The 113977-nt window shown below is 71.8% G+C and carries 99 protein-coding genes, 1 other RNA gene and 2 pseudogenes (2 of these 102 running past the window's edge); 33 read left to right on the top strand and 69 right to left on the bottom strand.

Annotated features, from left to right (window positions below; translation table 11 throughout):
• From ICW72_RS06375 to ICW72_RS06350, 6 genes are all read right to left on the bottom strand, one after another.
• Positions 1-239, bottom strand: the 5' end (the start) of a protein-coding gene (locus ICW72_RS06375; protein ID WP_191085443.1) for a putative 2-aminoethylphosphonate ABC transporter permease subunit. 1447 nt of this gene lie to the left of the window's left edge; only the first 239 of its 1686 coding nucleotides appear in the window; its start codon is at positions 237-239; its stop codon lies beyond the left edge, outside the window.
• Positions 232-1335: a putative 2-aminoethylphosphonate ABC transporter ATP-binding protein gene (locus ICW72_RS06370; protein WP_191085442.1), complete on the bottom strand. Its 1104-nt coding sequence runs from the start codon at positions 1333-1335 to the stop codon at positions 232-234. The genes ICW72_RS06375 and ICW72_RS06370 overlap by 8 nt, the downstream gene beginning before the upstream one ends.
• 10 nt (positions 1336-1345) lie before the next feature.
• Positions 1346-2362 (bottom strand): putative 2-aminoethylphosphonate ABC transporter substrate-binding protein, encoded by a 1017-nt coding sequence (locus tag ICW72_RS06365; protein ID WP_191085441.1) that lies wholly within the window; start codon positions 2360-2362, stop codon positions 1346-1348.
• Between the two features lie 91 nt (positions 2363-2453).
• Positions 2454-3143 carry a hypothetical protein gene (locus ICW72_RS06360; RefSeq protein ID WP_191085440.1) on the bottom strand — a complete coding sequence of 230 codons (690 nt, stop codon included), beginning with the start codon at positions 3141-3143 and terminating at the stop codon, positions 2454-2456.
• Positions 3140-3586 (bottom strand): MgtC/SapB family protein, encoded by a 447-nt coding sequence (locus ICW72_RS06355; RefSeq protein ID WP_191085439.1) that lies wholly within the window; start codon positions 3584-3586, stop codon positions 3140-3142. The genes ICW72_RS06360 and ICW72_RS06355 overlap by 4 nt, the downstream gene beginning before the upstream one ends.
• Before the next feature lie 48 nt (positions 3587-3634).
• Positions 3635-4015 carry a MarR family winged helix-turn-helix transcriptional regulator gene (locus tag ICW72_RS06350; RefSeq protein WP_223880871.1) on the bottom strand — a complete coding sequence of 127 codons (381 nt, stop codon included), beginning with the start codon at positions 4013-4015 and terminating at the stop codon, positions 3635-3637.
• A 211-nt stretch (positions 4016-4226) separates the two neighbouring features.
• On the opposite strand from ICW72_RS06350, the gene ICW72_RS06345 reads away from it, so the two are divergent.
• From ICW72_RS06345 to ICW72_RS06305, 10 genes are all read left to right on the top strand, one after another.
• Positions 4227-5297, top strand: a complete 1071-nt coding sequence (locus ICW72_RS06345) for an ABC transporter substrate-binding protein (RefSeq protein ID WP_191085437.1) — start codon at positions 4227-4229, stop codon at positions 5295-5297.
• Complete coding sequence (locus tag ICW72_RS06340) at positions 5297-6061, top strand: ABC transporter ATP-binding protein (RefSeq protein ID WP_191085436.1); 765 nt, start codon at positions 5297-5299, stop codon at positions 6059-6061. Before ICW72_RS06345 ends, ICW72_RS06340 begins: the two co-directional genes overlap by 1 nt.
• Positions 6058-6882 carry an ABC transporter permease gene (locus ICW72_RS06335; protein ID WP_191085435.1) on the top strand — a complete coding sequence of 275 codons (825 nt, stop codon included), beginning with the start codon at positions 6058-6060 and terminating at the stop codon, positions 6880-6882. Before ICW72_RS06340 ends, ICW72_RS06335 begins: the two co-directional genes overlap by 4 nt.
• A 14-nt stretch (positions 6883-6896) precedes the next feature.
• Complete coding sequence (locus tag ICW72_RS06330; protein ID WP_191085434.1) at positions 6897-8168, top strand: amidohydrolase/deacetylase family metallohydrolase; 1272 nt, start codon at positions 6897-6899, stop codon at positions 8166-8168.
• Between the two features lie 5 nt (positions 8169-8173).
• A complete protein-coding gene (locus ICW72_RS20935; RefSeq protein ID WP_232370766.1) occupies positions 8174-9367 on the top strand; it encodes a xanthine dehydrogenase family protein molybdopterin-binding subunit in 1194 nt (397 codons plus the stop codon).
• On the top strand, positions 9349-10470 hold the full coding sequence (locus ICW72_RS20930; RefSeq protein WP_232370765.1) for a xanthine dehydrogenase family protein molybdopterin-binding subunit: 1122 nt from the start codon (positions 9349-9351) through the stop codon (positions 10468-10470). The genes ICW72_RS20935 and ICW72_RS20930 overlap by 19 nt, the downstream gene beginning before the upstream one ends.
• Positions 10467-11204, top strand: coding sequence for an FAD binding domain-containing protein (locus tag ICW72_RS06320; RefSeq protein ID WP_191085433.1), 738 nt, complete (start codon positions 10467-10469; stop codon positions 11202-11204). The genes ICW72_RS20930 and ICW72_RS06320 overlap by 4 nt, the downstream gene beginning before the upstream one ends.
• Positions 11201-12256, top strand: coding sequence for a xanthine dehydrogenase family Fe-S subunit (locus ICW72_RS06315; RefSeq protein WP_191085432.1), 1056 nt, complete (start codon positions 11201-11203; stop codon positions 12254-12256). The genes ICW72_RS06320 and ICW72_RS06315 overlap by 4 nt, the downstream gene beginning before the upstream one ends.
• A 70-nt stretch (positions 12257-12326) precedes the next feature.
• Positions 12327-13490 (top strand): adenosyl-hopene transferase HpnH, encoded by a 1164-nt coding sequence (gene hpnH / locus ICW72_RS06310; protein ID WP_191085431.1) that lies wholly within the window; start codon positions 12327-12329, stop codon positions 13488-13490.
• Entirely contained in the window at positions 13487-14182 is a 696-nt protein-coding gene (locus ICW72_RS06305) for a phosphoribosyltransferase (protein ID WP_191086158.1), read from the top strand. The genes hpnH and ICW72_RS06305 overlap by 4 nt, the downstream gene beginning before the upstream one ends.
• On the opposite strand, the gene ctaD is transcribed toward ICW72_RS06305, so the two are convergent.
• Together ctaD and coxB are read right to left on the bottom strand one after the other, a co-directional pair.
• Complete coding sequence (ctaD, locus tag ICW72_RS06300) at positions 14119-16608, bottom strand: cytochrome c oxidase subunit I (RefSeq protein WP_223880870.1); 2490 nt, start codon at positions 16606-16608, stop codon at positions 14119-14121. The two genes, ICW72_RS06305 and ctaD, sit on opposite strands and share 64 nt — an antisense overlap.
• On the bottom strand, positions 16605-17270 hold the full coding sequence (gene coxB, locus ICW72_RS06295; RefSeq protein WP_223880869.1) for a cytochrome c oxidase subunit II: 666 nt from the start codon (positions 17268-17270) through the stop codon (positions 16605-16607). Before coxB ends, ctaD begins: the two co-directional genes overlap by 4 nt.
• Positions 17271-17282: 12 nt before the next feature.
• Here coxB and ICW72_RS06290 point away from each other — a divergent pair, with 12 nt between their 5' ends.
• Positions 17283-17801, top strand: coding sequence for a DUF2231 domain-containing protein (locus ICW72_RS06290; protein WP_191085430.1), 519 nt, complete (start codon positions 17283-17285; stop codon positions 17799-17801).
• Here ICW72_RS06290 and ICW72_RS06285 read toward each other — a convergent pair.
• From ICW72_RS06285 to ICW72_RS06275, 3 genes are all read right to left on the bottom strand, one after another.
• Complete coding sequence (locus ICW72_RS06285) at positions 17779-18282, bottom strand: hypothetical protein (protein WP_223880868.1); 504 nt, start codon at positions 18280-18282, stop codon at positions 17779-17781. The two genes, ICW72_RS06290 and ICW72_RS06285, sit on opposite strands and share 23 nt — an antisense overlap.
• 10 nt (positions 18283-18292) lie before the next feature.
• The gene (locus ICW72_RS06280; protein ID WP_223880867.1) at positions 18293-18994 is read right to left on the bottom strand and encodes a cytochrome c oxidase assembly protein; all 702 of its coding nucleotides are present in this window, start codon (positions 18992-18994) and stop codon (positions 18293-18295) included.
• 92 nt (positions 18995-19086) lie between these two features.
• Positions 19087-20295, bottom strand: coding sequence for a CaiB/BaiF CoA transferase family protein (locus ICW72_RS06275; RefSeq protein WP_191085429.1), 1209 nt, complete (start codon positions 20293-20295; stop codon positions 19087-19089).
• A 149-nt stretch (positions 20296-20444) separates the two neighbouring features.
• Between ICW72_RS06275 and ICW72_RS06270 the strand changes: the two genes are divergently transcribed.
• Positions 20445-21197, top strand: a complete 753-nt coding sequence (locus tag ICW72_RS06270; RefSeq protein ID WP_191085428.1) for a GntR family transcriptional regulator — start codon at positions 20445-20447, stop codon at positions 21195-21197.
• Here the strand turns inward: ICW72_RS06270 and ICW72_RS06265 are convergent.
• A complete protein-coding gene (locus ICW72_RS06265) occupies positions 21172-22071 on the bottom strand; it encodes an HpcH/HpaI aldolase/citrate lyase family protein (protein WP_191085427.1) in 900 nt (299 codons plus the stop codon). The genes ICW72_RS06270 and ICW72_RS06265 overlap by 26 nt on opposite strands.
• Positions 22072-22258: 187 nt before the next feature.
• On the opposite strand from ICW72_RS06265, the gene ICW72_RS06260 reads away from it, so the two are divergent.
• The gene (locus ICW72_RS06260; RefSeq protein WP_191085426.1) at positions 22259-22675 is read left to right on the top strand and encodes a hypothetical protein; all 417 of its coding nucleotides are present in this window, start codon (positions 22259-22261) and stop codon (positions 22673-22675) included.
• Between the two features lie 45 nt (positions 22676-22720).
• Here the strand turns inward: ICW72_RS06260 and ICW72_RS06255 are convergent, their stop codons facing one another.
• The 9 genes from ICW72_RS06255 to ICW72_RS06215 form a co-directional block, all read right to left on the bottom strand.
• Complete coding sequence (locus tag ICW72_RS06255; RefSeq protein WP_223880866.1) at positions 22721-23227, bottom strand: OmpA family protein; 507 nt, start codon at positions 23225-23227, stop codon at positions 22721-22723.
• A gap of 36 nt (positions 23228-23263) precedes the next feature.
• The gene (locus tag ICW72_RS06250) at positions 23264-23548 is read right to left on the bottom strand and encodes a glycine zipper domain-containing protein (RefSeq protein WP_223880865.1); all 285 of its coding nucleotides are present in this window, start codon (positions 23546-23548) and stop codon (positions 23264-23266) included.
• Positions 23549-23556: 8 nt separating this feature from the next.
• Positions 23557-23967, bottom strand: a complete 411-nt coding sequence (locus tag ICW72_RS06245; protein ID WP_191085425.1) for a Rap1a/Tai family immunity protein — start codon at positions 23965-23967, stop codon at positions 23557-23559.
• A 2-nt stretch (positions 23968-23969) separates the two neighbouring features.
• Positions 23970-24134 (bottom strand): DUF3309 family protein, encoded by a 165-nt coding sequence (locus ICW72_RS06240; RefSeq protein ID WP_184383574.1) that lies wholly within the window; start codon positions 24132-24134, stop codon positions 23970-23972.
• The gene (locus ICW72_RS06235) at positions 24113-26752 is read right to left on the bottom strand and encodes a CHAT domain-containing protein (RefSeq protein WP_191085424.1); all 2640 of its coding nucleotides are present in this window, start codon (positions 26750-26752) and stop codon (positions 24113-24115) included. Before ICW72_RS06235 ends, ICW72_RS06240 begins: the two co-directional genes overlap by 22 nt.
• Entirely contained in the window at positions 26662-27285 is a 624-nt protein-coding gene (locus ICW72_RS06230) for a hypothetical protein (RefSeq protein ID WP_191085423.1), read from the bottom strand. Before ICW72_RS06230 ends, ICW72_RS06235 begins: the two co-directional genes overlap by 91 nt.
• Before the next feature lie 3 nt (positions 27286-27288).
• Positions 27289-34614: a beta strand repeat-containing protein gene (locus ICW72_RS06225; RefSeq protein WP_191085422.1), complete on the bottom strand. Its 7326-nt coding sequence runs from the start codon at positions 34612-34614 to the stop codon at positions 27289-27291.
• A gap of 41 nt (positions 34615-34655) precedes the next feature.
• Positions 34656-37028, bottom strand: coding sequence for a two-partner secretion domain-containing protein (locus tag ICW72_RS06220; RefSeq protein WP_191085421.1), 2373 nt, complete (start codon positions 37026-37028; stop codon positions 34656-34658).
• A gap of 62 nt (positions 37029-37090) precedes the next feature.
• The gene (locus ICW72_RS06215; RefSeq protein WP_191085420.1) at positions 37091-38848 is read right to left on the bottom strand and encodes a ShlB/FhaC/HecB family hemolysin secretion/activation protein; all 1758 of its coding nucleotides are present in this window, start codon (positions 38846-38848) and stop codon (positions 37091-37093) included.
• Positions 38849-39221: 373 nt separating this feature from the next.
• On the opposite strand from ICW72_RS06215, the gene ICW72_RS06210 reads away from it, so the two are divergent.
• The 4 genes from ICW72_RS06210 (at position 39222) to ICW72_RS06195 (ending at position 44090) form a co-directional block, all read left to right on the top strand.
• Positions 39222-40322, top strand: a complete 1101-nt coding sequence (locus ICW72_RS06210) for a Bug family tripartite tricarboxylate transporter substrate binding protein (protein ID WP_191085419.1) — start codon at positions 39222-39224, stop codon at positions 40320-40322.
• Positions 40323-40385: 63 nt separating this feature from the next.
• A complete protein-coding gene (locus ICW72_RS06205) occupies positions 40386-41471 on the top strand; it encodes a Bug family tripartite tricarboxylate transporter substrate binding protein (protein WP_191085418.1) in 1086 nt (361 codons plus the stop codon).
• 28 nt (positions 41472-41499) lie between these two features.
• A complete protein-coding gene (locus tag ICW72_RS06200) occupies positions 41500-43473 on the top strand; it encodes a tripartite tricarboxylate transporter permease (protein ID WP_191085417.1) in 1974 nt (657 codons plus the stop codon).
• Between the two features lie 29 nt (positions 43474-43502).
• Positions 43503-44090 (top strand): invasion associated locus B family protein, encoded by a 588-nt coding sequence (locus ICW72_RS06195; protein ID WP_191085416.1) that lies wholly within the window; start codon positions 43503-43505, stop codon positions 44088-44090.
• A gap of 39 nt (positions 44091-44129) precedes the next feature.
• Here the strand turns inward: ICW72_RS06195 and ICW72_RS06190 are convergent, their stop codons facing one another.
• The 8 genes from ICW72_RS06190 to ICW72_RS06155 form a co-directional block, all read right to left on the bottom strand.
• Positions 44130-44840, bottom strand: coding sequence for a sulfite exporter TauE/SafE family protein (locus tag ICW72_RS06190; RefSeq protein WP_223880864.1), 711 nt, complete (start codon positions 44838-44840; stop codon positions 44130-44132).
• 88 nt (positions 44841-44928) lie between these two features.
• Positions 44929-46059 (bottom strand): type III PLP-dependent enzyme, encoded by a 1131-nt coding sequence (locus ICW72_RS06185; protein ID WP_191085415.1) that lies wholly within the window; start codon positions 46057-46059, stop codon positions 44929-44931.
• A 348-nt stretch (positions 46060-46407) separates the two neighbouring features.
• On the bottom strand, positions 46408-47091 hold the full coding sequence (locus ICW72_RS06180) for an ABC transporter ATP-binding protein (RefSeq protein ID WP_191085414.1): 684 nt from the start codon (positions 47089-47091) through the stop codon (positions 46408-46410).
• The gene (locus ICW72_RS06175; protein ID WP_223880863.1) at positions 47088-48332 is read right to left on the bottom strand and encodes an ABC transporter permease; all 1245 of its coding nucleotides are present in this window, start codon (positions 48330-48332) and stop codon (positions 47088-47090) included. Before ICW72_RS06175 ends, ICW72_RS06180 begins: the two co-directional genes overlap by 4 nt.
• Positions 48329-49354 carry an efflux RND transporter periplasmic adaptor subunit gene (locus ICW72_RS06170; protein ID WP_191085413.1) on the bottom strand — a complete coding sequence of 342 codons (1026 nt, stop codon included), beginning with the start codon at positions 49352-49354 and terminating at the stop codon, positions 48329-48331. Before ICW72_RS06170 ends, ICW72_RS06175 begins: the two co-directional genes overlap by 4 nt.
• A 44-nt stretch (positions 49355-49398) precedes the next feature.
• The gene (locus ICW72_RS06165) at positions 49399-50217 is read right to left on the bottom strand and encodes a GNAT family N-acetyltransferase (protein WP_191085412.1); all 819 of its coding nucleotides are present in this window, start codon (positions 50215-50217) and stop codon (positions 49399-49401) included.
• Entirely contained in the window at positions 50214-50660 is a 447-nt protein-coding gene (locus ICW72_RS06160; RefSeq protein WP_191085411.1) for a Fur family transcriptional regulator, read from the bottom strand. The genes ICW72_RS06165 and ICW72_RS06160 overlap by 4 nt, the downstream gene beginning before the upstream one ends.
• Positions 50661-50701: 41 nt before the next feature.
• Positions 50702-51133: a MucR family transcriptional regulator gene (locus ICW72_RS06155; protein ID WP_184383560.1), complete on the bottom strand. Its 432-nt coding sequence runs from the start codon at positions 51131-51133 to the stop codon at positions 50702-50704.
• 70 nt (positions 51134-51203) lie between these two features.
• Here ICW72_RS06155 and ICW72_RS06150 point away from each other — a divergent pair, with 70 nt between their 5' ends.
• Positions 51204-51476 carry a sulfurtransferase TusA family protein gene (locus ICW72_RS06150; protein WP_191085410.1) on the top strand — a complete coding sequence of 91 codons (273 nt, stop codon included), beginning with the start codon at positions 51204-51206 and terminating at the stop codon, positions 51474-51476.
• Here ICW72_RS06150 and ICW72_RS06145 read toward each other — a convergent pair.
• Genes ICW72_RS06145 through ICW72_RS06135 form a run of 3 tightly spaced genes read right to left on the bottom strand, consistent with a single transcriptional unit; the run spans position 51473 to position 54370 of the window.
• A complete protein-coding gene (locus ICW72_RS06145; RefSeq protein ID WP_191085409.1) occupies positions 51473-52108 on the bottom strand; it encodes a DNA-3-methyladenine glycosylase family protein in 636 nt (211 codons plus the stop codon). The two genes, ICW72_RS06150 and ICW72_RS06145, sit on opposite strands and share 4 nt — an antisense overlap.
• Positions 52109-52112: 4 nt before the next feature.
• Entirely contained in the window at positions 52113-53504 is a 1392-nt protein-coding gene (locus tag ICW72_RS06140) for an L-lactate permease (RefSeq protein ID WP_191085408.1), read from the bottom strand.
• Positions 53501-54370: a DMT family transporter gene (locus ICW72_RS06135; protein ID WP_223880862.1), complete on the bottom strand. Its 870-nt coding sequence runs from the start codon at positions 54368-54370 to the stop codon at positions 53501-53503. Before ICW72_RS06135 ends, ICW72_RS06140 begins: the two co-directional genes overlap by 4 nt.
• 87 nt (positions 54371-54457) lie before the next feature.
• On the opposite strand from ICW72_RS06135, the gene ICW72_RS06130 reads away from it, so the two are divergent.
• Genes ICW72_RS06130 through ICW72_RS06120 form a run of 3 tightly spaced genes read left to right on the top strand, consistent with a single transcriptional unit; the run spans position 54458 to position 58718 of the window.
• Entirely contained in the window at positions 54458-56335 is a 1878-nt protein-coding gene (locus ICW72_RS06130) for an AMP-binding protein (RefSeq protein ID WP_191085407.1), read from the top strand.
• Positions 56332-57102: an enoyl-CoA hydratase gene (locus ICW72_RS06125; RefSeq protein ID WP_191085406.1), complete on the top strand. Its 771-nt coding sequence runs from the start codon at positions 56332-56334 to the stop codon at positions 57100-57102. Before ICW72_RS06130 ends, ICW72_RS06125 begins: the two co-directional genes overlap by 4 nt.
• A 2-nt stretch (positions 57103-57104) precedes the next feature.
• Positions 57105-58718, top strand: coding sequence for an acyl-CoA synthetase (locus tag ICW72_RS06120; protein ID WP_191085405.1), 1614 nt, complete (start codon positions 57105-57107; stop codon positions 58716-58718).
• A gap of 153 nt (positions 58719-58871) precedes the next feature.
• On the opposite strand, the gene ICW72_RS06115 is transcribed toward ICW72_RS06120, so the two are convergent.
• The 4 genes and pseudogenes from ICW72_RS06115 to ICW72_RS20575 all read right to left on the bottom strand — a co-directional run.
• Positions 58872-59579, bottom strand: a complete 708-nt coding sequence (locus ICW72_RS06115; RefSeq protein WP_191085404.1) for a metallophosphoesterase family protein — start codon at positions 59577-59579, stop codon at positions 58872-58874.
• A protein-coding gene (gene prfB, locus ICW72_RS06110) for a peptide chain release factor 2 (RefSeq protein ID WP_191085403.1) occupies positions 59576-60707 on the bottom strand; the annotation gives its coding sequence in 2 pieces (ribosomal slippage) (positions 59576-60637 and positions 60639-60707; 1131 coding nt in all). Before prfB ends, ICW72_RS06115 begins: the two co-directional genes overlap by 4 nt.
• A gap of 6 nt (positions 60708-60713) precedes the next feature.
• On the bottom strand, positions 60714-62132 hold the full coding sequence (locus ICW72_RS20580; RefSeq protein ID WP_223880861.1) for a penicillin-binding transpeptidase domain-containing protein: 1419 nt from the start codon (positions 62130-62132) through the stop codon (positions 60714-60716).
• A 359-nt stretch (positions 62133-62491) separates the two neighbouring features.
• Positions 62492-63004: pseudogene (locus ICW72_RS20575) on the bottom strand (transglycosylase domain-containing protein); the annotation flags it as partial.
• A 440-nt stretch (positions 63005-63444) separates the two neighbouring features.
• Here ICW72_RS20575 and ICW72_RS06100 point away from each other — a divergent pair.
• The 8 genes from ICW72_RS06100 to ICW72_RS06065 are packed head-to-tail and all read left to right on the top strand — an operon-like array spanning position 63445 to position 71837.
• Positions 63445-65031, top strand: a complete 1587-nt coding sequence (locus ICW72_RS06100) for an ABC transporter substrate-binding protein (RefSeq protein ID WP_191085402.1) — start codon at positions 63445-63447, stop codon at positions 65029-65031.
• A complete protein-coding gene (locus tag ICW72_RS06095; RefSeq protein ID WP_191085401.1) occupies positions 65031-66005 on the top strand; it encodes an ABC transporter permease in 975 nt (324 codons plus the stop codon). Before ICW72_RS06100 ends, ICW72_RS06095 begins: the two co-directional genes overlap by 1 nt.
• Positions 66002-66913 (top strand): ABC transporter permease, encoded by a 912-nt coding sequence (locus ICW72_RS06090; RefSeq protein WP_191085400.1) that lies wholly within the window; start codon positions 66002-66004, stop codon positions 66911-66913. The genes ICW72_RS06095 and ICW72_RS06090 overlap by 4 nt, the downstream gene beginning before the upstream one ends.
• 1 nt (position 66914) lies before the next feature.
• Positions 66915-67892 carry an ABC transporter ATP-binding protein gene (locus ICW72_RS06085; RefSeq protein WP_191085399.1) on the top strand — a complete coding sequence of 326 codons (978 nt, stop codon included), beginning with the start codon at positions 66915-66917 and terminating at the stop codon, positions 67890-67892.
• On the top strand, positions 67889-68893 hold the full coding sequence (locus tag ICW72_RS06080; protein ID WP_191085398.1) for an ABC transporter ATP-binding protein: 1005 nt from the start codon (positions 67889-67891) through the stop codon (positions 68891-68893). The genes ICW72_RS06085 and ICW72_RS06080 overlap by 4 nt, the downstream gene beginning before the upstream one ends.
• Positions 68890-69474 (top strand): hypothetical protein, encoded by a 585-nt coding sequence (locus ICW72_RS06075; protein WP_223880860.1) that lies wholly within the window; start codon positions 68890-68892, stop codon positions 69472-69474. Before ICW72_RS06080 ends, ICW72_RS06075 begins: the two co-directional genes overlap by 4 nt.
• 9 nt (positions 69475-69483) lie before the next feature.
• Positions 69484-70668: an MFS transporter gene (locus ICW72_RS06070; protein WP_191085397.1), complete on the top strand. Its 1185-nt coding sequence runs from the start codon at positions 69484-69486 to the stop codon at positions 70666-70668.
• A gap of 32 nt (positions 70669-70700) precedes the next feature.
• Positions 70701-71837 carry an S-(hydroxymethyl)glutathione dehydrogenase/class III alcohol dehydrogenase gene (locus ICW72_RS06065; protein ID WP_191085396.1) on the top strand — a complete coding sequence of 379 codons (1137 nt, stop codon included), beginning with the start codon at positions 70701-70703 and terminating at the stop codon, positions 71835-71837.
• A gap of 19 nt (positions 71838-71856) precedes the next feature.
• Here ICW72_RS06065 and ICW72_RS06060 read toward each other — a convergent pair whose 3' ends face one another.
• The 4 genes and pseudogenes from ICW72_RS06060 to ICW72_RS20570 form a co-directional block, all read right to left on the bottom strand.
• Positions 71857-73299, bottom strand: a complete 1443-nt coding sequence (locus ICW72_RS06060) for an amidohydrolase family protein (protein ID WP_191085395.1) — start codon at positions 73297-73299, stop codon at positions 71857-71859.
• Positions 73300-73314: 15 nt separating this feature from the next.
• Entirely contained in the window at positions 73315-74280 is a 966-nt protein-coding gene (locus ICW72_RS06055; protein ID WP_191085394.1) for a Bug family tripartite tricarboxylate transporter substrate binding protein, read from the bottom strand.
• 126 nt (positions 74281-74406) lie between these two features.
• A pseudogene (locus ICW72_RS06050) lies at positions 74407-75506 on the bottom strand (MFS transporter).
• A gap of 218 nt (positions 75507-75724) precedes the next feature.
• Positions 75725-76060 carry a DUF1127 domain-containing protein gene (locus ICW72_RS20570; RefSeq protein ID WP_223880859.1) on the bottom strand — a complete coding sequence of 112 codons (336 nt, stop codon included), beginning with the start codon at positions 76058-76060 and terminating at the stop codon, positions 75725-75727.
• Positions 76061-76243: 183 nt separating this feature from the next.
• Here ICW72_RS20570 and ICW72_RS06035 point away from each other — a divergent pair, with 183 nt between their 5' ends.
• Entirely contained in the window at positions 76244-78013 is a 1770-nt protein-coding gene (locus ICW72_RS06035; protein WP_191085391.1) for an aminopeptidase P family protein, read from the top strand.
• Here ICW72_RS06035 and ligA read toward each other — a convergent pair whose 3' ends face one another.
• The 29 genes from ligA to ICW72_RS05890 all read right to left on the bottom strand — a co-directional run bounded on the left by ligA (position 78014) and on the right by ICW72_RS05890 (position 111692).
• Positions 78014-80125, bottom strand: coding sequence for an NAD-dependent DNA ligase LigA (gene ligA, locus ICW72_RS06030; RefSeq protein WP_191085390.1), 2112 nt, complete (start codon positions 80123-80125; stop codon positions 78014-78016).
• A complete protein-coding gene (gene recN, locus ICW72_RS06025; RefSeq protein WP_191085389.1) occupies positions 80122-81804 on the bottom strand; it encodes a DNA repair protein RecN in 1683 nt (560 codons plus the stop codon). The genes ligA and recN overlap by 4 nt, the downstream gene beginning before the upstream one ends.
• 7 nt (positions 81805-81811) lie before the next feature.
• Positions 81812-82663: an outer membrane protein assembly factor BamD gene (locus ICW72_RS06020; RefSeq protein WP_191085388.1), complete on the bottom strand. Its 852-nt coding sequence runs from the start codon at positions 82661-82663 to the stop codon at positions 81812-81814.
• Between the two features lie 79 nt (positions 82664-82742).
• On the bottom strand, positions 82743-83684 hold the full coding sequence (lpxC, locus tag ICW72_RS06015; protein WP_191085387.1) for a UDP-3-O-acyl-N-acetylglucosamine deacetylase: 942 nt from the start codon (positions 83682-83684) through the stop codon (positions 82743-82745).
• Positions 83685-84094: 410 nt separating this feature from the next.
• On the bottom strand, positions 84095-85597 hold the full coding sequence (gene ftsZ / locus ICW72_RS06010; protein ID WP_191085386.1) for a cell division protein FtsZ: 1503 nt from the start codon (positions 85595-85597) through the stop codon (positions 84095-84097).
• 112 nt (positions 85598-85709) lie between these two features.
• Positions 85710-87011, bottom strand: a complete 1302-nt coding sequence (gene ftsA, locus ICW72_RS06005) for a cell division protein FtsA (protein WP_191085385.1) — start codon at positions 87009-87011, stop codon at positions 85710-85712.
• Positions 87008-87898 carry a cell division protein FtsQ/DivIB gene (locus ICW72_RS06000; protein ID WP_191085384.1) on the bottom strand — a complete coding sequence of 297 codons (891 nt, stop codon included), beginning with the start codon at positions 87896-87898 and terminating at the stop codon, positions 87008-87010. Before ICW72_RS06000 ends, ftsA begins: the two co-directional genes overlap by 4 nt.
• A complete protein-coding gene (locus tag ICW72_RS05995; RefSeq protein WP_191085383.1) occupies positions 87888-88811 on the bottom strand; it encodes a D-alanine--D-alanine ligase in 924 nt (307 codons plus the stop codon). The genes ICW72_RS06000 and ICW72_RS05995 overlap by 11 nt, the downstream gene beginning before the upstream one ends.
• Complete coding sequence (gene murB, locus ICW72_RS05990; RefSeq protein ID WP_223880858.1) at positions 88808-89680, bottom strand: UDP-N-acetylmuramate dehydrogenase; 873 nt, start codon at positions 89678-89680, stop codon at positions 88808-88810. The genes ICW72_RS05995 and murB overlap by 4 nt, the downstream gene beginning before the upstream one ends.
• 4 nt (positions 89681-89684) lie before the next feature.
• Positions 89685-91127 carry a UDP-N-acetylmuramate--L-alanine ligase gene (gene murC / locus ICW72_RS05985; RefSeq protein WP_191085381.1) on the bottom strand — a complete coding sequence of 481 codons (1443 nt, stop codon included), beginning with the start codon at positions 91125-91127 and terminating at the stop codon, positions 89685-89687.
• Entirely contained in the window at positions 91127-92257 is a 1131-nt protein-coding gene (locus tag ICW72_RS05980; protein WP_191086147.1) for a UDP-N-acetylglucosamine--N-acetylmuramyl-(pentapeptide) pyrophosphoryl-undecaprenol N-acetylglucosamine transferase, read from the bottom strand. Before ICW72_RS05980 ends, murC begins: the two co-directional genes overlap by 1 nt.
• Before the next feature lie 2 nt (positions 92258-92259).
• Entirely contained in the window at positions 92260-93423 is a 1164-nt protein-coding gene (locus tag ICW72_RS05975) for an FtsW/RodA/SpoVE family cell cycle protein (protein ID WP_191085380.1), read from the bottom strand.
• Positions 93420-94772, bottom strand: a complete 1353-nt coding sequence (gene murD / locus ICW72_RS05970) for a UDP-N-acetylmuramoyl-L-alanine--D-glutamate ligase (RefSeq protein ID WP_191085379.1) — start codon at positions 94770-94772, stop codon at positions 93420-93422. Before murD ends, ICW72_RS05975 begins: the two co-directional genes overlap by 4 nt.
• Positions 94772-95860: a phospho-N-acetylmuramoyl-pentapeptide-transferase gene (mraY, locus tag ICW72_RS05965; protein ID WP_191085378.1), complete on the bottom strand. Its 1089-nt coding sequence runs from the start codon at positions 95858-95860 to the stop codon at positions 94772-94774. The genes murD and mraY overlap by 1 nt, the downstream gene beginning before the upstream one ends.
• Positions 95860-97224, bottom strand: coding sequence for a UDP-N-acetylmuramoyl-tripeptide--D-alanyl-D-alanine ligase (locus ICW72_RS05960; protein ID WP_191085377.1), 1365 nt, complete (start codon positions 97222-97224; stop codon positions 95860-95862). The genes mraY and ICW72_RS05960 overlap by 1 nt, the downstream gene beginning before the upstream one ends.
• Positions 97221-98681 (bottom strand): UDP-N-acetylmuramoyl-L-alanyl-D-glutamate--2,6-diaminopimelate ligase, encoded by a 1461-nt coding sequence (locus ICW72_RS05955; protein WP_191085376.1) that lies wholly within the window; start codon positions 98679-98681, stop codon positions 97221-97223. The genes ICW72_RS05960 and ICW72_RS05955 overlap by 4 nt, the downstream gene beginning before the upstream one ends.
• Positions 98668-100470 carry a peptidoglycan D,D-transpeptidase FtsI family protein gene (locus ICW72_RS05950; protein WP_191085375.1) on the bottom strand — a complete coding sequence of 601 codons (1803 nt, stop codon included), beginning with the start codon at positions 100468-100470 and terminating at the stop codon, positions 98668-98670. Before ICW72_RS05950 ends, ICW72_RS05955 begins: the two co-directional genes overlap by 14 nt.
• 109 nt (positions 100471-100579) lie before the next feature.
• On the bottom strand, positions 100580-101461 hold the full coding sequence (gene ftsL / locus ICW72_RS05945) for a cell division protein FtsL (protein ID WP_191085374.1): 882 nt from the start codon (positions 101459-101461) through the stop codon (positions 100580-100582).
• Entirely contained in the window at positions 101455-102396 is a 942-nt protein-coding gene (gene rsmH / locus ICW72_RS05940; RefSeq protein WP_191085373.1) for a 16S rRNA (cytosine(1402)-N(4))-methyltransferase RsmH, read from the bottom strand. The genes ftsL and rsmH overlap by 7 nt, the downstream gene beginning before the upstream one ends.
• Positions 102393-102824: a division/cell wall cluster transcriptional repressor MraZ gene (locus ICW72_RS05935; protein ID WP_191085372.1), complete on the bottom strand. Its 432-nt coding sequence runs from the start codon at positions 102822-102824 to the stop codon at positions 102393-102395. The genes rsmH and ICW72_RS05935 overlap by 4 nt, the downstream gene beginning before the upstream one ends.
• Positions 102825-103182: 358 nt before the next feature.
• Positions 103183-103570, bottom strand: an RNA gene (gene rnpB, locus ICW72_RS05930) — RNase P RNA component class A.
• Between the two features lie 55 nt (positions 103571-103625).
• A complete protein-coding gene (locus tag ICW72_RS05925) occupies positions 103626-104138 on the bottom strand; it encodes a nucleotidyltransferase family protein (RefSeq protein WP_191085371.1) in 513 nt (170 codons plus the stop codon).
• Positions 104135-104803, bottom strand: a complete 669-nt coding sequence (locus tag ICW72_RS05920; protein ID WP_191085370.1) for an N-acetylmuramoyl-L-alanine amidase — start codon at positions 104801-104803, stop codon at positions 104135-104137. The genes ICW72_RS05925 and ICW72_RS05920 overlap by 4 nt, the downstream gene beginning before the upstream one ends.
• Positions 104803-106308, bottom strand: a complete 1506-nt coding sequence (locus ICW72_RS05915) for a flavin-containing monooxygenase (RefSeq protein ID WP_191085369.1) — start codon at positions 106306-106308, stop codon at positions 104803-104805. The genes ICW72_RS05920 and ICW72_RS05915 overlap by 1 nt, the downstream gene beginning before the upstream one ends.
• A 237-nt stretch (positions 106309-106545) precedes the next feature.
• Complete coding sequence (locus ICW72_RS05910; protein ID WP_191086146.1) at positions 106546-107307, bottom strand: TerB family tellurite resistance protein; 762 nt, start codon at positions 107305-107307, stop codon at positions 106546-106548.
• An 87-nt stretch (positions 107308-107394) separates the two neighbouring features.
• Positions 107395-107835, bottom strand: a complete 441-nt coding sequence (locus ICW72_RS05905; protein ID WP_191086145.1) for a DNA polymerase III subunit chi — start codon at positions 107833-107835, stop codon at positions 107395-107397.
• Positions 107832-108812: an NADPH:quinone reductase gene (locus tag ICW72_RS05900; protein WP_191085368.1), complete on the bottom strand. Its 981-nt coding sequence runs from the start codon at positions 108810-108812 to the stop codon at positions 107832-107834. The genes ICW72_RS05905 and ICW72_RS05900 overlap by 4 nt, the downstream gene beginning before the upstream one ends.
• 16 nt (positions 108813-108828) lie before the next feature.
• A complete protein-coding gene (locus ICW72_RS05895) occupies positions 108829-110214 on the bottom strand; it encodes a leucyl aminopeptidase family protein (protein ID WP_191085367.1) in 1386 nt (461 codons plus the stop codon).
• Between the two features lie 5 nt (positions 110215-110219).
• On the bottom strand, positions 110220-111692 hold the full coding sequence (locus ICW72_RS05890; RefSeq protein WP_191085366.1) for a leucyl aminopeptidase: 1473 nt from the start codon (positions 111690-111692) through the stop codon (positions 110220-110222).
• An 87-nt stretch (positions 111693-111779) separates the two neighbouring features.
• On the opposite strand from ICW72_RS05890, the gene ICW72_RS05885 reads away from it, so the two are divergent.
• The 3 genes from ICW72_RS05885 to ICW72_RS05875 all read left to right on the top strand — a co-directional run.
• On the top strand, positions 111780-112544 hold the full coding sequence (locus tag ICW72_RS05885; protein WP_191085365.1) for a 3'(2'),5'-bisphosphate nucleotidase CysQ family protein: 765 nt from the start codon (positions 111780-111782) through the stop codon (positions 112542-112544).
• Positions 112545-112548: 4 nt separating this feature from the next.
• Positions 112549-113514, top strand: coding sequence for an L-threonylcarbamoyladenylate synthase (locus ICW72_RS05880; RefSeq protein WP_223880857.1), 966 nt, complete (start codon positions 112549-112551; stop codon positions 113512-113514).
• Positions 113515-113589: 75 nt separating this feature from the next.
• Positions 113590-113977: the beginning of a bifunctional 2-methylcitrate synthase/citrate synthase gene (locus ICW72_RS05875; RefSeq protein WP_191085363.1), read on the top strand. 746 nt of this gene lie beyond the right edge of the window; only the first 388 of its 1134 coding nucleotides appear in the window; the start codon lies at positions 113590-113592; its stop codon lies beyond the right edge, outside the window.

Below are 113977 nucleotides of genomic sequence, written 5' to 3'. Positions count from 1 at the left end.
AGCGCCGCCGTCCAGAGGCTGTTCCAGGCGGAGATGGCGAGGCTCGGCGTTGCCACATATTCCGCGAAATTGGCGAGCCCGACGAAGGCGCCCGAGGCATCCTGGAAGGCGCGCGCGAACAGCCAGGCCAACGGCAGGACCAGCCCCACCAGCAGGAAGGCCGCGGCCCCTCCGAGCGCCAGCGTCATCAGCCGCTGCTCGTCCGAGGCGCGCGCGCGGAAGGCGCCGCCGTCAGGCATCCGGATAGGTCATGATGCGCTCGGCCGGCACCGCCACCCACAGCCGCGCGGTATGGCCGAGGCCAAGCTTGCCGATCTCGCCGGAGGGCAGTTCGGCCTCCAGCGCCACGCCCTCGGCCAGCAGATGGACGCGGCAGACGGCGCCCAGGAACTCCACGCCCGTGACCACGGCCTGGAAGGCGCCCTCATGGCCCAGAGCGTCATCACCGAGCCGCACATCCTCGGGGCGGATGAAGGCGCGCGCCGCCTCGCCCGGCGAGAGCGAGGCCGCGGCCGTGGCGGCCAGCGAGACGGGCCCCGCCCGCAGCCGTGGCGTCGCGGCATGCGGGTGTTCCACCTCCGCGCGGAAGCTGCCGGTGCGGCCCACGAAGCCGGCCACGAAGGCCGAGGCGGGGCGGCGATAGACTTCCTCGGGCGTGCCGATCTGCTCGATGCGGCCCTCCCGCATCACCACGATGCGGTCGGAGACGGACAGCGCCTCCTCCTGGTCATGCGTCACCATGATGGTGGTGACGCCCAGCGCCTTCTGCAGCGCGCGGATCTCGGTGCGAAGCCGCGCGCGCACCGTGGCATCCAGCGCGGAGAGCGGCTCGTCCAGCAGCAGCAGGCCTGGGTGGTTGGCCAGCGCGCGCGCCAGGGCCACGCGCTGCTGCTGCCCGCCCGAAAGCTGCGCAGGGTATTTGCGCGCATGCTCCTCCAGCCCCACCAGGGCGATGAGCTGCTCCACGCGCGCGGCCGCCTTGGCGCGCGGCCAGGCCGGGCCGCGCAGCCCGTAGCCGATGTTCGCCCGCATATCGAGGTTGGGAAACAGCGCGTAGGATTGGAAGACGATGCCGAAATCGCGCTCGCCGGGCGGCAGGTGGGTGATGTCGCGCCCGGCCTGCACGATGCGGCCCTCGCTCGGCGGGTCGAGCCCCGCGATGGCGCGCAGCAGCGTGGTCTTGCCGCAGCCCGAGGGGCCGAGGAAGGAGACGAACTCGCCCTCGCGGACCTCCAGCGAGACCCGGTCCAGCGCCACGAAGCGGCCGAAGCGCTTCGTGACCTCCTGCACCGTCAGGTAGATGCCGGCCGCGACGGCCCGCGCCGCGAGGTCCAAGGGGCGGGCCTCAGCGCGGGGCGGACTTGCCGTCGAAGCGGCGGGCCCATTCGCGCAGCAGCTCGTCGCGCCGGCCGGCCAGGGCGGCGAAATCCTGGTTGACCAGGCGCTCGGCGAAATCGGCCGGGTAGTTCTGCACGGTGGTCACGGCCTCGGGGTGGGCGACCAGCGCGTAGAAGCGGCCGTAGAGTTCGTTGGCCTCGCGGCTGACAGTCCAGTCCACCAGGCGGCGGGCGGCGTCGAGGTTGCGGGTGCCGCGCAGGATGGCCGTGGCCTCCAGGTCGAAGCCCACGCCATCGGTCGGCACGATCACGTCAATGGGCGCGCCCTGGTTGCGCAGCGCCACCGAGCGCATGTCGAAGCTGAGCCCCACCGCGTATTCCCCGCGCGCCGCGTTGTTGCAGGGCGCGCTGCCGGAGTGGGTATAGACCTGGATGTTGTCGTGCAGCCGCGTCATGAAGTCCCAGGCGGGCGCCTCGCCCTGGCTGCTGATCCAGCCCGCCATGGTCAGGAAGCCCGTGCCGGAGGAGGCCGGGTTGGGCATCGCCACCTGGTTGCGGAAGGCCGGCTGCAACAGGTCCGCCCAGCTGGTGGGCCGGGGCAGGCCGCGCTGCGCGGCCACCACGCGGTTGAAGCAGATGGCCGAGACGAAGGCGTCCATGCCCGTCCAGGTCATCGGCTCGCGGTTGCTGCGGAAATTGGGGCGAAGGGCGGCCGCGCCGGGGGGCGTGTAGGGCTCCAGCATGTCCTGGCCTTCCAGCGCCAGCAGGCTGAACACCGAAAGCCCCCAGATCACGTCGGCGCGCGGGTTGGCGCGCTCCGCGATCAGGCGGGCGGTGATGATGCCCGTGCTGTCGCGCACCCAGGCGATCTCGATGCCCGGCACCGCGCGTTCGGCCGCGGCCTTGAAGGGGGCGAGCTGCTCATTCTCCAGCGCGGTGTAGACCGTCAGGCGGGTGCGCTGCTGTGCCTCGGCGGCGCTGCCGAGGGCAAGGAAGGCGAGGCTCGTCAGAAGCAGGCGGCGCATGGGCGGTCCCTTCGCGGATGGCGATGGGAGGTTGCATTCCCAGGTGTCCAGGGGAATGTGCGTGGCGTGACATCTCCATGAAATCCGCCGGCTATTCCAGGGCCAGCAGCAGCACCCCGTAGAGGCCTGCGCCCAGGGCGAAGCCGCCGAAATGGCTGCCGGCCTGGTCCGGCAGCTCCTCCTTCAGCACGTTCAGCACGATGCCGCCCGCCACCAGCGCGAAGAGCGCATCCACCAGCAGTGGCGGCGCCTTGAATGCCGCGCCCAGCGCGCCGCCCAGCAGCACGGCGCCGGCCAGCACATGGCGGGCGCGGGCCGCCTGCGCCGCGCGATGGCCCACGCGCAGGCTGCTGTCGCTCGCCAGGAAGTGCAGCGCCATGGCCCCGGCATAGAGCAGCAGGGGCAGGGTGCCCTCGGCCTCGCGCTGCATCATCAGGTAGCCGATGGTGAGGCTGTAGATCGCGAAGGCCGCCACATGCAGCTGGAACACGCCGGCATCGGCCCGCCCCTCGTCATGGCGGCGCAGCGCGTGTTCCAGCCCGTAGAAGGTGACGAGGCCCGCCAGCGCCAGCGCGAAGAACACCACCTCCGAGTCCAAGCCTTGCGCCGCATGCGCCCCTGCCAGCTGGGGCAGCAGATGCAGGAAGATATAGGCGACCGAAGCCCCCGCCGCGGCCGAGCGCCAGGGGTTGCGCAGCGGCCAGCGCCCGCGCGCATGCACCGCAGCCAGCCCCAGCACCAGAAGCGGGGCGAGCCAGACGGGCGTGTCCGGCACGCTCACGCCCCATCATCCGGCGCGTGGGGCTTCAGCGGCGTCAGCAGATACAGAGTGCCTGCGGTGAAGACCGCGATGGCCACCGCGATGTGATAGGCGCCCAGCGCCACCGCCGCCCCGATGGCGCCCGTGGCCCAGATGGCGGCGGCCGTCGCCGTGCCATGCACCTGGTCACCGCTCTTCATGATGGCGCCCGCGCCGATGAAGCCGATGCCGGTGGCGACACCCGTCAGCACGCGCGCGGCCGCCTCGTTGTCGTGCGCGCTGATGCCCTCGACCGAGAGCATGAAGCCGCAGCTCGCCACCGCCACCAGGGGGAAGGTGCGCAAGCCGGCGCTGCGCGTCGCGCGTTCGCGGTTCCAGCCGATGACGAGGGCCAGCACATAGGCCACCACCAGGTCACGCATATGCGGCCAGGAGGAGGCGAGGAAGCTCGTGACGGAATCCATGGGCGTTCCTTCCGGGGCAGAACACCCGGCAGGCGCGGGCGTTGCCCGTTAGTCGGAGACCCCGTGCAACGCGGCACGCATCAGCGCCATGAGATGCGCGCCGTCTTCGGGCGGGAGGGCGGCGAGGGTCTGGCGGTGCGCCTCGCGCGCCAGGGGCTCGACACGAGCCAGCAGCGCGCGCCCCGCCTCGGTCATGCGGCAGCGCATGGCACGGCCATCGGCGTCGTCGCGCCCGCGCGCGATCCAGCCATGCGCCTCCATGCGCGCCAGGGTGGCGGCGGCCGTGCTGCGGTCCAGCGCCACATCGGCGGCGAGCGTGGTCTGGTCGGCGCTGCCCCGCGCGGCGAGCGCGCTGAGCAGGCTGAACTGCACCGGCGTGATGAGGCCCCGCACCTGCGCGGCGAAGAGCGACAGGTGAAGCTGGTGCAACCGGCGGATGAGCAGGCCGGGACGTTCCGCAAGCGGCCAGGCGGGGAGGGGGCTCTCTGCCTCACTTCCAGGCGGCACGGGAACGGAACTGCCCTGATCCTGGGCGGAGGCTCTGGTTTTCATCACAGGCGGGTCCGGATGGCGGTTGCGCGCGGCCATAGGTGAAGGGCACAGATGCTCCGTACACGCAATATCGCGCTGGAGCCCGCCCATGCCCTTGCTGTCCCGCCGCACCGCGCTTGCCGCCGGCACCGCCATCCTCGCCACGCCGCAGATTGCGCGCGCCCAGGCCGCCATCCGGCTCACGCTGCCCTGGCTGGCGCAGGGTTCGACGGCCTATGCCTTCATTGCGCGCGAGATGGGCGCCTTCCGCAGCCGCGGGCTGAACGTGGAGGTGACGCGCGGCTTCGGCTCCGTCGCCGCCGCGCAGGCGCTGGCGCAGGGGCAGTTCGAATACGCGATCGTGGGCGCCGGCCCCATGGTGCTGGCCGCCGCCCGGCAGCTGCCCATCACGGGCATGGCGACGGTCAACTACGACATGACCATGGGCATCGCGGTCCGCGCCGACAGCCCCATCCGCACCGCGAAGGATCTGGAGGGCAAGCGCATCGGCGCCGTGCCGACCAGCGCGGAATTCCCCTTCTGGCCGGCCTTCGCGCGGCGGGCGGGCATTGATCTCTCCACCGTCACCATCCAGCAGATGGACAACCGCGTGCTGGAGCGGTCCTTGATCGACCGGCAGGTGGACGCGATCACGGCCATCGGCTCCTCCACCATCCCGGTGATGCAGGCACAGCGGGCCGAGCACCGCTTCATCCCCTATTCCTCGGCCGGGCTGAACTTCTACGCCAATGTGATCTGCACGCGCCCGGAGACGCTGCGGAACAACGCCGCCCAGGCCGAGGCCGTGACGGACGCCCTGCTCGAAGCTGCCGCCCTGCAGCTGCGCGAGCCCGACCGTGCGCTCGACATGTTCATCCGCCAGGTGCCCGAGATCGGCATCACCCAGGGCGGGCGGCAGAACGCGGCGCTCTCGCAGGGGCTGATGCAGTGGACCATGCTGGCGCCGGAGGCCATCGACAACGGCCTGGGCTTCACCGACATGGCCAAGTGGAACGCCATGACCGACCTGGTGATGGAATTCGGCGCGCCGGCCGATGCCCGTCGCCCGGACACCGACGCCGTCATCTCCAACCGCTTCGCCGGCCGCATCAAGCTGACGCCGGCGGAATGGGAAGCGCAGCGCACGCGCCTCGCCCCCTTCGGCGCGATGCTCGGCTGATGATCAGCCTGCGTGGAGTCCGCAAGACCTATGCCTCGCCGGCCGGGCCGATCGAGGCGGTGGCCGGCGTCTCGGTGGACATCGCCGAGGGGGAGTTCGTCTCCATCCTCGGCCCCTCGGGCTGCGGCAAATCCACGCTGCTGATGATGCTGGCGGGGCTGGAGAGCATCACCGCCGGCAGCATCACCATCGGCGGCCAGCCCATGACGGGGCCGCGGCGGGATGCGGGGCTGGTCTTCCAGGACGCGACGCTGCTGCCCTGGCTCTCGGCCCGCGACAACGTGCTCTTCCCCATCAAGATGATGCGGCTGCCGCGCGAGAAATACCTGGCCCGCGCGGAGGAGCTGCTGCACTCCGTGGGCCTCGGCGACTTCATGGACAAGCGCCCGCGCGAACTCTCGGGCGGCATGCGCCAGCGCGTGGCGCTGTGCCGTTCGCTGGTCCACACCCCCTCCATCATGCTGATGGACGAGCCCTTCAGCGCGCTGGATGCCATCACGCGCGACGAGATGGCGCTGGTGCTGCTCGACCTCTGGGCGCGGCACCGCAAGACCGGCATCTTCATCACCCATTCCATCCGCGAGGCGGTGCTGCTCTCCGACCGCGTGCTGGTCATGACCAAGCGCCCGGCCGTGGTGGTGGCGGATGTGAAGATCCCCTTCGCCCGCCCGCGCGACGAGAGCGTGCAGGACAGCCCGGAATTCACCGCCATCGTGGCGCGCCTGCGCGGCATGATCGAGCACAGCATCAAGGTGGCGGCATGAGTGCCACGCAACTGGGCGACGTGACGCCGGTGGCCGCGGCGCCGCCGAACCTGGAACGCCGCGACCTGTCGCGCCACCCGGCGCTGCAACTGGGCCTGCCCGTCCTGTTCGCGGCGGCGGTGCTGCTGCTGTGGGAATTCCTCTGCCGGGCCTATGCGGTGCCGGAGGTGATCCTGCCCACGCCTTCGGCCATCTACGCGCGCATCATCTCGGCTTGGCCCTTCCTGGTGCAGCACGCCGTGCCCACGGGCACCGAGGCCGCCATCGGCTTCCTGCTGGCGACCGTGCTGGGCATCGCGCTGGCCGTGCTGCTCTCCTATTCGCGCTGGGCCTATGCGGCGCTCTATCCCAACGTGATCTTCTTCCAGCTGATCCCCAAGATCGCGCTCGCGCCATTGTTCATTGTGTGGCTGGGCATCGGCTCACCGTCCCGTTTGGCCTTCTCCATGTTCATCGCCTTCTTCCCGGTGGTGATCGCCACACTCACGGGGCTGAACGCCACGCCGCCCGACATGCTGCGGCTGTGCAAGGCGCTGACGGCGCGTTCCTGGCAGGTGTTCCTCTCGGTGCGCTTTCCCTATGCGTTGCCGCATATCTTCTCGGGGCTGAAGATCGCCGTCACCTTCGCCATCATCGGCGTGATCGTGGGCGAGTTCATCACGGCGCAGGCGGGCTTGGGCTACCTGATCCTCTTCGCCTCCAGCCAGGCCGAGACGGCGCTCATCATGGCCTCCATCGCCATGCTCTGCGTGGTGGGCCTGGTTCTCTACGGCGCGGTGGCGGGGCTGGAGCGCCTCATCCTCCGCAAATACGGACACTGACGAGGGAAACGACCATGCAATACGACATCCTGCTGAAGGGCGGACGTGTGGTCTGCCCGGCGAGCCAGCTCGACGGCATCATGGACGTGGCGATCAAGGATGGCCGCATCGCCGCCATCCAGCCCGATATCCTGGCGAGTTCCGCGCGCGAGGTGGTGTCGGTGAAGGACAAGATCGTCCTGCCCGGCATGGTGGACACGCACGCGCATATCTACACCTATGTCTCCGGGCGCTTTGGTTTGCCGGCCGACATGGCGGGCGTGCACAGCGGCGTGACCGCGCTGGTGGACCAGGGCGGTGCCTCCTGCATGACGCTGCCCGGCTTCAACGAGTTCATCGCCAAGCCCGCGCATTCGCGCGTGTTCAGCTTCATCAGCGCCTATGTCGTGGGCGGGCTGGAGGGCCATTACTACCCGACCCTCTACGGCCCCGAGCATGTGGATGTGGACGCCACCGTGAAGGCCGCCCGCGCCAATCCCGGCCTGGTGCGCGGCGTGAAGGCCCATGCCGAGATCGGCAACATGGCGCGCTATGGTCTTGAAGTGCTGAAGAAGGCCGCGCAGATCGGGCGCGAGGCCGACCTTCCCGTTTATTGCCATTTCGGCCAGCTCTGGCCCACGCCGGAGACGGGCAACAATGGCGTGGACGCGGACGAAATCCTGCCGCTGGTGGTGCCCCTGCTGCGCCCCGGCGACATCCTGGCCCACCCCTTCACCCGCCACCCGGGCGGCTTCGTGGATCGGCGCACGGGGAAGGTGCACGCCATGGTGCAGGCCGCCCTCGATGCCGGGCTGAAGGTGGATGTGGGCCATGGCAGTCATTTCAGCTTCAAGATGGCGCGCATCAGCCTCGACGCCGGCATCATGCCCGACACGCTCGGCGCGGACATGCACGGCTACAACACGCGCATCCCCGCACCCCCCGGCACGCCCGCCAACCACTCGGACCCCGAGGAGGACCACCCGTTCACCGGCAAGGCCCGCTTCTCCCTGACGCTGGCGATGAGCGAATTGATGGCGCTGGGAGTGCCCTTCGAGCGCGTGGTGCCCATGGTCACCACCGGCCCCGCCGCCATGCTGAAGCTGGATGACGGCATCGGCACGCTGCGGATCGGCGCGGTGGCGGATGTCTCGGTGCTGGATGATCTGCGCGGCCGCTTCAAGATGGCCGACAATGAGGGCACCGAGGTCATCGCCGACCGTCTGCTGCAACCCGTCTTCTGCCTGAAGGGCGGGGTGCGCTTCGACGCCACGGCGCCCATCCTGCCCGCCGCCATCGCCGCCTGATCTTCATGGGCAAGCAGGGTGTCGGCGCCGCGCTGCCGCGCCGGGAGGATGACCGCTTCCTGCGCGGCCGCGGCCGCTATGTGGCCGACATCGCCATGGCCGGGATGCGGGAGGTGGCCTTCCTCCGCAGCCCGGTGGCGCATGGCATCCTGCGCGGGGTGCGGGCGCCGCAGGGCGCCATGGTCTTCACCATGGCGGAGCTGGACGGCGTGGCGCCGATCCGCGCGCCCTCGGCGCTGCCCGGCTTCCGCCGCACCGACCAATGGCCGCTGGCCAAGGACCGCGTGCGCCAGGTGGGCGAGCCCATCGCCATGGTGGTGGCCGCCACGCGCGCGGAGGCCGAGGACATCCTCGACGCCATCACGCTAGACATCGAGGAATTGCCGCCCGCCACCGACATGCTGGCGCACCGCGCCGGCCCGCCCATCCATGAGGGCTGGCCCGACAATGTGGTGCTGCATTCCCTGGTGGAGGATGACATCAGCGGCGTGCAGGCGCCCATCGTGGTGCGGCGGCGCCTTCGCACCGCGCGCCAGCACATGGCCCCGCTGGAAGGCCGCGGCGTGGTCGCGCGCTGGGACACGCGGCTGTCGCAGCTGGAGATGCACACCTCCTCCCAGATGGTGCATGTGACCAAGACGGGGCTGGCGGAATGCCTGGGCCTGCCGGAATCAAGCGTGCGGATCATCAGCCCCGACGTCGGCGGGGGCTTCGGCTACAAGGGAATTCTCCTTCAGGAGGAGGTGGCCATCGGCTGGCTCGCCCGCCGCCTGGGCGGGGTGCCGCTGCGCTGGATCGAGGACCGGCGCGAAGGGCTCGCTGGCCAGGCCAATTGCCGCGAGCACCATTACGACATCACCGTCCATGCCGACCATGACGGCACCATCCTGGCCTTGGATTGTGAGGCGCATGTGGATGTGGGCGCCTACAGCGCCTACCCGTTCAGCGCCTGCCTGGAGGGTGCGCAGATCGGCTCCATCCTGCCCGGCCCCTATGTGGTGCCCCGCTATCGCTGCCGGACCTGGAGTGTGGCCACCAACAAGCCGCCCATCCTGCCCTATCGCGGCGTGGCGCGGACGGGGGTGTGCTACGCGCTGGAAACCACGCTGGACGCGGTGGCGCGGGCAGGGGGCTGGACCCGATCGCGGTGCGGCTGCGCAACCTGCCTGGCCCCGCGGACATGCCCTACACCAATGTGACGAAGAAGATCTTCGACAGCGGCGACTACCCCGAGGCGCTGCGCCGCGCGGCGGAGGCCATGGACCGCGAGGGCTTCGCGTCCCGCCAGCGCGCGGCGCGCGAGCAGGGCCGGCTGCTCGGCCAGGGCTTCGCCATCTTCTGCGAACAGGGCGCGCACGGCACCAGCGTCTATCACGGCTGGGGCATTCCCTTCGTGCCCGGCGCCGAGCCCTGCCAGGCGCGCCTCACCCCCGATGGCGGGCTGGAGTTGCGCGTGGGCGTCCACAGCCACGGGCAGGGGATGGAAACGACGCTCGCCCAGGTGGCGCACGAAATCCTGGGCGTGCCGGTGGAGCGCGTGCAGCTCATCCATGGCGATACGGCGCTGACGCCTTACAGCACCGGCACCTGGGGCAGCCGCTGCGCCGTCATGGCGGGCGGCGCCGTGGCCGAGGCCTGCACGGAATTGCGCGAGCGCCTGCTGCCCATCGGCCGCCATCTGCTGCAAGCGCCCGACGCCGTCTTCGAGGACGGCGCGGTGCGCGCTGGTAATGCCAGCGTCAGCGTCGCCGAAATGGCCCGCATCTTCCACCGCGCGCCGCAGAACCTGACGGAAGCCATGCAGGCACGCGGCCTGGAATGCACCGCCGGCCACAAGACCGTGCGCGACACCGGCACCTTCAGCTACGCCGCGCACGCCGTGGAGGTCGAGGTGGACCCGGGCACCGGCCATGTGACGCTGCATCGCTACGTCATCGTGGAAGATGGCGGCGTGCTGCTGAACCCGCTGGTGGCCGATGGCCAGGTGCTGGGCGGCACGGTGCAGGGCATCGGCACCGCGCTGTTCGAGGAAATGCCCTATGACGCGGCGGGCCAGCCGCTCGCCTCCACCTTCGCGGACTACATGCTGCCTGGCGCCTCCGACGTGCCGGACATCGAGATCCTGCACATGGAGACGCCCTCGCCCATCAGCCGCTTCGGCCAGAAGGGCATCGGCGAGAGCGGCGCGATAGGGCCCCCCGCCGCCATCGTGAACGCCATCAACGACGCCATCGCGCATCTGGGGTGCGAGGTGACGGATATTCCGGCGACGCCGGAGCGTGTGCTGGCGGCGCTGTCGTGAAACCCGTCGCCTTCGAACACGCCACCGCCGCCACGCTGGAGGAAGCGCGCGCCCTGCTCACCGCCGGCGCCAAGCCGATGGCGGGCGGGCAGTCCCTCGGCCCCATGCTGAATCTGCGCCTGGTGCGGCCCGAGCGCGTGGTGGACATCAAGCGACTACCCGGGCTGCGCGGTTTCACCGAAAGCGAGACCCACCTGACCCTGGGTGCGGCGACCACCCATGCCGAGATCGAGGATGGCCGTGTCCCCGACGTGACCAACGGCCTCATGCGCCATGTCGCCCAGGGCATCGCCTACCGCGCCGTGCGCAACCGCGGCACGCTGGGCGGCAGCCTCGCCCATGCCGACCCCGCCGCCGATTGGCCGAGCGTGATGGCGGCGCTGGGGGCCACCATCCTCACCGGCCATGGCCGGCGCATCCCCGCCGATGGCTTCCTTCGCGCGCCCTTCACCACGGCGTTGGAACCCGGCGAGATCATCACCGCCGTCGAAATCCCGCGCCTGCCGCCCGGCGCGCGCTGGGGCTATTGCAAGATCAACCGCAAGATCGGCGAATTCGCCAAGGCCATCGGCATCGCCACGCCCACGCGGCTGCTGGCGGGCGCGGTGGAAGGCCCGCCCACCCTGCTGGACCGCGTGGAGGACATCCCCGCGCGCCTGCCCTGGCTCGACCCCGCCGCGCAGCGCCTGGCCGCCATTGCCGTCACCCGCGCCCAGGCCATGAGAGACGCATGACCACGCTGACCGTGAATGGCGAGGCGCGCGAGATCAGCGCCCCCGCCCGCACCCACCTGGCCGACGCGCTGCGCGAGCATTGCGGCCTGACCGGCACGCATCTCGGCTGCGAGCAGGGCGTCTGCGGTGCCTGCACCGTGCTGGTGGACGGGGTGCCCATGCGCTCCTGCCTCATCTACGCGCATGAGGCGGCGGGGATGGAGGTGACCACCATCGAAGGGCTGGACGAGGACCCCGTGGCCGCCGCGCTCCGCGACGCCTTCAACCGCCACCACGCCCTGCAATGCGGCTATTGCACGCCGGGCATGATGGTCACGGCGCGCGACATCGTGACGCGCCTCGGCGCCGTGGATGAGGACCGCATCCGCGCCGAACTGGCGGGCAATCTCTGCCGCTGCACGGGCTATCGCGGCATCGTGCGCGCCATCGCGGAGGTCGCGGCCACGCGCCCCGCCTTGCCGGCGCCGCCGCCCCGCCCGGCCGCGGCGCCGCCCGCCTCACCCCCGCCCGTCGCCGCCGCGCCGGCCGCCGCGCTGACCAACCGCCTGGAGCACGCGGAGACCCTGGCGCTCTCCCCCGACGCGGCATGGACCATCCTCTCCGACCCTGCCCGCGCCGTCGCCTGCCTGCCCGGTGCGAAGCTGCTGCACCGGGAGGGCGAGGCCATCGCGGGCGAGATCCGCGTGGCGCTCGGCCCGCTCGCCGCGCGCTTCGCGGGCGAGGGCACGCTGCGCCTCGATGCCGCGACGCGCACCGGCGTGCTGCGCGGCCGCGGCGCGGAGGGCGCCAATGCCGCCGAGGGCGAGGTCACCTGGCGGGTGGCGCCCGAGGGCGAAGGCAGCCGGCTGCACCTCGACATCGCCTGGCGGCTGACGGGCCCGCTCGCGCAATTCTCGCGGCCTGCCTTGGTCCGGGGGCTGGTGGCCGGGCTGGCCGGGGATTTCGCCCGCAACCTGGAGGGCGCGGCCCGTGGCGAGGCGCCGCCGCCCGCGCCCGGCCTCTGGTCCCTGCTGCGCCGCCTGCTGCGGGGCTGGTTCAGCGGGCGCGCATGAACCGGGCCTCGCGCCGGGGTTGCAGCTATGGTAAGCGGTGCTTTCCTATCCCGGAATCGGAGCGCGCCTTATGGGCATCCCCTTGACGCAGCAGGCGAAAGTCGCGGCCTATGTGGTGCGCCAGAAGCTGGCGGGCCGCAAGCGCTTCCCGCTGGTCCTGATGCTGGAACCCTTGTTCCGCTGCAACCTGGCCTGCGCCGGCTGCGGGAAGATCGACTATCCGGACGCCATCCTGAACAAGCGCCTCTCCGTCGAGGATTGCCTGGGCGCGGCCGAGGAGTGCGGCGCCCCCGTCGTCGCCATCGCGGGCGGCGAGCCGCTGCTGCACAAGGAAATGCCGCAGATCGTGGAAGGCCTGCTGGCCCAGGGCCGCATCGTCATCCTCTGCACCAACGCCCTGCTGCTGGACAAGCGGATCGAGGCCTACAAGCCCCATCCCCGCTTCATCTGGGACATCCACCTGGATGGCGACCGCGCCCAGCATGACTGGGCCGTGAGCCAGGAAGGCGTCTATGACCGCGCCGTGGCCGCGCTGAAGAACGCCCGGGACCGCGGCTTCCGAACCGCCATCAACTGCACCCTGTTCAACAACGCTGACCCCGAGCGCACGGCGAAGTTCTTCGACGACGTGACGGCGATGGGCGTGGACAACATCATGCTCTCGCCCGGCTATGCCTATGAGCGCGCGCCGGACCAGAAGCACTTCCTGAACCGCCAGACCACCAAGAACCTGTTCCGCGACATCTTCGCGCGGGGCAAGGGGAAGGGTTGGCGCATGGGGAACAGCCCGCTCTTCCTGGACTTCCTGGCCGGCAACCAGTCCTACAAGTGCACGCCCTGGGGCAACCCCACGCGCAACATCTTCGGTTGGCAGCGCCCCTGCTACCTGCTGGGCGAGGGCTACGCCAAGACCTTCGCGGAGCTGATGGACAGCACCGACTGGGACAAGTACGGCGTCGGCAATTACGAAAAATGCGCCGACTGCATGGTGCATTCGGGCTTCGAGGCCACCGCCGCGCTGGATGCCATCACCAAGCCCTGGAAGGCCGTCGCCGCCCAGCTGCGCGGGCCCCGCACCGAGGGCCCGATGGCGCCGGAGATTGACCTCTCCAACCAGCGCCCGGCCGAGTTCGTCTTCTCCCGCCATGTGCAGGAGGCGATGAAGGACATGGCGCATGAGCCGAAGAAGGGTGCGAAGCACGGAGCGACCGCGCCCCAGCAGGCGGCCGAATAAAGCTGGACTTCTGGCAGGAATTCGACGCGGCGCCGGACCCCGGCCCGCCTTTCGCCGCGCGCTATCCGGCCCGCATGCCGGATGGGCGCTTCCTGCACCTGCCCATCCGCGACATCGGTGTCGCGGGGCTGATCGCGACCCAGGCGAGCTTTCCCGTGATCCGCACACTCTCCACCTGGATGGCCGAGGCGGCGCGGCCGCTCGGCGCCGAGGCGGTGCTGGGCCTGCCCACTCTGGGCCATGTCTTCGCGCCCCTCGTGGCGGAGGCGCTGGGCCATCCCAACTGGGTCGCCGCCGGCTATTCGCGCAAGCGCTGGTATGAGGAGGCGCTGAGCGTCACCATCCACTCCATCACCACCACCGGTGAGCGCCGGCTGTGGCTCGACCCATTGATGCTCGACCGGCTGCGCGGCAGGCGCGTGCTGCTGGTGGATGACGTCGTCAGCAGCGGCGCCTCCGCCCAGGCGGGGCTCGGGCTGCTCGCCAAGGCGGGCGTGGTGCCGGTGGGCCTCTGCGTCGCCATGGTGCAGACGCGGCGCTGGGCGCCGTCCTGGCCTGCCGAAATCCCCGTGGTCTCGGTCTTCGAGACGCCAGCCCTGCACCGCGACGCGCAGGGCTGGTGGCCCGATCACAGCAGCGCCGGCAGCCCCATGGCCACGGCGAGCGAAACAAGTCCCGCCGCCGCCACATAGTCCTGGAAGCGCTGCGTCAGCCGCAGATCCAGCAGGCGCCGCGGCGAGATATAGCCCCGCCCCCAGCGCTGCGCGTTGCTGATCACGAAGAGCACCGCGATGCCCACATGCAGCCAGGCATAGCCCAGCAGGGCGAAGCTGGTGGCCGCATAGGCATGGGCCCGGGGGTCGGGCAGGGCGTCCTGGATCAGCAGCACCAGCAGCACCATGGCGGCCACCGCGCCCAGCGCCTGCACGCCCAGCCCCAGCCAGGGCGTGTGGCCGCGCGACACGCTGCCCCGCGCCAGACGTGCGCCCACCGGCCCCGCGATAAGGCCCAGCGCGATCAGCCCTGGCAGCAGCAGCCCCGGCGTCATCACCTCGGGCGGCGGCCAGCCCGGCGCGTTGAGCCAGAGATAGACCACGCCAAACAGCAGCGAGGCCAGGATGGTCCCTGTCGCCAGCAGGGCGAAGGCCAGTGCCAGCAAAGGCGGGGGGTCGGGCGCCTCGGTGTGCAGCGGCAGGTCGAGCCCATGCCCGGCCGGCATCAGGCCATGGTCCTGCCGCTGCCCCGCATCGCGCGCGCCCCACACGAAGAGCCCCGCCGTGACCACCGCCGCCGCCAGCGCCACGAAGTAGAGCTGGAACAGCATGGCCAGCACCGCCGTGAGCGTGGAGAGGCCGGTGTAGAGCGGCTCATAGGTCGCGCGCGGCAGGATGATGATCTGGTCCGGTTCGCCCGTGACGCGGTGAACCCCCAGCGTCTCCTGCCAGCCATTGCGGGCATGTCCGAGATAGCCGCGGCCGGCGGCCAGCTCCGGCCCGATCTCGCGCGGGGCCAGGCGATCGGCGCGCACCTCCACGCGGGGCAGGGACGCGAAGCCATAGGGTGCCGCCGGCGTCGGCATGGCCCATTCCAGCGTGTGCGCATGCCAGGGGTCGCGGCGGAACGCCTTGCCCAGCTTGCGTTGCAGGAACACGTCCATGGCCACCAGCGCGAAGCCCATGGTCAGCAGGAAGCCGCCGATGGAGGAGGTCAGGTTCAGCCAGGTCCAGCCATCATCCGGGAAGAAGGTGTAGACGCGGCGCGGCATGCCCAGCAGCCCGGTCCAGTGCATCACCAGGAAGGTGAGGTTGAAGCCGATGAAGAGCAGCCAGAAGGCCGGCACCGAAAGCCGGTGCATGGGCAGCTTTCCCGTCACCTGCGGCAGCCAGTAATAGAGCGCCGCCAGCATCGGGAAGACGAAGCCGCCCACCAGCACGTAGTGGAAATGCGCCACCACGAAATGCGTGTCATGCACCTGCCAGTTGAAGGGCACGATGGCGAGCATGACGCCCGTCAGCCCCCCCAGCACGAAGATCACCAGGAAGCCCGCGATGTAGAGCATGGGCACGTCCCAGCGCGGCCGCCCATGCGCGAGCGTGGCCAGCCAGGCGAAGATCTGCACCGCCGTCGGCACCGCCACCAGCGCCGAGCCGAAGGAGAAGAAGGCCAGCGACAGATGCGGGATGCCCACCGTGAACATGTGGTGCGCCCAGATCAGGAAGCTGAGGAAGCCCAGCACGATGATGGCGATGACGACCGCGTTGTAGCCCACCAGCGGCCGCTGCGCGAAAACCGGGATGATGGTGGAGAGCGCGCCCGCGGCCGGCAGGAAGATGATGTAGACCTCGGGGTGCCCGAACAGCCAGAACAGATGCGCCCAGAGCAGCGGGTCGCCGCCACGGTTCGGGTCGAAGAAGGGCAGGTCGAAGGCCCGCTCCATCTCCAGCAGGATCGAGCCCAGGATCAGCGGCGGGAACCCCACCACCATCATCAGCGCCGTCACCAGGATGTACCAGCCGAAGATGGGCATGCGGGAAAGCGTCATGCCCGGCGCGCGCAGCTTCAGGATGGAGACCACCAGCTCCACCGCCAGCGTCATCGCGGAGATCTCCACGAAGGTGACGCCCAGCAGCCAGACATCGGCGTTGATGCCCGGCGAATAGGTGCTGGAGGAGAGCGGCGTGTACATGAACCAGCCGCTGTCGGGCGCGACACCTGCGAACAGCGCGCCCAGCAGGATCAAGCCTCCGAACAGGTAGCACCAGTAACCATAGGCCGAGAGCCGCGGGAAGGCGAGGTCCCGCGCGCCCAGCAGCTTGGGCAGCATGTAGATCGCGAGCCCCTCCAGCATCGGGATCGCGAAGAGGAACATCATGATGGTGCCGTGCATCGTGAAGATCTGGTTGTAGATCTCCGGCCCGATGAAGGCGGATTGCGGCGTGGCGAGCTGCGCGCGGATCAGCATGGCCAGCATGCCGCCAACGGCGAAGAAGAAGGCCGCCGTCAGCATGAAGCGCATGCCCACGATGCTGTGGTTCACCGCCGAGGCCCGGCCGAAGCCCGGCGCGGTGGCCCAGATGCGCGACAGCGCCTTGTGCAGGCGGATGGGGTCCTGGCTCAAGGCTGTGCCTCCGGCGCGCTGGGTGTGGTCTCCGCCGCCACGGCGGCCGCGAATTCGTCCGGCGCGTGGACGCGCACCTCGAAGCGCATATGGCTGTGGCCCAGGCCGCAAAATTCGGCGCAGAGCCCCTCCAGCCGGCCCGGCGCATCGGCCTGCAGGCGCAGCACATTGGTGTGGCCCGGCACGGCGTCGAGCTTGCCCGCCAGGCGTGGCACCCAGAAGGCGTGCATGACGTCCTCGGCGGTGATGTGGATGTCCACGGGCTGGCCGGCGGGCAGGTGCAGCAGGTCGCGCGTCTCGGCGCCGCCATGGTCGGGATAGCGGAAGGTCCAGAAGAATTGCCGCGCATGCGCCTCGATGCGCGGCACGGGGTCATGGGGCATCATCCGCTCGCCCACCACCACGGCCGCGACCACCAGCGGCGGCAGGACGAGGCCCGGCAGGATCAGCCCGCCGCCGATGATCCAGGCGCGCGCCGAGATGCGCGCCGCCCGCTGCGGCCACCACACGACGAAGAAGAAGATCGCCGTCATCAGCGCCGTGAGAAGCAGGCTGCCGATCATCATCACCCATGAGAGGGTGGCGATGGAACCCGCGATGGGGCCCGCGGGTTGAAGCACCGACAGCTCCCCCGCGCAGCCCAGCAGCGGCAGCGCCGCCACGAAAGGAATTCCATGTCGGACATACCCCGCGAAGAACGCGACGACGCCCCGCCCACCAGCCCCGTGATGGAGGCCATCGAGCGCGAGGGCACCGGCTCCGTCGTCGCCCTCGTGGGCCACCCCATCCACGCCATGATGGTGCATTTCCCCATCGCGCTGGTGATCGCGACGCTGGGCAGCGACGTCTTCTACTGGATCACGGGCGATGAATTCTTCCTCCGCACCGGCCTCTGGGCCGCGGCCTTCGCCTTCATCACGGGTGTCGCGGCCGCCATCGCCGGCACGGCGGAGCTGGTCTTCGTGAAGGGCATCCGCATCCGCGTGGCGAGCTGGACTCACGCCACCGCCGCCATGACGCTGATCTCCATCATGGCCGCCAACTGGGGCGTGCGGCTGATCGAGGCGCCGGTGCTGCCGCATGGCCTGACGCTCTCCGTTCTGGCCGCGATCTTCACCGCGGTGGCTGGCTGGCACGGTGGCAAGCTGGTGCTGGATCATGGTGTCGGCGTCATGGTGTCACCCAAGCGGTGATGCGGGGGAAAAGCTCGCCGAGGCGGCCGGGCTGAAACAGGTCCGGCGCCCAGGCCTCGGAGGGCAGGACGGGCTTCCACAGCACCACGGCCAGGATGGCGCAGACGGTGACGAGGATGCCCGTGGTCAGCAGCCGCGCGCCCCAGGGGCTCAGCCGCTCACGCGGGTCGAAGACCCACAGGATGATCAGGCCCAGGCGCACATGCAGCGCGGCCAGGGCCATGACGAAGATGAGCTTCAGCGTGAACCACTCGACGAAGGTCTCGCGCAGGAAGATCAGCAGCGTGCCGCTGGCGATGGCCAGGAAGGCGGCGGGCGAAAGCCAGCCCACATAGAAGATGCGCGACATCCGGTGCAGCCGGTGCAGGGGCGGCCCGCGCAGCCCGTCCGTCTGGCGCAGCAGGAAGGGCAGGGCGATCAGCCCGCCCGCCCAGAGGCTGATGGCGGTGACATGCACGTATTTCGTGATCCAGAGCAGCACGCGCCCGGCCTCAGCGTGCGGGGCGCGGGGCAGCGAGCAGCCGCATCCCGAGCCAGGCCGCCACCGCCAGATAGGGCAGCACCGCCGGCACCCACATGATGAGGCCGCCCAGCTGCTGATCTTCCAGCGCGCTCAGCCCCCAGGCCTCGGTCGTCAGCCAATGGGCGAAGTAGAGCGGGCGCGGCGCGAAGGTGATGATCGCACCCAGCATGCCCATCTGCGCGACGGTGCCGATCAGCGCCGCAATGCCATGGGCCTCGGCGCCCGGGCGCAGCGCGGCGCGCCACAGCAGCATGGCGCTCGCCAGCAGGGTGGCCTGCATGAACCAGTAGCCGGCCACCGTCTCCAGCGCCCAGGCGTAGAAGGCCGGCACGTGCCACGCCCAGAGGATGAGCATGTGCACAGCGAAGATCGGCGCCAGCGGCAGCGCCCTGCGTCCAGGGAAGGCCAATGCCAGCAGCGGCGCCATGACGGCCACCAGCAGCGCGTGGTGCGCGACACGTGCCGAGAACAGCGCCGCACTCAAGGCGCAGAGCGGCGAGATGAAGATGACGAAGCCTACCGCCGCGGCCCCCCAACCGGCGCGCGCCGCCCCGGCCCGCTGGGCGGCGAAGCCCAGCAGGCCCAGCGCCAGCAACACCGCGGGGTCGAAATTCCATCGCATCCAGACATCGGCCGGTATGGCCGGGATGCCGCAATAGGCGATCGGCAATGCTCAGTCCCTCCCCTCGCGCATGGGCTGCGAGGGGGGAACGTGGCAGGGCGGCAGGGGTTGCCCTGCCAGCTTGAACTTGGCTGGAGGCGTCAGATCACGCGCAGCGAGGTCAGCCTTTCGATCTCGGCGTCATCGAGGCGCAGCCAGTCACGATACACCTCGTCATTGTGCGCGCCCATGGAAGGGCCGAGCCACTTCACCTCGCCCGGCGTCTCGGACAGGCGGGGCACCAGGTTCGGGATGGCGAGTTCGCCCACGCGCGGGTCCTTCATCCACTTGATGTTCTCCCGCGCCTTGTATTGCGGGTCCTCGAAGATCTCGTCGATGGCGTAGACCGGGCCGCAGGGCACCTGGAACTTCTCGCAGGTGGCGATGGCCTCGTCGCGCGTCATGGTGCGGGTCCAGTCGGAGACATACTCGTCCACGATGGCGCGCTCCGCCTCGCGCTGCGCCAGCGTCTCCCACTTCCCGCCCTCGGCGTATTCGGGCACGCCCATGGCCTCCGCCAGCCGGGAAAAGATCTTGTCGGAGGTGCAGGCGATGGCGATCCAGCGGCCATCCTGGGTGGGGTAATGGCTGTGCGGCACCACGTTCACCGTGCCGGGCCCCATGCGCTGGCGGATGTAGCCGTTGAGCTGGAAGGAGGGCGCCAGCTCATCCAGGATGCGGAAGATGGGCTCGTAGAGGCCGATATCCACGACCTGCCCGCGCCCCGTCTTCTCCCGCGCCTGCATGGCCAGCAGCGTGCCCAGCGCGCCATAGAGGCCCGCCAGGTAGTCCGGGATGGTGGCGGAGCCGGGCGTCACCGGCGGCCGGTCCGGATAGCCCGCCAGGAAGGACAGCCCGCCGAAGGCATTGCCGATGCGCCCGAAGCCCGGCCGCCCGCGATAGGGGCCCGTCTGCCCGAAGCCCGAGATGCGGACCATGATGAGGCGCGGATTGACCTCGCGCAGCACCTCCCAGCCCAGGCCCCATTTCTCCATGGTGCCGGGCTGGAAGTTCTCCACCAGCACATCGGCGTCGCGCACCATGCGCTTGAGCAGTTCCGCCCCCTCGGGCTTGCGCAGGTCCAGCGTCGCGGATTTCTTGTTTCGGCATTCCGAAAGCCAGGGCAGGGTCTCGCCGCATTCGGTCACGCTGCCGAACTTCCGCAGCGGGTCGCCCACCACCGGCAGTTCCAGCTTGAACACCTCGGCGCCGAACTCGGCGAGCTGGGTGGTGCAGAAGGGGCCGGCCAGGAAGCTCGAGACATCCACGACGCGAACGCCGTCGAGCGGCTTCGGAGTGGGTTCGGACATGCAGTGATTTCTCCTTGGATTCCCGCAATTTGCGGTCATTTCATTTGTCCGGTCAAGTCAGGCCGGGGCGGGGTGGCAAGGCTGTGGGTTTGGCGCATGCCCGCCCGCCGATGTATGGAAAACCCATGAACACGGGCCCGGGACTGGGAATGAACAAGCGCGAGCAGGCGGACACCCGTCCGCGCTACCGCCAGGTGGCGGACGAATTGACGGCCCAGCTGCGCGCCGGCGTCTGGCCCGTGGGCGCCATGCTGCCCACCGAGACGGAGCTGTGCGCCACCTTCGCCGTCTCCCGCCACACGGTGCGCGAGGCGTTGCGCCTGCTGGAGGAATCGGAGCTGGTGCAGCGCCGCCAGGGCAGCGGCACCACCGTGCTGGCGCTCGCCACGCCCGACCGCTTCGTCCAGGACATCACGGACATGGCGGAACTGCTGCAATACCCGCAGGAAACCCGCCTGACCGTGCTGCGCGCCCGCAAATTCGAGGCCGATGCGGAGACCGCGGCCCAGATCGGCTGCGGCGAGGGCGAGGCCTGGGTGCGCGTCGAGGCCATCCGCCGCCTGCGCGTCACCACCGCGCCGCTGTGCTTCACCACCTTGCTGATCCGCGCCGAATACGCCGAGGCGCTGGACGATCTCGGCGTGCTGCCCGGCCCGCTCTACGCGCTGATCGAGCGGCGCTACGGCATCCAGGCCTCCCTGATCGAGGTGGACATCGCCGCCTCCGGCGTGCCGCCCCACCAGGCGGAGCTGTTGGAGGTGGAGCCCGGCACGCCCGCCCTGCTCATCCGCCGCCGCTATTTGGACGGGCAGGGGCGCGTCTACGAGATTTCGGAAGGCGCCCACCCGGCGCCGCGCTTCACCTACCGCGCGACGCTCAAGCGGATTCCCGAGCTTCCCTGATCACCCGCGCCAGCGCCACCAGGCGCTGCGCCCGCTCCACGATCGGGTAGTCCACGAAGCGGCCCTCCACCTGGATGGAGGCGAGGCCCTGCGCCTCGGCCTCGGCGAAGGCGGCGATGATGCGCTCGGCGCGCGCCACCTCCTCGGGCGGGGGCGAGAAGGCGGCATTGGCCACGCCCACCTGGTCCGGATGGATGCAGAGCCTTCCCTGGAAGCCCAGCGCCACCCCCCGCGCGCAGGAGGCCGCATAGCCCTCCGCGTCGCGCAGCTCGATCCAGACGGTGTCGATGGGCGGCTCCAGCCCGGCCGCGCGGCTGTGCAGCACGATGGCGGCGCGGGCCGTCTCCAGCTCCGTCTCGGCGCGCCCCCAGGAGAGGCCGAGGTCCAGCGTGTAATCCCCCGCACCGAAGGCCAGCCGCTTCACGCGGCCCCCCAGCGCCTTGGCCTGCGCGGCCAGCGCGCCCAGGCGGGAGAAGCCCAGCGCCGTCTCCAGGATGGGCATGACCTCGATGCCACGCGGGGGCAGGCCGCGCTCGCGCTCCAGCGCGGAGAGCATCCAGTCCATCGCCACCAGCTCCGCCCCATCCTCCAGCTTGGGCAGGACGATGCCGTCCAGCGCCGGGCCCACCACGACATGAAGGTCGGCGAAGCACCATTCGGTGCCGAAGGCGTTGACCCGCACGAAGCCGCGGCAGCGCCGGGGGCGGGCAAGCGCCGCCCGCACCGCCTCGCGTGCCCCAGGTTTGGCGGCCACCGCCACCGCATCCTCCAGGTCCAGGATGGCGGCATCGGCGCCCACCTGCAGCACCTTTTCCGCGCGGCGCGGATGGTCCCCGGGGGCGAAGAGAAAGCTGCGATTGGGGCCGTGCGACATGGGAACCTCTTGAAAGAACGGGCTCCATGATGCGGGGCGGGCGGGGGGGCGGCAATATCGTGTTGTCCGGATGTTTCCGTGAAGGGTGAACGTCCAATACTGACGTACAAAACCCTCCGTGTGATCAAATTCCGTCCGATTCTGACTTTTGGTTGAGTCTCGATGGCCGTCTCGCAAGGAGGCGACCATGAACCGACCCACCCTTTCCCTCATCCTCGCCGGCGCCGTGCTTCTCTCGGCCTGCGCCACGCGGCCCGAGAACATCGCGGCGCGCTATGTCAGTCCCAACACCTATCGGGCCTGGAATTGCGCCCAGCTTCAGGAGGAGCGCATCCGGCTGGACGGCGAGGTGGCCCGCGTCGCGAACCTCCAGCGGGAGAACGCCAATGCGGATGCGGCACTGCTGACGGTCGGGTTGATCATCTTCTGGCCGGCGCTGATCGGGATGGCGGCCACGACGGATCGTCGGGAGGAACTCGGCCGCCTTCGCGGAGAGCATGACGCGGTCCAGACCGCGCTGCGGGAACAGAACTGCGCGGTGCCACCGCCCAGCCCTGCGCCGCCCGTGGAGACCGCGGCACCGCCGGCAGTCTCCAACCCGTAGTGAAGTCCGCACGCGGCCGAAGCGCGGCCGCGTGCGGGAACAGGCTCAGTCCGCCTGGCCGCGCCGCTGCAGCGCAATGTCCACCACGCGGTCGCCACCTTCCTCGGTGCTGGCCGGGCCCTGGGCCGCGGGCGGGCGGCGGTCGCCGGTCCAGCGCGTGTCGATGCGGTCGCGGGCCACGCCCTCGCGCACCAGCGCGTCGCGGACGGCCATGGCACGCTGGCGGGAGAGGCGCATATTCGCCTGGTCACGGCCCACCGGGTCGGCGCGGCCGATCACGGTGGCGCGCAGCGCGCTCTCGTCGCGCATGGAGGCAGCCACCTCGCGGACGGTCTCACGGTCGCTCTCGGTCAGGCGCGTGCTGGCGGTGGCGAAGCGCACCTGGTGCCAGCGCACATCCGCCTCCGGCTGCGTCAGCGCCTGCGGCGGCGGGTTGTAGGCCACCGGCGGCGCGGCGGGGCGCTGGGGCTGCTGGTCGGTCAAGCCCGCGCCGCCACAGGCGGCCAGGCCCAGCAGCATCACGGCGGGCAGGAGGGGGGCGAAGCGTCGCATGGTCGTGTCTCCGAAAATGGGTTGGAAGGGGGGAAATCAGTAGCGGCGGCGATAGTCGCGGCGCGGCGGCGGGCGACGGGGGTCGTAGCGCGGCTGCTGCGACTGGTCGTAGAGATAGCCGCCCACGCCGCCCACACCCGCGCCCAGCACCGCGCCGAGCGCCGTGTCGCCGCTGAAGGAGCCGAGGATGCCGCCCACCGCGGCGCCGCCGGCCGCGCCGGTCAGGGTGCGCTGGGAGGTGTCATCGAGGCCCGCGCAGCCGGACAGGATCAGCCCGCCCGCCATCAACAGGCCCATGCCCTTGGTTCGCATGCTCATCATGTCTCTCCTCACCGGCGCGGGCCGGGGCCGGGGCCACGGCAGGGGAAGCTCACCTGCGCCCAGCGCAGCATGCCGTCGAGCGCGGGTTCATTGGCGTATTGGCGGTTGTCGCGCGCCCATGCGGCGAAGCCCACGCCCGATTCCGCGATGCTGGGCCCGCGGCCCGGCACGCAGAACAGGGGCGCCCCACGCCGCGTAAGCTGGTGGAACTGCACCGCGGCCGTGATGTAGCCCTGGCAATAGGCGATGGCCTCCAGCCGCGGCACGCCGCCGCGCTGGGGGTCGCACATGCGGGCGAGGTCGCGCACCGTCTCGACATGGGTGGGCGGGTTGCCCTCCCAGCGGGGTTGCGCCGTGGCGGGCGCCGCGGCCAGCAGGCCCGCCGCCGCCACGCCCAGCGCGATGTGGCGAAGCGCCATGCTCAGATCCTCCCGAGGATGAGCAGGACCAGCAGCACGACCAGCACGACGCCCAGCACGCCCATGCTCCCATGGCCATAGCCATAGCCGTAACCGCCGATGCGGCCGGAGAAGCCACCCAGCAGCAGGATCACCACGACGATGATCAAGATGGTACCGACTGGCATTGGCATATCCTCCCGCTGGGGCCGACCCGGCCCTGATCCTGGGCGCGCCGATGGCGCGCTCGCGGGAAGAACGCCGCCGCAACAAGGCGGTTGCGGCTTGGGCGTGGCGGGAAGCTACCCCCGGCGGCGAGGGGCGCGCCCTGGGTGGTGCGGGTGGGCCCGCCGCGCCGCCCATCGCCCAGCAGGGCGAAAGGGGCCCAATAGAAGGGATGGGCCAGGCTCGGCCGCCCCGGCTGGTCCGTCAGCAGGGCGAGCTGCGCGGCACGCAGCGCGGCGGCACTCGGCGTGCCCTGGTTCTGCGCGGAGAGCATCACCGGCACGATGAATTGCGCCGCCGCGTCCGAGGCCAGCCAATGCGTCGCCAGCAGCCCGCGCGCGCCGGCCACGAAGAAGGCGCGCGCCAGGCCCGACAGCGCCTCGGCCGCCTGGGCGGTGCCCTCCACCGTCCCCGCGCCCGCCGTGTTGCAGGCGGAGAGGATGGCGAGGTCCGCATCCATGCGCAGCCCCATGATGGCGCTGGCCGGCACGAAGCTGCCCGCGGCATCGGCCGCGCCGGGCGGGTTCGAGACCATCACCGCCGGCTCGGTCAGGCAGGCGAGGTCCCCGGGCAGCAGCCCATGGGTCGCGAAATGCACGATGCGATACTGGCTGAGCCCCGCCCCCGCCACGGCGGCGGCGGTGAAGTCGCGGCCCAGCACCTGCGTGGCCCCGGCGCCCATGATCGAGGCCGCGACCCGCACCTCGCCCAGCGTGCCGGGCAGGCGGCCCAGGCCGCGCGCCACGGCCGCATCCTCGCCGCAGGTGGCGGCGGGGAAGCTCGCGCGCAGCTGCGCCTCGGCGGGCGGCAGGAAATCCCCGAAGCCGATATAGGGGCGCGGGGCCGCGCTGGCCGGCGAGGCCTCGCGCAGCCGCACCAGCGCCTGAACCGAGGGCGCGTGGACGATGGCGTGGCGGCGGATCAGCCAGGGCGCGGCCGAGAGGTTGGCAGGGTCGGCCGGGCCCGTCAGCAGCATGGCGAAGGGCAGGGCCAGCAGCGGCCCGTCCGGCACCACCACCAGCGTGGCCGCGCCCTCCAGATAGGCATCGAGGGGGCCGAGCAGCGCGGCATGCAGCGCCGCCGCCGCCGCCGTGTCGAAGGCGGGCAGGCGCCCGCCCTGCGGCCCCTCGCCATCCACCGCCGCCCGCGTGGCGGCGACCAGGCGCCCGGCCTCGGCCACGGTGAGGGAAAGCCGCGCCAGCGCCGCCGGACGGCCCGGCCGCAGCGCCAGGGCGTAGGAATGCCGGGGGCCGAGGAGGAACTGCACCATGGCCTCGCCCTGGCCCAGCACGGCCAGCGCGGCCTCCGCCGACACCGCCTCGTCGCGGAGCTGGCGGAAGCCCGGGGCCGCGGCCAGCGCCTCGGCCTCCGCCTCCTCGCGCGCCGCGCGCTGGGCGGCGATGCGCTGGTCCAGCGCGCCGGCCGGGCGGCCCGTGGCCAGCAGCGCGTCGCGCTCGGTCAGCAGGGCACGGAGCTGGATGTCGGCATCCTCGCGCCGGCGCACGGCGGCGGCCACCGCCTCATTGCCATCGGCGGCGGCGAGGCGCGCGCTGGCCTGCGCCAGGAAGCGCGCTGTCTCGTTGCGCCGGGCGAGCTGGGCGGCGGCGAAGGCCTCGGCCCGCAGGGCGGGCGCCTCGGCCGGCTGGGCCCGCGCCCGCGCGTCCAGCGCGTCGAGATAGGGGATGAGGTCCGCCACGGCCACGCCGATCTGCCGCTCGCGCAGCAGCGTGGCGCCCTGGCGGAAGGCGGCCAGCGCCTCCTCCGTGCGGCCGGCCGCCACCCATTCCCGGCCGGCGAGGAAAAGCGTGGAGGCCACCGGCCGTTCGCCCGGCAGGGTGGCGGCCAGCCGCGCGCTCGCCTGTGTCAGCAGCTGGGCCGCGGGCAGGCTCTGCCCCGCGCGCGTCAGCAGGGCGCCTTCGGTGCGCAGCCGCCTTCCCTCCAGCGTGGCGGGCGCGAGCCCGGCCGCGCGCAGCACGGCGGCGCTGCGCCGCACCCCCTCGCGGGAGGCCGCGTCATCCCCGCGGCGCGAGGCGATGACGCCGCGGTAGCGGATGCTCTCCGCCAGGCCCAGCACGGCGTTTTGCGCCTGCGGTTCCAGCAGCTCGGGCAGAAGGCCGCCGGCCGGCGTGCCGGCGCGCACGCCGGCGGGCACCAGCGCGCCAAATCCCGCCTCGGCCGTGGCGAAGCCCGCCTCGGCCGCCGCCAGGTCGCCGCGGTTCAGCGCGTGCATGGCGCGATACTGCGCGAGGCGGGGCGCGGCCGTGCGGTCGGGCGCGCCCGGCAGCAGGGCCTCGGCGCGGGCGAAGAGGCGCTCGGCCTCCTGCACGCGCCCCTGGTTCGAGAGGTTCAGCGCGATGTGCATGATGGGCGTGGCGAGGCTCGGGTCCCGGTCATTGCCCAGCGCCGCCACCCGCACCGCCAGCGCCTGGCGGTAGGCGTCCTCGGCGGCGGCGAAGTTCTCGGCCTGGTTCAGCTCCCGCCCCAGCAGCATCATGCGCTCATACAGGGCCTCGTCCGCCGCGCCGGTGCGGTCCGCGGCCAGGCGCGCGACCGCGATCTGCAAGGCGCCGGAGCGTGCCATGGCCCCCCGGTGGCCGCCGCCCCCGTCGCCATCTGCTCGATGGGCGGGATGGCGGCGGGAATGCCGTCGGCCAGCACCAGCCCGCCCGGCGCCTCGATGGCCAGCGCCACATGCGCGGCCCCGCTGGAGCGCCTCCGGCAGGCCAGCAGCTGGGCCGGCGCCCCACCGGCCACGTTGGTGGCGACCGGTGCATCGCAGACGAAGCGCTGGTCGAGCCAGGCCCGCCAGGCGCCCCCGCCGGCCGCCTGTGACGCGGTGAGCCCGCCGCCCATCCGGTAGATGCGCGCGGAGGGCTGGGTCCAGCCGCCGCAGAACACCTCCTCCGCGCGGCTCACGGGCGCATCGAAGGCGGGCGCCCGCGCCGCCTGGGCGAAGCAGGCCTCGCCGCGCGCATTGGCCGCGACGGGGCGCGTCTCGACGGAAGCGCGCTCGCGGGCCAGGGGCGCATAGGCCTCGGGCGGGGGCGTCGCGCAGGCGCCGAGCAAGGCCGCGCCCAGCAGCGAGGAGAGGGTCAGCGCGGCGAAGGGGCGCATGGCTCAGTAATCCTCATCGGCGACGTTGGGCAGCAGCACGTCCGATTCATCCAGGCTTGGCAGGGGGTTCATCAGCACCAGCGTGGTCACCTGCGTGACCGGAGGCAGGGTGAAGCTGACGGGCGCCACGCAGTTGACGGACGAGATCACGCAGTCGTTGAAGCGGTATTGGCTCAGCCCGAGAGAGTCGGGGCCGAAGCCGCGCCGGTCCCCGGCGAGCTGGCCCAGACGCGCCGTGGCCACCCCGCTGATCCCGCCGAGTTCGCCCAGCACCTCGAAGGCGCGGCCGGTGGCGAGCGGGTTGCCGGGGCGGCCGAACACGCCCAGGCGGCCCGCCTCCAGCCGCCCGGTGGCGGTCCCGCCATTGATGAGCACGAAGACGGGAAGCCGCCCCGCATTCATGTTGAAGGCGATGTTCCCAGCCGGCGCGGAACTGGGTGTGGCCGGGCTGCCGTCATCGGCGCCGAAGAGCAGCTGGCCCTCCTGGTTCGACGTGCCGGCCACCTGCCAGCGCTGGTTGGCGGGCGCCACGCCCGGCTGGTCCGTCGTCGCGGGCGTCAGGGCGTCGGGCAGGCGCACCACGGCCACGCCACGACGCGTGTCGAGAATGACCAGCGATGCGCGGGCCGGGTCGAGCGCCGCGACATTCGTCGGTGCCTCGCCCGCCTGGCCGATCCCACCCGGGGCCGCCAGCAGCAGCCCCGTGCCGACGGCGAAGCCGCTGCCCGCGGTGGTCAGGGTGCCGCCCGCCACCAGTTCCGCCCGCTCGGCGCGCAGCGCGCTGTCCGTGACCGACATGTCGGCCCCCGCCTCAAGCCGCAGCGGCTGGAATTCGGCCGGTGTCGCGGCGGGCGCCGTGCTGGCCCCCAGCGCCACGCCCGAGAGGCGCATCCCGCCGTCCGAACGCAGCAGCAGCCCGAGCCCGGCCTGCATGGCGCCACCCGTGACATCCAGCGCGCCGCCGGCCACCAGGCGCATCGCCCCGCCCGCGACCAGCGTGCTGGGGTTCACCACCACATCGCCGGCCGCCTGGAGTTCCACCCCCTGGCCGGCGGTGAGGGAGGTGTTGCGAAGGCTCGCCCCCGCGGTGGTGCTGAGGGTGATGCCCCCCGCCTCGGCCCGCGCCACCACATCCCGCAGGCTGATCCCTCCGGCGCCGGCCGTGAGGCCGAGCGATGGCCCGGCCGTCAGGCTGCCGCCGCCAAGGGCAAGGCCCGTGCCCGCCGTCAGGGTCATGGCCCCGCCCGCCGAGAGCGTGGCCTGCGGCGCCGAGAGCGCGCCGCCCGTCTCCATCGCCAGCGACGCCCCGGCGATGACGGAGAGCCCAGGGTCCAGCGACAGCGTGCCGTCGGGCACCGCCAGCGTGAGGTCGCCCCCCGTGGCAAGCAGGTTCCCCCGCAGCGCCACGGGCCCGCCCGCCACGCGCAGGTCGAGGTCGCGCCCCGCCGTGATGGCGAAGAGCTCGGGCGTCGTGATCCGCCAGTCCAGGTCGCGCCCGATGGTGAGGGCGCCGCCCGCATCCCCCAGGCTGGCCGCCTGCGCGGTGCCGCCGGTCTGCAGCGCGTCGCGACCGGCCATAAGGCGCAGCGCCCCGCCGGCCACGAGGCTGCCGCCCGATTGCAGCACATCCTGGCCGGCCGACAGTTCCAGGCTGCCTCCGGCTTGAACCGAGCCGGCGGTGAGGGCGAGGTCGCCCGCGGCGTGGAGGCGCGCGGCCCCGTCCGCCTCGATGGCCCCGGCATTGCTCAGCCCGCCCTGGGTGGTCTGGAGAGCAAGGTCGCCCCCGCGGGTGGTGCCCAGCGCCAGCGCCCCGCCGCTGGGGGCGGTCGTGCCCGCCAGCGCCGCGGCCCGGGCGTCGGGCATGGCGAGGTTGAGCGCGATCTGCCCCGTGCCGCTTTCGATCCGCGCGCCGGCCTGGTTGACCAGGCTCGGGACGGTCGCGCCCTGGGTCACGAGCAGGCCGTGGTTCAGTATTCCCCCGCCCTGAATCTCCGTCGCGGCGAGCAGGCTGTAGTTGCTGAAGCCGCCCCTGATCGTCCCGGCGACCAGGGTGCCGGCATTGAAGAGACCGCTGACAATCTCGTCCGCCGCCAACCGGCCGGTATTGACGAGGCCGTCGCTCGCATGGATGTGGTGCGCGCGCAGCTCGCCGCCGACGGCGTTGTTCAAGTAACCCCTGCCCGCGAAGATGCTGCCCGCGACGATCAGCCCGCCATTGTTCACCCCGTGCTCCGCTTGGATCATGGAGGTGTCGGCGGGACCGCAGCCGCAGCCCAGGATGATGGCGCCGGTGTTCTCGAACGAGCCCATGAGGCCGCTCTGGACGGTGCCGCCCGAGAGGTCCTGCGCGTAGATCCCTCCCTCGTTGATCACGCCCACGCCGACGACGGAGACCGTGCCGGCTTCGGCGGTCACCCAGCGGTTCTGCGGGATCCTGATGGTGTGATAGGCGACGAACAGGCGCAGCCCCCCGCTGCCCGAGGCCAGCACCGATCCCTCGACATCGAACGTCGCACCCCCACCCACGGAGCGGAACTCCAGCCGGTCGGGCTGCCGCGCCAGCGGGTCCGAGTTGCGTGTCCCGCCCCAGAGCGAGATCAGGTTGGGGGCCACGCCATTCACCGTGCCCGCATCGGTCAGCGGCGCGAGGCGCCTCACCGAATTGTCGCCATCCAGCACCAGGTCGCGCCCCGCCACGGCGCCAAAATCGTGGACCCAGATCGTGCCCGAGCCCGTGATGGACCCGTCCGCGTAGAGTTCCAGCGCCCGCACCCGGTCGAGCAGGTCCACGGCGCCCGGCAGGGTGATGTCGCCCACCGTGGTCCCGTCCAGCGCGCCGATGCGCAGCACGGAGGTGGGGTTGGTCGTGCCATCCGCGCCCGTGCCGCCGATCCGCCACAGCTCCGCCGTGCTGAGCGAGAGCGTGCCCGCCGCGTCGCCGCCCAGCGTCACGCCGCGCCCGAGGGTGAAGGGCGCAAGGCGCACCGCGCCGTTCGGCACCGCCAGCGTCATGCCGCCCGCGACGGCGCCCAGCGCCATGTCGTCGGCCACCAGGGTCAACGACCGGCCGCCGCCCACCGTGATGCTGTTGTCCACGGTCAGCACGCCCGCCGGCCCCGGGGCCGCGCCCGGCGCCACGCGCAGCACCGCGTCGCCCCCCGCCGTGACCGGCGCCTCCACCGTCAGGCTGCGCCAGGTGGACAGGGTGAGGTTCCCGCTGGCCCGCAGCCCGTCCTGGGTGCGCTCCGCGCCGGGTGTGCGCAGGGTGCCCAGCTCCGTACCGGCGATGATGCGGTCTATCGCGTTGCCGCTGGCGGCACCTGGCGCCGCGCCGTCATCCAGCAGCACATCGCCGCCGAGGCCGCGCGCGGCGAGGCCGGCCACGCTCACGCGCGTGCCCGCATCCTGCGTGATGCCCGCGCCGGAGACGAGTTCGAGCGCCGCGACGCGCGCCCCGCCGATGGTATCGGTCAGGCTGGCGGCGTCGCTGGGCGCGACATCCTGGCGCAGCAGCACATCGCCGGTGAGGGTGATGGCGCCCGCCGCCGCCTCGCCGATGCGAAGGCGCTGCGCGGCGCCGGTCGCGCCATCCGCGCCCGCGCCGCCGATGCGGGCCAGCTCCGCGCTGGTGAGCGAGAGGGTGCCGGCCACCTCCGTGCCCAGGGTGATGGCGCGCCCCGCCGTGAGGGGCAGCAGCCGCACGGTGCCGCCGGGCGCCACCAGCGTCATGCCGCCGGCCACGGCGCCCAGCGCCATGTCGTCCGCCACCAGGGTCAGGCTGCGCGTCGCGCCCACGCGGATGGGCGCGTCCACCACCAGGCCGCCACCCTCCACGCGCAGCAGCGCATCGGCGCCGGCGCGGATGCCGCCCCCGGCCTCCACCGTCAGCGTGCTGGCCTGGGTCGTGAGGCGCACCTCTCCCGTCGCCGCGCCGATGCCGAAGGCGCCCATGGCGGGGGCGTCGGCGAAGAGCGGGAGGCTGCCGGGCGAGACGCCGATCCGTGCGAAGCTGTTGCCCGCCTGGTCGAGCTGGATCAGCCCTTCCGCGCGCGCGGTGATGCCTGGCGCGGTGATGGTGCCGCCGGTCTGCGTGATGTCGCCCGCCTCGGCGATGAAGTGCAGCGTGCCGCCCCCGGGCAGCGCGACGCTGTCCGGCGCCGCCCCCCAGGCGCCGCCGGCCTGGGTGATGTCGCCCGTCTCGGCCAGGATGGTGGCCGCGGCGCCCAGGGTCTCGGTGACGGTGGCGGGCGGGGTCGCGGGTGCCGCGCCGCCGGTGAGGGCGCCCGTGCGGGCCTGGGCCGAGGTCAGGCTGAATTCGGCGGTGGCGCTGCCGCCACCCGCGCCCATGCTGCCGTCATTTTGCAGCACGCTGCCCCGGGCCTCGATGGCGGTGCCCAGCATCACGCCCGCATTGGTGATGTCGCCCGCAGTGGCGCGGATGGTGCCGCCCAGGATGCGCCCGCCGGCCTGGTTCACGATGGAATCAGCCGTGACATTGCCGATGATGGTGCCGGTGTTGACCAGCGGGCCGGCCACGGTCCGGTCGCCGACGAAGACCGTGCCGAACTGCCCGGCGATGCCCGTCCCGGTGATGAGGGCGCCGGCATTGTCCGTGATACCCGTGATGGTCCGCGCCACCATCAGCCCGTTATTGGTGGCGATGCCGGCGATGCGCGTGCCATCCGGCGCGGGCGTGGCGTCGAGGCCGAGCGCGATGGTGCCGTTGTTGGTGCCGCCGCCGGCCAGCACATGGGAATCCGGCCCGCCCGCATTCAGGGCGATGGGCGTGGCGACCAGCGTGCCATTGTTGAGCAGGCTGCCCGTGACATTGACCTGCAGGGCCCCGGCCTCGGCGGCGACCCAGCGGTTGCTGTTCACCGTCAGGTCGGCCGTCTGCGTCAGCACGAGGCCGCCGCTGCCCGAGGCCAGCACCGAACCCGCCACGGTCAGCGCGGGCGCCGTGTTGCGGAACTCCAGCCGGTCCGGGTTCCGGTCGGCGGGCAGGGCGGTCGCGTCCGTGTTGCGCGTCCCGCCCCAGAGCGACACACCGGTGAGCACCACGCCATTCACCGTGGTCGTGTCGGTGATGCCGGCGAGGCGCGCCACGGCATTGGCGCCGTCCAGCACGAGGTTCCCCGCCGCCACCGCGCCGAAATCGCCCACCGTGATGGCGCCCGCGCCCGTCAGGTCGCCGCCCGCGAAAATCTCCAGCGCCAGCACGCGCCCGCCGAGGTCCACATCGCCCGCCACCGTGACGTCGCCGGCCCGGATGTCGCCTGACGGCCCGGCGCCGATGCGCAACACCGTGGCCGGGTTGGTGGTCCCGTCCATGCCCGCGCCGCCGATGCTGGCAAGCTCGGCGGTGGAGAGCGAGAGCGTGCCCGCCACCTCAGCCCCCAGCGTGACCGCGCGCCCCGTGGTGAAGGGCAGCAGCCGCACCGCGCCGCCCGGCACGATCAGCGCCGGCGCGCCCGTCGCGATGGCCATGTTGTCGGCCACCATCGTGAGCTGCCCGGCCGAGATGTCGTTGGCCACCTCCAGCAGCAGCCCCGCGCCGGCGACCGTGATGCCGACCGCGCCCGCGGTCGTGCCCAGGGCGTCAATGCGCGTCACGCGCAGATTGGCGGCGTTGCGGAACGCGATGTCGCCGCCATCGGTGCGCGCATTGAGGCGCTGGGCCTGGTTGTCGCCCGTGAGGTTCACGCTGCCCGCGCGCGAAAGCAGGCTCCCGTCGCCCCGCGCCACCAGGTTGTTGGTGGTGATGACGCCGCTGCCCAGGATGCCGCCCGGCGTCTCGAGGTTCACGGGGTTCGCGCCGGCATTCACCGCCGCGTCCACCGCGATGGTCGTGCCCGTGGCGGAGGTGGCGCGCAGCGTCAGCTCGCCCGTGGTGCGGGTCAGGTCCGACAGCACCTGCACGGAATCGGAGGCCACGAGGCGCAGATGCCCGGTGCCGAGGAAGCTGGCGAGAAGGGCCGGGTTGAACGCGGTGGCGCCGGGGCCGCCCAGGCCGATGGTGATGCGGCCGGGGCTCAGCCGGTTGAACTCCACCAGGCCCGATGCGCCCGCGCTCATGTTCGCGGCCAGCGTCAGCACATCGGCCGTCATGACGATGGAGCGCGCATCGGGGGCGGTGACGGTCCCGCCCGCGCCCTGCACGATCCAGCCATCCGCCTCGGTCGTGGCGAGGGTGATGTGGCCCTGGGCGAAGTCCAGCGGCGGCGCGACGCTCTGCACCGGGCCCTGGATCGTCAGCCGCGCGCCCCCCTGGAGCTGGATGTTGCCGCCCTGCACGGGGCCGTCCACCACCAGGTTGCTGTCGGCGTTCGTGGCCACGAGCTCCACCGCGCCGCCGATGTCTCCCGTGCCCGTGCCCGCGCCGCTGCGCGCATTGGCCTGCAGCACCGTGAAGCCCGCGCCCTGCCGGTAGGTCAGCGCCGCGCCATCCGTGCGCGCATCGAGCGTGGCGATGGCGTTGGTGCCGGTGATGTCCAGCCCGCCCGCGCGGCCATCGGTGAGGTCGAGCCCGGCGTCGCGGATGAAGAGCGTGCCCCCCGCCACGCCGCCGCCGGAGATGATCCCGTCCGAGCCCAGCGTGACATCGCCGCTTCCCGCATTGGCCTGCGCCACCGTGAAGGCGGCCGCCTGCGCGAAGGTCAGCGCCGCGTTGTCGGTGCGCGCGTTGAGGGTGGCGATGGTGTTGGTGCCGGTGATCTCCAGCCCGCCCGCCCGGCCATTCGCCATGTCGAGCCCGGCGTCGCGGATGGTCAGCGTGCCCCCCGCCACGCCACCACCGGAGATGACCCCGTCCGAGCCCAGCGTCACGTCACCGGCGGAGGAAGCCGCCCGGGCCACCGCGAAGCCCCCGGCCTGGGCGAAGGTCAGCGCCCCCGAGGTCCGCGCATTGAGCGTGGCGATGGCGTTGCCGCGGAGGTCCAGCCCGCCCGCCAGCGTCTCGGCGAGGCCCAGCCCCCGGATGATCAGCGTGCCGCCCGTGACATTGCCGCCCGTGATGGCGAAGTTGGAGCCGAGGGTCACATCGCCCGTGCCCGCATTCGCCTGCGCCACCTCGAAGCCGTTGTTCTGCCGGTAGCTCAGGGCGGCGTCGTTCACCCGCGCGTCGAGTGTCCCGGAGAAGTTGCCCACCAGATCCAGCCCGCCCGCGCGGCTCGCCGCATCGAGGTCGGCGCCGCGGATGATGAGGTTGTTGCCACCCCCGCCCGTGCCCTGGATGACGCCGTCCGAACCCAGCGTCACATCGGCGAAGGCCGCGACCGCGTTGGTGACGGAAAAGCCCGCCATCTGGGCGAAGGCCAGGTTGCCACCCATGGTCCGCGCGTCGAGCGTGCCGATGGCGTTGCCCGCCCCGGTCAGGTCGAGCGCGCCCGCGCCGAAGCCCCCAACGTGGCATCGCGGATGATGAGCGTGTCCGCGACGACATGGCCGCCCGTGATGGTCCCGTCCGAGCCCAGGGTGACATCCCCTGTGCCCGCATTGGCCTGCACCACCTCGAAGCCGCCCGCCTGCGCGAAGGTCAGCGCCGCGTCGGCCGTGCGCGCATCGAGCCGCGCCACGGCATTGGTGCCGGTCACCTCCAGCCCGCCGGCGCGGCTGGTGCCCATCGCGGCGCCACGGATGACGAGGTCGCCCGCCGTGATGTTGCCGCCCGAGATCAGCCCGTCCGAGCCCAGCTCCGCGACCCCGCCCGCGCCCACCTCCATCCGGGTCACGACCAGCGGGGCCACCTGCGCGAAGGACACGAAGGCGTCGAAACCCCGCACGTCCAGCGCCCCCACGTCATGCGTGCCCGTCAGGTTCAACCCCTGCGCGGCCGAGGCGTCGGTCTCGTCGAAGCCGCGGACGCGCAGCGTCCCGGGCGTGGTGACGCCGCCCGTGCCCGTGATGCCGAAGGTGGCGTTGAAATTCACGCCGCCACTCGCCGACAGGTTGGCGTTGACCACGATGTCGCTGTTGGAGGTGAGCGTCAGGCTGCCCGTCAGCACGGAGATGGGGGCATTCACCGCAATGCCCGTGCCGCCGAAATTCGTCGTTCGCAGCGTCAGGGAATGGGCGGGCATGGTGATGGCGCTCGCCACCACCAGGCTGTTCTGCGCCTCCAGCGTCACATTGCCGGCGAAGCCCGCGATGTCGGCCGGGGTGATGATGACGGTGGTGGGGTCGCCCGCCGCGCCATCGGTGGTGAAGCCGCCGCCAGACAGGGCGCCATCCGTCTCCTCCGGCGGGTTCGCCGCCGTGTCGCGCACGATGATGTTGCGCGGATCAATCAGCAGCGTCCCCGCCGCCCCGCCCGGCCCCGCGCCCACATCCACCCGCGCGAAGTTAAGCGTCAGGCCCCGCATGCCCGAGACCTCGACGAAGCCGCCATCGCCCCCCTGTGGGCCGCCGCGCGCGGAAAGCCGCGCCGCCATCGCCGTGCGCTCGGCGCTGTTCACGACGATGACGCCGCCCGGCCCCGCCTCGGTCGCGTCCGCGCGCACCGTGGCCCCATTCTCCAGCAGCGTCTCGCGCGCCATGGTCTGGGCGCGGCCGAGCCCCGTGGTGCCGACCAGCGCCTCGCCCCCGCCCGCGCCGCCCGAGGCATCCAGCTCCGCCCCCGCCGCCACCGTCACCCGCTCGGTCGCCTGCACGGCCACGCGGCCGCCGCGCGCGTTCGGCCCCGTGCCGCGCGCGGCGACCCGGCCCTCCACGCGCGCGCGCGCCGTGCCATTGCCGCCCACCCGCACCTGCCCACCGCCCGCGGCACCGGAGGCCGAGACGCGGGCCCCCGCCGCCACCGTCACCCCCGCGCCGGGGGCCGTGATGTCCACCCGCCCGCCCGGCGCCGTCACCGCCCCGCCCGCGATGGCGACCTCGCCGCCACGGCCCTCGATGGCCACGCGCGCGCCCGTCACCTGGCCCGTGTTGCGGACCACCTGTTCGACAAGCCCGCTCGCCGCCTGGGCGGTGAGAATGACCTGCCCGCCCTCGGCCGCGATGACGCCCGAATTGGTCACCAGCGCCGCGCCGCCATCGGGCCGCTGCCGCACCGCCCCCGTCACCTCGATGGACAGCAGCCCATCTCCCGCGAGGTCGAGGCGATAGGTCTCGGCACCCGCCACGATGGCCGTGCCCAGCCGCGCGCGGATGGCGCCCTGGTTGGCCACGCCCGGCGCCACCAGGGCGGCGAGGCCGCGCTCGGCCACCGTGATCTCGCCGCGGTTCTCCACGCGCGCGCCGAGATTGGGCGTGCCGTCGAAGACCATCCGCCCGGCCATGAAGTTCTGGTTGGTGATGCCGGCCGCGCTCGCCACCAGCGAGCCCACATTGACCTGCGCGCCCTCGGCGAAGACGACGCCCGAGGGGTTCACGATCGCCACGCCGCCATTGGCCGTGATGCGGCCGGCGATCATGGACGGGTCCGGCGTGTTCACCCGGTTCAGCGTCCAGGCATTCTGGCTGGGCTGGGTGAAGTTGACCGTGGCGTCGCGCCCCACGTCGAAGCGCTGCCAGTCGATCACCGCGCGGTCGCTGCCCTGGGTGATCTGGGTGCGGTTGCCCTGCTGCTGGATCAGCGCCTGGCCGGCCGTGACCTGGCCGCCGGTCGGCATGGCATTGGGCGCCTGGGCCTGGGCCGGGGACAGCATGGCCAGCGGCAGCAGGGCGGTCGTGCCCAGCAGCAGCGCGCGGGGAGAGGCCCAGGCCGCGATGCTCGGGATCTTCTTCGCCATGCTCTTCGGGGCCATGCTCGGTTGCTCCAGCATCGGGCCACGGCCATGCTGGCCGGGGGCGGAAGGGTTGGGTCGGCTCAGAACCGCATCAGCGCGCGCACATAGCCCGCCGTGGCGGCGAGCGGCGGCACCGCGGCCCCGCCCGCATCCACCCGGCGGGTGATGCGGTGCACGGCCTCGATGTCGAGGTGGAAGACGTCGTTGAACACCGTCCGCACCCCGCCGCCGAAGGATTCCACCCGGCGGTCGGGGTCGGTGGGCAGGTTCTCGTAGGTCCGGCCCGCATCGTAGAACATGTAGAGCTGCGCGCTGTGCCGGATTTCGGTGGGCTGGCCCGGCGTGAATTCCAGCGTGAAATTCGGCAGCCGCAGGTCGAGCTGCGCCTCCAGCGCGATGGCCACCGCGCGGTCACCGCTCACCTGGCCCGTGTAGAAGCCGCGGCCGATGCGGTTGCCGCCCAGGAAGTATTTCTCGGCCGCCGGCAGCACGGCATCGCTCCATTGCCCGGCCAGCGTGGCCTGCAGGCTGAACAGCGCATTCTCGCTGAGGGCGAGGAGCGGCTGGGTGCGCGTCAGCTCGCCCGAGATCTTGGTGAAGCCCGCATCGCTGCCGCGGCGGGAAGGGCCGGGCAGGCTGCCCGCGCGCGTGGCCCCCAGCGCCGCGATGCCCTGGTGCAGGCGCACGAGGCCCTGTGTCGTCGCGGCCGCCGGCGCGAAGGAGAGCAGCGTGTCGCGGAAATTCCCGTCGAAGCCCGCGCGCAGCACGCGCAGGCTGTCATGGCTGGCCCGCACCGCCGGCGCCGCGCCCGTGTCCACCGTGTTGTCGAAGATGTCGAACTGGGCGCCGACCGTCAGGTTCATGGCACGGCTGCGGATGACGGGGTAGGAGAGCGCCACGCCCGCCGTGGTGGTGAAGCCCGCATAGCCGATCTCTGCGAGCGGCCCGCTGGGCGTGGTGCGCCCCGCCCCGGCGTAGAGCCGCACCCGCAGCCCCGAACTACCCACGAAGAATTCCGTCGTCGCCTGGCCGAAGAGGGATTCCGCCTCGGCCGAGGTGAAGAAGGCGGCCTCCGTCCGCTCGCCCAGCGAGGTGAAGGAATTGCCCTGGGCCAGGGCCAGGAACTGCACCGGCCCCGTCAGGCGGAAGCCGCGATTGTCCACCGTCAGCAGCCCCGAGAAGGGGCGGCGCGAGACGTCGGCCAGCAATTCCAGCTCCCCCGCCACGCCGCCTTCCAGCGGGCGCAGCACGCCGCGCACCGTGACACCCGGCACGTCGCCCGCCAGCAGCAGCGCGCGCTCGATCCGCGCGACCGAGGCGGCGCCCTCCGACACCGCGCCCTCCAGGAAGCGCAGCACCTGCACGCCGGCGGGGCCGATATCCTGGCTGAGGCGCACGCGCGCGATGCGCCCCTCGCGCACCGTCACGCTGAGGTCGAAGCCCTCGGCGCCGGGCTCGCCGGTGATGGCCACGCTGATGAAGGGATAGCCGGCCTGGCGGTATTCGGTCAGGACCGCGATGCGCGCGGCCTCGATCTCGGACTGGCTCACCTGGCGGCCCGCCAGCCCCGCGACATGGCGTTCGAGCCGCGCGGCGGGCAGGGTCTCGTTGCCGGTGAGGCTGACGCGGCCGATCCGCACATCGGGCGCGCCCGGGGCGATGGGTGTCGCGGTGATGGCCGGACCTTGCAGGCCGGGCGAGAGGCGCGGCGGGGCGGGGGGCACGATGTCGCGCAGCACCTCCTGCGGCGCGATGGCGGGTGGCGCGGGCTGGGCCTGGGCGATGACCGGCAGGGTCGCGGCAAGTGAGGTCAGGAACAGACCACGGCGCAGCGCCACTTTGCAGTGACCGCGCCACAGGCGAATTCGTGAACCCCCCATCGGTTTTCCCCCGCGTCACCGCGCCAGACTTATCCGCAACATTCGCAGAACGTCACAACCAAGGAATACGCCGTATTGGCGTTATTTTACGGAAGCGCGAGAGACAATGCACGCATGCGGCGTATTTCTCCGTTTTTCCTGCCGGCCCGCAACCCGTGGTGGCGTTTCCCCGCTGGCCGCGCTTGTCAGGTGCGTGACGTGACCGGACATGCGGAGCCACGGGCTACATGCAATCCTGGCTTGACCCTGGCGCATCCGCCCGGCAAGCCTGCTGCAAAGCCCATCCGCGCGCCGGCCTGGGCGAAAAGCCGATTCCAGGGAGACGTCCATCATGAGCCCCATCACCCGCCGCACCCTGATGGCCGGCGGCGCCGCCCTCGCCTCAGCCCCCGTCGTGGCGCAGGCCCAGACGCGCGCGGATTCGCGCGTGGATTTCAGCGGCCGCACGCTGGAATGGGTCATCCCCTTCGCCGAGGGCGGCGGCAGCGATGTCTGGGCGCGCTTCCTGGCCCCCTTCCTGTCGCGGCACATGCCGGGGCGGCCCACCATCATCATCCGCAACGTGCCCGGCGGCGGCTCGATCACCGGCACCAACGACTTCTACGCCCGCGCGCGGCCGGACGGGATGAGCTTCATCGGCACCTCCGGTTCCACCCAGGTGCCCTTCCTGCTGGGCGACCGGCGGGTGCGCTTCAGCTACGCCAACATGCCGCCCGTCTTCGTCTCGCCGACCGGCGGCGTCTGCTACATCCCGGCGCGCTTCGGCGTGGCCAATGCGTCGGAGCTGGGCCGGCTGCGCGGGCAGGAGCTGGTCTATGCCAGCCAGGGGGCGACCTCGCTCGACGTCGTGCCCATGCTGGCCTTCGAGGCGCTGGGCCTGCGCGTGCGCCACGTCTTCGGCATGCGCGGCCGCGGCGAGGGGCGCCTCGCGCTGGAGCGCGGCGAGGCCAGCATCGACTACCAGACCAGCTCCGCCTATCTGCGGCAGGTGGTGCCCATGGTGCAGGCGGGCAATGCCGTGCCGCTGTTTTCCTGGGGTGTCGTGGACGCGCAGGGCGTGCCGCAGCGCGACCCGACCTTCCCCGACATCCCGCACTTCACCGAAGCCTATGAGATGATGCACGGGCGCAAGCCCTCGGGTGTCGCCTATGACGCCTACCTGGCCTTCGCGACCGCAGGCTTCGCGGCCCAGAAGCCCGTGATGCTGCCGCCCAACACGCCCGCCAACATCGTGGAGACCTACAAGGCCGCCTTCGCCTCCATGATGACCGACCCCGAATTGCTCGCGAACAAGGACGCGGCCCTGGGCGAATACGAGCAGGCCACGGGCGATGCCATCGGGCCCCTCTATCGCCTCGGCACCACCATCGCGCCCGAGGCGCGGGAATGGGTGCGCAACTACCTGACGACGAACCACAACGTGCGCTTCTGACGCGCGCGGCGGGCGTGCCCGTGGTGCGCCCGCCACCAAGAACAGACAAGGAAGGACAACGCCATGACGAAGCTGCATCGCCGCACGCTGCTGGGGGCCGCGGGGGCCGCCACCTTGGCCACCCCCGCCATCGCCCAGGCGCCCGTGACTTTCGCCGGCCGCACCATCGAATTCGTGATCCCCTTCGCCGAGGCCGGCGGCAGCGATGTCTGGGCGCGTTTCCTGGCCCCCTTCCTCTCGCGCCATCTGCCGGGCCAGCCCAATGTCATCGTGCGCAACGTCCCCGGCGGCGGTTCCATCACGGGCAGCAATGACTGGGCGCAGCGGGCGCGGCCGGACGGGTCGAGCCTCTTCGGCCCCTCCGCCTCCACGCATCTGCCCTTCCTGCTGGGCGACCGGCGCGTGCGCTATGACTACGCGAACTGGACGCCCGTCATCGTCTCGCCCACCGGCGGCGTGGTCTGGGTCTCGACCCGCACCGGCATCACGGACGGCGCCGACATCGCCCGCCTGCGCGGGCAGGAGCTGGTCTTCCCGAGCCAGGGTGCGACGGGCTTCGACCTCGTGCCCATCCTGGCGCTGCATCTGCTGGGGCTGAACGTGCGCTACGTCTTCGGCATGCGCGGCCGCGGCGAGGCGCGCATCGCGGTCGAGCGCGGCGACGGCTCCATCGACCACCAGACCACGCCCGCCTATCTCAGCCAGGTGGTGCCGCTGGTGCAGGCGGGGCAGGGCGTGCCGCTGTTTTCCTACGGGCTGCCGGACGCGCAGGGCAACATCCAGCGCGACCCCTCCTTCCCCGACATTCCGACCTTCGAGGAAGTCTACCAGCGCATGCACAACCGCGCGCCGGAGGGCCAGGCCTATGAGGCCTATCGCGCCGCCTCCATCGCGGCCTTCGCGGGGCAGAAGCCGGCCGTGCTGCTGAAATCCACCCCCGCCCCCATCATCGCCGCCTACCGGCGCGCCTTCGAGGACATGGTGGCCGACCCCGAACTCAAGGCGCGCGGCGAGACCGTGCTCGGCGTCTATCCGCAGGCGGTGGGCGATGCGGCGGAAAGCCTCTACCGCCACGCCACCACCATCTCGCCCGAGGCGCGGGAATGGGCGCGGAACTTCCTGACCACCCACCACAACGTGCGCTTCTGACACCGCCCCCGCCACCGAAAGCCCCATCATGCTGGACCTGCTGCTGAGCACGTTGCTCGACCTGCTCACCCTCAAGCACATGACCTTCATGATGGTGGGGGTGACGGTGGGCCTCGTCATCGGCGTGCTGCCGGGGCTGGGGGGCATCGCCGGCCTGTCGCTGCTGCTGCCCTTCATCTACGGCATGGACCAGACCTCGGCGCTGGCCATGCTGATCGGCCTGGTGGCGGTGGTGCCGACGGCCGACACCTTCTCCTCCATCCTGATGGGCATTCCCGGCTCCTCCGCGTCACAGGCCACGGTGCTGGACGGCTTCCCCCTGGCCCGCCAGGGCGAGGCGGCGCGCGCGCTGGCGGCCGCCTTCTTCGCCTCCATGCTGGGGGGGATGTTCGGCGCCGTGGTGCTGACGGCGGCGGTGCTGGCGGCGCGGCCCATCATCCTGGCCTTCGGCTCGGCCGAATTGTTCATGCTGACGCTGTTCGGACTATCCACCGTGGCGGCGCTCTCGGGCGGGAACCTCGCCAAGGGCGTGGCGGCGGCCTGCCTCGGCCTCGCCTTCGGCATGATCGGCGCCGCCCCCGCCACCGGCGAATACCGGATGGATTTCGACACGCTCTATCTCAGCGATGGCCTGCCGCTCGTCATCGTGGGCCTGGGCATCTTCGCCCTGCCCGAGATGTTCGACCTGCTGCGCGGCGGCGGCGCCATCGCGAAGCAGGGGCAGAGCCTCGGGCGCGGCTGGTTCCAGGGCGTGCGCGACGTGATCCGCAACCCGGGCCTGGTGCTGCGCTGCTCCGGCATCGGCGCGCTGATCGGCGCCATCCCCGGCATCGGCGGCAGCGTGGTGGACTGGATCGCCTACAGCCACGCCATGCAGACCTCGAAGGACCGCAGCCAATACGGCAAGGGCGAGATCCGCGGTGTCATCGCCCCGGAATCGGCCAACAACGCGGTGCAGGGCGGCGCGCTGCTGCCCACGCTGCTCTTCGGCATCCCGGGCTCGGGCTCCATGGCGATCTTCCTGGCGGGGATGATCCTGCTGGGGCTGCAGCCGGGCCCCTCCATGGCCGAGCGCGACCTCAACATCACCTACACCATCATCTGGTCGCTCGCGATCGCGAACCTGCTGGGCACGGCGCTGTGCATCGCCCTCGCCCCCGGCATCGCGAAGCTGACGCTCGTGCGCTACACGCTCATCGCGCCCTTCATGGTGATGGTGCTGTGCTTCGCGGCCTTCCAGGCGACGCGCAGCTACTACGACCTGCTGGCGCTGGTGGCCGTCGGCGTGCTCGGCGTCTTCATGCGCCGCTTCGGCTGGTCGCGCCCGGCCTTCCTCATCGGCTTCGTGCTGTCCTTGGGGGCGGAGCGCTATCTCTACCAGGCGGTGCAGTTCTCGGGCTGGGACTTCCTGACGCGGCCGCTGGTGCTGGTCATCCTCGCCCTCACGCTGCTCTCGCTCTGGGCGGGTCTGCGCAAGAGCAGCGGTTCGGGCGCCATCAACACCGAGGGCGCGGCCGAGGACAGCCGCGCCTCCCGCATGTGGCCGCAACTCGCCTTTGCCGCGGTGGTGCTGGGGCTGTTCGTCTTCACCTTCGCGGAGGGGATGAAGAACTCCTACCTCGCCCTGATGTTCCCCGTGGCGGTGGCCTGCGTGGGCGGGGCCTGCGCGCTGTGGGTGCTGTTCTGGCAGTCGCGCGGGGCGGTGGCGGCGGGCAGCGCTAATTTCGACACCGAGGCTGAGGCCAAGGATTACGGCCCATGGCCCTTCCTGGGCTGGTTCCTGGGCATCGTGGCGTTGACCGGGCTCATCGGCTTCTTCGCGGCGCTGGTGCTGTTCTTCCTGGCCTTCCTGCGCGTGGTGGCGCGCTGCCCCTGGTGGCAGGTGCTGGTGCTGACGGCCGCGGCCTGCACCTTCCTGCTGGTGCTGGCCTCCTCCCTTAACCTGCTGTTTCCGGGCGGTGTGCTCCAAGCCCATGTAGACCTGCCCTGGCCTTTGCGCTGACCATGGGGCGAACCTGACCAGGAGGCTTCATGAAGGCCAAGCTGCTGCTCACCCTCGCCCTGCTGGCGGCGCCCATGGCGGCACTGGCGCAATCCCGCCAGGCCGCGCCCGCGCCCGCGGCGCCCCCGGCCGCCCCGCCCGCGGCGCCCGACCGCACCTCCGCCGCCTATGGCGACTGGACGCTGCGCTGCGAAACCACCCGCCCCGCCGGCCAGCCCGCCCAGCGCCTGTGCGAGATCGCGCTCACCTTCACCGATGCCCGCAACCAGCCTGTCGCGCAGATGGTGATGGGCCGCACCGCCCGGGCCGAGCCCATGCGCGTCATCCTGCAAGTGCCCATCGAGGCGCGGGTGGAGGAGGCCGCGCGCCTCCAGGCCGACCCCGCCGCCGCGGCGGGCGAGGCGCTGAGCCTGCCCTTCAGGCTGTGCTCGGTGGCGCGCGGCGGCTGCTTCGCCGAGGCCGAGCTGCCCAATGACGCCGCGCTCCGCCGCCTGCGCGCGCGCGGCGATGCGCCGGGGCGCGTCACCTTCCGCGACAGCGCCGGGCGGGAAATCCACCTGACCATGAGCCTGCGCGGCTTCGGCGCGGCGCTGGACGCGCTGGGGCGCGAGGGCTGAGCTAGCCGATCACCAGCCGCACGCCCGAGACCAGCAGGATCAGCGCCAGGACGATGCGCAGCCCCCGCTCGGGCAGATAGCGGCTGCCCAGCACGGCCCCCGCCACACCCCCAGCGCGACCGCGACCAGCCAGAGCGGCAGGGCAGGGGGCATCTCGCCCCACCAGGCGAAGGCGCCCAGCAGCGCGGCGCCGGAATTCATGAGGTTGTAGACCGCCGTCAGGGCCGCGGTCTGGCGCGCCGTGGCCCAGTTCATCGCGAGGATCACGGGGGCGAGGAAGACGCCGCCGCCGGTGCCCGTCGTCCCCGAGACGAAGCCGATCACCGCGCCGGTGGCGAGTGCGGCGAGGAAGGGCGGGTGGCGTGGCGCCGCCTCGGCCGACGCAGGGCGCCGCAGCGCGGACCGCGCCATCTGCGCCGCCGCGGCCAGCAGCACCAGGCCCACCACGGGGAAATACAGGCCGGGCGGCAATTGCACCGCGCCCCCCAGCAGCGAGAAGGGAAAGCCCAGCGCCGCATAGGGCCAGACATGGCGCCAGGAGAGCCGCCCCGCGCGCAGGAACAGCGCCGTGCCGATGGCCGCGACCAGCAGGTTCAGCGCCAGCGCCGTGGTCTTCATGGCCAACGGCGCGAAGCCCAGCCAGGCCATGAGCGCGACATAGCCCGTGGCCCCGGCCTGGCCGACCGAGGCATAGACCAGCGCGATCAGGAAGAAGGCGGCGGCGAGGGGAAGCGCGTCTGAATCCGGCATGCCGCAGCGTCACTCCGCCGCAGGGGCCCGGCAAGCGAAACGGGGGAGGCGCGATGCGCCTCCCCCCATGCGGCTCAGACCCTGTGGGTCAGATGTAGTGCTCGGCCAGCGGCGTGAAGCCGTTGAACCTCTGGCTGGCATAGGTGGTGACGTAGGCGCCGGTCGCCAGCATCTCCACCTTGTCACCGTCTCGCAGGGCCATGGGCAGCCGGTAGTTGCTCTTCTCGTAGAGCGTGTCCGTGCTGTCGCAGGTGGGCCCCGCGATGGTCACCGGCCCCTCCGACGCGCCGTCATGCGGCGTGCGGAAGGCGTATTTGATGGCCTCGCCCTCGGTCTCGGCCAGGCCGCCGAAGCGGCCGATGTCGAGATAGACCCAGCGCACCGGGTCTTCCGCGCCCTTGCGCGAGACCAGCACCACCTCGGACTGCACGACGCCCGCATCGGCCACCAGGAAGCGGCCCGGCTCGATCACGATCTCGGGCAGGGAGTTGCCGAAATGCTTGACCATGGCGCCCATGATGGCCGCGCCGAAATCGTCGATCTCGGGCACTTCCGCCTTGTAGCGCACCGGGTAGCCGCCGCCGAGGTTCACCATGCGCACCTTCACGCCGGCCTCCTCGAGGTCGGTGAAGAGCATGGCGACCTTGGCGATGGCCGCTTCATAGGCCGCGGTCTGGGTCTGCTGGCTGCCCACATGGAAGGACAGGCCGAAGGCGTCGAGGCCCAGCTCACCGGCGCGGATCATCAGCGCGCGCGCCATCTCGACCTCGCAGCCGAACTTCCGGCTGAGCGGCCATTCGGCGCCGTCATTGCCGACCAGGATGCGGCAATAGACGCGCGCACCGGGGGCCGAACGGGCGAGCTTCTCCAGCTCCGCCTCGCTGTCGAAGGCGAACATCCGCACGCCCGCCGCATAGGCGGCCGCGATGTCGCGCTCCTTCTTGATGGTGTTGCCATAGCTGATCGCACCGGGAGCGGAGCCGGCGTCGAGGCACATGGTCACCTCCTGGAAGGAGGCGGCGTCGAAGAAGGAGCCGAGCCCCACCAGGCGCTCCAGGATGGGCGCGGCCGGGTTCGCCTTCACGGCATAATAGATGCGCGCGAGCGGAAGCGCCGCCTGAAGCCGGCGGAAATTGTCTTCCACGCGGTCCACGTCGAGCACGAGGCACGGCGTGGCCGGTTGCGTGTCCGCGAGATAGCGAGCGACCTTGGGGGTCATCGCACCATCCTCCACTACATATGTGGAACGCCCCCATCCCAGGGGCCGCCCCAGATTGACGAAACGGTCGAACGAACCAGCGACCAGAAGAAAACCATGCGCGGCCCCCATCAGGGGCAACACACGGGGTTGCCAGAACGCTTGACGTCGTTGCGTAAACCTTGCGCCGCGGTGGCAAGCCTTAACTTTGGCTCAGCTCCGTGGGCCTGGGGCCAGAGGCACGTGCGTACTGCGTCTTGTAAGGGGGGACATACGCCCTGATTCGTCCCCATGCAAGGGTTATCGGGCCGATTCCGCCCCGCGCGCAGGGCTGTTTCCCGCTGTGCGCATAAGGATTTAACGGCCCATTCAGCGCCGCGTGTCGGACACCACCGCCCCATCCACCAGATGCACCCGCCGCGTGGCCCGCGCGGCCAGGTCCGGGTCATGGGTCACGACCAGCACGGTGCGGCCTTCCGCCTGGGTCATCCGCTCGAAGATGTCGAAGACGGCGGCGGCGTTCTTCGTGTCCAGGTTGCCCGTGGGTTCGTCCGCCAGCACCAGCACGGGGTTGTTCGCCAGGGCGCGGGCGATGGCCACGCGCTGGCGCATGCCGCCCGAAAGCTGTTCCGGCAGTTTGGCCGCGGCCGGCGCCAACCCCAGCCCCTCCAGCAGCGCCATCGCGGAGACCCGCGCCGCCTCGCCCTCCAGCGCCCCCAGCTTGCGGATGGGGATCAGCACGTTCTCCAGCGCGGTGAATTCCGGCAGCAGGAAATGGAACTGGAAGACGAAGCCCAGATGCCTGAGCCGCAGCGCGGCCATGGCCGGCGGCGCGAGGCCCACCGTGTCCTGGCCCTCCAGCAGCACCTGGCCCTCGGTCGGCCGGTCGAGCAGCCCCAGCAGATACAGCAGCGAGGACTTGCCCGAGCCTGACGGCCCCGTGATGGCCACGAACTCCCCATGGCCGAAGCTGAGGTTCACGTCGCGCACCAGCGTGACGCCCTCGGCGGCCAGGCGGCGCGTCATGCCCCGCGCCTCCAGCAGCACGGTCACGCCGCCCCCCGCACCACCTGCACGGGGTCGAGCCGCGAGGCCCGCCGCGCCGGCACCAGCGCCGCCACCGCCGAGGAGGCGATGGCGAAGCCCGAGGCGATCACGTAGATGCGCCAGTCGCGCGACAGCACGAAGCGGTCCTGCCCGGCCGGCGTGTCCACGCCGAAGCGCACCTGGGCCAGCCCCTCGATCATGGCGGCCCCCAGGGCACAGCCCAGCACCGCCCCCAGCACCCCCACCACCAGCCCCTGCACGAGAAACAGCCGCTGGATGTCGCCCTCCGCGAAGCCGAGGGATTTCAGGATGGCGATGTCGCGCGTCTTCTCGAACACCACGGTCGAGATGATGTTGTAGATGCCAAAGGCGGCGACCAGCAGGATGGCCCCCGTCACCGAATACATGATGGCGTTCTGGATCACGAAGACGGTCAGGATGTTCCGGTTCTGCTCCTCCCAGCTTTCGGTGCGGTTGCCGAAGCGCGCCTCGATGCGGCGTGCCAGGGGTTCGGCCTGGGTCACGTCCGCCAGCCGCACGAGGATCTGGTTCACCGTGTTGGGCCGGTTCTGCAGCACCTGCTGCACCGTCAGCAGCACGAAGCCCTGGCCCTGGTCCACATTCTGGATGCCGGTGCGGAACAGCCCCGCCACCCGCATGGACAGCACCACCCCGGCAGGCGAGATGGCCGAGATGGTGTCGCCCATCCCCACCCCCAGCCGCTGCGCCAGCGCCTCGCCGATGATGATGCCGTTCGCCGTGGCGCGCAGATCCTCGAGCCGCCCCGCGAACATGTCCTTCTCGATGTTGGAGACGCGGCGGTGCCGTTCCGGGTCCACGCCCAGCAGCGTGGCCGAGACGTCGCGCGCGCCATAGCGCAGCAGCGCCTGGCCCCCCAGCACAGGGGCGGCGGCCACGCCGGGCATGGCTTCCAGCATGGCCAGCTTCTCACCCGCGGCGCGGATGCCGCGGATGCTGTCCTGCGGCCGCACCCCCCGCACCGAGACGGCCCCCTCGGGCGAGGCCAGCATGGCCGCCTGCACCGGCGGCGCGCGCGTTTCGTCCTTGATGGTGATGTGCGGCGCCACGTCGATGATCTGGGCCACGAAATAGGTCTGGAAGCCGCGCATCATCCCCGCGATCGCGATGAAGAAGGCGACCCCCAGCGCGACCCCCATGACCGAGACCAGCGTCTGCCTGCGCCGCCGCCGCAGCATGCCGCGCGCCAGGTCCAGGATGAGGTTCACGGCGCCCGGACCCGCTGGCCCTCGCGGAAGGAGGGCCTCGCCTCCGCCACCACCGAATCACCCCGGGCGAGGCCTTCCAGCACCTCCACCGCCCGCGCGCCCTGCACGCCCAGCAGCACGGCGCGGCGCTCCAGCCGCCCCTCGCGCACCAGCCAGACATGGCCGCGCCTTGTGCGGCCGGGCGGGCTGTCGGGGTCCAGCGCCACGGCGGCGGGGGGTACCAGCAGGGCGTCGCTCGCCTCGCGCAGCACGATGTTGGCCTCCACCGTCATGCCCACCATCAGCGGCGTGTCCTCGGACAAAGCCAGGCGCACGCGATAGGCCTTGCGCGTCGTGTCGCCGCGCGGGGTGATCTGCGCGACCTCGCCCCGCAGCACCCGGCCCGGGAAGGCATCGGCACGCAGCAAGGCGGGCTGGCCGATCATGACGCGGGCGATGTCCTCCTCATCCACCTCGGCGGTGACGCGCAGGGGGCGGATTTCGCCGATCCAGAAGAGGGTGGTGGGGGTGTCCACCACCTCGCCCACCTCGCCATCGCGGCGCAGCACCACGCCGCCGGCCGGCGCCCGCACCACATGGTCGTCCAGGCGCTGGCGCGCGGCCTCGGCGGTGGCGCGGGCGGCCTCGGCATCGCGCTCGGCGCGGTCCAGCGTGGCGCGGGCGGCGATGTCGCGGGTGACGAGGGCGCGGGTGCGGGCCAGGTCGTCCTGGGCGAAGCGGGCGCGGGCCTCGGCCTCCTCGGCCAAAGCGCGGGTCTGGCGGTCATCGAGCCGCGCCATGGGCTGGCCCTCGGTGACGCGCTGGCCCTCATCCACCAGCAGGGCGGTCAGGCGGCCGCGCGTGGCGGGCCCCACGCGGGCCATCTGCACCGGCTCGACGGAACCGGTGGCATAGACCGCCTCCAGCGCCGGCCCGGTGGTGACGGGGGCCATTGCCAGGCGGGGCGGCGCGCCGAACCAGGCCCAGGCCCCGCCCGCCGCGAGGAGCAGCAGGGCCGGCAGGAGAAGGCGACGACGGAACATAAGCGGGAGGTTAACACGCGGCACGCGGGCCGCCAGACGTTGTCTCAGCCGCGCGGGCCGGACTGGCGCTCGTAATGCTTGAAATACTTGTCCGTGACCTGGTCGGTCTTCACCACCACGCAGACATCGGTGGTGTTGAACTGGTGGTCCAGCACCGCGCCGTCGCCCACGAAGCCGCCCAGGCGCAGATAACCCTTGATGAGCGGCGGCAGGTCCATCAGCGCGCGCTTGGCATCGTAGCTGCCCTGGGGAAGCTGCTCCATGGGGATGTAGCGCTGGGGCAGGGCGCGGGCGCGGAGGTTCTCGGGCGCCATGTGGTGATGCGCTAGGTAGGAAAGACGCTCCGCATTCGCGTCGAGCTCCACGCCGGGCAGGCTCGCGCAGCCGAACATCAGCGTGATCCGGTGGCGGAAGACATAGGCCGCGATGCCGCCCCAGAGCAGTTGCAGCGTGCCGCGCGTGCGATAGGCCACATCCGTGCAGGACCGGCCGAGCTCCAGCACCTCGCCCGGAAAGGCCTCCAGCCGCGAAATGTCGTATTCATCGGCCGAGTAGAAGCGCCCGATTCGCCCGGCGGCGGCGCGGCGGATGAGGCGATAGGTGCCGACCACGCTTTCGGGGCCCTCGCCGCGGTCATGGTCCACCACCAGAAGGTGGTCGGCCACGGCGTCATAGGCATCGGCGTCGAGGCCGCTCGCCTGCGTCGCCGCATCGGCCTGGGCCCCCATCTCGTCATAGAAGACGCGGAAGCGCAGCGCCTGGGCGGCGCGGATTTCCCATTCCCTGGAGGCCACGCGCACGCCGAGATGGCCGGAGCGCAGCTCCTCGAAATGGAACTCCTGCCCGATGGGTTCGGCCATCATGTGCGGCGCCTTGGGCGGGAGGGTGTGGCGGGCGGCGGCGCGGGCAGGCGCCGGCCGAAGATTTCGAGGCGCATCTGCACCAGCTCGAAGCCCAGCCGGGTCGCGATGGCGCGTGCCACGGCGTCGTGCTCGGCATCGGCGAACTCGATGACGTTGCCCGTGTCCACGTCGATCAGGTGGTGGTGGTGCCCGCGGTCGGCGGGGTCATAGCGGGCGCGGCCGCCGCCGAAATCGCGGCGTTCCAGGATGCCCTTTTCCTCAAGCAGCCGGACGGTGCGATAGACGGTGGCGACGGAGACCCGGGCATCGAGGGCCACCGCACGGCGGTACAGCTCCTCGACGTCGGGGTGGTCTTCGCTTTCCGAGAGCACGCGCGCGATCAACCTGCGCTGGCCTGTCATCTTCAGGCCGCGCTCGACGCACATGCGCTCGATCCGGGACATGTCGGCGTTGATGGCCGGAGGCTCCTGTCGTTGCGGAAGCCTCAGGCCTTAGCAGACGCCTCGCCCTTGCGCGACTGCGTTCCAAGGCCGATCTTCTTGGCCAGCGAGGAACGGTGGCGCGCGTAGTTCGGCGCGACCATCGGGTAGTCCGGCGGCAGGCCCCACTTCTCGCGGTACTGTTCCGGCGAGAGATTGTAGGAGGTCTGCAGGTGGCGCTTGAGCATCTTCAGCTTCTTGCCGTCCTCGAGGCAGATCAGATAGTCCGGCGTGATGGACTTCTTCACGGGAACGGCCGGCGCCTTCTTCTCCATTTCCACGGGAGGCGCGCTGGTGCCAAGAGACGCCAAGGTCTTGTGAACTTCCACAATCAGACCCGGCAATTCGGCCACCGGAACGGGATTGTTGGACACATGCGCGGATACAATTTCAGCCGTCAAACCCAACAGGTCGGCGGATTGAACATTTTCAACCATGGCGGAATAACCCTCTGACTGCGTCGAGATATAGAGGTTTTCCGCTCCTGGACAAGCAGGGACATCACTTATGGCAAGCAATGATGGGCAAAAAAATACGGATTTGGCCGAAATTCATGAAAGTCTTGACGTCACGGCCGATCGTTGCCCCATGACCTTTGTCCGGACCCGACTGCGTCTGGATCGGATGGCGGTGGGACAGGTGCTCGAAGTCCGATTCGCGGGGCGTGAACCGGCCGAGAACCTGCCCCGCAGCGCGCGGGAACTGGGGCATGACGTGCTGGCACTGGAATTCGACGAATCGGAGGCTTTCCGCGGCCGGATGGTGGTCCGCAAGAATTAGACGGCCAGCGGCTTCACCTTCTTCCCTTCATCGGCCGCGCGCCAGAGATACCAGGCGGCGACGCTGCGCCAGGGGCGGAAGGGGGCGCCCAGCTCCATCAGGGCGCGGGGCTTGAGCTGCGCCTCGGCGCCCGTCACCAGCCGCCAGCCCTCGCGCACGCCGAAATCATCCACCGGCCAGACATCGGGCCGGCCGAGGGTGAAGATCAGCAGCATCTCCACCGTCCAGCGCCCCACGCCGCGCAGGGGCAGCAGGCGTTCCACCAGCGCCTCGTCGGGCAGGGAGAGCGCCTCGTCCAGCGCCGGCACCTGGCCCGAGACGCTCTTGGCCGCGATGTCCTGGATGGCGGCGCATTTGCTGCCGGAGAAGCCGCAGCCGCGCAGCGCTTCAAGCGGCAGGGCCAGCACGAAATCGGGCGGGGGGAAGCCCTCGCCGGGGTGCAGGGCGATGAGGCGGTTCAGCATGGCCTCGGCCGCGCGCCCATGCACCTGCTGGTGCGCGATGGCCCGCACCAGCGCCTCATAAGGCGGGCGGGTCAGCGGCGTCAGCGCGCAGGGGCCGATGCGCTTCACCAGGGGGCGCAGGGCGGGCACCCGCAGCAGCTTGCGTTCGGCGATGGACCAGTCATGCATGGGCCTAGCTCAACCCCCAGAGGGTCGCGGTGCCAAGGGCCAGCACCATCAGCATCGAGGGCCAGACGAGGCGCCACACCTGCGTGGGCCGCGTGCCGCCGCCGGCGATGGCGCAGAGCATGGCGACGACGGCGATGCTCATTCCCGCCCCCGCGCCACTGGCGAAGTTCTGCACCCCGGGCGCCAACAGGGGCGGCAGGCCGAGTGTCGCGCCCAGCGCCTGCTGCACCGGCATCAGCGCGGCATTGCCACCCACGTTGCTACCCGTGACGAAGCCCGCCAGCAGGCCGAGCGGCGCCACGAGGAACATGGCCGTGCCGCCCGCCGCCGCCGCCATGGCCTCGGCCAGCCCCGCCGCCACGCCGCCGCCCGCAAGCCACCGCCCCAGCAGCACATAGAGCAGCAGCACCGCGATGGGCCGCCCCGAGCGGCGCAGCGCCCCCGCGAAGGCTGACACCGGCCGCGGCCGCAGCGCCAGCATGGGCAGGGCCACGGCCCAGAGCACCAGCCCCACATGGGTCAGCGGGAAGGCGGGCAGCTCCGCGAAGGGCTGCCAGGCGGGCGCGCCCGGAATGGCGCGGGACGCCAGCAGCGCCGCCGCCAGCACCAGGTAGGGCCCCGCCGTGCGCAGCGCGGCCACGGGGTCGCGCGGCGGGTCCGCCCGCCACAGCGCCCAGAGCAGCACGATGCCCGTGGCGACCACGCCGATCACCTCGAAGGGCAGCACCCAGTGCAGCCCCAGCATCAGCCCGCCCAGCACCGCCAGCATCAGCGCCTGCATGGCCTTCTCGCGCGCGGGCACCACCACGCCGGCCCGCGCCTGCAAGGCCCAGAGCAAGGGGGCGAGGCAGGGCATCCACAGCGCCGTCGGAATGGCGGAGATGCGCGCCACCTCATGCGGCGGCAGCCCCGTCATGGTGGCGCCCAGCAGCGTGCCGGGGCCAAGCCCGCCCCAGGGCACCAGCACCAGCGCCTGCACCGACAGCGCCACCGCCACCGCGCCGCCGATGCCCATGGCGCGCAGCGCGGCCAGCGCGAAGATGCCGCCGATGGCGAAGCCCGTGACGCTTTCGAGGAAACAGCCCAGCGGCAGGGTGGCGGCGAAGATGCGCGCGGGGGTGGGCAGGCGTGGCGCCGTGTCGGCATCGCGCGCCACCGCCGCCTGGAACAGAAGCCCGCCCGTGATGATGGCGACCACCTGCAAGGCGAGCCACAGCGCGCGGAGCGTCTCGGCAGGCAGGAAACCCGCCAGCGTCGCGCCCTCGGGCAGGCTGGCCGCGATGGCGGGCAGGGCCAGCGCCAGCGCCACCCCGCAGGCCGGCAGCGGCCCCGCGCGCCCGCTGCCCAGCAAAGCGAGCAACGCCAGCAGCGGCGCGGCCTGGAGCAGAAGCGTCATGCCCGCCGCGCCTCCCGGATTGTGATGATCACGGCGCCCGACAGGATCACGGCCGCGCCCAGCAGGGTCCAGCCATCCGGCACCTCGGCGAAGAGCACCCAGCCGAACCCCATGATCACGACCAGGCGCAGATACTGGAAGGGTGCCACCGCGCTCGCCTCGCCCGCGCGCAGCGCCTCGGTCACGAACCAGATGATGCCGGGCGTGAACAGGGCGAAGACCAGCAGGATCACGCCATCGCCGAGCCCGATGGGCGTCCAGCCCCAGAGGAAGAAGGGCAGGGTGCAAAGGCTGGTCACGATCCCCACCCAGGCCACCACCGTCTGGGTGGATTCGGTGCGCGACAGCGCGCGTGAGGACAGCGTGATGCCGCACCAGGCCAGCGCCGCCCCCAGCGCCGTCAGCGCCCCCAGCATGGGAATGTCCGTGCCCGGCCGCAGCATGACGGCCACCCCCAGCAGCCCCAGCAGCGTGCCGGCCCAGCGCGCCGCGTCCACGCGCTCCCGCAACACGGGCCCCGCCAGCAGCGTCGTGAACATCACATTGGTGAAGGACAGCACCGTGGCGGTGGCGAGGTCGAGGAAGGCGAAGCTGAGGAAATACAGCCCCCAGGTCAGCGCCGAAGCCAGCCCCCGGAACAGGTGCAGCCCGAGCCTTCGCGTGCGGAACACCACGAGCCCCGCCCCCAGGATCAGCGGCAGCACCCAGAGCAATTGCCCCATGGACCGCGCGAAGACCTGGGTGGTGGTGGGAATGCCGCGGTCGTTCATCCAGCGGATGAACAGCACCTCCACGGCGAAGAGCACGGCGCCCAGCGACATCAAAATCGCGCCGCGCAAATTGCCGGGCAGGGAGGCGAAGCGCATCGGGCCATGGTGCTGTCGCGGCGCTTGCGAAGCAACACGCGGAACGCCACCCTGTCCCGCGCCCGGCACAGGGCGGGAGGGAAGAACATGTCCGGCTATGACGCGGCCTATGCCGCATGGCGGGCGGACCCGGAGGCGTGGTGGCTGGAGGCGGCCGCCGGCCTCGACTGGTCGGTGCCGCCGCCGCGCGCCTTCGACGCGGGGCAGGGGCTCTATGGCCGCTGGTTCCCCGAGGGGCGGCTCAACACCTGTCACAACGCGGTGGACCGGCATGTGGCGGCGGGGCGTGGGGCGCAGACGGCGCTGCTCTACGACAGCCCCATGACAGGGCGGGTCGAGCATATCAGCTACGCCACCCTGCAATCCCGCGTGGCGCGGCTGGCGGGGGCCTTGGCCGCGCGCGGCGTGCGGCACGGTGACCGCGTGCTGATCTACATGCCCATGGTGCCCGAGGCCGCCATCGCCATGCTGGCCTGCGCGCGGCTGGGCGCCATCCATTCCGTGGTGTTCGGCGGCTTCGCGGCGGCGGAACTGGCCACGCGCATCACCGACGCCACGCCGCGTGCCGTGATCTCGGCGAGCTGCGGGCTCGAACCGGGGCGCGTGATCGCCTACAAACCGCTGCTGGACGCCGCCATCGGCATGGCCGCGCACAAGCCCGATTTCTGCCTGGTGCTGCAACGCGAGCAGCTGCGCGCCGACCTCACCCCCGGCCGCGACTTCGACTACGCGGCGGAGGAAGCAGCCGGCACCCCCCACCCCTGTGTGGAGGTGGCGGCGACGGACCCGCTCTATATCCTCTACACCAGCGGCACGACGGGGAAGCCCAAGGGCATCGTGCGCGACAACGGGGGCCATGCGGTGGCGCTGCACCGCTCCATGTCCATGATCTATGGCATGGCGCCGGGCGACGTGTTCTGGGCGGCGTCCGATGTGGGCTGGGTCGTGGGGCATTCCTACATCGTCTATGCGCCGCTTCTGGCGGGCTGCACTTCGGTGCTGTTCGAAGGAAAGCCCGTGGGCACGCCCGACCCCGGCACCTTCTGGCGCGTCTGCGCCCAGCACGGGGTGAAGCTGCTCTTCACCGCGCCCACCGCCATCCGTGCCATCAAGAAGGAGGACCCGGAGGGCGAGCACCTGGCCCGCCACGACCTGTCGCGATTGGAGGCGCTCTATCTCGCCGGCGAGCGCTGCGACCCGCCCACGGCGGAATGGGCGGCGGCCAAGCTCGGCAAGCCCGTGGTGGACCATTGGTGGCAGACCGAGACGGGCTGGCCCATCACCGCGGGGTTTCGGGAATTCGGGTTGTTCGAACCGCGCCCCGGTTCGGGCGGCAAGCCCACTCCGGGCTTCGAGGTGCGGGCGCTGGACGCGCAGGGCCAGCAGGTGGCGCCGGGCGCCGAGGGCGCCCTGGTGGTCAAGCTGCCCCTGCCGCCCGGCTGCGCGCCCACGCTCTGGAACGCCGAGGCGCGCTACCGCGAGGCCTATCTCTCCACCTTCCCCGGCTTCTACGACACCTCCGACGCCGGGATGGTGGATGCGGAGGGCTTCGTCTGGGTCATGGGCCGCACCGACGACATCATCAACGTGGCCGGCCACCGCCTCTCCACGGGCGCGATGGAGGAGGTGCTGGCCAGCCACCCCGATGTCGCCGAATGCGCCGTGGTGGGCGCCGCCGATGGGCTGAAGGGCCAGGTGCCCGTGGGCCTCGTCGTGCTGAAATCCGGCGCCGCGCGCGAGGAGGCCGAGGTGGCGCGCGAACTCGTCTCCCTGGTGCGCGAGCGCATCGGCCCCGTCGCCGCCTTCCGTGACGCCCGCGTGGTGCCGCGCCTGCCCAAGACGCGCTCGGGCAAGATCCTGCGCGCGACCATCCGCAAGATCGCCGACGGGCAGCCCTTCACCGTGCCGCCCACCATTGATGACCCCGTGATCCTGCAGGAAATCCAGGAGGTGCTGGCGCGATGATCACCACCGAACGCCGCAATGACGGCGTGGCGCTGCTGGTGCTGGACCGCCCGGCCGCGCGCAACGCCCTCTCCCTCGCCATGCTCGAAGCCCTGGAGGCCGCGCTGCGCGAGGCCGAGGGCGCGCGCTGCGTGGTGCTGGCTGCCAATGGCCCCGCCTTCTGCGCCGGCCATGATCTGCGCGAGCTGACCGCCGCGCGCGGTGCCGCCGATGGCGGGCAGGAATTCTTCGCCCGCACCATGGCGCTCTGTTCCCAGGTCATGCGCCAGGTGGTGCATCACCCCGTTCCCGTCATCGCCGCCGTGGAGGGCATCGCCACCGCCGCTGGCTGCCAGCTGGTCGCGAGCTGCGACATGGCCGTCGCCACGCCCGCCGCGCGCTTCTGCACGCCGGGCGTGGATATCGGCCTCTTCTGCTCGACGCCCGCCGTGGCGCTGTCGCGCGCCGTGCCGCGCAAGGCGGCGATGGAGATGCTGATGACCGGCCGCATGGTGGGGGCGGAGGAGGCGCGGGCGCTCGGCCTCATCAACCGCGTGGCCGAGGATGCGCGGGGTGCCGCGCTCGACCTCGCCGCGCAGGTGGCCGCGCGCTCCGCACGCACCATCCGCATGGGCAAGCGCGGCTTCCTCGCCCAGGAAGGCCGCGCGCTGGAGGAGGCCTACGCCACCGCCTCGCAGGTGATGGTCGAGAACATGCTGGCCGCCGACGCCGCCGAGGGCATCGGCGCCTTCCTCGAAAAGCGCAAACCCACATGGCAGGATCGCTGAGCATGGCCGCCGCCGACTACGACGCCCTTCCGCGCCAGGACGCCAACCACCAGCCGCTGACGCCGCTGCTCTTCCTGGAGCGCACGGCCGCGACCTTCCCCGAGCATGTGGCCGTTGCCTATGGCGGCACGCGCCGGACCTATCGCGAGCTGCGCGAACGCTGCGTGCGCCTGGCCCATGCGCTGACGAAGCTCGGCCTCGGGCGCGGCGACACGGTGGCGGTGCTGCTGCCGAACATCCCCGAGATGGTCGAGGCGCATTTCGGCGTGGCCATGGCGGGCTGCGTGCTGAACACCATCAACACGCGCCTCGACGCCGCCACCATCGCCTACATCCTGGACCATGGCGAGGCGCGCGCCCTCATCCTGGACCGCGAATGGGTGCCGGTGGTGCGGGCCGCGCTGGCGCAATGCGATGCGAAGCCCACCCTCATCGAGGTGGATGACCGCGAGGCGCCCAGCCACGAAACCCTCGGCGCGCTTGATTACGAGGCCTTTCTCCGCCAGGGCGATCCGCACTTCGCCTGGCCCCTGCCGCGCGACGAATGGGACGCCATCGCGCTGAACTACACCAGTGGCACGACGGGCAAGCCCAAGGGCGTGGTCTATCACCACCGCGGCGCGCATCTTCTGGCGGTGGGCAATGTGCTGGCGGCGGGGATGGCGCGGCACCCGGTCTATCTCTGGACGCTGCCCATGTTCCACTGCAATGGCTGGTGCTTCCCCTGGACCATCACCGCCATGGCCGGCACCCATGTCTGCCTGCGCGCCGTGCGCGGGCCCATGATGTGGTCACTGATCGCGGGCGAGGGCGTCACGCATATGTGCGGCGCGCCCATCGTGATGAGCACCCTGCTCCAGACGCCCGAGAAGGAACGCAAGCACCTGCCCGGCCCCGTCACCTTCGTCGTCGCCGGCGCCCCCCCGCCCGAGGCGGTGCTGGCGGCCATGAAGCAGGCCGGCTTCGGCGTGCTGCACGTCTATGGGCTGACCGAAGTCTATGGCCCCGCCGTCACCAATGAATGGCACGCCGAATGGGATGCGCTGCCCCCGCCCGACCAGGCGAAGCTCATGGCCCGCCAGGGCGTGCGCTATGTGCCGCTGGAGGGGCTGGAGGTGATGGACCCCGCCACCATGACCCCCGTGCCCGCCGATGGCGCGACGATGGGCGAGGTGATGTTCCGCGGCAATGTCGTGATGAAGGGCTATCTGAAGGAGCCTGACGCCACCGCCAAGGCCTTCGCCGGCGGCTGGTTCCACTCGGGCGATCTCGCGGTGAAGTACCCGGACGGCTACATCCAGCTGCGCGACCGGTCGAAGGACATCATCATCTCGGGCGGCGAGAACATCAGCAGCATCGAGGTGGAGGACGCGCTCTACAAACACCCCGCCGTGGCGGTCGCGGCTGTGGTGGCCCAGCCTGACGAGAAATGGGGCGAGGTCCCCTGCGCCTTCGTGGAACTCAAGCCCGGCCTGGAGGCGAGCGAGGCCGACCTCATGGCCCATTGCCGCACCATCCTGCCCGGCTTCAAGGTGCCCAAGCGCGTGGTGTTCCAGGAACTGCCCAAGACCAGCACGGGCAAGATCCAGAAGCATGTGCTGCGGCAGGGCATCTAGCGTCCGATCCGGCGAGGCGCAGCCGAGGCGGTGAATCGGCCGCTGGACCCGCGTCCGATCCGGCGAGGCGCAGCCGAGGCGGTGAATCGGCCGCTGGACCCGCGTCCGATCCGGCGAGGCGCAGCCGAGGCGGTGAATCGGCCGCGCGAAAACTCAGGCGGTGAGCAGCCCCACCCGGTCCTCCTCGAACACCCCGCAGGTGAGGGGGCCGCCGAAGACCGCGCCGGTGTCGAGGTTGATGCGGTTCTCGCGCAGGTCGGCCTCGCGCTCGCGCACGGGGGTGTGGCCATGCACGATGATCGCGCCGTGCTCGGCCTCGCTGTTGAGGAAGGCGCCGCGGATGCGGAGCAGGTCGTCCGCCGCCTGCTCCTCCAGCGCCACGCCGGGCCGGATGCCGGCATGGACGAAGAAATAGGGCCCGATGCGGTGCCGCAGCGCCAGGCCGCGCAGGAAGGCGATGTGCGCGGCGGGAATGCCCGTGGCCCATGTCTCGCGCGGGGCGTGGGGCGGCATTCCCCAGGAGGTCAGCGCTTCCCGCCCGCCATAATAGATCCAGTCGGTCGCGGCGGGCGCGTCGCCGTCGAGGGCCGCGAGCAGCGTCGCCTCATGGTTGCCCATCAGGTTCACCACGGGGCAGGCGTCGAAGCCCATCGCCGCCTCGATCACGCCCGCGCTGTCCGGCCCGCGGTCAATGTAGTCGCCCAGGTGGATCACCGTGGCGCCGCGCGTCGGATGGGCCTTCAGGTCGTCGCGGATGGCGGCGTGCAGGGCGCGCAGCTTCTCCACGCAGCCATGCACGTCGCCGATGGCATAGACGCGCAGCCCGTCAGCCAGGCGGGCGGGTGCGCGCAGCCATTTCATTGTGAATTGGCGCTCGCCTCGCTGCGCGTGGCCCCCACGCGCTGCGCGAGCGCGGCGGCCATGAACTCGTCCAGCTCGCCATCCAGCACGGCGTCGGGGTTGCCCTTCTCCACGCCGGTGCGCAGGTCCTTCACCATCTGATAGGGCTGCAGCACATAGCTGCGGATCTGGTGGCCCCAGCCGATGTCGGTCTTGCTGGCCTCGGCCGCGTCGCTGATGGCCTCGCGCTTCTTCAGCTCCAGCTCGTAGAGCCGCGCCTTCAGCATGTTCATGGCGATGACGCGGTTCTTGTGCTGGCTGCGGTCCTGCGTCGAGGCCGCCACGATCCCGGTCGGGATATGGGTGAAGCGCACGCCGCTGTCCGTCTTGTTCACATGCTGCCCGCCCGCGCCGGAGGCGCGGAAGGTGTCGGTCTTGATGTCGGCGGGGTTGATCTCGATCTCGATCTTGTCGTCCACCACCGGGTAGACATAGACGCTCGCGAAGCTGGTCTGGCGTCGCGCCGCCGCGTCGAAGGGCGAGATGCGCACCAGGCGATGCACCCCCGTCTCGGTCTTCATCCAGCCATAGGCGTTGGGGCCCGTGACCTGCAGCGTGACCGACTTGATGCCGGCCTGCTCGCCCTCGGACTGCTCGGTGATGGTCACCTTGTAGCCGCGCGCCTCGGCCCAGCGCATGTACATGCGCATGAGCATCTCGGCCCAGTCCTGCGCCTCGGTGCCGCCGGCGCCGGCATTCACCTCGACATAGCAGTCGTTCTGGTCGGCCTCGCCCGAGAGCAGGCTCTCGATCTCGCGGCGCTTCGCCTCGGCGGCGAAGCCCTTGAGGTCCTCGACCAGCGCGTCGGCGGTGGCGGTGTCATTCTCCGCCTCGGCCATCTCGATCAGCTCCATCGCGTCGCTGACGGATTGTTCGAGGCGCTGGACGCCTTCCACCTGTTCAGCGAGGCGCCCACGCTCGCGCATCACGGCCTGCGCGGCGTCGGGCTTGTTCCAGAGGTCGGGGTCCTCGGCCCGGGCGTTCAGCTCGGCGAGGCGGGCGGTTGCGGCATCCCAGTCAAAGATGCCTCCTCAGCAGGGACACGGAGGCCGTGATCTGCTCGTGCAATTGTGTGGCATCAGCGCGCATGGCGGTTCAATACAGCCCGCCCAGCCCGCTGTCCACGCGCTCCGCCGCACCCGCGCCGATGCCCGAGACCTCGGTCGGGTCGCGCGCCGCGTTCTCGGTGCCGGGGCGGAAGGCCTCCAGGATGGTCTGGCCCGTGTCGTGCTGCAGCCGCACCAGCGCGACACCCGGCGGCGCGCGGAAGGGCACGGGCGGGCTGTCGCCCAGGGCCGCGGCCAGCACATCGCGGAAGATGGGGGCGGCGAGGCGCCCGCCGCCCACATCATTGCCCGGCTCACCCGCGCGGCGCAGCGTGCGCGGCTCGTCATAGCCGACCCAGACCGCGATCACGATGTCGGGCGTGTAGCCCACGAACCACGCGTCCTGGAAATCATTGGTGGTGCCGGTCTTGCCGGCGATGGGCCGGTTCAGCCCCGTCGCCGCCCGCCCGCCCGTGCCGCGCTGCACGGCACCCTGCAGGATGGAGGTGATCTGATAGGCCGCGATGGGGTCCACGATGGCGCGGCGGTTGTCGGAAAGCTGCGGCGGGCCGGCCTCGGGCCCGGCCTCGCAGCCCACGCATTCGCGCGCCTGGGTGCGCCAGAGCACGCGGCCGCGCGCATCCTGCACGCTGTCGATGAAGCTCGGCTCCACGCGCCGGCCGCCATTGACGAAGCTGGCGTAAGCGGCGGCCTGGCGCAGCACGGTGGTCTCGCCGGCGCCCAGGCTCATGGCCAGGAAGTGCGGCATGTTCTCGATCACGCCGAAGCGGTTCGCCACCTCGGCCACGCGGTCGATCCCCACCTCCTGCGCCACGCGCACGGTGGCGAGGTTGCGGCTGAGCTCCAGCGCGCGGCGCATGGACATGTAGCCCATCACGCGGCCATCGGCGTTGCCGGGCCGCCACACGCCGGCACCGGTAGGCACCTCGATCTCGGCGTCGAGGTAGCGCTGGTTGGGCGGGATGCCCGCCTCCAGCGCCGGCAGGAAGACGAAGGGCTTGAAGGAGGAGCCGGGCTGGCGCATCGCCTGGGTGGCGCGGTTGAACCAGGAACGCTCGAAGGACCAGCCGCCCGCCATGGCCAGCACGCGGCCGGTGTTGGGGTCGAGCGCCACGACGGCGCCCTCCACCTCCGGTGCCTGGCGCAGGCCGAGGCGCTCGGGCCGGGCAGGGGTGCGGCCCTGGGCGGGGCGCGCCTCCTCCAGCTCCACCATCACCACATCGCCGGGGTTCAGCACGTCCGACATGCGGCGCGGCGCGGGGCCGAGGCGCGGCGGCTGCCCGCCCGTGCCCGCGATGACCGGCCGCGCCCAGGAGAGTTCGTCGAGGAACAGCCGGCCCGTGCGGGGCTCGGCCGGGGCGCGGGGCTGGGCGCGTTCGAACCAGCCGAGGCGCGCCTCGCGCTCGGCCACCTCCAGCACCACGGCGTGGCGCCAGGCGCGGTCCATGCCGGGGGGCGGGGGGTCGCCTCCAGCGCGGGCAGCCATTCGGTCGGGCCATGGGCGATGTTGGTCACCGGCCCGCGCCAGCCGCCGCGCCTGCGGTCGTAATCCAGCAGATGGGTGCGCAGCGCGGTTTCCGTCGCGGCCTGCAATTCGGGATCGAGGCTGGTGCGGACGACGAGGCCGCCGCCCTGGGTGCGGTCGGCGCCGAAGCGGCTCAGCAGCTCGCGCCGCACCTCCTCGGTGAAGTGCTGGCCCACGGGCACCACCTCCGGCCGGCGGGTGGGGCGGACCTGGATGGGCTCGGCGCGGGCGGCGTCGTGCTGCTCCTGCGTGATGGCGCCATCGGCCAGCATGCGGCCCAGCACCCAATCGCGGCGGATGCGCGCCTGCTCGGGGAAGCGCAGCGGGTTGTAGTTGTTGGGCGCCTTGGGCAGGGCGGCCAGGAAGGCCATCTCGCTCAGCGTCAGATCGTCCAGCGCCTTGTCGAAATAGGCCTGGGCGGCGGCGGCCACGCCATAGGCCTGGGCGCCCAGGAAGATCTCGTTGAGGTAGATCTCCAGGATGCGCGACTTGGGCAGCGCGTTCTCCAGCCGGATGGCCAGCAGCGCCTCGCGCACCTTGCGCAGCAGGGTGCGGTCCGCCCCCACCAGCATGTTCTTTGCGACCTGCTGCGTGATGGTGGAGGCGCCCAGCATGCGCCGCCCGCCCAGGTAGTTCTCCACATTGGTGACCACCGCGCGCGCCACCGCCGTGGGGTCCACGCCGAAATGCGTCTCGAAATTCTGGTCCTCGGCCGAGATGAAGGCCTGCTGGAGCTGCCGGGGAATCGCCTCGATGGGCACGAAGACCCGCCGCTCCGCCGCCAGCTCCGCCATCAGGCGGCTGTCGGAGGCGTAGATGCGGCTCATCTGCGGGGGGGAGTAGTCGGCCAGCCAGCGGTAGTCGGGCAGGTCCGCCTCGACCTGGCGATACACGCCATAGGCCGCCACACCGCCCGCCAGTGTGCCGGCCACGGCCACGATGAACAGCGTCCGCAGCACCCCGCCGAAGAGTTGGAAGCGGCGGCGCGGCCTGGCCTTGGGCGCGGCCTTGGCCGCCGCCTTGGGCGTGCGCGCGCGGCCGGCGGCCGGGCGGGACTCCACCGTGAGCCGGGGCGGGGGCGTAACGTTATCGGTCATGACACCCTATATAGCATGGGAGGCCTTTGGTTGCAGCGGCGGGCGGCTATGAGGCCGAAATATGGCGAAACGAGTCTGGCCAGCCCCGCGCGGATGCTGCTAAGCCCTCGGGCTTGGACCTGAGTGGGGAAGAGCAAATGGCAATCAACACGCGCGGCCGCAAGCTGGCCGCCGGCGCCGTCATGGGCGCCGCGATGGCGTTGGCGGCCCATGGGGCGCAGGCGCAGAACCTGAACATGGCGGTGGGGGCCCCGGTCACCTCGCTCGACCCGCATTACCACCAGCTCTCCCCCAACAACGCCGCCGCCGGCATGATCTTCGACCGGCTGATCAACACCGATGGCGATGCGCGGATGCAGCCCGGCCTCGCGGAAAGCTGGCGCGCGGTCGAGCCCAATGTGTGGGAATTCCGCCTGCGCCGCGGCGTCACCTTCCACAACGGCAACCCCTTCACCGCGGAAGACGTGGCCTTCACCTTCCAGCGCGTGCCCAACGTGCCGAACAGCCCCTCCTCCTTCGCGGCCTTCGTCCGGCCGATCACGAATGTGGAGGTGGTGGACAGCCACACGCTGCGCATCACCACGCAGAACCCCTCGCCCCTGCTGCCGCAGGATCTGACGAACATCTTCATCCTGGACCGCGAGACGCACGAGAACGCGACCACGGAGCAGTTCAACAGCGGCCAGGCCGCGATCGGCACCGGGCCCTTCCGCGTCGTCAGCCACACCATGGGCGACCGCATCGAATTCGCCCGCAATGACAGCTATTTCGGCACCCGCCCCGCCTGGGCCACGGTGAACTACCGCATGATCACCAATGGCGGCGCGCGCACGGCGGCGCTGCTCTCGGGCGATGTGGACTTCATCGACCAGGTGCCCACGCCCGACCTCGCGCGCGTGCGCGGCGACCGCCGCCTCGCGGTCAGCGAGAAGGTGGGGCTGCGGCTGATCTTCCTCGGCCTGGATCACATGCGCGAGGATGCTTCGCCCTTCATCACCGACAACAACGGCCAGCCCATCGCGCGCAACCCGCTGCGCGACCTGCGGGTGCGCCAGGCGCTCTCCATCGCCATTGACCGCCCGGCCATCGCGAACCGCGTGATGGAAGGCTCGGCCACGCCGTCCGCGCAGTTCCTGCCGCCGGGCGTCTTCTCGCACATCCCGAACTTCGCGCCGCCGGCGCCGGACGCCGCGCGCGCCCGTGCCCTGCTGGCCGAGGCGGGCTTCCCCGAGGGCTTCCGCATCACCCTGCACGGCCCCAACAACCGCTACCCCAATGATGGGCGCATCGTGCAGGCGGTGGGCCAGATGTGGACGCGCATCGGCGTGCGCACCACGGTCGAGGCGCAGCCCTGGACCACCTTCGTGGGCCGCGCCGGGCGCCAGGAATTCTCGGCCTTCCTGATCGGCTGGGGCTCCAACCCCGAGGGTTCGCACCCCGTCCGCAACATCCTGGCCACCGCCAACCGCGACCGCGGCTGGGGCGCCTCCAACCGCGGCCGCTACAGCAACCCCGAGGTGGACAGCCGCCTGGAGGCCGCGCTGGTCGAGCTGGACGACGCCCGCCGCGAGGCCATCCTGCAGGAAGCGCAGCGCATCGCGCTCGAGGATGTCGGCATCATCCCGCTGCACATCCAGACCAACATCTGGGCCATGCGGAACACGCTGCAGCACGAGGCCCGCGCCGATGAGCTGACGCGCGCCCAGGACGTCCGGCCCCGCTGATGACCGTCTACCTGCTGCGGCGGATTCTCCAGTCGCTCATGGTCCTTCTGGCCATGAGCGTCATCGTCTTCGTGGGCGTCTATGCCATCGGCGACCCGGTCGAGATCCTGATCTCGCCCGACGCCGACCAGATGGAGCGTGAGCGCGCCATCGCCGCCCTCGGGCTCGACCTGCCGCTGTGGCAGCAATACCTGGTCTTCCTGCAGAACGCGCTGCGGGGGGATCTGGGGCGCAGCTTCGTGTTCAACGAACCTGCCTTGCAGCTCATCCTCAACCGCATGCCGGCGACGCTGGAGCTGGCCTTCGGGGCCATGTTCCTCTCGGTGCTGATCGGCCTGCCGCTGGGTCTCTATGCGGGGCTGAAGCCGGAGAGCATCGGCTCGCGCGTCATCATGGCGGGCAGCATCCTGGGCTTCTCGCTGCCCACCTTCTGGGTGGGGCTCATGCTCATCATGGTCTTCGCCGTGCAGCTGGGCTGGCTGCCCAGTTCGGGCCGGGGCGAGACGGTGCAGATCCTGGGCCTGCACTGGTCCTTCCTGACGGCCAATGGCTGGGCGCATCTGGCCATGCCGGCCTTCAACCTCGCCTTGTTCAAGATCAGCCTCGTCATCCGCCTCACGCGCTCGGGCGTGCGGGAGGCGATGCTGATGGATTATGTGAAGTTCGCCCGCGCCAAGGGGCTCTCGCCCACGCGCGTCACCTTCGTGCATGTGTTCAAGAACATCCTGATCCCGGTCGTGACGGTGGTGGGGCTGGAGCTGGGTTCCACCATCGCCTTCTCGGTGGTGACGGAGACGGTCTTCGCCTGGCCGGGCATGGGCAAGCTCATCATCGACAGCATCAACGTGCTCGATAGGCCCGTGATCGTCGCCTACCTCATGGTCATCGTGCTCATGTTCATCACCATCAATCTGATCGTGGACATCCTCTATTCGGTGCTGGACCCCCGGGTGCGGCTGGAGTCCAAGGCATGAGCGACACCACCGCATCGGCCCCCGTCGCGGCGAAGGAAGAGACCCCCTTCCGCCGCTTCGTCTCCGAATTCGCGGCCAACAAGGTGGCCGTCGGCGGGCTGCTGGTCTTCGTGACCATCGCCCTGCTGGCCATCTTCGCGCCCTGGATCGCGCCGCAGAACCCCTATGACCTCGCGCAGCTCGACATCATGGACGGGCGCCTGCCGCCCGGCGAGGTCGGCGGCACGGGCATCACCCACTGGCTCGGCACCGATGACCAGGGGCGGGACATGCTTTCGGGCATCATCTACGGGCTGCGCATCTCGCTGATCGTGGGCATCGGCTCGGCCATCATCGCCTGCCTGGTGGGCGCCTCGCTCGGGCTGCTGGCGGCCTATGCGGGCGGGCGGACCGACAGCTTCATCATGCGTCTGGTGGATTTGCAGCTGTCCTTCCCCACCATCCTGGCCGCGCTGATGATCCTGGCCTTCCTGGGCAAGGGCGTGCTGAACGTCGTCATCGCGCTGGTCATCGTGGAATGGGCCTATTACGCGCGGACGGTGCGCGGCTCGGCCCTGGTGGAACGCCGGCGCGAATACATCGAGGCCGCGCAATGCCTCGTGCTGCCCACGCGGCGCATCCTGTTCCGGCATCTGTTCCCGAACTGCCTGCCGCCGCTGATCGTCATCGGCACCATTCAGATCGCGCGCGCCATCGCGCTGGAGGCGACCTTGTCCTTCCTCGGCCTCGGCGTGCCCATCACCGAGCCCTCGCTCGGCCTGCTCATCGCCAACGGGTTCGAATACATGCTGAGCGGCAATTACTGGATCAGCTTCTACCCGGGCATCGCGCTGCTGATCACGATCGTGTCCATCAACCTGATGGGCGATCACCTCCGGGATGTTCTGAACCCGAGGCTGAAGAAGTAAGATGAGCACCACCTTGGAAGTGCGGAACCTCCGCACGCATTTCTTCACGCGCGCGGGCGTGGTCAAGGCCGTGGACGGCGTCAGCTTCACCGTGGGCCGTGGCCAGGTGCTGGGGCTGGTCGGTGAATCCGGCTCGGGCAAGACCGTGACCGGCTTCTCCATCATCGGCCTCGTGGACCCGCCGGGGCGCGTGGTGGAGGGCGAGATCCTCTTCCACGGCCGCAACCTCGCCACCGCCAGCGAGGAGGAACTCCGCCACCTGCGCGGCAACCGCATCGCCATGATCTTCCAGGACCCGATGATGACGCTGAACCCGGTGCTCCGGGTGGACACGCAGATGATCGAGACGGTCCTGGCGCATGAGAAGGTCAGCCGCGAGGAGGCCCGCCAGCGCTCGCGCGACGCGCTGGGCATGGTCGGCATCCCCTCGCCGGAGGAGCGGCTGAAATCCTACCCGCACCAATTCTCGGGCGGCATGCGCCAGCGCGTCGCCATCGCCATCGCCCTGCTGCACCGGCCCGAGCTCATCATCGCGGACGAGCCCACCACGGCGCTGGACGTCACCATCCAGGGCCAGATCCTGGCCGAGGTGCAGAAGCTCGCCGCCACCACGGGCACGAGCCTGATCTGGATCACGCATGACCTCTCGGTGGTCGCCGGCCTCGCGGACGAAATCGCCGTCATGTATGCCGGCCGCATCGTGGAAAGCGGCGAGGTGAGCGCGGTGCTCGACGTGCCCTTCCACCCCTACACGGTGGGCCTCATCGGCTCCGTCCCCAGCCGTAACCGCCGGGGCGAGCCGCTGCGGCAAATCCCGGGCATGACGCCCTCCCTGCTCAAGCTGCCGGCCGGCTGCGCCTTCCGCAGCCGCTGCCCGCGCGCGGACGAGGCCTGCCTCGCCGTGCCGGAGCTGTTCAAGCTGCGCCCGGGCCGCCGCGCCCGCTGTTTCCACCCGCATCTGGAAGGGGCGGAGGCATGAGCGCCACGACCCAAACCCCCCTGCTGGAGCTGCGCGGCGTCTCGCGCCGCTTCGAGAAGAAGCTCGACTTCGCCGGCAAGATTGCCCGCTTCCTCGGCGCGCCCCTGCGCGAGGAGGTGGTGCACGCCGTGGACGACGTCACCCTCGGCATCCGCAAGGGTGAGGTGGTGGGGCTGGTGGGCGAGAGCGGCTGCGGCAAGTCCACGCTGGGCCGCATCGCCGCCGGCATCATGCCGCCCTCGAACGGCCAGGTGCTCTGGCGCGGCAAGGATGTGACGAAGCTGGACGGCCCCGCCTCACGCGAGGCCCGGCTGCGCGCGCAGATGATCTTCCAGGACCCCTATGCCTCGCTGAACCCGCGCATGCGGGTGGAGGACATCGTGGGCGAGGCGCCGCTGGTGCATGGCATGACCACCCGCGCCGGCTTCGGCCCCTATGTGGAGGAGCAGATGCGCCGCGCGGGCCTCGACCCCGCCTTCAAGCGCCGCTACCCGCACCAGTTCTCCGGCGGGCAGCGCCAGCGCATCGGCATCGCGCGCGCGCTCGCCGTGAAGCCCGAATTCATCGTTTGCGACGAGGCGGTGGCGGCGCTGGACGTCTCCATCCAGGCGCAGATCCTGAACCTGTTCATGAAGCTGCGGCAGGAGCTGGATCTCACCTACCTCTTCATCAGCCATGACCTCAGCGTGGTGGAGCATCTCAGCGACCGCGTGGTCATCATGTATCTGGGCCGGGTGGTGGAGCAGGCGCCGGCCGAGGAAATCTTCGCCCGCGCGAACCACCCCTACACCGTGTCGCTGCTGGCCTCGGTGCCGCGGATCGAGGCGCGCAAGCGGGCCTTCACCACGGTGAAGGGGGAAATCCCCTCGCCGCTGAACCCGCCCACCGGCTGCCACTTCCACCCCCGCTGCCCGCACGCCATGCCGCGCTGCAGCCAGGAGGTGCCGAAGCTGCGCGAGATTGCCCCGGGCCACTTCTCCGCCTGCCATCTGAACGGGTGATCCCGCCCTATTTCGCCCAATGGGAATCAGCCGCGCTGGTTCCCGAATTCCTCGCCGGGCGGGACGCGGCGACGGACCCGCTCTGGCGCGATTCGGGCGCGGAAAGCCCCGCGGAATATGCCCGCTGGGCGCACCACCTCTGCGGCATGGCCTGCCTGCGCATGGCCATGGCCGCGCGGGGCGAGGCACACCGCATCCATGACCTGCGCCGCGCCGTGCAGGCGCTCGGCGGCTATGTCGAGGAACCGGATGGCGAAATCCGCGGCCTGATCTACGCCGGCGCCGTCGCCTGGCTGCACGCGCGCGGCATTCCGGCGCGCATCGTGCTGGACGAGCCCATGCCGGCGCTCGCCCCCGGCCAGCTCTACATCGCCTCCGTCCACGCCACGATCCGCACGCCGGAGGTGGCGCCGCCCCGGCGCGGCGGCCACCTGGTGCTGGTCTTCGGCACCGATGGGGAAGGGCGGTGGCGCTTCCACAACCCCTCCGGCCATGACGAGGCGACGCGGCGCGACGCCCGGCTTCGCGCCGAGGATTTCCAACGCTACCATGCGGACCGCGGCATCCTGATCGGGCCGTAGAAAGGCCCCATGCCCCTCTCGCGCACCAGCGACCGCGCGCTGATCTTCGGCATCGCGATCAACCAGGTGCTGGGCTGGGGCACGCTCTTCGTGCCCTTCACCCTGTTCATCGAGCCCATGGAGCGCGACCTCGGCTGGGCGCGCGCCTCCATCAGCGGGGCGCTGACGCTGGGGCTGCTGCTCTCGGGCCTGGCCGCCGTGCATGTGGGCCGCTTCGTGGACCGCAACGGGGGGCGGCTGCCGCTGGGCCTGGGCGGCATCGCGGGCGCCTTGGTGCTGGTGGCCTGGGCGCTGGTGGAGAGCCTCTGGGCCTTCTACCTCGTCTGGTTCGCCATGGGGCTTGTGCACGCGACGGCGCTGTGGTCGCCGGCCATGGCGGTGGTGGTGTCGCTGGCCAAGCAGCCCATGCGCGTCATCACCGGCATCACCTTCATCACGGGCTTCACCGCCACCATCTTCATCCCGCTGGCCGAGATGCTGATCCAGTCCTTCGGCTGGCGCGGCGCGCTCTGGGTGCTGGCGGGCATCCAGTGCTGCGCGGGGCTGCTGGCGCTGTGGCAGTTCCAGGATGCGCGGCCGCCCCCGCCACGGGCCGGCGCGGCGCCCTTCAGCCTCGCGGCCGCGCTGCGCCGCCCGGCCTTCTGGGGCCTGGCACTCGTGCTGTCCGCGCATTCCTTCGTGGGGGTGGGGCTGGCCGCGCATCTCGTGCCGCTGCTGCGCGAACGCGGGCTGGACGAGGTCAGCGTGCTGTGGCTCGCGGCCCTGCACGGGCCCTTCCAGGTGGCGGCGCGGGCCTGCCTTTTCGCGCTGGGTCCGCGCGCGCGCATCGCCGTGGTGGGGCTGATCTGCACGGTGCTGATGCCGCTCGCCATGGTCTGGCTGGCGCTGGTGCCGTCCACCTTCGGCTGGATCCTGATCTTCACCATGGGCTGGGCGGTGGCCGATGGCCTCATGTCCATCGTGCGCGCCGGGGCGCCGGCCGAAATCCTGGGGCGCGAGGGCTATGGCGCCGTCACCGGCGCGCTCGCCATGGCCAGCGCCCCCATGCGCGCCTTCGCCCCGCTGGTCGTGGCCCTGGCCTGGCAATGGAGCGACAGCTACACGCCCGCGCTGTGGATGCTGGCCGTGGTGGGGCTGCTGGCGCTGCTGGGCTTCGTGATGGCGCTGTTGGACCGGGGGCGCGCGGCTGGCTAAGTTGCGCCGGTGATTCGCGAAGGAGACGCCCCATGAAGACCCGCGCCGCCGTGGCCTGGGAGGCCGGCAAGCCCCTCTCCATCGAGACCATCGACATCGAGGGCCCCAAGCCCGGCGAGGTGCTGGTGGAGGTGATGGCCACCGGCATCTGCCACACCGACGCCTACACGCTTTCGGGCGCGGACCCGGAGGGGCTGTTCCCCGCCATCCTGGGCCATGAGGGTGCCGGCATCGTGCGCGAGGTGGGCGCGGGCGTGACCAGCCTCAAGCCCGGCGACCATGTCATCCCGCTCTACACGCCCGAATGCCGGCAGTGCAAAACCTGCCTGAGCCAGCGTTCCAACCTCTGCACCGCCATCCGCGCGACGCAGGGCAAGGGGGTGATGCCCGATGGCACGTCGCGCTTCCGCTGCGACACGCCGCGGGTGGCGGGCCGGGCGGACAACGCCATCATGCACTACATGGGCTGCTCCACCTTCGCGAACTTCACCGTGCTGCCCGAGATCGCGCTGGCCAAGGTGCGCCCGGACGCGCCCTTCGACGTGATCTGCTACATCGGCTGCGGCGTGACGACGGGCATCGGCGCGGTGGTCAACACGGCCAAGGTCTGGCCGGGGGCGACCGTCGCGGTCTTCGGCCTGGGCGGCATCGGGCTGAACGTGATCCAGGGTGCCAAGCTGGTCGGTGCCGACAAGATCATCGGCGTGGACATCAACCCCGCGCGCGAGGCCATGGCGCGCGAATTCGGCATGACGCATTTCGTGAACCCCGATGCGGTCGGCCGCGACAAGGTGGTGCAGGCCATCCAGGACCTGACCGATGGCGGCGCCGATTTCAGCTTCGAATGCGTGGGCAACACGAATTTGATGCGCCAGGCGCTGGAATGCACGCATCGCGGCTGGGGCACCTCCATCATCATCGGCGTCGCGGCCGCGGGGCAGGAGATTTCCACGCGCCCCTTCCAGCTCGTCACCGGCCGCAACTGGCGCGGCACGGCCTTCGGCGGCGCGCGCGGCCGCACCGACGTGCCGCGCATCGTGGACTGGTACATGGAGGGCAAGATCCGCATTGATCCGCTGATCACCCACCGCCTCACGCTGGACGAGATCAACACGGGCTTCGACCTGATGCACAAGGGCGAGAGCATCAGGTCGGTGGTGATCTACTGAGGCACCACGAAGGGCGGGTTCACCCGCTCTTCGACACCGGCTGCATGGCGACGCGCGTCGCGCCATCGGCCACATGGGCCGGCAGCGGCCGGAACCCCTCGGGGATCTCGATCCCCGGGTTCTCCGCAAAGAGCCGGGCCCAGGCGCGCGAGGCGATCTCCTCCGCCTCCGCCACGATCGCCGCCTCGTCCATGGTCAGCACCACCCCGTCGCGCATCACCCATTCGCCATCCACCATCACGTCCGAGACGTCGCTCGCCTGGCCCTGGTGCACGAAGGCCGCCACGGGCCGCAGGAAGGGCGCCAGATGTGCCCGGTCCACCCGGATCATGATGAGGTCCGCGAGGTTCCCCTCCGCCAGCCAACCGCCGCCCGCGATGCCCATGGCCTTGTAGCCATTGCGCGTGGCCCAGCGCAGCGCCTCCTCGGGCGTGGGGTTGCGGCCATCCTGGCGGCGCACGCGCTCCATGAAGAGGCCGGTGCGCATCACCTCCACCATGTCCTCGGCCATGTTGTCCGTGCCCATGGCGATGTTGCAGCCGGCCTCTTCCATCTCGCACACGCGCGGCGAAAGCCCCCGCCGCGCCGCGATGGCGGAGTTGAAGGCGACATGCGCGCGGTGTTTCCCCAGCACCTTCTCCTCGAAGGGCGCCATGCAGCGGCAATGCGCCCCGATCATCCGGTCATGGATGAAGCCGATGCTGTCCAGGAACTCGCTGGGCAGCATGTTGTGGTGTGCCTTGATGGCCGCGACCTCGCCCCAGATCTGGTTGAGGTGAATGGTGCAGACCGTGTTCAGCTCCTGCTGCAGCGCCCGCAGCTCGCGCAGCAACTCCGCCGAGCACACATCGGGCGCCCAGGCCGAGACGCCCACCGTGATCCGCCCATCCCCCGCGCCATGCCATTTCGCGTGCAGGTCGCGGATGCGCTGCACGCCGCGCGCGCCCAGCGCCGGGTCGCGCCGGAACTCCGAAGGATCGCCGATGGAGGCCCCCGCACGGTCCCAGGCGCGCTCGGCCAGCAGCATCCGCAGTCCGGTGTCGAGCATGGCCTGGGCATAGCCCTCGATGCCCGCCGCATCCTCCAGCACCGCCGTGGTGCCGGAGCGGATGGCCTCCAGCGCGCCCAGCTGGCACATCACCTTCTGCTCATGCGCCGTCATCGGCGGGAGCGGGATGGGCGAGAGCCCGCCATCGAAAGGCGGTTGGTGCGGCGGCGAGAGATCCTCGAAGACCCCGCGCGCCATGGTCATCACGAGATGCGTGTGGATGTTGGCGAAGCCGGGGAAGACGGCGCGGCCGCGCGCATTCAGCACCTCGGCATCCGGGAAGCGCGCCGCCATTTCCGCCGCGGGCCCCAGCCCCGCGATGCGCCTGCCCTCGATGGCGATGGCGCCGCCATGCCAGATGGTGTTCGCGTCATCGCCGGTGACGATGGTGGCGTTGGTGATCAGCCGCGTCATGCGCGCGCCCTCCCTTTATTCGGGTTGGATGTTCGCCTCGCGCACCAGGCGCGTCCAGCTTTCGCGCTCGGCGGCCATGCGGCGGTCGAGATCGGCGCCCGGCGCGAAATCCACCAGCGAGCCGAAGCCGTGCATCTGCTCACGCATCTCGGGCTGGGACATGACGTGGCGGAACCCATCCTCCAGCCGCTGCCGCCGCTCGGGCGCGATGCGGCGCGGGGCGATGATGCCGTTGAAGCCGATCACGCCCCAATCCGTCCCGGCCTCGCGCACCGTGGGGATGTCGGGCAGGTTCGGATGGCGCGCGGGGGTGGAGATGGCCAACACCTTCACCCGCCCCGCCTCATGCGCCCCGCGGAAGACGCCGTAATTGCCGATCATCATGTGCACATCGCCCGCCAGCAGCCCGACCAGGGCGGGCCCGGTGCCGCGATAGGGCACATGCGTCATGGAGACGCCGGCCGCGCGCCGCCAGCTTTCGTAGAAGAGATGCGGCCCCGACCCCACCCCGGCCGAGCCGAAGTTGAAGGCCTCGGGCCGCGACTTCAGCAGGGCGGTCCATTCGGCCAGGTCCCGCGCCGGCACGCCGCCGCCGATGACCAGCACGACCGGCCCGGCGGTGAGCTGCGCCACGCCCACGAAGTCCCGCTGCGTGTCGAAGGGCAGGCTGGGGTAGAGCGCGTGGGTGATGCCGAGATTGCCCGCATCGCCCATGAACAGCGTGTATCCGTCCGGCTCCACGCGCGTCATGTGCTCCATGGCGATGTTGCCATTGGCGCCGGCGCGGTTCTCGACCACGACAGGCACGCCCAGATGCTCGGAGAGGCGCGTCATGATGGGGCGGCCCACCACATCGGTGCCGCCGCCGGCCGGGTAGCCGATGATGACGCGGATGGGCCGGTCAGGAAAACCGCCCTGGGCGCGCGCGATGGCGGGCATCGCCAGGGCAGGGGTGGCAAGCAGCAGGCTGCGGCGGTTCATGGGACGGTCCTCTGGACGGGGTTGGCCGCAGCGGACCACCGCGGACGCCCCCCGCACACCCCGTAAACTCCCGTAGAAGCCCCCACCCACGCCCCGTTCTGCCCAGGCGATGGGCAGGGCGTGCCGTCAGGCGGGCAGGGCGCGCGCGCCCGGCGGCTTCGTCATCCAGTTCAGCACGCTGGCCGTCAGCCCCACCACGATCATCACCGGCCAGAAGGCGTCGTAATTGCCGGTGACGCCCAGCAGCAGCGCCCCCGCCCCCGCGCCCAGGAAGCCGCCGATCTGGTGGCTGAAGAAGCACACGCCATAGAGCGCCCCCAGATCCCCCACCCCGAAGCGCCGCGCGATGGCGGCCGAGGTCAGCGGCACCGTCCCCAGCCAGACGAAGCCCATCACGGCGGCGAAGACCATGGTGCCCCATTCGGTGGGCGTCGCCACCGCGAAGAGCGCGATGGCCACTGTCCGCACCAGGTAGATCCAGCCCAGCCCCGTCTCGGGCTTGATGCGCGAGGAGAGCCAGCCGCAGAACCAGGAACCCGGGATGTTGAACAGCCCGATCAGCATCAGCGCCGTCATCCCCAGGCTGGGCGCCAGGCCACAGAGCGCGATGTGCGAGGGCAAATGCGTGGTCAGGAAGGCCAACTGGAAGCCGCAGGCGAAGAAGCCGCCCGTCAGCAGGGCGAAGTCGCGGTCGGCCAGCGCGCGCTTCGCCAGCGCCGGCAGCCCCATCAGCCCCGCGGCCGGCGCGCCCACACGCGGGGCGGGCCGCCATTCGATGTTGCGGGCGATGGGAATGATCAGCAGCGCGGTCACCGCCAGCATGGCCAGCGCGCCCGCCGAACCCAGCCAGCCGATGGCGCCGAAGGTGATGGGCACCATGGCCGCCTGCCCGAGCGAGCCGCCGGCGCTGGCGATGCCAATATACTCGCCCCGCTTCTCGGGGGCGCGAGGCGCCCGATGGCGGCCAGGGCCAGCCCCGTCCCCGCGCAGGCCACGCCGAAGCCCGAGAAGAGCCCGATGCCCAGCAGCACCATCGCATTGGTGGGGAAGAGCGCGGGCAGCCCGCAGCCGATCAGGTAGAAGACGCCGCCCACCGCCATGACCCGGCCGGAGCCATATTTGTCGGCCATGCTGCCCGAGACGGGCTGGGCCAGGCCCCAGGTCAGGTTGTGCAGCGCGACCGCGAGGCCGAAGGCCCAAGGGGCCACGGCGTGCTCGGCGGACATGGGCAGCAGCAGCAAACCATAGGTCTGCCGGATGCCCATGGCGAGGGAGGAGGTGGCCGCCGCCCCGATGATGGCCACCCAGAGGATGGTCTTGGCCGATCGGGCGGGGGCGTTTTGCATAAGCGAAAGCTGAGGCGAAGCGTCAGCCTTGCACAAGAAAGAACCGCGCCGGGGCAGTTATGCACCCGGCGCGGGGCGGAAGCGACCAGTGGGCCCGTTCAGGCCGCGTGGCGGGTCCCGGCCACATCATTCGCCGCCTGCGGGAAGGGACGGGCGGCGATCTCGTGAATATTGCCGCGCATCACCCCGATATCGGCCAGGGCGCGGTCGCTGAGCTGGCTCAGCTCCTCGGCGGTGCGGTTGCGGCGCTGCATCGCGGCGAAGCCACGGCCCAGGGCCTGGAAGGCGCCGGTGATGGCTGCCAGGATGACGCTGGCGCGCAGGGCGCGGGCGCGGGCGGTCAGCACCTCGGCGCGCTCGGCCGCGTTCAGGCGGTCGAGGTGCGGGTAAGGCATCAGCATCGCGGCTTCGGCCGGGGTGATGCGGGAGTCCATGTGGTCCATCCGAATATCTGTGGGCGGTCATCGCCCGGGTTCTGAAGGCGGCGGCGCCGCTCTCGTGGGGGAGGATATAGGGGGGTTTTGCGTCTTCTGGTTGCGCTATGCTGCGACTGCACACATGCGCTGAACGCATGACATCCTGTGGACTTATGTCATTATGACGGAACTGAGGCAGAAATGAACGAAAAGTTGCACCGCCTGGCCGCGCTGCGCGAGGCCTTGGCCGCCCAGGGTGTTTCGGGCTTCCTCGTCCCGCGCGGCGACGAGCATCTGGGGGAATACGTCCCCAAGGCCGGCGAACGCCTGGCCTGGCTGACCGGCTTCACCGGCAGCGCGGGCATGGCCGTGGTGCTGCCCGGCCGCGCCGCGGTGTTCACCGATGGCCGCTACACCACCCAGCTTGCCGCCGAGACCGATCCCGCACTGTGGGAACGCCGCCACATCACCGAGGAGCCGCCGGCCGAATGGCTGCGCGAGCACGCCCAGGGCCTGGCCATCGGCTACGACCCGTGGTTGCACAGCGAGGCCGCGCTGCAGCGTTTCGCGGGCGTGACGCTGGTGCCCCTCTCACCCAACCCCATTGATGCGCTCTGGACCGACCGGCCCGCGCCGCCCGCCACCCCCGTGCTGCCCCACGCCCTGGCCCAGGCCGGGGTCACGGGCGCGGCCAAGCGCGAGGCCGCGGCGGCCGCCCTGCGCGCGGCCGGCGAACAGGCCTGCGTGCTGGCCGATGCCCATTCCGTCGCCTGGCTGCTGAACATCCGCGGCGCGGACCTGGCCCACACGCCGCTGCCGCTGGCCTTCGCGGTGCTGCACGAGGATGCCTCGGTGGCGCTGTTCCTGAACGCGCCCGAGCGCGTGCCGGAAGCGACGCGCGCCCATCTGGGCAATGCCGTCAGCATTTCGCCCCGCACCGCGCTGCCCGGCGCGCTGCGCGCCCTGTCCGGCCGCACCGTGCGCCTCGACCCCGAGGCCACCCCCGCCTGGTTCGCCGCCACCCTGCGCGAGGCCGGCGCCAAGGTGACCACGGGCGAGGACCCTTGCCGCCTGCCCCGCGCCATGAAGAACCCCGTGGAGCAGGAAGGCGCCCGCGCCGCGCAGCTCCGCGATGCCGGCGCCGTGGCCCGCTTCCTGGCCTGGTTCGCGGAGCATGCGCCACGCGGCGGCCTGACCGAGATGTCCGCCGCCGCCCATCTGCTCGACCAGCGCCGCCTGCTGCCGGGCTTCGTGGCCGAGAGCTTCCCCGCCATCTCCGGCGCCGGCGAGAATGGCGCCATCGTCCATTACCGCGTGACGCCCGACACCGACCGTCCCATCCGCCCCAACGAGTGCTACCTGATTGACAGCGGCGCGCAGTTCCCGGACGGCACCACCGACATCACCCGCACCCTCTGGACCGGGCCCGACCCCGCGCCGGCCGCGCTGCGCGCGCGCTACACGGCGGTGCTGCGCGGGCATATCGCGCTGGGCACGCTGCGCTTTCCGGAAGGGGTGGCGGGGCCGCATTTGGATGCCATCGCACGCCGGCCGCTCTGGGATATGGGCCTCGACTACGACCACGGCACCGGGCATGGCGTGGGCAGCTTCCTGTCGGTGCATGAGGGCCCGGCCGCCTTCAGCCGCGCGGCCAAGGTGGTGCCCCTCCGCCCGGGCATGATCCTGTCCAATGAGCCCGGCTATTATTTGCCAGGCCATTACGGCATCCGCATCGAGAACCTGCTGCTGGCCCGCCCCGCCGAGCCCCAGCCCGACCAGGCCCGCCCCTTCCTGGAGTTCGAGACGCTGACGCTCGCGCCCTATTGCCGCGCCCTGCTGGATGTGGCGGCGCTAACGCGCTTCGAGCGGGAATGGGTGGATGCCTACCATGCGCGCGTGCTGCGCGAGGTGGGGCCTGGGCTGGATGCGGCGACGCGGGGGTGGCTGGAACGGGAATGCGCGCCGCTGTGATCAGTCGAGATTGGCCCGCGCCCGGAACTCCGCCTCGCTGAGCACCGTGACCCCCAGCTCCGCGGCCTTCGCGGCCTTGGAGCCGGCATCCGCGCCCACCACCACGAAATCGGTCTTCTTCGACACGCTCTTGGTGACACGCGCGCCCAGCGCCTCGGCCCGCGCCTCGGCCTCCTGGCGGGAGAGGGTCTCCAGCGTGCCGGTGAAGACCAGCGCCTTGCCGGCGAAGGGGTTGTCCTCCGCCGCCACGGAAGCCGCATCCTCGGGCGTCACCTCGCCTAGCAAATCGTCCAGCGCTTCCTGGTTGTGCGGTTCGGCGAAGAACTCCACCAGCTCCGTCGCGATGGCGGGGCCGATGCCCTGGATGGAGCCCAGTTCCTCCCGCGCCTCGCTGCCGATGATGCGCGCCTCCACCATCCGCGCCCGCAGCGCGGTGATGGAGTGGTAGTGCCGCGCCAGCAGCTTCGCGTTCTGCTCGCCGATGCGGCGGATGCCCAGGCCGAAGAGGAAGCGTTCCAGCGGCACGCGGCGCCGCGCCTCGATGGCGGCGAGAAGGTTGGGCACCTTCTTCGCCTCCTCCGGCCGCTTGGCATTGGCGCCCCAGCCCTTCCAGCCGCGCATCCGTTCGGCCGCCTGGTGCAGGCGGAAGATGTCGGCGGGGCTTTTGACCAGGCCTTCGGCGTGGAGAAGCTCGATCACCTCCTCGCCCATGCCCTCGATGTCCATGGCGCGGCGGCTGACGAAATGCTTGAGGCGCTCGGTCGTCTGGGCGGGGCAGATGAGGCCGCCGGTGCAGCGGCGCACCACGTCATCGCCCTCGCGCACCGCATGGCTGCCGCAGGCGGGGCAGGTGGTGGGGAAGGCGAAGGGCGGGCCGCGTTTGGCGCCCTCGGGGTTGGCGACCCCCACCACCTGCGGGATCACGTCGCCCGCGCGCTGGATGGTGACGATGTCCCCCTCGCGCACATCCTTGCGCGCGATCTCGTCCTCATTGTGCAGGGTGGCGTGGGTGACGGTGACGCCGCCCACGAAGACCGGCTCCATCACCGCGCGCGGCGTCAGCGCCCCGGTGCGCCCCACCTGGATCTCGATGCGGATCAGCCGCGTGGTGGCCTGCTCCGCCGCGAATTTCCAGGCGATGGCCCAGCGCGGCGCACGCCCCACGAAGCCCAGCCGCTGCTGCCAGTCCAGCCGGTCCAGCTTGTAGACCACGCCGTCAATGTCATAGGCGAGGCCGGGGCGTTCGGCCTCCATCCGCGCCTGGAACTCGGCGGCATCGGTGATGCGCCGCGACAGCGGGTTCACCGTGAAGCCCCAGGATTTCAGCCGTTCCAGCCATTCCCAATGGGTGTCGGCCGGCGCCTCGCTTGCTTCGCCCATCGCATAGGCGAACAGCTTCAGCGGCCGCTGCGCCGTGATGGAGGCGTCCAGCTGCCGCAGCGACCCCGCCGCGGCGTTGCGCGCATTCACCGGGATGGTGACGGCGGGGCCGAGCTTTTCGCCCGCCGCCTTGCGCGCCTCGCGCGCCGCGAAGGCGGCCTCCTGCTGGGCGCGGAAGGCCAGGAAATCCGGGCGTTCCATGAAGACCTCGCCGCGGATTTCGATGCGGGCGGGGAAGGGGGCGGGGAGGGTCTGCGGCAGGTCGCGCAGCGTCTTCAAATTGGCGGTGATGTCCTCGCCCTCGGCCCCGTCGCCGCGCGTGGCGCCGCGCACGAAGACGCCGTTTTCATAGAGCAGGTTCACCGACAGCCCATCAATCTTGGGCTCCGCCACGAAATCCAGCGGCGCATCCTCGGGCAGGCTGAGGAAACGCCGGATGCGCGCCGCGAATTCGGAAAAATCCGCCGCGTCGAAGGCATTGTCCAGGCTGAGCATCGGCGCCAGGTGCCGCGACTTGGCGAAGCCCTCCGCCACCTTGCCCGAGACCTTCTGCGTCGGGCTGTCCGGCTGCACCAGCTCCGGATGCGCCGCTTCCAGCGCGCGCAGCTCGCGCATCAGCGCGTCATATTCGGCGTCGGAAACGCTGGGCGCGTCCTGCTCGTAATAGGCGCGGTCGTGGGCGCTGATCTGTTCGATCAGCGCCGCGATGCGCGCTTCGGCCGTGTCGCTCACGCCGCCCCCCGCAGCAGGCTTTCCGCCGCCGCGCGCGCGGCCTCTGTCACCACCTCGCCCGCCAGCATGCGCGCGATTTCCTCGCGGCGTTCCTCGGGTGCCAGGGGCGTCACGCGCGTCTCCGCCCGCCCGCCGCTGACCGATTTCGCCACCTGGAGGTGCCGCGCCCCGCGCGCCGCCACCTGGGGCGAATGCGTCACCACCAGCACCTGCAGCCGCTCCGCGACACGTTGGAGCCGTTCGCCCACCGCGGCCGCCGTCGCGCCGCCGATGCCCGCATCCACCTCGTCAAAGACCAGCGTCGGCACGGGCGAGCCGCGTGCCAGCACCACCTTCAAGGCCAGCATCAGCCGCGACAATTCGCCGCCCGAGGCGATCTTCACCAGCGCCCCCGGCGTCTGCCCGGGATTGGTCGCGACCAGCAGCGTCACGCGGTCGGCGCCGTCGGCGCCCCAGGCGGCTTCCTCGCGCGGCGCCACCTCCACCACCACCCGCGCGCGGTCCAGCTTCAAGGGCGGCAATTCCTGCGCCAGCGCGGCTTCCAGCGCCGCAGCCGCCTCGCGCCGCAACGCCGTCAATGCGGTCGCCGCCGCCACATAGGTCTCCCGCGCCGCGCGTGCGGCCAGGTTCAGCGCGCTGACGCGATCCGTCCCGGCATCGAGCGCGGAGAGCCGCCCGCGCAGCGTCTCCAGCAGCGCCGGCAATTCCACCACCGGCACGCCATGCTTCCGCGCCGCCGAACGCAGCGCGTAGAGGCGGTCATCCAACGCCTCCAGCCGGCGCGGGTCCGGCAGGGCATCCTGGGCCAGGCGTTCCAGAAGCTGCTCGGCCTCCGCCAGCGCGTCCTGCGCGGTGCCGAGAGCCGCCAGCACCGCCTCCTGCCCCGCTCCCACCGCGCCCGGCGGCAGGCGTTCCAGGGCCCGCGCGGCGTTGCGCAGCGCGGCCGCCGGGTTGGCGCCACGCCGGTCCCGCGGCTGGAGTTCGGCGAGGGCCCCGGCCAGCGCCTCGGTGCGCCGCTCGGCCGCCTGGAGGTGCTGGCGTTCCTGGGCGAGCGTCTCCTCCTCGCCCTCTCCCGGGGCGAGCTTCGCCAATTCCTCCACGGCGTGGCGCAGCCATTCCTCGTCGCGCAGGGCGGCCGCCACCGCCTCCTCCGCCTCGCGCAGCGCGGCCTCCGCCTGCCGCCAGGCGCGGAAGGCGGTGGCGGCCTCGCCCCGCGCGGCATCGAGTCCGCCAAAGGCATCCAGCAGCGCGCCATGGGTCGCGGGGTCGGCCAGGCCCACCTGGTCATGCTGCCCCTGCACCTCGACCAGCGTGGCGGCGAGGCGCTTCAACGCCGCCACCCCCACCGGATGGTCGTTCACGAAGGCGCGGGAGCGTCCATCGGCCTGCACCACGCGGCGCAGCACCAGCGCATCCTCCGCCTCCAGCCCCAGCTCGGCCAGCAGCGCATGGGCGGGGTGGTTTGGCGGCGGGGTGAAGACGGCGGCGACGCTGGCCTGGGCTTGCCCCGCCCGCACCAGCCCCGCCTCGGCCCGCTGGCCCAGGGCCAGCCCCAGGCTGTCCAGCAGAATGGACTTGCCCGCGCCCGTCTCGCCGGTCAGCACCGAGAGGCCGGGACCGAAGGAGAGGTCCAGCCGCTCGATCAGCACCACGTCGCGGATGGCGAGCGAGGCGAGCATGATATGGCTAGAAGATGTTGCCCCAGGCCCGCCGCAGCAGCCCCGGCCGCGCGGCGTCCGACGGCGCGGCCCCCGGCGTCAGCAGCGCGTAGCTGTCCTGGTACCAGGGGCTGCCCGGGAAGTTGTGGCCCAGCACGGAGGCGGTGCGCGCCGCCTCCTCGCGCAGGCCGAGGGAGAGGTAGATCTCCGTCAGCCGGTGCAGCGCCTCGGGCACGTGGTTGGTGGTCTGGTATTGCTCCACCACGCGGCGATAGCGGCCGATGGCGGCGTTGAGCAGGCGCTGGCGCTGGTAGAAGCGGCCGATGTTCATCTCGCGCCCCGCCAGGTGGTCGCGCGCCAAATCCATCTTGAGGCGGGCGTCGCGGGCATAGGCCGTCTCGGGGAAGCGGTTCACCACATCCTGAAGGGCGGCCATGGCGAGCTCGGTCGAGCGCTGGTCGCGCTGCGCGTCGTTGATCTGCTCATAGAGCGAGAGCGCGCGCAGGTAGTGCGCATAGGCGATGTCGCGGTGCGCCGGGTGCAGCTGGATGAAGCGGTCCAGCGTGCCGATGGCCTCGGTGTAGCGGTTGCGCATGTAGTCGGCATAGGCCGACATCAGCTTCGCGTTGGTGGCCCAGGTGGAGAAGGGATGCTCGCGTTCCAGCGCGTCGAAGATCTGGCCGGCCTGGGCGTAGCGTTGCTCCTGCAGGGCCTGGATGCCGGCGGCGTAGAGCGCCTCGGGCGAGCGGTCCTGGAGGGCGGCGGTGGGGCTGCTGTCGAACAGGGAGCCCAGGCGCCCGTCCCAGCCCGTCGCGCCCCCGCAGGCCGCGAGCGGCAGGAGGCTGCACAGGAGGGCGAGGCGTGGAAGGGTCTTGCGCATAAGGGGCGTTCTACTCCGGATGGCGGGCTTATACCACGCGCCCGCCGAACGCCGGCAAGGGGGGCCAGGAAGCGGGAAATCAGGCCGCGGTGGCGGCGAGCAGGGCGGGGGCTTCCACCGCCTCCAGCGCATGGCCGGTGACGAGGCGCGTGGCCGTGGGGTCCGCCAGCAGGGCGCGCACCAGGCGGTTGTTCAGCGCATGGCCCGAGCGCGCGCCGCGGAAGCGCCCCGCGATGGGGTGGCCGGCCAGCGCCAGGTCTCCCACCACGTCCAGCAGCTTGTGGCGCACGAATTCATCGGGGCTGCGCAGCCCGCCCGGATTCACCACCAGCGGCCCGTCCACCACCACGGCATTGGCGAGGCTGCCGCCGCGCGCGAGGCCGGCGGCGCGCAGCCGCGCCACATCCTCGGCCAGGGTGAAGGTGCGGGCATTGGCCAGTTCCGCGCGGAAGCTGGCCGTGGAGACGCGCAGGCCCAGTGACTGGGTGCCGATGGCGGTGCCGGGGAAGGCGATTTCCAGCTCGGCCTCGAAGGCGAAGTCATCGAGCGGCGACAGCTCGGCCCAGGCGCCCGCCTCATCCTCGACGCGCACGGTCTTGAGCACCTGGAGCGAATGCCGCTGGCCATATTGCTCGGCCGCGCCGGCGCAGTTGATGAGGAAGATGAAGGGCTCGGCGGAGCCGTCGAGGATGGGCACCTCCGGCCCGTCCACCTCGACCAGCGCGTCATCAATGCCGGCGGCGGCGAGGGCGGCCATCACATGCTCGATGGTGCCCACGCGGGCTTCCGGCTGGCCCTCCAGCCCGATGGCGGTGCAGAGCCGCGTGTCCACCACATGGTCGGCGCGGGCGGGGATGGTGACGCCGAGGTCGGTGCGACGGAAGCTGATGCCGGCGCCGCTGGGGGCGGGCAGGAGGGAGAGCGTCAGCGTCAACCCGCTGTGGAGGCCCACGCCGCGGCAGGAAATCCCCTGCGCGAGGCGACGGCGGCGACCACCCGGAAGCTGCGCGAATCCATCCATGCTGAGCAAAATCCCCAAAGCTGGGCCAAACCGCCCGTGACACACAAAGCCCGCGCCAGTGGCGCGGCGTTCCGGATCGCGGTCCTCCCCTGAACCGCGCCCCCGCCCGGAGGAGGAGGCACCGGACCCTGCCCAATCCTTGCGGCCACAATCAGGCCGCGCGGCAAGGTTTCGACAGCCTGCATGCCAGGGCTGGGCCGCGCAGGCCAGTCAAGCGTTGTTTCCCGATGTTTCCTGCTAAAACCCTGAAAGAGCGCGCCCTTTTCTCGCCATATTTGCATGGACGGCAGTTCATGCATGCGCTTCACCGCATCGCGGCAAAGTCTTGCGGTGCGGTTTGCTTGGCCTGGACATGAAAAACCCCGCGGCCTTTCAGCCGCGGGGTTCATCACAAGCAAAATTGTGCCGGATCAGTTGCTCATGCGGCGCAGGAAGGTCGGGATGTCGAGGTTCTTCTCATCCGGACCCGTGGGCGCGGCCGCTTGCGGCGCGGCGCGCTGCGGCGCCGGCTGGGGCAGGCCCAGGCCCGGCTCCGCGCGGCGTGGCGCGGGGGCTTCCGGCGCGCGCGGCTGGCGGATGGCGCCCGTCGCGTTGCGGAACAGGCTGCGCCAACCCGATTCGCCGCCATGCTGCGGCGCCGGGCCTTCCATCTGCGCGGGCGCCGCCATGACGGGTGGGGCCATCTGCGGGGCAGGGGTGGGCACGGGCTGCGGGGCCGGCATCTCCTCCTCCTGCGCGGCCGGGACGGGTGTCACAGCCACCGCCGGCGCGGCCGCCTGGCGCAGCAGCCCGGCACCCGTGGCCTGCACCGGCCGGCGGGTGGGCTGGGGCGGGACGGGGGCGCCGAAGGGGCCCTGGGCCGCGCGCGGCGCCGGCGCCTCGACCGGCGCGGCGGCGGGGGTGACGACGGCCAGGCGCGGCGCGCCGGTCGAAGCGGCGCTCGCCACGTCAATGCCGGTGGCGACGACCGAGACGCGCACGCGCCCGTTCATCGTCTCATCCACCGAGGAGCCGAAGATGATGTTCGCATCCTCATCCACCTCGCGGCGGATGCGCGTGGCCGCCTCATCCACCTCGAACAGCGTCATGTCGAGGCCGCCCGTGATGTTGATCAGCACGCCGCGCGCGCCGCGCATAGAGGTGTCCTCCAGCAGCGGGTTGCTGATGGCGGCCTCGGCGGCCTTCACCGCGCGGTCCTCGCCCTCGGCCTCGCCCGTGCCCATCATCGCCTTGCCCATCTCGGCCATGACGGTGCGGATGTCGGCGAAGTCGAGGTTCACGAGGCCCGGCGCCACCATCAGGTCCGTCACGCCGCGCACGCCCATGTAGAGGACGTTGTCCGCCATGCGGAAGGCGTCCTGGAAGGTCGTGCGCTCATTGGCCAGCCTGAACAGGTTCTGGTTGGGCACCACGATCAGCGTGTCCACGAATTGCTGCAGCTCATCGAGGCCCTGGTCGGCGGCGCGCTTGCGCTTGGGCCCTTCGAAGTCGAAGGGCCGCGTCACCACGCCCACGGTCAGGATGCCGCGCTCGCGCGCCATGCGCGCCACGACGGGCGCGGCCCCCGTGCCCGTGCCACCGCCCATGCCGGCGGTGACGAAGACCATGTGGCAGCCCTCGAGGTGGCGGGCCAGCTCGTCCATCGCCTCCTCGGCGGCGGCGCGGCCGATCTCGGGCTTCGCGCCCGCGCCCAGCCCCTGCGTCAGGTGCGGGCCGAGCTGCACGCGGCGCTCCGCGCGGCTGTTCACCAGCGACTGCGCGTCGGTGTTGGCGACGATGAAATCAACCCCCTCGAGGCCCAGGTTGATCATGTTGTTCACGGCATTGGTGCCGCCGCCGCCGATGCCGATCACGGCGATCCGGGGCGAGAAATCGGTGTGCTGCGTCACTGGCAGAGTCAGGTTCAACGTCATGGCCTCGGATCTCCTCCCCTCGAGTCTAGACGCGTGCGGCGAGTCGCGTCTCCCCCTCCCGCCGCACTCATCCCCGTGTTCCACATAATCCACAGGCCGTGGATTCGCTTTTCTACAATCTTTCGCGCAACCAGGCGAAGGCACGCGCCACCACGCCCTTCGGCGCCGCCGGACCCGGCGTGATGTCGAGCAGCGGGCGCCCCTCGCCCGCGGCCCAGGCCAGCAGACCGATGCAGCTGGCGAAGGCCGGCCCCGCCGCCGTCTCCGGCAGGCCGCGCACGATTCGCGGGCGGCCGAGGCGCACCGTCACGGGCTTGCCCAGCACACGGGCGGCGAGTTCGCGCACGCCGATCACCTGTGACGCACCACCCGTCAGCACCACGCGGCGGCGCATCTCCATGGGCAGGCCCGAGGCCTCCAGCCGGTCGCGCAGCAATTCAAAGGATTCCTCCAGGCGCGGGCGCATGATCTTCACGATCATCTCGCGCGGGATGCGCGCGATCTGGTCCTCCTCCTCGCCCACCATGGGCACGGGCAGCAACTCGCCCCGGTCCTCGTCGGATTCGAGGACGCTGCCATGCATGGTCTTCAGCCGTTCCGCGTGGCTGATGGGGGTGGACAGCACGCGCGCCAGATCATTCGTCACCTGCCACCCGCCCACCGGAAGCTGCGCCGTGTGCAGCAGCCGCCCCTCGGCGAAGCAGGCGAGGCTGGTGGTGCCGCCGCCCATGTCCACGCAGATGGCGCCCAGCTCGCGCTCATCATCCACCAGCGTCGCAAGCCCGGCCGCGAAGGGCGAGGCGATCATCTCCTCCGCCTCCAGCTCGCAGCGGTGCAGCGTCTGGCCCAAATTGAACAGCGCGTGGCTCGCGGCATCCACCACATGCAGCCGCGCCTGGAGCCGTTCGCAGACCATGGCGCGCGGGTCTTCCACGCCGCCCGTCTCGTCCACCAGGAAGCCCGCGGGGAAGCAGTGCACCACCTCGCGCCCATCGGCATGGGTGCGGCGCACGCCTTCCTGCAGGATGGAGCGCAGATCGGCCTCCGTGACCGCCCGGCCGCCGATGGGCCAGTCGATGTGATGGATGCGCCCGCCCGGCTGCCCGCAGGAGAGGTTGACGATGACGCCCTGCAGCCGCGTATCGGCCATCTGCTCGGCGCCGGCCACGGCGGCGCGGATGCTGCGCTCCGCCTCCTCCATGTCCACGACGGAACCCGCCTTGATGCCGCGCGCCTTCTGCCAGCCGAAGCCCAGCGCGCGCGGCGTGCCGTCGCTCTCGATGCGCGCGATGATGCAGACGATCTTGGTGGTGCCGATGTCCAGCACGCCGAAGGTGCCGGCCTTGGCACGGCCCAGGCGCAGGCCGCGCGCGGGCGGGGTGTCGGCGGCGGCGTGGCGAATGATCTCGTTCATCCACGTTGTCTCCGGGCTTGCGCGGGGGTGGCGGGCGGCGTGGCGGGGGCCTCGGGCGGCATGCGGAGCACCAGGCGGTCGGGCAGGCGCATGTCCACCACGGCGAGCGGCCGGTCGAGCAGCCGGTCCTGCGCGTGCAGCGCGGCCAGGCGCTCCACCGCCGCTTCCTCATGGCCTTCGGGCAGCAGCACGTCGGCGCCATTGTGCAGGCGGAGATTCCAGCGCCGTTCGGAAACGCGCACCGCGGCCTCCACCCGGTCGGCGATGGCGGGGTGGCGGCGCAGCACGTCCACGATGGAGGCGGCGGCGGTGTTGGCGCCGGCGCCCACCACGAAGGGCAGGGGGCCGAAGGCCTCGAAACGCTCGCTCGCCATCTCGTTGCCGCTGCGGTCAATGACGGAATAGCGCCCGTCCTGCTGCCAGATGGCGAAGGCCTGGCGTTCCTCCAGCCGCACCAGGATGGTGCCGGGCAGGCGGCGTTCCACATGCGCGCCGCGCACCCAGGCGATCTCCATCAGTCGCGCGCGCGCGGCGTCGGGGTCGAAATCCAGGATGGCATCGCCCGGCACGGTGCCGATGGCGGTCAGCAGCGCCTCGCGCGGGGTGAATTCCCGCCCCTCGACGCGGATTTCCTGCACGACGAGGCCATGGTCGCGCCCCAGATTCACCAGCGCCAGCGCCGCATCCCGCGCCCGCGCTTCGGGGTCCATCCGCGCCACACCCCAAACCACGCCCGCCAGCGCGCCCAGCCCCAGCAGGCCCACGCCCATGCCGCGCAGGATGCGCCGCTGCCGGCGGAACCACAGCGCGGCCGCGGAGGGCCGGCGCGGCGGGGGTGCGGCGGCGCGCGACCGGACGGCGACCTTCTTGCGCGGCTCACGCGCCATGCCGCGCCTCCCGCACCATCCAGGCGCAGAGCTCGGGGAAGGGAATGCCCTGATGCGCCGCCTGTTCGGGCAGCAGCGAGGTGGGCGTCATGCCGGGCTGGGTGTTCACCTCCAGCAGCACGAGGCGCCCGGGCTCGCCCGCCGTGTCGTCATAGCGGAAATCCGCGCGGGAGACGCCGCGGCAGCCCAGCGCCTGGTGCGCGGCGAGCGCCACGCGCATCGCCTCCGCCGCCACATCGGCGTGGATGGGCGCGGGCAGGAGGTGGCGGCTGCCGCCCTCCGCATACTTGGCCTCGTAGTCGTAGAAGGCGTGGCCGGTCGCGATCTCCGTGACGCCGAGCGGCCGGTCGCCCATGATGGCCACCGTGATCTCGCGGCCGGGCACGTAGCTTTCCGCCATGATGCGCGCGCCGAAGCGCCAGGACCGCGCCACCTCCGCGCGGCGGTTGTCGCCCGTGCGCAGGATGGTCACACCAACTGAGCTGCCCTCATCCACCGGCTTCACCACATAGGGGCGGGGCAGGGGGTCCTCCTGCTCCAGCTCCTCGGGCGTCACGATGCGATGCTGGGCCACGGGCAGGCCATGCGCCTGGAACACCGCCTTGGCCGCGCCCTTGTCCATGGCGACGGAGGAGGCGCGCACGCCCGAATGCGTGTAGGGCAGGCCCAGCCAGTCCAGCACACCCTGGATGCAGCCATCCTCGCCGAAGCGGCCATGCAGCGCGTTGAACACCGCGTCCGGCCGCGCCGCGCGCAGCGTGGCGATGAGGGCGCCGAGATCTTCCGTCACCTCGATGGGCAGGACGGTGAAGCCCGCCGCCTCAAGGGCGGGGATCACCTGGCGGCCCGTGGCGAGGCTCACCTCGCGCTCGGCCGAAACACCGCCATGGAGGACGGCCACCGTCGCACTCATGCCGCCTCTCCAATGCGCTTGATTTCCCATTCGAGGCGGACCCCCGAATGCGCCAGCACCCGTGCGCGCACCTCTTCGCCCAGCGCCTCCAGCTCGGCCGCCGTGGCGCCGCCGGTGTTGAGCAGGAAGTTGCAATGCTTCTCGCTGACCTGCGCCGCACCCAGCCGCATTCCCCGGCAACCGGCCGCGTCAATCAGGGCCCAGGCCTTGTGGCCTTCGGGGTTGCGGAAGGTGCTGCCGCCGGTGCGGGCGCGCACGGGCTGCGTCGCCTCGCGCGCCGCGCGGATTTCGGCCATGCGGGCCGCGATGGCGGCGGCATCGCCGGGTTCGGCGCGCAGCCGGGCGCGCACCACCACGCCGCGCGCGGGCAGTTCCGCGTGCCGGTAGGCGAGGCGCAGCCCCGCCGCATCCAGCCGCACCATGCCCTTCGGCGTCGCGATCTCGGCCCAATCCAAAACGTCGCGCATTTCGCGCCCATAGGCGCCGGCATTCATCGCCACCGCGCCGCCCAGGCTGCCCGGAATGCCGCAAAGGAATTCCAGCCCCGACAGCCCCGAAGCCGCCGCGTGTTCGGCGATGGTGGCATCCAGCGCGGCGGCGCCCGCCACCACGCCATCGGCCTCGACCTGCACCGCGCCGAAACCCCGCGCCGGCAGGCGCAGCACCAGGCCACGGATGCCGCCATCGCGGATGATGAGGTTGGAGGCCGCCCCCAGCACCGTCACCGGCCCCGCCTCCTCGGCCAGCAGCGCCAGCAGATCCTCGGCATCGGCCGGGCGCGCCAGCCGCTCCGCCGGCCCGCCCACGCGGAACCAGGTGAAGGGGGCCAGCGGCGCGTCGAAGTCGAGGCGGCCGCGCAGGGCAGGCATGGCGTCAAGCACGGCGCAGCGGCGCGACACGCGCACCGGCCTTGGCCTGCAACTCGCCCAGCTGCCGCGGCAGCGCATGGGCCCAGTTGGTGATGCTGCCCGCACCCAGGCACACCACATAATCGCCCGGGCGGGCGATGGCGTGGATCATCTCCGGCAGATGGTCGGGCGAGGGCAGGGGCACCACGCTGCGATGGCCGCGCGCGCGCAGCCCGTCCACCAGCCCGTCCTTGTCCATCCCCTCGATCGGCGCCTCGCCGGCGGCATAGACATCGGCCACGATCACCGTGCCGGCGTCGTTCATGCAGGTGCAGAATTCGGTGAAGAGCTGCCGCAGGCGCGAATAACGGTGCGGCTGCACCACCGCGATGACGTCCCGCGCCCCCGCCTGGCGGGCGGCCTTCAGCACGGCCGCGATCTCGACCGGGTGGTGGCCGTAGTCGTCGATGATGGTGACACCGCCCGTCTCGCCCACGCGGGTGAAGCGGCGCTTCACGCCCTTGAAGCCGGCCAGCGCCTCGCGGATCACGTTCTCCGGCACGTCCATCTCGACGCCGACCGCGATGGCGGCCAGCGCGTTCTGGACGTTGTGCTGCCCCAGCATGGGCAGGCGGAAGGGCTTCATGGTGCGGACGCGCTTGCTCACGCGGTCCTGCACGCTCACCTCGAAGGTGGCGCCCATGCGGTCGGTCAGCAGCTTCTCCGCCCGCACATCGGCCTGGGGCGAGAAGCCATAGGTGACGAGGCGCCGATCGAGGCGCGGGATCATCGCCTGCACCGCCGGATGGTCCACGCAGAGCACCGCGAAGCCATAGAAGGGGATGTTGCCGACGAATTGCGCGTAGCCCTCGCGCATCGCCTCCTCCGTGCCCCAGTGGTCCAGGTGCTCGGCATCCATGTTGGTGACGATGGCGACGGTGGAGGGCAGGCGCAGGAAGCTGCCATCGCTCTCATCGGCCTCGACCACCATCCATTCGCCCGTGCCCATGCGGGTGTTGGTGCCATAAGCGTTGATGATGCCGCCATTGATCACGGTGGGGTCGAGGCGGGCGGCCTCCAGCACGGCGGCAACGAGGCTCGTCGTCGTCGTCTTGCCATGGGTGCCGCCGATGGCGATGCCCCATTTGAGGCGCATCAGCTCCGCCAGCATCTCGGCACGCCGCACCACCGGCAGCAGGCGCGCGCGCGCGGCCTGGACCTCCGGGTTGTCGCGCTTCACGGCGGTGGAGACGACGATGACCTGCGCCGCGCCCAGGTTTTCCGCCGCATGGCCCACGGTGACGGGAATGCCGGCCTCACGCAGGCGGGCCACGTTGTAGCCCTCCGCGATGTCGCTGCCCTGCACCGAATAGCCGAGATTGTGCAGCACCTCGGCAATGCCGGACATGCCGATGCCGCCGATGCCCACGAAGTGGATGGTCCCGATGGAAAGTGGCAGCGCGCGCATCAGCGGGGCTCCTGGACAGAGGTGGTGCGCGCGGCGCAGTCGAGCACGGCGTCGGCCAATTCCCGCGCCGCCTGGGGTCGGGCGAGGCTTGCCGCATGTCGGGCCGCTTCGGCAAGCCTTTCCGGCGCGTCGAGCCAGGCCGCCAGCGCGGCCCCCAGAACCTCCGGTGTCAGCCCGGCCTGGGGCAGCACCTGCGCGGCCCCGCTTTCGGCCAGCGCGGCCGCATTGGCCCGCTGGTGGTCGTCAATGGCCGAGGGCAGCGGAATCAACAGCGAAGGCCGCCCCGCGCAGGCCAGTTCCGCCACCGTGGAGGCGCCGGCCCGCGCGATGACGAGATGCGCCCCCGAAAGCCGCACCGCGATGTCGGGGAAGAAGGGCGAGAGCTCCACCGGAATGCCCGTATCGGCATAGGCCGCGCGCACGCGCTCCTGGTCCTCCACCCGCACCTGCTGCGCCACCAGCAGCCGCGCCCGCAGCGAATCCGGCAGGGCGGCGATGGCGGGCGGGATCAGGTCCGAGAACACCCGCGCCCCCAGCGAACCGCCGATCACCAGCAGCCGCAGCGCGCCCGTCGTAGGCGGGTAGGGCTGGCCCACCAGCGCCGCGAGCGCCGGCCGCACCGGGTTGCCCACATGTCGCGTGCGCGCCCCCGCCGGCACGCGCGCCGTGCGCGCATAGGCCAGCGCCAGCAGGTCCGCCCGCTTCGCCAATGCCCGGTTGGCGCGGCCCAGCACCGCATTCTGCTCGTGCAGCACCACCGCGGGGCGGCGCCGGCCCAGCGTCAGCGCGGCCAGCGCGGGCGGGATGGAGGGATAGCCGCCAAAGCCCACCACCGCCGCCGCGTCCAGTTCCTTCAACAGCCGCCGCGCCGTCCACGTGCCGGCGGCGAGCTGGGCCGCGCCGCGCAGCCCCTTCACGACACCCCGCCCCGCGATGCCCGCGCCCTTCAGCACGAAGCGCTCGGCGGCCGCGAAGGCCGGGCTGTCGAAGGCGGCCGAGCGCGCATCGGTGAACAGCACCACCCGCTGCCCGCGCGCCATGAGTTCCGCGGCCAGCGCCTCGGCCGGGAACAGATGCCCCCCCGTGCCGCCGGCGGCGATGGCGATGGGGCGGATGGCGGGCCCGCGCATGATCACGTGGGGAAGGGGGCGCGCAGCCCCGCCGTGAAGGGGTTGGCTTCCTCGCCCCGCGCGGGGCGCCGTCGCGTCAGCGCCAGCAGGAAGCCCATGCCCAGCGCCAGCGCCACCACCGAGGAACCGCCATAGCTCACGAAGGGCAAGGTCATCCCCTTGGTCGGAATCAGGTGCAGCGAGCTTCCCATGTTGATGAAGGCCTGCAGCCCGAACTGCACCAGCAGGCCGGTGGCCGCCAGGCTCACGAAGACGTCCCGCTCCTCCATCAGCCGCCACAGCCCGCGCAGCACGATGAAGGCGAACAGGCCGAGAATGAGCAGGCAGGTGATGAGGCCGAATTCCTCCGCCGCCACGGGGAAGACGAAATCCGCATGGGCGTCGGGCAGCACGTCCTTCACCCTTCCCTCGCCCGGCCCGCGGCCGAACATGCCGCCATTGCCGAAGGCCTCCAGCGACATGCGGATCTGGAAATTGTCGCCCGATTCCGGGTTGAGGAAGCGCTGCACGCGGGAGCGCACATGGCCATGCAGCGTGAAGGCCAGCACCGCCATCCCCACCACCGCGCCCGCGCCGGCCACCACCCACATCAGGTTGATGCCCGAGACGAAGACCTGCGCCAGGAACACCGCCACGATGACCGCCAGCATGCCGATATCGGGCTGCTGCTTCATCAGCCAGGCCACGCCGCCGATCAGCGCGATGGCGATGAGCAGGCCAGGGAAACGCCCCTCGCGCTTTCCTTCCGCCAAAAGCCAAGCCACCGCGACCGCGAGGCACGGCTTCAGGAATTCCGAAGGTTGCAAGGAGCCACCGGGGAAGGAGATCCAGCGCCGCGCGCCCTTGATCTCGGTGCCGATGACCAGGGTCGCCGCCGTCAGCGCCAGCGCCCCCAGCGCCCCCAGCATGGCCGCGCGCAGCACCCATTTCACCGGCAGCATGGAGACGCCCACCATCACGATGACGGCGATCAGCGAATAGACCACCTGCCGCGTGAGGAACATGTGGCGGGAGGAGGCGCCGATCCGCTCGGCCACCGCCGGCGAGGCCGAGAGCATCATCACATAGCCGATGCCCACCAGCGCCAGCAGCGCGGCGAGTGTCCAGCGGTCCAGGCTGGCCCACCAGCGCCCCACCGTCGAATGGTCCACGCGGACGAAGCTCATGCGGGCATTCCTTGTGGCAGGGCGGCGACCAGGGCGCGGAAGGCATCGCCCCGCGCGTCGAAGCCCGTGAACTGGTCCCAGGAGGCGGCGGCGGGCGAGAGCAGCACCACCTCCGCCGCACCCGACATGGCGGCCTGCGCGGCCAGAGGCACCGCCGCCTCCAGCGTGCCGCAGAGCCGGTGCTTCACCCCATGGGCGGCGAGGGTCGTGGCGAATTCGGCGGCGTCGCGGCCGATCAGGAAGGCCTCGGCCACGCGGTCGAAGAAGGGGGCGAGGGGCTCGATCCCGCCCGCCTTGCCCATCCCGCCCGCGATCCAGACCACGCGCGGATAGGAGGAGAGCGCCCAGGCCGTGCTGTCGGCATTGGTGGCCTTGCTGTCATTCACGAAGGCGACGGGGCCGATGCGCCGCACCACCTCCTGCCGGTGGGGCAGGCCGGGATAGGTGGAAAGCCCATCGGCCAGCGTGGCGCGGTCCACGCCCAACGCCATGGCCATGGCGCAGGCGGCGGCCGCGTTCTGCGCGTTGTGCGCGCCGGGCAGGGTGGGGCAGGCGGCGAGGTCCGCGATCTCGCCGCGCGCATCGCGCAGCAGGTGGCCCTCCCACCACACGCCGCCCTCGGCCAGCGGCACCACCCGCGCGGCCAGGCCCGCAGCGAGCCCGCGCGTGGGCGCATCGCCCTGGCCCAGCACCGCCACATCCCCCGCCTCCTGCCGCGCGAAGATGCGCGCCTTGGCGGCGAGGTAGCCCGCCATGTCGCCATGCCGGTCCAGATGGTCGGGGCTGAGGTTCAGCATCGCGGCGCAGTTGAATCGAAGTGTCGCGATTCGCTCCAGCATGTAGGAGGACATCTCCAGCACATACACGCCGTCATCGCCCAGCAGCGGCATGTCCAGCGCCGCGGGGCCCAGATTGCCGCCCACCGCGCAGGGCACGCCGGCCCGCGCCAGCAGGTGGCCCAGCAGCGCCGTCGTCGTGCTCTTGCCATTGGTGCCCGTGATGCCCGCGAAGCGCGCGCGCGAACCGCTGGCGCGCACGGCGCGATGCAGGAACTCCACATCGCTCAGCACGGGCTTGCCCGCCGCCCGCGCCGCCGCCGCCGCCGGGTGCGGCGCGGGCAGGCTGTGCGGGATGCCGGGCGAGAGCAGCAGCGCGTCGAAATCGAAGCCCGCGGCCGGATCCGCCACGCGCAGCCCGGCCGAAGCGGCCTCCGCCCGCGCCCCCTCGCGGTCATCCCAGGCCGTCACCTCCGCCCCCCATTCGGCCAGGCGCCGCGCGGCCGGCAGCCCGGCGCGGCCGAGCCCCACCACCGCGACGCGCATCCCGGCGAAGGGGGCGAAGGGGGCCATCAGCGGATCTTCAGCGTGGAGAGGCCGATCAGCCCCAGCACCATCGCGATGATCCAGAAGCGGATCACGATGGTCGGTTCGGCCCAGCCCTTCTTCTCGAAATGGTGGTGCAGCGGCGCCATCAGGAAGACGCGCCGCCCCGTCCGCTTGAACCAGAACACCTGGATGATGACGGAGAGCGTCTCCACCACGAACAGCCCGCCCACGATGGCCAGCACCATCTCGTGCTTGGTGGCGACCGCGATGGAGCCCAGCGCGCCACCCAGCGCCAGCGAGCCCGTATCGCCCATGAACACCGCCGCCGGCGGCGCGTTGAACCACAGGAAGCCCAGCGAGGCGCCGATCAGCGCCGAGCAGAACACCGCGAGCTCCCCCGCGCCGGGCACGCCATGCAGCTGCAGGTAGTCCGCGAAGATGCGGTTGCCGACGAGATAGGCGATCAGCGCGAAGACCGCCGCCGCGATCATCACCGGCACGATGGCCAGCCCGTCCAGCCCATCCGTCAGGTTCACGGCGTTCGACGCGCCCACCATCACGAAGGCCGCGATCAGCGGGAAGAGGATGCCCAGCGGGATCAGGATGTCCTTGAAGAAGGGCACCGCCATGTTGCTGGACAGGCCGGGCGGCAGCAGCAGGCTCATCCAGATGGCCGCCGCCAGCGCGATGCCGCCCTGCACCAGCAGCTTCATCCGCCCCGACACGCCCTTGGTGTTGCGCTTGGTCACCTTCATCCAGTCATCGGCGAAGCCCAGCGCGCCATAGCCCAGCGTCACCAGCAGCACCGGCCAGACGAAGCCGTTGCGCAGATCGGCCCAGAGCAGCACCGCGATGGTGAGCGAGAAGAGGATCAGCACCCCGCCCATGGTGGGCGTGCCCTTCTTGGTCAGCAGGTGGCTTTGCGGCCCGTCCTCGCGGATGGGCTGGCCCGCCGGCTGGAAGGTCCGCAGCCAGGCGATGATGGGCTTGCCGAAGGCGAGGCAGAGCACCAGCGCCGTCATGCAGGCCGCCCCCGCGCGGAAGGTCAGGTAGCGCACCAGGTTGAACATGATGAACTCGTCCGCGAGCGGGGCGAGCAAAATGGGCAGCATCAGGCAGTCCTCTCGGTCAGGGCGCGGATGATCTCGGCCATCCGCATGCCGAGGGAACCTTTCACCAGCACCGCATCGCCCTCGCGCAGCGCCGCCGCCACCACGGGGGCGAGGCTGGCCGCGTCCGGCATATGCGCCCCCCGGCGGGCGGGGGGCAGGGCGGCGAAGAGATGCCCCATCAGGGGCCCGCAGGCAAACACCAGCTCGGCCGCGTCCGCCGCATCGCTGGCCAGCCCGGCATGCAGGTCCGGGCCGAATTCGCCCATTTCCAGCATGTCGCCCAGCACGGCGATGCGCCGGCGGGCCTTCTGCCCGGCCAGCACCGCAAGCGCCGCGCGCACGGCGGTGTCGGAGGCGTTGTAGCTCTCGTCCAGCAGCAGGGCCGTGCCGCCATCCGGCGTGGCGATGCGGCGCATGGCCCCCCGCCCGGCCGCGGCGCCGAAACCGTCCAGCGCGGCCGCGGCCAGCCCGGCATCGCCGCCCGCCGCCTGGATGGCCGTCAGCGCCGCCAGCGCGTTCAGCGCCATGTGCCGGCCCGGCTGGGCGAGGCGGATTTCCACATGCCGGCCCAGCAGGTCGCATTCGGAGACGCTGCCCATGGCCTCGCCCCGGAAGGCGAGCAGGCGGGCGGCGCATTCCGGCCCCTCGCCGAAGCCGATGACCCGCGCGCCGAACGCGGCGGCGTGGGCGGCGAGGCGGGGGAAGTGCGGGCTGTCCTGCGGCAGCACCGCGATCCCCCCCGCGCCGAGGCCTGCCATGATTGCGGCCTTCTCATCCGCGATGGCCTCCACGCTGCCCATATTGCCGATATGCGCCGTGCCGATGGTGGTGATGACGGCCACATGCGGCGTGGCGAGGCGGGCCAGCGGCGCGATCTCGCCCGGGTTGTTCATGCCGATCTCGATGACGGCCCATTCCGCGTCGCGCGGCAGGCGGGCCAGGGTCAGCGGCACGCCCCAATGGTTGTTGTGGCTGGCCGCCGCGGCATGGGTGGGGCCGAGCCCCGCGCAGGCCCGCGCCAGCATGTCCTTGGTGGTGGTCTTGCCGACCGAGCCTGTCACGGCGATCACGCGCGCGGCACTCCGCGCCCGGCCGGCCGCGCCCAGCGCCGTCAGCCCGGCCAGCGTGTCGGCCACGCGCAGGGTGGGGCCGCCCGACATGTCGCGGTCCACCATGGCGGCGGCGCCGCGCAGGAAGGCCTCGGCCACGAAGTCATGCCCGTCGCGCGCGGCCCGCAGCGCCACGAAGAGGTCGCCCGCCCCGGTCGCGCGGGTGTCAATGGTGATGCCGGTCACGGCCAGCTCATCGCCGCAGGCGCCGCCCGTGGCCGCGCGGAGTTCCCCGGCGGTCCAGAGCGCGCTCATGCCGCCACCCGTCCCGCGAGGCGGCGCACCACCTCCACATCGTCGAAGGGGTGGGTCACGCCCGCGATGCTCTGCCCCCGCTCATGCCCCTTGCCGGCCACGGCCAGCACGTCGCCGGGGCCGAGCGCCGCCAGCGCCGCCCCGATGGCGTCCTCGCGTCCCCCCGCATCCACCGCCCCCGGCGCGCCCTGGCGCACGGCGGCGCGGATGGCGGCGGGGTCCTCGGAGCGCGGGTTGTCATCCGTCACCCACACCCTGTCGGCGCCCTGGGCGGCGGCCGCGCCCATCAGGGGCCGCTTGCCCGGGTCGCGGTCGCCGCCGGCGCCGAACAGCACATGCAGCCGCGCCCCCGGCGCGACATGGGGCCGGAGCGCCGCCAGCAGCCGCGCCAGCGCATCGGGCGTATGGGCGTAGTCCACATAGATGGCGGCGCCATTCGGCAGGGTGGCGGCCAGCTCCATCCGCCCCCGCACGCCGGAGAGGGCGGGCAGCGCGGCCAGCAGCGCGGCGGGCGCGACGCCGAGGCCGAGCGCCAGCCCCAGCGCCACCAGCAGGTTGTCGGCCTGGAAACGGCCGGGCAGGGGAATCTCCACCTCGCCCCGCACGCCCGCGAGATCGAGGCTGAGACGCTGCCCGCGCGGCAGCGGCGTGTGGGAGAGCAGGGCGACCTCGCCCGCATCCTCGCCCACCGCGATGCCGCGCAGCCCGCGCGTCGCGATGACGCGGCGCAGCGCCTCCAGCGTCTCCGCCTCCATGCCCATGTGCAGCACGGCGGGCGCGCCGGCGGGCAGCAGCGTGTCGAACAGCCGCAGCTTGGCCGCGCGGTATGCGGCCATGCCGCCGTGATAATCCAGATGGTCGCGCGTCAGGTTGGTGAAGCCCGCCGCCGCCAGCCGCACCCCGTCCAGCCGCCGCTGGTCCAGCCCGTGCGAGCTCGCCTCCATGGCGAGATGCGTCACCCCCGCCCCGTGCAGCCGCGCCAGCGTGGCGTGCAGCGCCACGGGGTCGGGCGTGGTGAGGCTCTCCTCCTCCGGCAATCCGGGTGCCCGCAGGCCGAGCGTGCCGAGCGAGGCCGCGGCCATCCCCTCGGCCGCCAGCAACTGCCGGGTGAACTCCACCGTGCTGGTCTTGCCATTGGTGCCCGTGACGGCGACCACATGCGCGGGCTGCGCGCCATGGAAGGCGGCGGCGAGGCGGGCCAATGCCAGGCGCGGGTCGGCCGCCGTGATCCAGGCGAGGCTCGGTTCACCCGCCACGCCGGCCCCCGCCAGCACGGCCACCGCGCCGCGCGCGCGCGCATCGGCGATGAAGCGCGCGCCATCGGCGCGCAGGCCGGGCAGGGCGGCGAAGAGGAAGCCCGGCCTCACCGCGCGGCTGTCGGCCGTCAGTCCCGTGATCTCGGCGTCAGGACCTTCGGCGGTCAGACCCGCGCGGGCCAGCAGGTCATGGAGAAGCATGGCGGCCCTCGGCCGTCTGGATGGCGCCCCCGGGCAAGCCGGTGCGGCGGATGGGCGCCACCTCGGGCAAGGTGGGCGCGATGGCGGGGGCGGGGCGCGTGGCGGAGGGGCGCGGCGCCGCGACCGAGGGCGCGGCGGGCGCGGCCCGCGGGCGGGCCGGCTGCAGCGGCACATGCAGCGCCTGCTCGATCTCGGCCACACGCTCCGTCTCGGGCACCAGGCCCAGGATGGGCGCCACGCGCTGGATCACGCGGCCGGCCGCCGGCGCCGCGACCACGCCCGCGGTCGCGAAGGGGCCGGTGTCCGCGCGCGGCCGCGGCTCATCCACCATGAGATAGACGGCATAGCGCGGCGCGTGCATCGGGAAGACGCCCACGAAGGCGGAGACGCGCCGGTCGGTCGAATAGCCGCGCCCGCCGGGGTTGGGCTTCAGCGCCGTGCCCGTCTTGCCGCCCACGAAATAGCCGGGCGCATTGGCGCCGCGGGCCGAGCCCTCCGTCACCGCGATGCGCATCAGCCGGCGCATCTGGTGCGAGGTGCGCTCGCTGATCACGCGCGTGCCCTCGCGCTCCGCCCCGTCCGGCTGGGCCAGGATGGTGGGCGTGCGGAACAGCCCGCCATTGGCCAGCGTGGCGGCGGCGTTGATGACGTGCAGCGGCGTGATGGACACGCCATGGCCGAAGCCGATGGTCATGGTGTGGATGTCGCGCCAGTCGCGCTCGCCGGGCAGCAGGATGGCCGCCGATTCCGGCAGCTCGATGCCCAGGCGCTGGTGGCGCGCGATGCCGAAGCGCGCCAGGAATTCCCGGTGCCGCGCCGTGCCCACCGTCATCGCCATGTGCGCGGAGGCGATGTTGGACGAATAGGCGATGATCTCGGGCAGGGCGAGCCAGCGGTTCTTGCCCCGGAAATCGCTGATGCTGTGCCGGCCGAAGCGGATGGGGCGCGAGGCGTCGAAGCCCGAATGCATCTGCACCGTGCCCAGTTCCAGCGCCATGGCCGCCGTCAGCAGCTTCATGGTGGAGCCGGGCTCATAGACGCCCTCCACCGCGCGGTGGAAGCGGTTGCCGGCGGGCGAGCCCGCGGGGTCCGCGCCGCTGAAATCGGGCAGGGAGGCCATGCCCAGCATCTCGCCCGTGTTCACGTCCATCAGCATGGCGACACCGCCGATGCCGCTGAAGCGTTCGACGGTGTGGGCCAGCGTCTCGCGCAGCTCGCGCTGCACCCGGATGTCGAGCGAGAGGCGCAGCGCGTTGCGGTCCACGCGCAGCCGCTCATCGAACCAGCGCTCGGCGCCGAAGAGGCCTTGGTTGTCCACATCCACCAGGCCCAGCACATGGGCGGCGTCGCGGCCACGGGGGTAGGTGCGGCGCTCCGCCGTCTCGAAGTTCAGGCCGACGATGCCGAGCGCGTTGATCGCCTCTTCCTGGCGGGGCGTGATGAAGCGATCAATGTAGGCGAAGACGTAGGGCGGCGAGAGGCGCGCCACCAGCCGTTCGCGGTCCAGATGCGGCAGGATGGGGTGCAGCAGCGCCGCCACCGCCTCGGGGTCCTGGATATGGGCGGGGCGCGCGTAGAGGGCGCGGCCGCGCACCGTGACCGCCAGCACCTCGTTGTTGCGGTCCACGATCTCGGCGCGCGTCACCGGCGGCTCGGCGCGCGGAAGGGGGCGGGGCTGCGCGATGGCCGAGGAAGCCGGGTTGATCACCGTGCGGTCCGCCAGCGTGACCGCGACCGCGCCGAACAGCACCGCGAAGCCGAAGGTGGCGAAGCCCAGCCGCGCGCGCATCTGGCGGTGGTGGTCGGGCTGGCGCGGGGCGGGGCGGCGCAGCGCGGCGCGCGGCTGCGGCCGGACGGGCGAGGCCTCGGGGGGCAGCGGCGGGGGCGCGGGGGCAGGTTCATCGGCCGAAGGGCACGGGGGGCGGCAGGGAGATGCCGCCGCCGAGCATGGAGCCCGCCTGCGGCATGGGCGGCGCCATGGGCGCGGCGCGGACATGCATGGCCGTGCGCAGCGCGGGGTCGGCGGCGGGGCGTGCGGCGGCGACTTCACGCGGGGGCGGGGCCGGGCGAACCGGGGCCTCGGCCAGGCGCGGGGCGGGGCGGGGTTCCGGCGCACGGCGAGGCTCGGGGGCGCGTGCGGCCACGGGGGTGGCGCGGGGGGCGACGGGCGCGGCCACCGCCACGGCCTGCGGCGCGGGGACGGGTGCTGCCACGGGCGCCACCGCCGCCGCGACCGGTGCCACCGCGGCCGGCGCCGGCGCATCGGAGACGGGCCGCGCCTCCGCGACTGTCGCGGCGGGCCGCGCGTCGGCCAAGGTCGCGGCGGGCCGCGCGTCAGCCAACGTCGCGGCGGGCCGCGCATCGGCCAGCGTCGCGGCAGGCCGCGCATCCGCAAACATCGTGCGCGCGGAGAAGACCAGCACCTCGCCCGGCGCGGCCGCCACATCGGTGCGCGTGCGGAAGGCGCTGGGGCCGCCGGCGAAATCCGTGGGCGCGGGCAGGCGCCGCCCGGCATCGGCCACGCGGAGGAATTGCTGCGGCGTGGTGGGCACCAGGTCCGGCAGGTGCGCCGAGGCCAGCGCCTGCAGCCGGTCCTGGTCGGTCAGCCGCGCCCATTCGGCGGAGAGGGTGCGCGTCTGCACGCGCTCGGCCTCGGTCGCCTGTAAGGTGCGGCGCAGCTCCGCCTCCACCGCGTCCACCTCGGCCTTGATGGAATAGACGTGGAAGCCCGTGCCCAGGAAGGCGAGGCAGCCCAGGAAGGCGAGGGGTCGGATCAGCATGGCACGGCCTCGGGCTTGCGGCGCAGCGCGCGCAGATGCGCGCTGCGGGAACGTGGGTTGGCGGCGATCTCGGCGGCGGAAGGACGGAGCGAGCGCGGCGTCAGCAGCTCGAAGCCGGTGGGCGCGGGCGCGGCGATCAGCGCGCCCGGATCATGGCGGGAGGCGGCGGGCATGCGGCCAGAGGCTTTCTGGAAGGCGCGCTTCACGATGCGATCTTCCAGCGAGTGAAAAGACACCACAACGATTCGCCCACCGGGTGAAAGCAGACTCATCGCAGCTTCCAGCCCGCGCGTGACCTCCCCCAGCTCGTCATTCACGCGAATGCGCAGCGCCTGGAAGCTGCGCGTCGCGCCATCGAGGCCCGAGGGGTCGCGCGGGACGGCGCGGCGGATCACTTCGGCGAGCTGCGCGGTGGTGGTGAAGGGGGCTTCGCCGCGCGCGCGGATGATGGCGCGGGCCACGCGGCGCGAATGGCGTTCCTCGCCGAATTCCCAGATCAGCTCGGCCAGCTCGCGCTCCTCCAGCGTGTTCACGAGGTCGGCGGCGGAAGGCCCGTCGCGGCCCATGCGCATGTCGAGCGGCCCGTCCGCGCGGAAGGAGAATCCGCGATCGGGCGTGTCGAGCTGGAAGGAGGAGACGCCGAGATCGAGCACCACGCCATCGAGCGCCGTGACACCACGCGCGGCGAGATGCGCCACCATGTCGCCGAATCGGCCCTCGATGAGGTGCAGCCGCCCGGGATGCCGCGCGGCGAGGGCGGCGCCGCGCGCGATGGCGTCGGGGTCGCGGTCCATGGCCCAGAGGGTGCAGGGGGCGGCGTCGAGGAAAGCCGATGCATAGCCGCCGCCGCCGAAGGTGCCGTCCAGGATCACCTCGCCGGCGCGGGGGGCCAGCGTGCGCAGGACTTCGTCGAGCATGACGGGGATATGCGTCATGACGCCCTCGGGATCGGGCGGGTGGCGGCCAGCGCGCGGGCCAGGCGCGCCTCGAAGGCCTGGCGCGACCAGATCTCGAAGAAGCTGCGGCGGCCCACGAAATACAATTCGTTGCCGAGTTCCGCGTGACGGATCAGGTGCGGCGGGACGATGATGCGCCCTTCCGCGTCCGGCTGGACGGGCACGACCACGGCGATGAGGGCGTAGAGGCGGTCATCCTCCTCCTCGCTCGGGATGTCGAGCGGACCGAGGCGCGGCGCATCGGTGGCCGCGAAATCCATGGAGGGCCAGGCTTCGAGGAAGGTGCCGCGCACGGAAGGCCGGAGATAGAGAGGCTGGTTGTTGAGCTGGCTGCGGAACGTGGCGGGAACGGAGCAGCGCCCCTTCTTGTCCAGCGTGCCATCGAGGGATCCGACGAATTCGACCATCGCGACCGTCGGTGACCCCCCGTTGCGCCCTGGGGGGTTCGGCGTCGCCGCCCCGCCCCGGCTCCGGGGAGGAACAGCGGCCGACGAGGCCCCCCGACCCCGCCGGCTCGCCCGACCAAACCCTTTCGGTGATGGCTCGCCCCCCGAGCTTGCTCACCCCGTCTGGGCTGGGTGTGTTCTATCTGGGTGGATGCCCCTAATCAAGGGATATTATGGGGCGGCTATGGGTGGGGATAAACAAAAATCCTCACAAATCAGTGAGTTGAGCTTGGGCGTGACAATACGGTTGTGCCCCGCTGTAGGTTTCGCGTGGGGGTGTGGCTGTGCGGCCACACTCGGCTCAGGGAGAGGGTGTTGTGGTGCCGGAGGGCCTGTAAGCCGGGTTCTGTCCAGCGCTTGCGCGCCTGTGCGACCATTCCTCTGGAGCGGGTGTCACCACCCGCTTCGCGCGGCCAACCCGGAGGGCGGGGCGGAAAACCCCTGCGTTACCGCGGCCCTCCCTATTCGGCCTTGCTCCCGGTGGGGTTTGCCGTGCCGCCGCCATTGCTGGAAGCGCGGTGGGCTCTTGCCCCACCGTTTCACCCTTGCCGCGCCGGATTGCTCGGGCGTGGCGGTCTGTTCTCTGTGGCACTTTCCCTGAGGGCTCGCGCCCCCGCCGGCCGTTAGCCGGCACCGTCTTTCCGTGGAGCCCGGACTTTCCTCCAGCGCGCGATCTCTCACCCGCCAGCGGTCGCCCGGCCCCCCGGCACCGCGCTTCTGTTGCGCCCGGGGAAGGGGTGGGTCAAGCCTGGGCTACGTGGATCATGCCCAGCGCAGCCGGGGCCAGCGCGCGAACCAGCCGCGCGCGGCCGCGCGCGCCTCCACCGCCGCGCGCCGTTCCGCGAAGGCAGGTGTGGGGCGCAGGCGCAGCGCGAACAGGTCTTCCCAGCCATGCGGCGCCAGCAGCGCCACCCGCCCGTCCTCCCAGCGCGCGGCCACCGCCGTCGCGGTCTCGGGCCAGAGGGCCATGGCGCCCGCCAGGTCATCGGCCGGCATCAGCCCGGCCTGGTTCACCACCTCCCAGCGCGCCGCGGGCTCCGCCGCGTGAAGGCGCGACGCGAAGGGCGCGGCATCGAGGCCGGGCGCGTGGAAGACGAGGTCGAGATCGGCTGCATCCGGGTCGGGCTCACGCCCATGTAGCCAGTCCCAGGCGGCATTGCGCAGGAAACCCGCGCCGAGCCAGCCCGCGGGCGGGCCGTGGAGGGCCGCGACCCGCAGCAGATGCGCCATGCGGGGATGCGCCGCCACGCGGCGGGCCAGCGCCTCGGGCGTCACGCCCCGGCCACGGCCGCCATCCGCGCCAGCGTCACCGCATCCGCGATGCCATCCACGCGCTCCGGCCGCCAATGCCGCTGGAAGGCGGTGACCAGCACGGGCAGGGGCAGGTCGGTGCGATAGCCGATGCGGCCGAGCAGGGTCAGCGCATCGGCATCGGGTTCGGCGTCCCGCTCCGGCCATAGTCCGACGCCGCATTTCGCCAGCCCCGGCCAGTCGAACAGCTCGCCCGGATCCTCCTTGCGGTCGGGCGCCACGTCGCTATGGGCCAGCACATGGCGGGCCGGGATGGGGTGGCGGGCCAGTATGTCGAGGCAGAGTTCCGCCACCGCCGCCATCTGCAAGGCGGGGAAGGGGCGGTAGCCCCATTCATGGCCGGGATTCACGATCTCGATGCCGATGGAGACCGCGTTCAACGCGCTCCGCCCGCCCCAATGCGAGACGCCGGCATGGCGCGCGCGGCGCCCTTCCTCCACCAGGCGGAAGATGCGCCCATCCTCCTCCACCAGGTAATGCGAGGACACGCCGGCCTCCGGGTCGCGCAGCCGCGCCAGCGCCTCCGCGCCCGACCTCATGCCGGTGTAGTGCAGGATCAGCATGTCCACCGCCGCCCCCTCGGGCCGCGGGTCATGGTTGGGCGAGGGGCGGTCGGTGACGGAGAGCATCACCTATAGACGAAGGCCGCGTCCTTCAGGTCAATGGCCGGGAACTCGTCCTTCTCGCGCCAATAGTCCTGGTTGTGCTGCCATTCGGGCTTGTCGCCGCGCTTGGGCAGCAGGTGCATGCCGCGCATCAGGTAGCCCGGGTTGAAGTTCTCGGGGTCGATCCAGGGCAGGAGGGGCATGTTGTGGTCCTCGGGCCGCAGCGCGACCTCCACCTGCCGCGCCCCGCGCGCCTCCATCTCCGCCAGCAGGCGGCAGACGAAATCCCCCACCAGATCGGCCCGCAGCGTCCAGGAGGCACGGAAATAGCCGAAGACCCAGGCCATGTTGGGCACGCCCGTGAACATCATGCCGCGATAGGTCACGGTCTCGTGAAAGGCGAGCGGCTTGCCATCAATGGTGAAGGCGATGTCGCCCAGCACGTTCAGCTCGAAGCCCGTGGCGGTGACGATGAGGTCCGCCTCCAGCTCCCGCCCCGATTTCAGCTTGATGCCGCCTGGCGTGAAGCGCTCGATCTCGTCGGTGACGACGCTGGCCGTGCCGGCCGCCACGGCCTGGAACAGGTCGCCATCGGGCACATAGGCCAGGCGCTGGTGCCAGGGGCGGTAGCGCGGGGTGAAGTGGGTCCCGATGTCGTAATCCTCGCCCACGATGGCGCGGACGTTCGCCAGCAATTCCTCGGCCACCTTCTCCGGTTCGCTGAAGCTGCGGGCGGTGAACTTGGCCTGCTCGAACAGGATCTTGCGGCGGACGATCTCGTGCACCCAGCTCTCGTCCACGGCCAGTTCGCGTAGCTGGTCCGCGATATCAATGCCGTTGCGCCCGATGCGGAACCAGGTGGGCGAGCGCTGGAGCATGGTGACATGCCCCGCCCGCCCCGCCATGGCCGGCACGATGGTGGCGGCCGAGGCGCCGGAGCCGATGACGATGACGCGCTTGCCGGCATAGTCCAGCCCCTCGGGCCAGGTCTGCGGGTGGACCACCTGCCCCTGGAAGTCCTCCAGCCCCGGCCAGTCGGGCGTGTAGCCCTGGGCGTGGCGGTAATAGCCCTGGCACATCCAGAGGAAGTTGCAGGTGAAGCGGCGGCGCTGGCCGGTGGCGGTGTCGGTCGCCTCCAGCGTCCAGAGCTTGGCCTGCCCGTCCCAGGCGGCGCTGTGGATGGCATGGTTGTAGCGGATATGCGGCGCGAGGCCGTTTTCCGCGATCACCTCGCCCATGTAGTTCAGGATTTCCGAGGCGGCCGCGATGGGCGGCCCCACCCAGGGCTTGAAGCGATAGCCGAAGGTGTAGAGGTCACTGTCCGAGCGGATGCCCGGGTATTTGTGGGTCAGCCAGGTGCCGCCGAAGCTGTGCTGCGCCTCCAGCACCACGAAGCTCGTGCCCGGCCGCTGCGTCGTGAGGTGATAGGCCGCCCCCACCCCGGAAATGCCCGCGCCCACGATGAGCACGTCGAAATGCTCGGTGGCGGCGGTGTGGGTTGCTTCGGGGTGCAGGCCGGTGTCGGGCATGGACGTCTCCGCGGCGCGGGTTTGTCCGATGCTAACAGCGGCCTGACCGGCAGGGGAAGCGCGGCGGAAGGCAGGGTGTCTTTCCAACCCGCCCCCTCCGGTCGGCGGCGCGGCTTTGCCGCGCCAACGGCGGCACCGGCCAGGAGAGGCGCCAAACCGGGGCCCCCGCGAAAGCGCGAAGCGATTTCGTGGGGTGGTTGCGGGGCCCCCGCGAAAGCGCGAAGCGATTTCGTGGGGTTAAAGTTTACGATCCCGCTTGATCCGGTCCCAGGCCGCGTTGATCTCGGCCACCTTGCCGGTGGCCCGCTGGATGAATTCCGCCGGCACCCCGCGCGAGGCCAGCGCATCCGGGTGGTTCTCCCGCATCAGCCGCTTCCAGGCCGCGCGCACATCCTCGTCCGAGGCATTGGCCGGGATGCCCAGCACCGCATAGGGGTCGAAGGAAGGCTGGCCGGCATCCACGCGCCCCTGGCCGTCCCGCGCGCGTTCCCAGCTCCGTGCATCGAGGCCGAAGCCCGTCTGGACGCGCTGGAGGAAGCGCACCTCGCCCCGCGTCAGCGGCCCGTCGGCGCGGGCGATCTGGAAGAGGGCCGCCAGCACATCCTCCAGGATGGTGCGGTTGTCGGCGAAGGCCTCGCCCAGCCGGTCGGCGAAGGCCTCGAACTCGTCCGCGCTGTCGCGCGCCTCGTCAAACAGGCGCGCCACATCCTTCATGTTCTGCGGCGGGATGCGGAACAGGCGCTTGAAGGCGTCAATTTCCGCCCGCACCACCGGCCCGTCGCATTTCGCGAGCTTGGCCGAGAGCACCACCACGCAGATGGCGAAGAGCTGTTCCTTGGAGCCGAGCATGGAGGCGAGGCTCGCCGCATCGGGCCCCAGGCGCCGGCGCAGCCCGCCCGCATCGGCGGCATGGCCCGCGGCCGCGCCCAGCACGGCGCCCAGCGGCCCGCCGGTCGCGAAGCCGGCGATGCCGCCGATGATCTTGCCCCAGAACCCCAAAATCCGATCCAACCCCTGCCGCCCCGGCGGCGGGGGCGTGTGTGTCCAGTCCGTAAGATAGCATGCGGGGCGGGGTTTTGCAGACCCTCAGGCCTTCCGCTCCCACCCCGATGGCGTCTGCTGCCAATAGGCGAGGGTATGGCCCGCCGCCTTCGCCGCCGCCCAGCGCCGCCGCGCCGCGGCCACCGCGGCCTCGTCGCCGCCGTCGAACAGGTCAAACACGCGCGCGTAGAGGTCGAGGCAGGCGCTTTCCGCCCCATCGGTCAGGAAGAGGTGCTGGGCCCCATTCGCCGGCGGCCCATCCTCGGTGGTGAGGAAGATGGGCTGGAGTTCGGCGTCGCGCGTGCCATGGGGCAGCCAGTCCGGCTCGATGCAGGTCCAGAGCGCGTCGTCCAGCGAGGTCAGCCGCTCCGGCCCCGCGCAGAGCACCAGCGCCCGCGCCGGCAGCGCCAGCACGCGGCCGAGCAGCCGGGGCAGGGCCTGCTCCAGGCTGGAGCGGGTCAGGTGGTAGAAGCCGATCTCCGTCAGGACACGCTCAACACGATGTTCCCCATCGCATCCCCCGCCTGCACGATCTCATGCGCCGCCGCGCATTCGGCCAGCGGCAGCGTGCCCGCGATGGCGTGCTGCAACCGGCCTTCCGCCAGGAAGCGCGTCAGCAGCCCCTCGCACTCCGCCCGCGCGGCGGCGGAGAGTTCATAGACGATGAAGCAGCGCAGCCCGATGCCCCCCAGGATCATGGGGAAGAAGGGCAGGGTGAATTCCGCGGCACCCGATCCATAGGCGACGCACAGCCCATCCTGTGCCAGCACCTGCGGCAGCAGCTTGGCGTTGGCCGCGATGTCCACCTCGATGACGCGGTCCACGCCGCGCCCGTCCGTCAGTTCACGCACGCGCGCGCCGGCATCCTCGCGCCGGTAGTCCACGCAGGCATCGGCGCCGGCCGCCATGGCATGCGCCGCCTTCTGCGGGCTGCTGACGGTGGCGATGATGCTGCGCGCGCCGAGCAGCCGCGCGAACTGGATGGCGTAGTGGCCCACGGCCCCGGCACCGCCCGCGACCAGCACGCTCTGCCCCGCCACGCCGCCATCGGTCAGGCAGGCGCGCAGCGCGGTGAGTGCCGGGATGCCGAGGCACGCCCCCGCCTCGAAGCTGGTGCCCGCCGGCAGCGGCACGGCCTGCGCCTCGGGGATGGCGATGCATTGCGCGGCGGTGCCATGGGCGCGCTTCCACTGCCCGTTCCACACCCAGACCCGCTGGCCGATGCGGCTGGGCTCCACCCCCAGCCCCACCGCCTCGATCACGCCCGCGCCGTCGCTGTGCGGGATGATGCGCGGCGCCAGCATGGGCCGGCTGCCGCCGCGCGCCTTCCAGTCGGACGGGTTCACGCCGGAGGCCGCGAGCCGCACCAGCACCTCGCCGGGGCCCGGAATGGGGGTCGGCATGTCGCCAAAGACCAGCACCTCGCGCGCGGGGCCGGTGCGTTCGTACCAGACGGCCTTCATGGCTATTCCTCCCTGGTCAGACCCGGTGCGGGTCCTCGAAATGGCGTTCCACCAGCGCGTCGAGCAGCCGCGCGCCGAAGCCCGTGGGGGCGTGGCGGGGCGCCAAGCCTTCCTCGCCCGCTTCCTCCGAGACCCCCGCGATGTCCAGATGCGCCCAGGGCAGCAGCCCCACGAATTCGCGCAGGAAGGCGGCGGCGTGGCAGGCATCGGGCAGCAGCGGGCCGGCGGGGGCGCATTGGCGCAGATCGGCGATGGGGCTGTCCAGGTCGCGCCGATGCGCCTCGCCGATGGGCAGCGGCCAGAGGCGCTCGCCCACCGCCTCGCCCGCCGCGGCCACCGCGGCACCCAGCGCGGCCTCATTGCCATAGAGCCCCGCGCGATGGTGGCCCAGCGCCGTCACCACGCTGCCCGTCAGCGTGGCGAGGTCCAGGATGGCCTGCGGCCTGAAGCGCGTGGCGGCGTAGTGCAGCGCGTCGGCCAGGACGAGGCGCCCTTCGGCGTCGGTATCTATCACCTCGACGGTCCGGCCCGAGAGCATGGTCAGCACATCCCCCGGCCGATAGGCCTGGCCGCTGGTGGCGTTCTCGGCCAGCGCCAGCACGGCCACGGCGGGGCAGGGCGAGTTGCGGCGGGCCAGCGCCAGCATGGCCCCCGCGCAGGCGGCGGCCCCGGCCATGTCGCCGCGCATCTTCTCCATGCCCGCGGCGGGCTTGATGGAGATGCCGCCCGTGTCGAAGCAGATGCCCTTGCCCACGAAGGCCACGGGGGGTGCCGCGAAGCGCCCCTTCCAGCGCAGGACGACCAGGCGCGGCCCCTCCGCCGCCCCCTGGCCCACCGCGAGCAACCCGCCCGCGCCCAGCTTGCGAAGCCGGGCGGGCTTCAGCACCTCGACCGTCAGGCCATCCGCTTCCAACGCCTTCAGGCGGCGCGCGAATTCGCGCGGGTGCAGGCGGTTGGCGGGCTCGGCGGTGAGTTCGCGCGCCAGCAGCGCCCCATCCAGCCCCGCCTTGGCGCGCGCCCAGAGGGGGGCCGCGCGGTCCGGATCATCCACCAGCAGGGAAAGGCGGCGCGGCCCCGGCGTGCGGCGCGACTTCAGCGCCTCGAACCCCCAGGCGCGCAGCACCGCCCCCGCGCCGAGCGCGACCGCCACCGCATCGGGCAGGCCACGCGCGTCAATCGCGACCCGTGCCGCCTCACCGGCCGCACGGATGCAGGCCGCCCCCACAGCTTCCCATTGCGGCGCGTTGGAGGCGCCATCCGCCCCCACCCAGCGCAGCTTCGGGTTCAGCTCCAGCACCTGGCCCGGCCGCCCCTCGAAGCCCGAGGGGTGCGGCTCGCCGCCCTCCAGCACGGGCCGCAGCACCAGCGCGCCGGGCGGGGCCTCCGCGCGGAGGCGCAGCACCCGGCTCAGCCCTCGTAGTGCTCGGCCACCATGCGGTCGAGCAGCCGCACGCCGAAGGCCGTCGCGCCCTTGGGCGTGGTGGGCGCGTCCTTGGACGACCAGGCCGTGCCCGCGATGTCCAGATGCGCCCAGGGCTTCTTCTGCACGAAGCGCTGGATGAACTGCGCGGCCGTGATGGACCCGCCGGCGCGCCCGCCGCCCACATTCTTCATGTCGGCGATGTCGGACTTGATCTGCTTGTCATAGGCATCGCCCAGCGGCATGCGCCAGCAGGCCTCGCCCGTGGCTTGGCCCGCCGCCACGATCCGCGCGGCGAGTTCATCGTCATTGGCGAACAGGCCGGCATGCTCATGGCCGAGTGCGACGATGATGGCGCCCGTCAGCGTGGCCAGGTCCACCATGAAGCGCGGATCATACTTCTCGATGGCGTAGTGGATGACGTCGGCCAGGACGAGCCGCCCCTCGGCGTCGGTGTTGATCACCTCGATGGTCTGGCCCGAGGCGCTGGTCACCACGTCACCCGGCCGCTGCGCGTTGTGGCCCGGCATGTTCTCGACAAGGCCCAGCAGCCCCACCGCGTCCACCTTCGCCTTGCGGCCGGCCAGCGCCGCCATCAGCCCGGCCACGGTGCCCGCGCCGGCCATGTCCCACTTCATGTCCTCCATGCCGCCCGCGGGCTTGATGGAGATGCCGCCCGTGTCGAAGGTGACGCCCTTGCCGATGAAGCAGACCGGGTTGCTGGCCTTCTTCCCCTTGGAGGCGCCGTTCCAGCGCATCACCACCAGGCGCGGTTCGTTGATGGAGCCCTGCGCCACGCCCAGCAGCGCCCCCATGCCGAGCTTCCGCATCTCCTTCACGCCCAGCACGTCCACCTCCAGGCCGAGGGAGGACAGCGCCTCGCAGCGCTTCGCGAATTCGACGGGGTTCAGCACGTTGGGCGGCTCGGAGACGAGGTCGCGCGCCAGGAAGACGCCCTCCACCACGGCCTTCATCGGACCCCAGGCGGCCTTGGCGGCGGTGCCTTCGCTGGTCGCCACCGTCAGCTTGGACAGCTTCGGCTTGTCCTCGGCCTTCTCGGTGGTGCGGTAGCGGTCGAAGCGGTAGTGGCGCAGCGCGGCGCCCATCGCCACCGAGGCCGCCTCGGCCGCCGGCAGCCCATCGGCCGCGATCATCGCCGTCACCTCGCTTGCCATGGCGGCGGCGGCGGTGCCGCCCAGCTTCTCGGCCGCGGCGGCGCCACCCTCCTTGCCCATGCCCAGCACCAGCAGCTTGCCGATGCCCGGCGCGGGCGCCCAGAGCGTGGCACTCTGCCCCTTGCGGCCGTGGAAGCCCGCGGCCTCCAGCGCGCGCACGAGGCCGCCTTCCATCGCGGCATCCAGCGTGGCCGCGAGGCCCGTGGGCGCGGCCTCCTCGGCCAGCAGCAGGACGAGACCGCCCGCCTTGGGCAGGGCGGGCTTGGCGAAGGCGATGTCGAGCATGGGGGCTCCTGGCTGGGACATGAGAGAGGGAAGATAGGCCCTGGCGCCGATTGCGTCAGCCCATGACGCGGGGATACACCCAAACCCATGGATCACGCCGCCCTTCTCGACCTCGCCGCCCGCCTCGCGCACCAGGCGGGCGAGGCCATCGAAGCCATCCGCCGCGCGGGCTTCGCCGTGGAACGCAAGGAGGACCGCAGCCCCGTCACCGCCGCCGACCGCATCAGCGAGGGCATCATCACCGAGGGCCTGCGCGCGGCCGCGCCGGAGATTCCCATCATCGCCGAGGAAGCCATGTCGGACGGCGTCATCCCGCCCGTGGCCCCCCGCTTCTGGCTGGTGGACCCGCTGGACGGCACCAAGGAATTCGCCGCCGGCATCCCGGAATACTGCACCTGCATCGCGCTGATCGAGGATGGCCGCGCCGTGCTGGGCGTGCTGGGCGCGCCGGCCGAGCCCGCGATCTATGCGGGCATCCTGGGCCAGGGCGCCTGGGTGGAGCGCGGCGGCGTCCGCACGCCCATGAAGGCGCGCCCCATGCCCGCCACGGGCCTGGTGCTGATGGCCAGCCGCAGCCACCGCAAGGACACGGGCGAGGCGGGCTTCAAGCCGCCCGTGCCGGTGGTCGAGACCATCCCCATGGGCTCCGCCCTGAAATATGCGCGCATCGCCGAGGGCGTGGCCGATGTGTGCCCGCGCCTCGATGGCCGCACCATGGAATGGGACACGGCGGCGGCGCAGGCCGTGCTGGAGGCGGCCGGCGGGCGCATGTTCGACCCGCACGGCCACGCGCTGCGCTATGGCAAGCCCAATTACCGCAACGAAGGCTTCATCGCCTGGGGCGCCGAGTAACGCCGTGACCGCGCTGCTGGATGACCCGCTGGACGCGGCCGCCCTGCTGCGCGCCGGCGCCCTCGTCGCCTTCCCGACCGAGACCGTCTATGGCCTCGGCGCCGATGCGCGCAACGGCGCGGCGGTGGCGGCCATCTTCGAGGCCAAGGGCCGCCCCCACTTCAACCCGCTGATCTGCCACTTCCCCGATGCCGAGGCGGCCTTCGCGGAAGTGCGCGCCGACGACCGCGCCCGCGCGCTGGCCGCCACCTTCTGGCCGGGGCCGCTGACGCTGGTGCTGCCGCGCCGCGCCGATTGCCGGGTGGATCTGCTGGCGGGTGCCGGACTCGACACGCTCGCCGTGCGCGTGCCGGACCATCCGCTGGCATTGGCCGTGCTGCGCGCGGCGGCGACACCTGTGGCCGCGCCGTCCGCCAACCGCTCCGGCCGCGTCAGCCCCACCACGCCCGCCCATGTGCGCGAGGAGCTGGAAGGGCGCATCGCCGCCATCCTCGATGGCGGGGAATGCGCGGTGGGCGTGGAATCCACCGTGCTGGACCTGAGTGCCGGCGGGGCCGCGCTGCTGCGCCCGGGTGGCGTGCCGGTGGAGGCCATCGAGGCGATCATCGGCCCCGTGGGCCGGCCCATTCCGCCGGGCGCGGGCCCCGCGCCCACGCTGCGCAGCCCGGGCCTGCTGCTGTCGCACTACGCGCCCACGCTGCCGTTGCGGCTGGACGCCACCGAGGTCGCGGCGGATGAGGCGCTGCTGGCTTACGGCCCGCCGCTGCCGGGTGCGGCGCTGGTCGCGCAGCTCTCCGAGGCGCGCGACGCGACGGAGGCGGCGCGCCACCTCTTCGGCGCGCTGCGGCATCTGGATGCCGAGGGGCAGCGCCTCGGCCTTCGCGGCATCGCGGCCATGCCTGTCCCGGGCGAGGGCCTGGCGCCGGCCATCCGCGACCGGCTGGCGCGCGCGGCGGCACCGCGAGGATAGCCGGGCGACCCCCCCGCTTGTTTCGCCGCCATGCGCGCTTAAGCTGCGGTGCAACAAGCGAGAGGAAGACACGCCATGTCCGAAGCCATCGAAGTCCGTAAGGGCCTGGTCGGCGTCTACGCCGATGAGTCCAGCGTCTCCAAGGTGATGCCGGAGACCAACAGCCTCACCTATCGCGGCTACGCCGTGCAGGACCTGTGCGAGGAGGCGAGCTTCGACGAGGTCGCCTACCTGCTCTGGAATGGCGAGCTGCCCAACGCCGCCCAGCTCCGTGAATTCCAGGCCGCCGAGAAGGCCGAGCGCGCCCTCAGCCCCGCCTTGCTGCGCGTGCTGCGCGACTTCCCGCGCGACGCCCACCCGATGGACGCCATCCGCACCGCGGTTTCCTTCATGGGCATGGAAGACCCCGAATGCGCCGACATCAGCGACGCCGCCCAGCGCCGCAAGGCGGTGCGGCTGCTGG

Origin of the sequence: Roseococcus microcysteis (assembly GCF_014764365.1) — a bacterium.
GTDB lineage: Bacteria > Pseudomonadota > Alphaproteobacteria > Acetobacterales > Acetobacteraceae > Roseococcus > Roseococcus microcysteis.
The sequence above is the reverse complement of the archived record's forward strand: the minus strand, read 5'-3'. Positions and strand labels throughout refer to the sequence as shown.

Excerpts from the sequence above, each read along its gene's own strand:
- ICW72_RS06200 (WP_191085417.1), top strand. The coding sequence starts at position 41,500 with ATGCTGGACCTGCTGCTGAGCACGTTGCTCGACCTGCTCACCCTCAAG.
- ICW72_RS06080 (WP_191085398.1), top strand. The coding sequence starts at position 67,889 with ATGAGCGCCACGACCCAAACCCCCCTGCTGGAGCTGCGCGGCGTCTCG.
- ICW72_RS06160 (WP_191085411.1), bottom strand. The coding sequence starts at position 50,660 with ATGTCCCGGATCGAGCGCATGTGCGTCGAGCGCGGCCTGAAGATGACA.
- ICW72_RS06220 (WP_191085421.1), bottom strand. The coding sequence starts at position 37,028 with ATGGCCCCGAAGAGCATGGCGAAGAAGATCCCGAGCATCGCGGCCTGG.
- ICW72_RS20930 (WP_232370765.1), top strand. The coding sequence starts at position 9,349 with ATGCCCTACACCAATGTGACGAAGAAGATCTTCGACAGCGGCGACTAC.
- ICW72_RS06115 (WP_191085404.1), bottom strand. The coding sequence starts at position 59,579 with ATGAAATGGCTGCGCGCACCCGCCCGCCTGGCTGACGGGCTGCGCGTC.
- ICW72_RS06140 (WP_191085408.1), bottom strand. The coding sequence starts at position 53,504 with ATGACGCTTCTGCTCCAGGCCGCGCCGCTGCTGGCGTTGCTCGCTTTG.
- ICW72_RS06365 (WP_191085441.1), bottom strand. The coding sequence starts at position 2,362 with ATGCGCCGCCTGCTTCTGACGAGCCTCGCCTTCCTTGCCCTCGGCAGC.
- ICW72_RS06340 (WP_191085436.1), top strand. The coding sequence starts at position 5,297 with ATGATCAGCCTGCGTGGAGTCCGCAAGACCTATGCCTCGCCGGCCGGG.
- ICW72_RS06255 (WP_223880866.1), bottom strand. The coding sequence starts at position 23,227 with ATGCGACGCTTCGCCCCCCTCCTGCCCGCCGTGATGCTGCTGGGCCTG.
- ICW72_RS06210 (WP_191085419.1), top strand. The coding sequence starts at position 39,222 with ATGAGCCCCATCACCCGCCGCACCCTGATGGCCGGCGGCGCCGCCCTC.
- ICW72_RS05935 (WP_191085372.1), bottom strand. The coding sequence starts at position 102,824 with ATGGTCGAATTCGTCGGATCCCTCGATGGCACGCTGGACAAGAAGGGG.
- ICW72_RS06195 (WP_191085416.1), top strand. The coding sequence starts at position 43,503 with ATGAAGGCCAAGCTGCTGCTCACCCTCGCCCTGCTGGCGGCGCCCATG.
- murC (WP_191085381.1), bottom strand. The coding sequence starts at position 91,127 with ATGCGCGCGCTGCCACTTTCCATCGGGACCATCCACTTCGTGGGCATC.
- ICW72_RS20580 (WP_223880861.1), bottom strand. The coding sequence starts at position 62,132 with ATGGACCGCGCCTGGCGCCACGCCGTGGTGCTGGAGGTGGCCGAGCGC.
- ICW72_RS06315 (WP_191085432.1), top strand. The coding sequence starts at position 11,201 with ATGACCACGCTGACCGTGAATGGCGAGGCGCGCGAGATCAGCGCCCCC.
- ICW72_RS05920 (WP_191085370.1), bottom strand. The coding sequence starts at position 104,803 with ATGCTCTCCGTCACCGACCGCCCCTCGCCCAACCATGACCCGCGGCCC.
- ftsL (WP_191085374.1), bottom strand. The coding sequence starts at position 101,461 with ATGCTGATCCGACCCCTCGCCTTCCTGGGCTGCCTCGCCTTCCTGGGC.
- ICW72_RS06090 (WP_191085400.1), top strand. The coding sequence starts at position 66,002 with ATGAGCGACACCACCGCATCGGCCCCCGTCGCGGCGAAGGAAGAGACC.
- ICW72_RS05980 (WP_191086147.1), bottom strand. The coding sequence starts at position 92,257 with ATGCGCGGGCCCGCCATCCGCCCCATCGCCATCGCCGCCGGCGGCACG.
- ICW72_RS06100 (WP_191085402.1), top strand. The coding sequence starts at position 63,445 with ATGGCAATCAACACGCGCGGCCGCAAGCTGGCCGCCGGCGCCGTCATG.
- ICW72_RS06000 (WP_191085384.1), bottom strand. The coding sequence starts at position 87,898 with ATGGCGCGTGAGCCGCGCAAGAAGGTCGCCGTCCGGTCGCGCGCCGCC.
- ICW72_RS06240 (WP_184383574.1), bottom strand. The coding sequence starts at position 24,134 with ATGCCAGTCGGTACCATCTTGATCATCGTCGTGGTGATCCTGCTGCTG.
- ICW72_RS06035 (WP_191085391.1), top strand. The coding sequence starts at position 76,244 with ATGAACGAAAAGTTGCACCGCCTGGCCGCGCTGCGCGAGGCCTTGGCC.
- ICW72_RS06345 (WP_191085437.1), top strand. The coding sequence starts at position 4,227 with ATGCCCTTGCTGTCCCGCCGCACCGCGCTTGCCGCCGGCACCGCCATC.
- ICW72_RS06120 (WP_191085405.1), top strand. The coding sequence starts at position 57,105 with ATGGCCGCCGCCGACTACGACGCCCTTCCGCGCCAGGACGCCAACCAC.
- ICW72_RS05900 (WP_191085368.1), bottom strand. The coding sequence starts at position 108,812 with ATGAAGGCCGTCTGGTACGAACGCACCGGCCCCGCGCGCGAGGTGCTG.
- ICW72_RS05995 (WP_191085383.1), bottom strand. The coding sequence starts at position 88,811 with ATGAGTGCGACGGTGGCCGTCCTCCATGGCGGTGTTTCGGCCGAGCGC.
- ICW72_RS05950 (WP_191085375.1), bottom strand. The coding sequence starts at position 100,470 with ATGCGCGCGCGGCTGGGCTTCGCCACCTTCGGCTTCGCGGTGCTGTTC.
- ICW72_RS06225 (WP_191085422.1), bottom strand. The coding sequence starts at position 34,614 with ATGGGTGGCAACCTGGCCTTCGCCCAGATGGCGGGCTTTTCCGTCACC.
- ICW72_RS06065 (WP_191085396.1), top strand. The coding sequence starts at position 70,701 with ATGAAGACCCGCGCCGCCGTGGCCTGGGAGGCCGGCAAGCCCCTCTCC.
- lpxC (WP_191085387.1), bottom strand. The coding sequence starts at position 83,684 with ATGGATGGATTCGCGCAGCTTCCGGGTGGTCGCCGCCGTCGCCTCGCG.
- rsmH (WP_191085373.1), bottom strand. The coding sequence starts at position 102,396 with ATGACGCATATCCCCGTCATGCTCGACGAAGTCCTGCGCACGCTGGCC.
- ICW72_RS06260 (WP_191085426.1), top strand. The coding sequence starts at position 22,259 with ATGAACCGACCCACCCTTTCCCTCATCCTCGCCGGCGCCGTGCTTCTC.
- ICW72_RS05960 (WP_191085377.1), bottom strand. The coding sequence starts at position 97,224 with ATGAGCGCGCTCTGGACCGCCGGGGAACTCCGCGCGGCCACGGGCGGC.
- ftsA (WP_191085385.1), bottom strand. The coding sequence starts at position 87,011 with ATGAACGAGATCATTCGCCACGCCGCCGCCGACACCCCGCCCGCGCGC.
- ICW72_RS06145 (WP_191085409.1), bottom strand. The coding sequence starts at position 52,108 with ATGCATGACTGGTCCATCGCCGAACGCAAGCTGCTGCGGGTGCCCGCC.
- ICW72_RS06190 (WP_223880864.1), bottom strand. The coding sequence starts at position 44,840 with ATGCCGGATTCAGACGCGCTTCCCCTCGCCGCCGCCTTCTTCCTGATC.
- ICW72_RS06130 (WP_191085407.1), top strand. The coding sequence starts at position 54,458 with ATGTCCGGCTATGACGCGGCCTATGCCGCATGGCGGGCGGACCCGGAG.
- ftsZ (WP_191085386.1), bottom strand. The coding sequence starts at position 85,597 with ATGACGTTGAACCTGACTCTGCCAGTGACGCAGCACACCGATTTCTCG.
- ICW72_RS06135 (WP_223880862.1), bottom strand. The coding sequence starts at position 54,370 with ATGCGCTTCGCCTCCCTGCCCGGCAATTTGCGCGGCGCGATTTTGATG.
- ICW72_RS06205 (WP_191085418.1), top strand. The coding sequence starts at position 40,386 with ATGACGAAGCTGCATCGCCGCACGCTGCTGGGGGCCGCGGGGGCCGCC.
- ICW72_RS06085 (WP_191085399.1), top strand. The coding sequence starts at position 66,915 with ATGAGCACCACCTTGGAAGTGCGGAACCTCCGCACGCATTTCTTCACG.
- ICW72_RS20570 (WP_223880859.1), bottom strand. The coding sequence starts at position 76,060 with ATGGACTCCCGCATCACCCCGGCCGAAGCCGCGATGCTGATGCCTTAC.
- ICW72_RS06235 (WP_191085424.1), bottom strand. The coding sequence starts at position 26,752 with ATGGCACGCTCCGGCGCCTTGCAGATCGCGGTCGCGCGCCTGGCCGCG.
- ICW72_RS06270 (WP_191085428.1), top strand. The coding sequence starts at position 20,445 with ATGAACAAGCGCGAGCAGGCGGACACCCGTCCGCGCTACCGCCAGGTG.
- hpnH (WP_191085431.1), top strand. The coding sequence starts at position 12,327 with ATGGGCATCCCCTTGACGCAGCAGGCGAAAGTCGCGGCCTATGTGGTG.
- ICW72_RS06095 (WP_191085401.1), top strand. The coding sequence starts at position 65,031 with ATGACCGTCTACCTGCTGCGGCGGATTCTCCAGTCGCTCATGGTCCTT.
- recN (WP_191085389.1), bottom strand. The coding sequence starts at position 81,804 with ATGCTCGCCTCGCTCGCCATCCGCGACGTGGTGCTGATCGAGCGGCTG.
- ICW72_RS06020 (WP_191085388.1), bottom strand. The coding sequence starts at position 82,663 with ATGCGCAAGACCCTTCCACGCCTCGCCCTCCTGTGCAGCCTCCTGCCG.
- ICW72_RS05955 (WP_191085376.1), bottom strand. The coding sequence starts at position 98,681 with ATGCTTCTCCATGACCTGCTGGCCCGCGCGGGTCTGACCGCCGAAGGT.
- ICW72_RS06185 (WP_191085415.1), bottom strand. The coding sequence starts at position 46,059 with ATGACCCCCAAGGTCGCTCGCTATCTCGCGGACACGCAACCGGCCACG.
- ICW72_RS06125 (WP_191085406.1), top strand. The coding sequence starts at position 56,332 with ATGATCACCACCGAACGCCGCAATGACGGCGTGGCGCTGCTGGTGCTG.
- ICW72_RS06070 (WP_191085397.1), top strand. The coding sequence starts at position 69,484 with ATGCCCCTCTCGCGCACCAGCGACCGCGCGCTGATCTTCGGCATCGCG.
- ICW72_RS06060 (WP_191085395.1), bottom strand. The coding sequence starts at position 73,299 with ATGACGCGGCTGATCACCAACGCCACCATCGTCACCGGCGATGACGCG.
- ICW72_RS05890 (WP_191085366.1), bottom strand. The coding sequence starts at position 111,692 with ATGCTCGACATCGCCTTCGCCAAGCCCGCCCTGCCCAAGGCGGGCGGT.
- ICW72_RS05975 (WP_191085380.1), bottom strand. The coding sequence starts at position 93,423 with ATGAGCTTCGTCCGCGTGGACCATTCGACGGTGGGGCGCTGGTGGGCC.
- ICW72_RS06330 (WP_191085434.1), top strand. The coding sequence starts at position 6,897 with ATGCAATACGACATCCTGCTGAAGGGCGGACGTGTGGTCTGCCCGGCG.
- ICW72_RS06165 (WP_191085412.1), bottom strand. The coding sequence starts at position 50,217 with ATGATGGCCGAACCCATCGGGCAGGAGTTCCATTTCGAGGAGCTGCGC.
- murD (WP_191085379.1), bottom strand. The coding sequence starts at position 94,772 with ATGGCCCCCTTCGCCCCCTTCGCCGGGATGCGCGTCGCGGTGGTGGGG.
- ICW72_RS06055 (WP_191085394.1), bottom strand. The coding sequence starts at position 74,280 with ATGAACCGCCGCAGCCTGCTGCTTGCCACCCCTGCCCTGGCGATGCCC.
- ICW72_RS06290 (WP_191085430.1), top strand. The coding sequence starts at position 17,283 with ATGTCGGACATACCCCGCGAAGAACGCGACGACGCCCCGCCCACCAGC.
- ICW72_RS06355 (WP_191085439.1), bottom strand. The coding sequence starts at position 3,586 with ATGGATTCCGTCACGAGCTTCCTCGCCTCCTCCTGGCCGCATATGCGT.
- ICW72_RS06265 (WP_191085427.1), bottom strand. The coding sequence starts at position 22,071 with ATGTCGCACGGCCCCAATCGCAGCTTTCTCTTCGCCCCCGGGGACCAT.
- ICW72_RS05915 (WP_191085369.1), bottom strand. The coding sequence starts at position 106,308 with ATGCCCGACACCGGCCTGCACCCCGAAGCAACCCACACCGCCGCCACC.
- murB (WP_223880858.1), bottom strand. The coding sequence starts at position 89,680 with ATGCCTGCCCTGCGCGGCCGCCTCGACTTCGACGCGCCGCTGGCCCCC.
- ICW72_RS06275 (WP_191085429.1), bottom strand. The coding sequence starts at position 20,295 with ATGTCCGAACCCACTCCGAAGCCGCTCGACGGCGTTCGCGTCGTGGAT.
- mraY (WP_191085378.1), bottom strand. The coding sequence starts at position 95,860 with ATGCTGCCCATTTTGCTCGCCCCGCTCGCGGACGAGTTCATCATGTTC.
- ICW72_RS05885 (WP_191085365.1), top strand. The coding sequence starts at position 111,780 with ATGGATCACGCCGCCCTTCTCGACCTCGCCGCCCGCCTCGCGCACCAG.
- ICW72_RS20935 (WP_232370766.1), top strand. The coding sequence starts at position 8,174 with ATGGGCAAGCAGGGTGTCGGCGCCGCGCTGCCGCGCCGGGAGGATGAC.
- ICW72_RS06170 (WP_191085413.1), bottom strand. The coding sequence starts at position 49,354 with ATGTTCCGTCGTCGCCTTCTCCTGCCGGCCCTGCTGCTCCTCGCGGCG.
- ICW72_RS06335 (WP_191085435.1), top strand. The coding sequence starts at position 6,058 with ATGAGTGCCACGCAACTGGGCGACGTGACGCCGGTGGCCGCGGCGCCG.
- ICW72_RS06155 (WP_184383560.1), bottom strand. The coding sequence starts at position 51,133 with ATGGTTGAAAATGTTCAATCCGCCGACCTGTTGGGTTTGACGGCTGAA.
- ICW72_RS06245 (WP_191085425.1), bottom strand. The coding sequence starts at position 23,967 with ATGGCGCTTCGCCACATCGCGCTGGGCGTGGCGGCGGCGGGCCTGCTG.
- ICW72_RS06250 (WP_223880865.1), bottom strand. The coding sequence starts at position 23,548 with ATGATGAGCATGCGAACCAAGGGCATGGGCCTGTTGATGGCGGGCGGG.
- ICW72_RS06150 (WP_191085410.1), top strand. The coding sequence starts at position 51,204 with ATGGCAAGCAATGATGGGCAAAAAAATACGGATTTGGCCGAAATTCAT.
- ICW72_RS06230 (WP_191085423.1), bottom strand. The coding sequence starts at position 27,285 with ATGCGCCCCTTCGCCGCGCTGACCCTCTCCTCGCTGCTGGGCGCGGCC.